The organism is Polaribacter sp. OB-PA-B3, assembly GCF_054589375.1.
The window spans coordinates 1-115,343 of the sequence record NZ_BAAIIX010000002.1 but is presented as its reverse complement, the minus strand read 5'-3'; the positions used below and the strand labels follow the sequence as shown (position 1 = coordinate 115,343).

Genomic DNA, 115,343 nt, shown 5'->3' with positions numbered 1-115,343 from the left:
GACTCTTCTTTTGCTGTTAAAGTAGAAGATTTTAGAGCGAGGTTAAAAGATTATCAAGCTAAAGAAAAAGAAATGGGCGATTTAGAGAAGAAAACTGTTCAAAAAGAATTGGCTTCTTTAGAGCAAGACATTAACCAATATCAAAAAAACGGTAACACTTTAATGGGCTTAAAAAGAGATGAATTAATGCGACCATTATACAAGAAACTTTCTAATGCTATTGCAGAAGTATCAAAGGCAAATGGATACACTCAAATTTTAACAACAACCGGTAATCAATTTGCTTATTTAGATCCGAAATTTGATATTACCGATTTAGTCATAAAAAAACTAGGTATTACAGTTCCTAAACCAACTGAATAATACGTAAGAAATTAATAATATTAAAAAGCCTCATAATTTTCATTATAAGGCTTTTTTTATTTTGAAATACAATATTACTCGTATTGCTTCATTTCTTCATCATAAAATATACCCGCTTTATCCATTAAATCGGCTAATTCTGTAGCAATATCTTCTTCATTTTCTCCTGTTAAATCTTCGAACCACTCAATTTCATCATCTTTTAAGTTAATTATAAAACGTGGGAATTCTGTGTGTAACACAAATATATCTTCTGGCGCATTGCTATTATCTGCAAGTAAAAACTTTGGTAAATCCATTATTTATTTTTTAATTTTTTAAACTTATCTATCAATGTTGCTATAAATTTAAGCAACAATAATTTTTTCATCTTTCTCTTTAATCAACTTTAAAGTTAAGGAATTAAACCTTATAAATAGTAAAACTGATGCTGTTGTTAATCCGGCAAGTAAACCCAACCAAATACCAAAACTACCATACATGTTTTCTTGCCCCAAATAATAAGATACCGGAAAACCAACAACCCAATAAGAGATAAAAGTTAATACTGTTGGTATTTTAACATCTTGTAATCCTCTTAAAGCTCCTAAAACAACAACTTGTATACTATCTGATATTTGAAAAAATGCTGCTGCCAATAATAAATTTGCCGCAATAGATAGTACTTCTTTATTATCTACATAATTAGCTGTATCGCTTAAATCTACATATAAATTTGGTAAACTTTTATGAAAAATAAAGAATATTAGCGCAAAGAATGTGGCAAGTAAAACTCCTAGTAAAAAAATTGAAAAAGCTATTCTGCGCAATTCTCTGTAATTTTGTAATCCTTTTTGATTACCAACTCTAATCATAGAAGCCACGCTTAAGCCCATGGCAACCATAAATGTCATAGAAGATAAATTTAATGCTATTTGGTTTGCTGCTTGCGGATTTTTGCCCAACAAACCACTTAACCAAATGGCGGCTGTAAAAATTGCTACTTCAAAAAACATTTGCATTGCACTTAAAGAACCTAAGTTTATAATCTTTTTAATCATTAAAAAATCTAAAACAAAAAACTGAATATTTTTTACAATTCTTTTTGACCTTTCTTTAAAACGTAAAAGAAGCCATAAATAAATAACCATTATTATTCTTGAAGCTAACGTACCATAAGCAGCACCAACAATACCCATTTCTGGAAAACCAAACTTACCAAATATTAATAAATAGTTTAAAAGCACATTTACAATGTTTGCCAATAATGTAGCGAACATAGGATATCTTGTCATCGACATACCATCACTAAATTGTTTTATTGCTTGAAAAATTATTAATGGAATTAGTGAAAAAGCTACTAAATCTAAATAAGGTATTGCCAATGCAACAACTTCTTCTGGCTGTTTCATTAAATACATAAGTGGCTTAGAAAAATACACTAATAAAAAGAGTAAAATACCTAAAGTAGTACATAAAAATAAACCATGTTTATATGTCGATCTAGCTTGTTTTAAGTTATTTGAAGAATCTGCTTCTGCAATTAAAGGTGTTATAGCTGTAGAAAAACCAATACCAATAGACATCGCAATAAACATAAAGCTATTGCCTAAAGAAACCGCTGCTAACTCTGCTGTACCTAATTGCCCAACCATTATATTATCTATAAAACTAACAAATGTATGCCCAAGCATACCCAACATAACAGGTGCTGCTAATTTTAGGTTGTAATTAAATTCTGAAGTGTATTGAGGTAGATTCAACTTTCTTTATTTTACGGACAACAAAAGTACAATTAGTTGATAAATTATATTAACGTAAAAACAGAAGTTATACACAAAAAAAAGCCACCTCAAAAAGATGGCTTATTAATTAAAAATTATTTTTAATTACATTTTGGCTTTAGGCAATAATACGGCATCAATAACATGTATTACTCCGTTAGATTGGTTTACATCTGCAATTGTAACTTTTGCTTTCCCTCCATTTTCATCAGAAATGTAAACATCTTTTCCTTTCATCCAAGCAGTTATTTCTGAACCGCTTACTGTTTTAATTACAGCTTTACCATTTCCTTTTTCAATAAGGTTTATAATTTCTGTTGCACCCCAGTTTCCTGCCACAACATGGTATTTTAAAACCGATTGTAATTTCATTTTGTTTTCTGCCATTAACAAAGCATCTACAGTTCCTTTAGGCAACATACCAAAAGCTTTATTTGTTGGCGCAAAAACTGTGAACGGACCGTCGCTAGATAAAACACTAACTAAATCTGCAGCTTTAACCGCTGCTACTAATGTTGTATGGTCTTTAGAATTTACTGCATTTTCTACAATATTTTTTGAAGGATACATGGCTGCACCACCAACCATCTTTGTTTTTTGCGCCATAAAAGATTGACCTAAAAAGATTGCTAAAATAAATACTGAGGTTTTGATAAAATTTAATTTTTTCATAATTTGTAAATTGAGTTATTAATTTTGTTCTCAAAAGCACTTACGATATTCATTTACTTTTGGTTTTGTTAAAAAAGTCCTAAAAGAAATATTTCTTAGGTTTCCGTCTATATAATTACTCGAATAATTTAATTATTATTACTTTTGATTTCTAATTAAAAAAACAAAAAATGGCAGATATAACTTTAAAAGGAAACGCAATAAATACAATAGGAAATTTACCCAAAATTGGCTCTAAAGCATCTAATTTTTCTCTAAAAACAGTAGATTTATCAGAAAAAACGTTAGCAGATTTTAAAGGTAAAAAAGTAGTCTTAAATATTTTTCCTTCTGTAGATACTGGTACTTGTGCTACTTCTGTAAGAGAATTTAATAAAAAAGCATCAGAGTTAGAAAACACAGTTGTTCTATGTATTTCTAAAGATTTACCATTTGCACAAGCTCGTTTTTGTGGTGCAGAAGGTATTGATAATGTTGTTATGTTATCTGACTTTGCAAACGGAAGTTTTGGGAAAGATTATGAACTTGATATTGCTAATGGGCCTTTAGCTAACTTACACTCTAGAGCAGTTGTTATTTTAGATGAAGAAGGAACAGTAATTTATACAGAACAAGTTTCTGAAATAGTTGATGAACCTAATTATGAAGCTGCATTAAAAGCGATATAGTTTAATGAAGAACCCAAACGACGGCTTTTTAAGAGGTAGAATACGTAGTTTAAAATTTGCTTTTAGAGGTACTTGGTTGCTTATAACAACAGAAGATAGTATTAAAGCGCAAATTGTAATTGCAATAATTGCAACTATTTTAGGCTTTTATTTTAACATCTCGAATGTAGAATGGATGTTTCAGTTTATGGCAATAGGAATGGTTTTAGTTGCCGAATCTTTAAATACCGCTGTAGAAAAAATTGCAGATTTTATTCATCCAGATTTTCATGTTAAAATTGGATTTATAAAAGATATTGCTGCTGGTGCACCTACTTTTGCCGCTATTATTTCTTTAATTATTTCGGCGTTCATTTATATTCCAAAAATCATTTTACTATTTTAGCATAACTCACTTAAAATAATACACTTACTTAATGGCTAAAAGAAAACCTAGCGTAAAAAAAAACACAAAAACATCAGAAAACAAACCTCCTATTTTTGCCTTTTTAAAGACAAAACAGGCACAAACAATTTTAGGTTTTTTTTTAATTTCTTTTTCTGTTTTTTTATGTATTGCTTTTATTTCATTCTTTTTTAATTGGCAAGAAGACCAAAGCACATTAGACCAATTAACAAACAGAAGCGTAAAAAGTAATAACTTATTAGGTAAAATTGGTGCAAATTTAAGTCACTTTTTTATATACAAAGGTTTCGGAATTGCTTCTTTTATAATTGTTATTCAATTATTTCTAACAGGTTTAGATGTATTATTTAAAAGAAAACTTTCTAAAATTATACTTGCTTGGAATTGGAGCTTAGTTGCGATGGTTTTAATATCGATTTCATTAGGCTTTTTACATGTAAAGTTTGCTTTATTATCTGGTATTATTGGTTTTGAAATCAATCAATACTTACAAGATTTTATTGGTAAAACTGGTTTAGTAATTACCTTAATATTTCTATTTGCTGCCTATACAGTAATTCGATACAAAGTTACTTTTGATCTTTTTATTGAAAAATTAAAACAAAAAAGAGCTATTAAAGAACAAGAAGAATCTTTAATTGTTAATGATACCTCAAGTCTAGAAGTAGAAAATGAAAAAGTTGTTAAAAACGATATAATAAAAGAAGCTGTAGAAGAAACAGCAGAAGAAATATCTGAAAATAAAGAAAAATCTAATTTCGAGAAATCTGTAATAGATTTAAAACCTACAATTTCTAATCATTCTGATGTTGATACCAAAAAAGAGAAATTAACCCTAACTGTTTCGACAGAACCAGAAGCTAATATAGAAGAAACTGTAGAAGATTTAAATGATGTTGGTATAGACGTTGCCATTGGCAGAGAAGAAGAGTCTTCTACACAAAATTTATCTGATAAATTAGTAAAAGATTTTGGTGAATTTGACCCAACTTTAGAATTGGCAAACTTTAAGTTTCCTACATTTAACTTATTAAAACAATATAACGAAACGATTTCTATCGATCCGGAAGAACTAGAAGCTAATAAAGACCGTATTGTAGAAACTCTAAAGAATTATAAAATTGGTATTGCAGAAATTAAAGCTACTGTAGGACCTACAATTACTTTATATGAAATCGTGCCAGAAGCCGGAATTAGAATTTCTAAAATTAAAAATTTAGAAGATGATATTGCCCTTTCTTTATCAGCATTAGGTATTCGTATCATTGCGCCGATTCCTGGTAAAGGTACAATTGGTATCGAAGTACCAAATAAAAAATCGACCATAGTATCAATGCATTCTGTAATTTCATCAAAGAAATTTCAAGAGTCGCCAATGGAATTGCCAATTGCTTTAGGTAAAACCATTTCTAATGAAACTTTTGTAGTCGATCTTGCAAAAATGCCACACTTATTAATGGCAGGTGCAACAGGACAAGGAAAATCTGTAGGATTAAATGCAGTTTTAACTTCATTACTTTATAAAAAACATCCGGCAGAAGTAAAATTTATTTTGGTAGATCCAAAAAAGGTAGAATTAACGCTTTTTAATAAAATTGAAAGACATTATTTAGCAAAATTACCAGACGTTGAAGAAGCTATTATTACTGATACGACAAAAGTTGTACATACTTTAAATTCTTTATGTATCGAAATGGATAACCGTTATGACTTGCTAAAAGCTGCAATGGTTAGAAATATTAAAGAATACAATGCTAAATTTAAAGCTCGAAAACTAAACCCTAACGACGGACATCAATTTTTACCATATATTGTTTTAGTTATTGATGAATTTGCAGATTTAATTATGACTGCGGGTAAAGAAGTAGAAACACCTATAGCTCGTTTAGCACAGCTTGCAAGAGCAATTGGTATTCATTTAATTGTAGCAACACAAAGACCTTCTGTAAACGTAATTACAGGTATCATAAAAGCGAATTTCCCTGCAAGAATTGCATTTAGAGTTACATCAAAAATAGATTCTAGAACAATTTTAGATGCAGGTGGTGCAGATCAACTAATTGGTAGAGGAGATTTATTATACACAGCTGGTAATGACATTAATAGAATACAATGTGCTTTTGTAGACACACCAGAAGTAGAAAAAATTACAGACTTTATAGGGTCTCAAAAAGCATATTCAGAAGCATTTTTACTGCCAGAATATGTTGATGATGAAAGTGGCACAACTGTTGATATAGACATTGCAGACAGAGATAAACTGTTTAGAGATGCTGCAGAAATTATTGTTACAGCACAACAAGGTTCTGCCTCTCTACTACAAAGAAAATTAAAACTTGGTTATAACAGAGCTGGTAGATTAATCGATCAATTAGAAGCAGCAGGAATTGTAGGTGGTTTTGAAGGTAGTAAAGCTAGACAAGTTTTAGTACCAGATTTTGTAGCATTAGATCAATTATTAGAAAACGAAAAAAAAGAATAATCTCGTAAAAAGATTATACAATTATTAAATTATGAAGAAATTAGGAATTTTATTTTTAAGCCTTTTTATTACTACTATTACATTTGCTCAAAATGATGCTAAAGCAAAATCTTTATTAGACGAAGTTTCTAGCAAAATGGGCGCATATAAAAATATGTATATTGGTTTTAGCCAAACATTAAGTAACGAAGATGCAGGCATAAAAGAAGGAGATGAACCACCAATTAGAGGTGAAATAAATTTACAAGGAGAAAAATATAGTTTAAACTATTTGGGTAATCAATTTATATACGATGGTAAAAAATTATATGTAATTAACCATGAAGAAAAAGAAATTTCTATTTCTGATAGTGATTTAAATGGAGATGACGGATTTATTTACCCATCTAAACTTTTAACTTTTTATAAAGAAGGATACAACTTACAAATAGGAAAATTAGAAAATATTAAAGGAAGAAAAATTCAGTTTGTTACTTTAAATCCTATAGATAGTAACTCGGAAATTGTAAAAGTAGAATTGGGGATCGATGCAAAAACAAAGCACATTTATAAACTTATTCAAACTGGGGCAAATGGCTCTAAAACAACCTTTACAATCACAAAATTTAGAAAAAACGAAGAATTATCTAAAAACTTCTTTTCTTTTAACAAAGCCAAGTTTTTAAATAAAAACTATACAATAGACTAATTTTATCGATTAATACAAAATTAGTAGCATATTTATATTTAAGAAACTACTTTTGCTACAATGAAAATTTTAGATAAATACATCTTAAAAACCTTTCTAAAACCTTTTGCTGCAACATTTTTAATTGTATTGTTTGTCTTAGTAATGCAATTATTATGGCAAACTTTCGAAAACATTGCAGGTAAAGGTATTAGTGTTGTGTTTATTTTAAAGTTTCTATACTACACATCTTTAAGTATAGTACCCCAAGCTTTACCTATAGCAGTTTTACTTTCTTCTATTATGGCTTTGGGTAGTTTAGGTGAAAATTACGAGTTTGCTGCAGCTAAATCGGCAGGAATTTCTTTACAAAGATTAGTAAGACCTTTGGTATTTTTAACCCTAATACTAAGTGCCGTTAACTTTTTATTTTTGAATAATATTTTTCCTTATGCTATTTTAAGACAACAAAATTTATATTATAATATAAAAAAGAAAAAACCTGCATTAGCTTTAGTTCCGGGAAGTTTTAATAGCGATTTACCAAATTATCAAATTAAGTTTGAGGAAAAATATGGCGAAGAAAAGAACCTCTTAAAAAAAGTTTTAATTTATGATTTAAGCTCAAGACAAGGCAATCAAAAAGTAATTACTGCAGAAAGAGGTAAAATTATTTCTGAAGAAGGTTCTAGATACATGACTTTTATATTGTACGACGGTTATTACTATGAAGACCATACCAAATCTCAAAAATCACCAGATAAAAAAGCAAAAATGCCGGCTTCTCAAGCCACATTTAAAGAATATGAATTTAATATAGATATATCTGATTTAGTTGGTGACGGGCAATTAGATGAACAAAGATTTAAAAATAGCTTTAAAATGCTAAAATTAAATCAATTACAAGACACCATCCCTGTAATAAAAGATTCTTACAATACAATTCTTTCACTTAGAGCCAAAAGTGTTGCTACTATTTCTAAATCGAATGAACTATACAAGTATTCTGACACATTAAAAATCAAATACCTAGACACAACAAAAATATTAAACAACTTTTCACTTAAAGATAAAATAGGAATTTTAAATGGTGCAAAAACCAAATTAAATAGTGCACTAACCAATGTTAAAAATAACATGACGACCATAAAAAGGAAAAGAAAAACACTTAACTTTTTCGATTCTGAATATTATGGTAGAATTGCTTTATCATTTTCTTGTTTGATATTATTTTTTATAGGTGCTCCTTTAGGATCGATTATAAGAAAAGGTGGTTTTGGTTTACCAATGATTTTAGCTATTGCAATTTATGTATTGTATTTCTTTGGAAACACATTTGGTAAAAATTTAGCAGAAGAAAGCTCTATATCCTCTTTATTAGGTTCTTGGGTTTCTGCAATGGTTATGGTTCCTTTTGGTATTTTACTAACTAGAAGAGCTACCAAAGATAAAGGCTTGTTTAATGTTGATGCAATTACACAACCTATTAAAAATTTCTTTTTAAAATTTAAGTCTAAAAAAGACAACTAAAATAAATATGACTTCAATATCAGATAAAAATAACACACAACTAGATAGCATTGCTGCTGCAATAGAAGATATAAGAAACGGTAAAGTTATTATAGTTGTAGATGACGAAAACAGAGAAAATGAAGGCGATTTTTTAGCAGCTGCAGAAAAAGCTACACCAGAAATGATTAATTTTATGGCTACCCATGGTCGTGGATTAATTTGTGCTCCTTTAACAGAAAAACGATGTAAAGAATTAGAGTTGGGAATGATGGTTAATAATAACACAGACCCAATGGAAACAGCTTTTACAGTTTCTGTAGACTTAAGAGGAAAAGGAGTTACTACAGGTATTTCTGCCTCGGATAGAGCTTTGACCATGCAAGCTTTAGTAGATAAAGACACAAAACCTTTTGATTTAGCAAGACCTGGTCATATTTTTCCGTTAAGAGCAAAAGAAGGCGGAGTTTTAAGAAGAACTGGACACACAGAAGCTGCTATAGATTTTGCCCGTTTAGCTGGTTTAGAACCTGCGGGTGTTATTGTAGAAATCATGAACGAAGATGGTACAATGGCACGCTTACCACAACTTTTAGAAGTTGCTAAAAAGTTTGATATTAAAATTGTATCTATTGAAGATTTGGTTGCTTATCGAATGGAGCACGATTCTTTAATTGAAAAGAAAGAAGATTTTGATATTATTACTCGTTTTGGTGAGTTTAGGTTAAGAGCTTATGAGCAAACAACTAATAATCAAATTCATATTGCATTAACTAAAGGCTCTTGGTCTAAAGAAGAAGGAGTATTAACAAGAGTTAATTCTACATTAGTTAATAACGATATTCTAGGTACATTAACTAATGATGCTGACAAGAAATTAGATCAAATGTTTCAAGTAATTAATGATGAAGGTAAAGGCGCAATTCTTTTTGTAAACCAGCAAAATCAATCACAAAACTTGTTAACTCGATTAAAAATTTTAAAAGAAAACCAAGAACATGGCGAAATTAAAGCGCCTGTTATCAAATTAGACAATAAAGACTTTGGTATTGGTGCACAGATATTACATGATTTAAACATCAGTAAACTAAAATTAATTACCAATTCAGAGCAATCAAAAAGAGTTGGTATGATTGGTTATGGTTTAGAAATTGTAGATTATGTAACTTACTAATTTATGCTTTGGATAACTTTATTAATTATCATTTTAATGGTTTTAAAATACATTAATAAAAGTAAACTAAGTAATTCTAAAAGAAAATCTTTTTATTTTAGAAGAAAGCTTTAAAAACAAAAAACTCCCAAATATTTTGGGAGTTTTTTGTTTTAAAGATAGTCTAACTTTTAGACTAAAAGATAGTCTAACTTTTAGACTACTACTTCTACTCCATTTTCTAATTCTATTGCAGCATTATCTTTAGTAAATAATCTTGCCGTATGCTTACCTTTTAAAATGATTTTATTATCTTTAACTAATAACCAACTTCCTTCTCTTAACCCTAAAACAGGTGTGTCGTTAAAAACATGAAACTCTTTTATTCTTGTTTCTCGTGTTTCCCCCATATGTGTAGAACCTTCTTCTGGGTCTAAATAATGTGCGTTTATATTAAAAGGAATACAGCCTAAAGTTTTAAAACTTGGCGGATACACAATTGGCATATCGTTAGTATTTTTCATATTAACACCGCAAATATTACTACCAGCGCTTGTCCCTAAATAAGGCGTTCCATTTTCTAATACTTCTTTTAACGTTTGTAAAATATCATGCTGGTAAATTTGATTTACCAATTCAAAAGTATTACCACCGCCAGTAAAAATTCCTTCTGCCTTTTGTAAAGCCTCTTTTTTATTATCGAATTCGTGTAAGCCTTTTACTGTAATATTAATTGTAGCAAATGCTTTTTTTACAATTGCAGTATAAGAATTATAGCTAATACCACCAGGTCTTGCAAAAGGTATAAAAACTATGGTTTTTACATTTTTAAAATGAGTATTTAATGTTGGTAATAAATATTCTAAATACGTACTACCAAAAACTGTAGAAGTACTTGCTATTATCATGTTTTTCATACATCAAAAGTAAGAAAATTGTACAACAAATAGGGTTTAACAAAAATTTACAATTGCATTAATACAATTTTAAGACGATTACTAATTTTCTTTGTGACATGAGAAACTTAATACTTTTCATTTTTATTATTACTGCTGTAAACTTAACTTATGCACAAAGTAATAGGTTAGAGATTGCCGGAATTGTAAGCTTAGATAGTATACCTGTAAAAGATGTTCATATTATAAATTTAAATACAAAAACAGGAACCATTTCTAATGATTTAGGTGAATTTATTATTCCTGTAAAATTAGGCGATAGTTTATCTTTTTCTCATATAAATTTTAAAAAGAAGGTAATTACAATAACAAAAGAAGCTCTTGAAGTTTTAAGGATAAATATTAATTTAACACAACAAATTGTTAGTTTAAAAGAGTTTACTTTAGAAAAACCCAGAAGTATTTTCGAGCAAGATAAAGATATTTTTGTTTACAAAGGTCCGGTTATAAATGCAACAACTTTAAATTTACCATATGCTAATACTGTAGCTAAAAAAGATGGGGCCATTTTTAAACTTAGTAGCGGCGGCGTTGTAAATTTAGACAATTTAATAAATGCTTTAAACGGGAATAATAGAAGTACAAAGCTTTTAAAGAAGGTGCAATTAGAAGATACCAGATTATCTAACATAAGAAAATATTTTTCTGATGATTTTTTTATCACTGATTTACAAATCAAAAAAGAACAAATTAATCCTTTTTTAAATTATTGTATTCAACAGAATATTATTTATCATTTTAATAAAAAAGAAAATTTAAAAGTTATGGCAATACTTTTAAAGCAAAGTAAATCTTTTCCTTTAAAAGAAGCTTCTGATATTAAAGTGACTCTAAAAAAGGATTAATTTTAACATGTTTTTACAATTGCTTTAGTAGACTTTTAAGAGTGATTTCTACTTACTTTGTAGAAAATCAACCACATGCCAAAAAAATTACTTTACATTTTCCTTTTGATAAACCTATCTATTTACTCACAAAAACAAGCATCAATTTTTAAAGGCAAAACTATAGATTCAACATCCTCGGTAAAAGATGTACACGTTATCAATTTAAATACGAAAGCAGGAACTTTTTCTTTAGAGAACGGAAAATTTCAAATTAAAGCTAAAGTTAACGACACTTTACAATTGAGTTCTATAGGATATCAGACAAAAAAATTGATTGTAAAAGCACACCATTTTATAGAAAAAGAAAATTTAATTGTGGTAAAAGAAGCGATTTATAATTTAGACGAGATTGTTTACAAAAGAACTAATTTAACGGGTACTTTAACTGTAGATGTTAAACAAACACCTAAAAAAAACTACAAAGAAGAAGCCGTTGACAATTTATTAGAAGGTATTAAAAACTTAGATTTGAAAGAAATTGCGAATATGAAAGTAGGTTTAGGTGAAGCCCATTTAATAAAAGCTGCTGAAGTAAAATTACCAAATACATATGCTGGCGTAGGAAGTTCTTTTACAATTGGTGGATCTAACAAAAAAAAGAAAACACAAATCGATTTTTTAGAAGAAGAAGATGAAATTGTTAAGAAAATTTATAATCTATTAGGTGAAGATTATTTTAAAAATGATTTAAAAATTAAGAAAGAACAACATATTATTTTTATAAAATCTTGTTTAGGTAAAAACATTGTTACACTTTATAAAAAAAATAATGTGCTAAAATTAATAGAGATCTTTAATAAAGAGCGAGTTAATTTTACCAAACAATAGTGATTTTTAACAGAAGTTTATAAAAATAATCTTTAATTTTAAGGGTTGTTATTCCGTAATTTGTAAACAACCAACTCAATTAAATGGTAAAAAAATTACTTTTCATCTTTTTAAGTTTTATAAGTTTCTTCAATTTGGCACAAGATAGAAGAACAATAATCAACGGAAAAGTTACAGATTCTTTAAACTTGGTAAAAAATGCCAATATTATCAATCTTAAAACAAATCAAGGTACATTTTCTGCAGATGATGGCACCTTTAGACTTTTTGTAAAAAAAGGAGATTCTGTTAGGGTTTCATCAATACAACACATAACAAAAATAATTGCTATTACAGAGCAAATTATAAGTACTAAAAACTTGGCTATAAAATTGGCTTATAACACCGTTGTTTTAGATACTTTCGAGCTTAAAAGGCATAATTTATTAGGTAGTTTAGAGGCAGACTCTAAATCTGTACCAATAGATAAAAAAGAAGAAGCATTAAAAAGTATTTTAGATTTTTCTGACATCGATATGTCTATAGCAGCACCAGATGACCATATAGATAAAATGAAACCCGATTTAGTAACCACAGACCCAACCGCAAGATTTGCAGGAGCTGGATCAGGTTTTAGCATGCCTTTTAAAGATTCTGAACGTTTATGGGCATTGCGAAAAAAGTTAGCGAGACAAAAAGCATTTCCTTATAAAATATTATCAGAATTAGGTGATAAATTCTTTTTTGATGAATTAAAAATTCCTATCGACCGCTATTTTCATTTTCTCGAATATTGCAATCCTTTAGGTATAGAAGATTTACACAAAGAAAAAAAGATCTTAGAACTAATTAAAATTTTACAATCTGAAAGTAAATCTTACTTATTAATTATAAAAAAAGAGTAATTTGGCTCAGTAATTGTTTTTAATACCATATGAAATTTAAAAAATATATTCTATTACTATTCGTAATAACCCTAAGTTCTTTTTCGGTTCACAAATATTATTTAAGCTTAACTCAAATTAAATTTAATGAAGAAAGTAAATCTGTACAAGTTATAATAAATGTTTTTATGGATGATATTGAAACCGCTTTAAATAAAGACAACAATATTGATTTACAACTTACTACAAAAAAAGAATTAAAAAATAACGATATTTATTTTGAAAACTATCTGAAAGATAAATTACATTTTAAAATTAATAACAACGCTAAAAACTTTAATTATATTGGTAAAGAATATGAAGGAGATTTGGTTTTTTTCTATTTAGAAATAGAAGATGTAACCACTGTTTCATCCATAGAAATTAGTAATAAAATATTAATGAAACACTTTCCGGAACAACAAAACTTAATAAAGTCTAAAGTTGGTAAAAAAAATAAAAGCGTTTTATTAGAGAAAGATAATTATAAAGAAACATTAACATATTAACTATTATTAATCAATTCAAATTTCAAATTATGAGAAAAATAGGGCTACTAATCCTTTCTTTTGTATTTGTAATTGGCGTAACTTTTGCTCAAGATTCTGTAACAAAAGAAGGCCACACAAATCAAAACAAATTTAGACAGTTAAAAGAACTTTTACCAACTCCTAATTTACAAAGAACTGCTTCTGGTGCACCAGGAATAAAATACACGCAGCAAAAAGTAGATTACAACATGGATATTGTTTTAGACGATGAAAATACTAGAATTTATGGTGAAGAAACAATTACGTATCATAATAATTCTGACGACACGTTGCAATATTTATGGGTACAATTAGATCAAAACATGCGTGCCGCAGATTCTAAAACGCCAGATATTCAATCAAGTAGTATACCTGGTAAAACTTCTAAAGCTAGGTTTGATAAATCTTATATAAACGCACCTTTTGATGGCGGATTTAAAATAGATCACGTTAAAAATATAGACAACAGCGATTTATCTTACACTATTAACCAAACCATGATGCGTATAAATTTAGCGCAACCATTAGCTTCTGGAGAGAAATTTCAGTTTAAAATAAAATGGTGGTACAACATCAATAACCATAGAACAGATGGTGGTAGATCTGGTTACGAGCATTTTAAAGAAAACGGTAATAATAATTATGTAATTGCCCAATTTTACCCAAGAATGTGTGTTTATGACAATGTTGAAGGATGGCAAAACGACCAATTCTGGGGAAGAAGTGAATTTGCTTTAGAATTTGGAGACTTTACCGTAAACATTACTACACCAGACGATCATATGTTAGGTGCAACAGGTGTTTTAAAAAACCCAGAAGATGTATTCTCTAAAAAAGAATTAAAAAGAATTGAAAAAGCTAGAAAAACTTTTGACAATCCTGTAGTTATTAGAACGCAAGAAGAAGCAGAAAAAATTGAAAAAAAGAAGTCTAAAAAAACAAAGACTTGGAAATTTTATGCTGAAAATGTAAGAGATTACGCATTTGCAACTTCAAGAAAATTTATTTTTGATGCAATGGCTGTAAATATTAATGGTAAAACTGTAATGGCAGAATCTTTATACTCTAAAGAAGCAAATCCGTTATACGGCGACCATTCTACTAGAGCAGTTGCACAAACTTTAAAAACGTATTCTAGATATACTTTTGACTATCCTTATCACAAAGCGATTTCTGTAGACGGACAAATGGGAATGGAATATCCACAAATTTGTTTCAATCCAGGAAGACCAAATCCTGATGGAACGTATTCTGATAGAGTAAAATATAGAATGATTAAAGTTACCATTCACGAAGTTGGACATAACTTTTTTCCTATGATTGTAAATTCTGATGAAAGACAATGGACTTGGATGGACGAAGGTTTAAATTCTTACATGGAAATGCTAGCAGAATTAGACTACGATAAAGATTTTCCTATTACAAGAGGTTATCCTAAAAACATTGTTCGTTATATGGCAGGTGACCAATCTAGAATTGCACCAATAATGTCTAAAGGAGATAATGTATACAGTTTTGGTAACAATGCTTATGGTAAACCAGCAACTGCTTTATGGATTTTAAGAGAAACAATTATGGGTAAAGAATTATTTGACCATGCTTTTAAAACCTATGCTAAAAGATGGAAATTTAAGCACCCAACTCCTGCAGATTTCTTTAGAACAATGGAAGACGCATCTGGTGTAGACTTAGATTGGTTCTGGAGAGGATGGTTTTATACTACAGATGTTACCGATATAGGAATAAAAGAAGTGAAAAAGTTTTATGCAGAAGATGCTAATGAAAATACTATAAATTTTATTCAAGATAAAAGCGCTGGTTTAACTATTAAAAAACCAAAATCTGCGAAACAAAAGTATTTTTATGAAGTTACCTATAACAAACCAGGTGGTTTAGTAATGCCAATTATAATAGAATTGACTTATGCTGATGGTACTAAAGAAAAGAAAACATATCCTGCCCAAATTTGGAGATATAATGACAAGGAAGTAACAAAAGCGATTCATTCAGACAAGCAAATTACTAAGATTGTAATAGATCCAGATTTAGAAACGGCAGATGTAGATGTATCTAACAATACTTTTCCAAGAGAAAAGAAAGATCAATTTAGTAAGTTTAAAAAGAAAATGAAGAACTAATTTTTAAGTCTTTAACTACTACAAGCGGTGCAAATTAATATTTGCGCCGCTTTTTTTTATAAAGGTTTGTTAAAATTTTAACAATATTTAACAGAACTGCACTTATATGCTTAATTTAGACGTCATAATTAATTCAATTCAAACAAAATGAAAAAACTTTCTTTACTTATGTTTTCTCTTTTCTTTGTTAGTTTTGCAACGATAGCACAACAGAAAACAACAGAAAAAAAGAAAACTCAGCAAGGGCACACAGACGAAAACAAATTCAGACAAATGAAAGATGTTTTTGCTACGCCAAACGATCAACATACAGCATCTGGTGCTCCAGGGCATCAATACTCGCAACAAAAAGTAGATTATGTTATGGATATTCGTTTAGACGAAAATGCAAACAAAATCTATGGAGACGAAAACATTACCTACCACAACAATTCTAAAGACCATTTAGAATATTTATGGGTGCAGTTAGATCAAAATATGCGTGCAGATGATTCTAAAACACCGTTAGCAAAATCTAACAGTGCTGCTGCCTTTGTTACTCCAGACAATTTTATGAGTTCTTATATGGGAGAAAAGAAAGGTTTTGGATATAATATCACAAAAGTAGAAAGTAATGGTAAGCCATTATCTCATACAATTAATAGAACAATGATGCGAATTAATTTACCACAAGCATTGGCACCTGGTAAAACTTTCGAATTTAGAATTGAATGGAATTACTTAATCAACGATATTAATAAAGATGGTGGTAGATCTGGTTTAGAATCTTTTCCTGACGGAAATAAAAACTACACAATCGCACAGTTTTTTCCAAGATTAGCAGTTTATAATAACGTAGAAGGATGGCAAAACATGCAGTTTTGGGGTCGTTCTGAATTTGCTTTAGAATTTGGAGATTACGAGGTAAATTTAACTGTACCATCAGATCACATTGTAGAAGCTACAGGTTCTTTACAAAACGAAAAAGATGTTTTAACAAAAACACAACGTAAGCGTTTTGAAAAAGCTAGAAAAAGTTTTGACAAACCAGTTATAATTGTAACTCAAGAAGAAGCAGAAAAAAATGAAAAGGGACGTGCTACAGGCACTAAAACCTGGAAATTTAAAGCAAACAAAGTTCGTGACTTTGCGTTTGCTACTTCTAGAAAATATATTTGGGATGCAATGGCAGTTAACATAAATGGTAAAACTGTTATGGCAACTTCTTTATATCCTAAAGAAGGAAACCCATTATGGGAAGAACACTCTACAAGAGCTGTTGCAACAACTTTAATTGAATATTCTAAATTAACTTTCGATTATCCTTATCCAAAAGCTGTTTCTGTACACTCAGAAAGACAAGGAATGGAGTATCCAATGATCTGTTTTAACTTTGGTAGACCAAATGAAGACGGAACGTATTCGGACAGAACGAAAAAAGGAATGTTAGGTGTTATTATTCATGAAGTTGGTCACAACTTTTTCCCAATGATTGTTAATTCTGATGAAAGACAATGGACTTGGATGGATGAAGGTTTAAACTCTTTCGTAGAAATTTTAGCTGAAGATGTGTATGATCCAGAATTATTTGCATCTAATCCTGCAAAAAATATTACACGTTACATGGGCGGAGACCAAGCAAACATCTCTCCTATTATGTCTCAAGGAGATTATGTAAAGCAATTTGGTCCTAATGCATATTCTAAGCCAGCTGCTGGTTTATATATCTTAAGAAAAACAATTATGGGTCCAGAATTATTTGACCATGCATTTAGAACGTATTCTCAAAGATGGATGTTTAAACACCCAACTCCAGAAGATTTCTTTAGAACAATGCAAGACGCATCTGGTATGGATTTAGATTGGTTCTTTAGAGGATGGTTTTACACTACAGATGTTACAGACATAGGTATAAAAAGTGTTAAGCCTTTATATTTAACAGATAAGCCAAGTGAAAGAGTAACGAAGTTAAAAGAGCAATACAAGCAATATTTTGACAACTTAGGTGATTTAGTTTATATTACTGATAAAAAAGAAGATGCAAACGCAAATGCAATGAATAAATATGCAAATGGTAAAGAAGTTCCAGCATATATTTATTCTGTTGAATTCGAAAAGCCAGGTGGTTTAGTTATGCCAATTATAGTTGAATTAACGTATGCTGATGGTACTACAAAAAGAGAAACTTTTCCTGCACAAATTTGGATGCGTAGCGATACTACAGCGAAAAGAGTATTTTCTTCTACAAAAGAAATTACAAGTATTGTTGTAGATCCTGATTTTGAAACTGCTGATGTTGATACTTCTAACAACAGCTGGCCTAAAAAAGAAGGTAGTAAATTTGAAGACTTTAAAAAGAAACAAAAGAACTAAAACTTCTATTATTTGTACTTAGTTTTTAAGTACTATTTAAATTATAAGAAAATCCAGAGAAATTATTCTCTGGATTTTTTGTTTTTAAGAACCCTAAAATCTCTCTAAACACTTAAGTGTATCATCTTATTTTTTACGTAAACACTTAAAATTTATTTAAACAGGTTGTATATAATTAAACAAGGTTTAGCTTGATAGAAGAAATAAAAGTAAAAATTGAGTATGAAATATGTAAAAAGCCTTTTGAATGATTAGCAGTTATTTTATATGAGTGGAATATTTTTATTCAAAATCCAAAACTTTAAACAAAACTAATTATATTTAAACACTTAAAATAATTAATATAATCGAATTGGAAATTAGAGAAACACATAGAAATAAATACACTATTTCTACCGATAAGAAGAAATTAGATCTTTTGAGTATTCATAAATTTCTTGCAAACGAGACAGATTGGGCTAAAGGAATCCCAATTGAAACTTTAAAAACATCCATAGAAAACTCTTTAAACTTTGGAATTTATTATGAAAGAAAACAAATTGGTTTTGCTAGAATAATTTCAGATTTCTCAACTATTGCTTATCTAGGAGATGTTTATATTTTAGAAGAATATAGAGGAAAAGGGTTAAGTAAATGGTTAATGAGTGAAATAATGGAGCATCCAAATCTACAAGGATTGAGACGTTGGATTTTGTTAACCGATACGGCTGAATGGCTCTATAAAAAATTTGGATTTAAGAAAATACCTAAACCTGAATTATATATGGAAAAACATAATCCTGCTGTATATAGCAGCCATAAAACTAATGAGGTAAAGTAGGTAATCTGTTGCTAATTCCTTAGCTTACCCCTATCCTGTCTAGAACTTGCCTTATTTATAATCACTCTTTTGTTTGCTTATAAAATGAGCGAGAAAAGATACGCTCTCCTTATAATTACTGAGCTGAATTAACCAATTATATTTTAAAATTCACTTTTCAAAAACTCATTACAAATGAAAAAACTTTTAGCATTACTAACTACTATTTAAAGTTTTTATAAAATAGGTATTATTTGACTGTAAAATTTCGAGATACAGAATTTTCAATATTACCATTTAAATCAATCGCAGTAAATACCAAACTGTAAGTTCCTATTTCTGTTGGTGTATAACTTGCAGAAATTACAAGTTCTGTTTGTGTATTTGTAACACTATTAACTGTTTTTTCAAAGACGATAGTTCCGATCTCATTTAAAACTGTCAGTTTTATTGATTCAATTTTTGTATCATCAACACCTAAGGCTTTTATAATTACTTTATCAGCTTCTGGCCAAGCACCACCCCAATACCCTACATAAGTTTGATTTACACTAGGACTTTCAATTAAAACTTTTGGTGCCGTCGTATCTATATCTACCTCTTCTGTGGTTGAACAACTTGTATTTATTACTGCAACTGTTAATAAAGTAATTAATTTTATAAAATTATTTTTCATTTGTTTGTTTTATACATTATTGTAAGAGTAAGAAATAGCCTATTTCTAAATAAGTACCACTGCAAAACTATGTTATTTTGATTACATATATTATGTTGTTTATTATTAAATTGTTATCAAAAAGACCTCATTAGGTTTCATTACGAATTTTACTATTTTAAAATTATTGGCAACATTAATTATTATAGCCATCATAATTGTTTTTAATGCTAAAACCTCGAACGATTACAAATAAAAAAAGGATATATGTTTTCACATATATCCTATCTTTTTGTTTATAAATTGCTAAATCTTAGCTTTTAGGTTTATCATCTTTAGAAGCTTTGTTCCAAATTTTAATTTCATCTTCTATTGTAACTCCTTCTAATACCTCTACATTTACTCCGTCTGATGTTCCTAACTTTAAAGTTCTTTTTTCATAAGTACCTTCGCCTGTTTTTACCTCTACATATGGCTCTTCGGTTTTTTTATCAAACTTTAACAAACCTTCTTTTATAGATAAAACACTATCTTTTTTAACTAAAACAATATCTGCGTTTGCACTATATCCTGCTCTAATAAAAAAGTTGTCGTCTAAAGATACATCTGCCTTAATCTTAAATTGTACTGCACCACCTTCTTCAGTTCCTTTTGGAGCAATAAAATTTAATTTTGCTGGAAATTTCTTTCCTTCAATAGCACCAATAGAAACTTCTATATCAGAATTCTTCACTAATTTTCCTACTTCAGATTCGTCTACTTTTCCTTCAAAAATCATTTTACTCATATCTGCTATAGATGCAATTGTAGTACCAGCATTAAAGTTGTTAGACTGAATAACTTGATCACCTTCTTTTACAGGAATCTCTAAGATTGTACCAGACATTTGTGCTATAATATTAGTGTTTGCTGCACCACCAGAACCCGCAGAACCTCTTTTAATAATTAAATAATCGTTTTGGGCGTTTTTTAAATCTTGTTTTGCTTGATTGTATGTAAGCTCTACTCCTTCATATTCTGCTCTTGCAATTACGCCTTTGTCAAATAAGTTTTTAGTTCTGTTATAAGAAATAGCTGCATTGTTTACTCTTAACTTTGCATTGTCTACTCTACCTCTTGCACTAATTAAAGATTGTTCGTTAGGCACAACTCTTACGGTTGCAATCAAGTCTCCTTTTTTTACTTTAGAGCCTTCTAACAACATTATTTTATCAATAATACCTGTAATTTGTGGCTTAATCTCTATTTCTTCTAAAGGTGTTACTTTACCTGTAGCCACAGTCTTTTTAACAATTGTGGTTTTAAAAGGTGTTTCTGTTTCATACTCTACAATACTTTTCTTGTTCTTTTTACCGAACCAAACAAGTGCTGCAATAAAACATACTGCGATAATTATTAAAATAATTTTAGATCTCTTACTCATGATTTGTTGTTAATTGATTTTATTCTTCTCTTAATGCTTCTATTGGTTTTACTACTGTTGCCATATGTGCCGGAATTAATCCTATTAATGTTCCTAGAAAAATTAATGTAGCAAAGGCAATTAAAATTATAGGTATGTTTACTGTAGGGTTTATCAACGGAATATCTTCATTGCTACTTGCTGCAGAATCTATTAAAAATAGTATTAAACTTCCAAAAATAATACCTAGCATACCCGCTGTTGTTGTTAAGAAAACAGACTCTAATATAATTTGTTGACGAATACTTTTTGGTGTTGCCCCTAAAGCTCTTCTAATTCCTATTTCTTTGGTACGTTCTTTTACGGTAATTAATAAGATATTACCAATTGCAAAAACACCTGCTATTAACGTTGCAATACCCACAAACCAAGTTAAAAATTGCATACCCGTAATAAAACCAGTAACCTTGCCTATTTCTTTACCAAGATTTACACTACCAAATGCTCTTTCATCTTCTGGATGCACTTTATGCAAACCTTTTAAGGTTAACAATATATCACTTTCCATTTGTTCGATGTTTGTACCTTCATTAGCGGTAATCATCATCCAATCTACTTTATTTGCTGTGTTGTATACTTTTCTAAAAGTAGTAAAAGGGATGTATGCACAATCACCATCAAAATTTATTGTATTAGAAGGTTTGTAAACACCAATAACCTTATAATTAATGCTATTTATTTTTACATATTGGCCAATAGGTATTTCTCCTTTATCAAACAATTGTTTGTACATGTCTTCTGATATGACGGTAACTTTTGCCGTAGATAAAATATCGTTCTCATTTAAAAAACGACCATAAAGTAATTGTTTTTTCTGAATTTGATCTAATACCGGATAATCTCCGCTTACTTGAAAATTTCCAGATTTAAAATCTTTTACAATTAAATTACTAGTTTGATTTCTTGGTGCTAATAATTTAATTTCATCACTATATTCAGATTTTAAAACCTCAATATCATGCATAGTTAAAGAAAACCTTCTTCCTTCTTGAAAACCTTTAAAAGGTGTATCCGTTGCTTGTGTCCAAACAAAAACACTATTTGTTGCAAAATTACCAAACAGCTTGTTAAAACCATTTTCCATTCCTCTGGCAGCACCTAATAAAACAACCAATAAGAAAATACCCCACAAAACCCCAATTATAGTAATTGCTGTTCTAATTTTATTTTTACGGATACTACCGTAAATTTCTTGCCAAGTATCTGAATCGAATAAAAATTTCATAATTAATCTGCTCTTAATGCTTCTATTGGTTTAATATTTGCTGCCTTTTTTGCTGGTACATAAGCCGCAATTAAGCCAGATAGAATTAAAACTATAGTTGCACCTATTACTATACCTGGGCTTACACTTGGGTCTTTTATAAAATAATCTTCTTCTAAACTATTACCAATCAAACTTAAAATATACGTTCCTAAGGTAAGCCCTAGATAACCTGCAAGTGTGGTAATTAAGACAGATTCTTGTACAACCATACCTACAATAGAAACGGGTTTGGCTCCTAAGGCTTTTCGAATACCAAATTCTTTTGTTCTTTCTTTGATTACAAAAATCATAATATTAGAAATACCTATAATACCTGCAACTAAAGTACCAGAACCAATTAAGATTACAATGGCATATAAAACACCCATAAACTGCCCAACACCTTTATTAGCTTCTGCCATATTTCTAACAGAAAGCGCACTTTGATCATCTGGATGAATATCCATCTTTTTTCTTAAATCACGCTCCATTTGATTTCCAAAAGCAACAGCCGCATCTAAACTTAAATTAGGATTGTACCCTAAAGCAATTTGGCTAATGTAATCGTTATTACCATACATCATTTGTGCGGTAGTTAGTGGTATAAATGCTTTTCTTTCTTCGTTATCTCCGCCTTCATCAGAAAAAATACCTATTACTAAATATGAACTTCCGTTTACGTTTACCCTTTTTCTTAACGCAGGTCTTTCACCAAATAAATCTTTTTTAAGCAACCTACCAATTACAATTACTTTCGATTTTTCTTTTAAATCTCTTTCATTTAAATACCTACCTTCATCAATAATTGTTTTTTCTAAATATTGATGATCTGGGTTTACAGCCATTACACTATAATTGCTTGCCTCATTTTTATACTTGATGGTAAAGTTTTTATAAATTCTAGAAGATTTGTATTGAATTTTGTTTCCGTACTCCTCAGTAATATAATCGTAGTCTTTATTTTTTAATTGAACGGTTCTACCTGTTTGCAAACCTTTGTAAGGTTTAGAGGTTTTCCAGACTCTTACAAACATGGCATTTTGCGCATCATCTGCAAAAGCACCTTTAAAAGAATTACTTAATCCGCTTACAATACCAAATAATAAAGTAAACAGTAAAATTGCAAAGGCTACCGTAAAACCAGACATTACAGAACGTAATCTGTTTTTGTTTATACTCTGAAAAATTTCTCTCCAACGATCTAAATCAAACATATTAAACGGCTTTAGCTTTTCCTACTGCAGTTATTTCATCACTAATAATTAAACCGTCTTTTAAACGTACCACTCTTTTGGTTTGTTCTGCAACTTCTTCTTCGTGTGTAATAACAAAAACCGTCATTCCTTCATCATTAATATCCTTTAACAAATCCATTACAGAATCTGTTGTAGTAGAATCTAAGGCTCCTGTTGGCTCATCGGCTAAAACAACTTTAGGTTTGGTAACCAAGGCTCTTGCAATGGCAACACGTTGTTTTTGTCCACCAGAAAGCTCATTTGGTAAATGGTTTGCCCAATCTTTTAAACCAACTTTTTCTAAATAATCTAAGGCTATTTGCAAACGTTCTTTTCTTGCCATACCTTTATAATACAATGGCAAAGCAACATTTTCTACAGCTGTTTTGTAAGATATTAAATTAAACGATTGAAAAATAAAGCCTAAGAATTTATTACGCAAAATTGCTGCTTTCTTCTCGTTCATGTTTTTTATCAACTGCCCATTTAAGTGGTAAGTACCTTCGTCATGCACATCTAATAAACCAACAATATTTAGTAAGGTAGATTTTCCAGAACCAGAAGATCCCATAATAGAAACAAATTCGCCTTCTTTAATATGTAAATCGATTCCTTTTAAAACGTGTAGAGAGTCTTTACCAATTGGGTAAGATTTATGCAGTCCTTCTATTTTAATCATTTGGTGGTTGTTTTGTATAAAAGTATTGATTACCAATGAGTACACTTACTAATTTTTTGTTAAAAGCAAGAATTCACATTTCAAATACAAACATAAGACGTCTTAAAATAAATTATGTTACAAGAAATTTTAAAAAACTTAAAGTATCTTTGTTATAAATTCATGAGAACCTTTTTAAATGCTTGATATTCCTAAAAATAAGAAGATAATTTTATTTGATGGTGTTTGTAATTTATGCAATAATGCAGTTACAAAAACAATTAAATTCGATAAAAAAAACGAGTTTCTTTTTGCTGCTCTTCAATCTAAAAAGGGTACAGAAATTATAAACTATTTAGGCATCGATACTCGCAAACTAGATTCTATCATTCTTTATGAACCTGGCGTATCTTATGATGTAAAAGCTACAGCTGCTTTAAAAATTATGCAATCTTTTGGCGGTTTATGGCATTTGACACGTATATTTTATATATTTCCAGAAAGTTTTAGAAATCATGTGTACGAATTTGTTGCTAAAAACCGTTACAAATGGTTTGGCAAAAAAGAGCAATGTATGATACCTACTAAAGAATTGAAAGCTAAATTTTTAGATTAATTATGAAATTGATTAACGCCTTAAAATGTGGGGTAATTTCATTTGTTTTAACAATCGTAATAATTGTTCTATCAATTTATATGAATGAGACAAATACTTATGTTTCTTCTACAATAGTAGGTTTAATAGCAGCTATTATTTTATTATTGTCCATTATCGGAATGATATTTTTAATTACAGAAAGAAAGAAGCCCCAAAAAAATCAAATATTTGTGTCTTTTCTAATAAACTTATTGTTTTTAATGATGTATTCTTACCTAATAATTTCTAATTGGAAATAAAATGAAATTACCTTCACAAATAAAGTGTGTTATTTTTGATATGGACGGTGTAATTATAGATTCTGAAGAGATTCATAAAAAAGCCTATTATGAAACCTTCAATTCTTTAAATGTTCATGTTTCTGATGCTTTGTATAAATCTTTTACGGGTTCTTCTACAATTAACGCTTTTCAGAAATTAGTAAAACACTTTCAGCTAAATGAAAATCCAGAAGATTTGGTTTTAGATAAACGTAGACGATACGTAAACTTTTTTGAAAACGATCCTAACTTACATTTAGTTGCTGGTGTAGAAGATTTGATAAAATACCTCTACCAAAAAAACATCACATTGGTATTAGCTTCTTCTTCTGCCATGGTAAACATCAACCGTGTTTTTGATCGTTTTAATTTACACCAATATTTTGTGGCTAAAATTAGTGGCGCAGATTTAAAGGAATCGAAACCAAACCCAGAAATTTTTAACAAAGCAGCAATTCTAGGAAATACACCTAAAGAAAATTGTGTGGTTATTGAAGATTCTGATAATGGTGTTAAAGCTGCTAATGATGCCAATATCTTTGTATTTGGGTATGCCAATGTTTTATCCGAAGGTCAAACTTTAGAAAATGCCGATGCGGTTATTAAAGATTTTAAGAACTTAAAATCGATGCTATAACCACTTGTAAATAGCACACTATTACGTAGATTATTTACGAACTGTACTTTTTTTGTATCTTAGAGATTCTTAGTTTTTTATAAAAAATAAATTTCTAAAACCAAACCAATGAATCTCGAAAACAATAAAAAAAATGCTATTGCATTTTATAAAATGGCTTATAATGGTAATCCTGAAAAGGCAGTAGCACTATATGTTGGTGATAAGTATATTCAGCACAATCCTTTAGTAGCAGATGGCAAACAAGCGTTTATCGATTATTTTACTAAAATGCATAAAGAGTATCAAGACAAATCTATTCGGTTTGTAAGAACAATTGCAGAAGGCGATTTGGTGGCGCTTCACACACATCAAATTTGGCCTGGGAACGACCAATATGTTACTATGGATTTTTTCCGTTTTACAGATGATGGTAAAATTGTTGAGCACTGGGATAGTATTCAGCAAGTTCCAAATACATCAGCAAACAATAATACGATGTATTAATTATTGCTATAAAGAACAGCATACGAATTAGTTAAAATGTAATCATTAATTATTTAGAAAGCTCTACAAAAATTCGAACAGCAATTTATGTGAATTTAATGTAATGTTTCTTTTAACTTTAATACTAAGTATGTATCAATACACTATAATTTTAGTAAATTTCACAAAACAAGTAAATAAAGACCCCATTATAATTAATGCAGCTAAAAGAAAATTATAAAAAAATTAGAACTGCCACAGTAGATTTCTGTAACCACTTAGAAATAGAAGATTTTGCCATACAAGTGGTAAAATTTGCGAGTCCTGCAAAATGGCACTTGGCACATACCACTTGGTTTTTCGAAACTTTTATATTAAAAGAAATAGACAAAAATTATAAAGAATTTGATGCTAATTTTAACTACTTATTTAATAGTTATTACAACAATGTTGGTGCTAGAATTTTGCAAAACAACAGAGGCAACATGTCTAGACCAAGCACAAATACTGTTTTTGAATATAGAGCGTATGTAGATAGTAAAATGTTAGCAGTAATGGACTCGATAACAAACCAAAAAATTATCGATTTAATTGTTTTAGGCCTGCAACACGAGCAACAACATCAAGAATTATTAGTTACGGATGTAAAATACATGTTGGGCCACAATCCGCTATTACCTAGTTTTCAAGAAAATTACAATTTAGTTTCAGATAAAAATGCGGTAAACACAAGCGTTAAAGTAGATGCAGGTGTGTATACTATTGGGCATCAAGAAAAAGGATTTTGTTATGATAATGAACTTGGTGTACATAAAGTTTATGTGGCCGATTTTGAAATAGACAATTACCTTGTAACCAATAAAGAATATATAGAGTTTATTGAAGATGGCGGTTACACCAATTTTAATCTTTGGTTAGATGAAGGCTGGTCTTGGATACAAAATGAACATATAAAGGCGCCTTTGTATTGGCATAACATAGACAAGCAATGGCAGTATTACACTTTAGCAGGTTTGCAAAAAATAGACTTAGATGCAATATTGTGCCATATTAGTTATTTTGAGGCCAATGCATTTGCAACTTGGAAAAACAAACGATTACCAACAGAATTTGAATGGGAAATTGCTTCTAAAAAATTAAATTGGGGCTTGCGTTGGGAATGGACAAATAGTGCTTATCTACCCTATCCTAACTTTGTTACAGCAAACGGTGCCGTTGGCGAATACAATGGTAAATTTATGAGTAATAAAATGGTGTTAAGAGGTGCATCTACCGCTACCTCGGCAAATCATAGCAGACACACTTACCGTAATTTTTTTAGTGCAACAGATAGATGGCAGTTTACAGGAATTCGATTAGTAAAATAAGATGACAGAAACTTTTAAAGAAGAAATAAAACAAGGTTTATCGGCAATACCTAAAACATTGCCTTCTAAATATTTTTATAATAAAATTGGCGACGCACTTTTTGTACAGATAATGAATCTGCCCGAATATTATTTAACCAGAAGTGAGTTTGATATTTTTAAAAATAAAACCCAACAATTAATAGACGCTTTTGGTATTGATAAAAACACACATTTCGAGTTGATAGAATTGGGCGCTGGCGATGGTACAAAAACCAAAGAACTTTTAAAAGTTTTAGATGCTCAAAAATATCGTTTCGATTATATGCCAATAGATATTTCTGCCAATGCTTTAGCGCAATTAAAAAACAATTTAGCCAAAGAATTGCCTAATGTTTCTGTAAAAACCCAACAAGGAGATTATTTTAATGTGCTACATTCTCTAAAAGAAAACAACAACCCAAAAGTAATGTTGTTTTTAGGTTCTAATATTGGTAACATGGATGATGAAATTGCTACAGAATTCATTTATAATTTAGGTGCAAATTTGCAAAAAGGCGACAAATTGTTATTAGGTGCAGATTTGATAAAATCGAAAGAAATTGTATTGCCTGCGTATAATGATACACAAGGTATTACGGCAAAATTCAATTTAAATTTGTTAGACCGAATCAATACAGAATTAAATGCAGATTTTAATACATCGCAATTTAAACATCAACCAGAATATAACGAAGAAGAAGGTATTGCCAAAAGTTTTATTGTAAGCACTAGCGATCAAGAAGTAACAGTGCAACGATTAAACAAGACTTTTCATTTTAAAGAAGGTGAAAAAATTCACACAGAAATATCAAGAAAGTATAACGATATTTTAATACAACAAATTATTGCAAACACTAGCTTTACTCTTGATACTAAAATTATGGATAGTAAGGCTTATTTTGCTGATTACATATTAACAAGAAACTAAAAATAATTTGCTATGAAATTAGCACTATATGGCTTAGGTAGTAGAGCTACTGCTTATTATTTACAAGAATTGAACAAGCAATACAATTTAAAAAAAGGCGGATACAGCACTTGCCCACTTTGGATGTATAACACTAATTTTGATACTATAAATCCGTTATTACCAAACGTTTCTAAACCATTAGACGTTATCGTTGCAAAAGATTTACAAGAAATAACAGCATTACAACCCGATAAAATTATAGTACCAAATATTACGTTGCACGAAACAATAGATCGTGTTGCATCTGCTACTGCAATTGTACATCCGTTGCCTTTAACGCTCGCTAAAATAAAGCAACACCAAGTTGCTAAAATCGTTTTAATAGGTTCTTTACATAGCATGAATGCAACTTACTTACGTTCATTTTTTAAAGAAAACGGTATTGCAGTAGTACTACCTACAGCTAAAGAAATGGAATTAATTGACACCGCAAGAAAAGCAATTTATACCTATACAGAAACAGAAGAATTAGTGAAAGATTACCAAGCTATTTTAAAAAAGTATGCAGCCAAACATATTGTAGTAATTGCATGTACAGAACTTTCTATACTAAAACCACAAGGAGTTAGAACTATTGCAGACATGGCAGATTTACAAATTCTAAACGCAGTACAAACAATTATATAAACAAAAAAGCCTTTGCAAATGCAAAGGCTTTTTTTATACAATCATTTATAATTATGCTTCTGTAGCAGCCTCTTTAATGGCTACAACTTCGATATCAAATACCAAATCTCTACCCGCTAACGGATGATTTCCATCAATTATAATAGCGTCTTCCTTTACCTCTACTACCATTAAATTCATTTCGCTACCGTCTGGTGCTTTCGAAACCAACCCCATACCTACTTGTGGCTCCATGTCTTGTGGTAAGTCTTTTTTAGCAACTTCTTGTATCAATTGTGCATTTACTTCGCCATATGCATCCTCTTTGGCAATGTTTAGTGTTTTTTTCTCGTTCAACTTCATGTTTAACAACCCTTTTTCAAAACCAGGAATCAAACGTCCTTCTCCTAAAGTAAACTCAATTGGTTCTTTTCCTTCCGAAGTATCAAAAATTTGTCCGTCTGTTAATTTTCCTGTGTAATGTACTTTTACAGTGTTGTTCTCTTTTACTTGCATCATACTATTATGTATTTCTTTTGTAAGTTTGATAAACTACAACTCTTGCACTTTACAAACTTTTTTAATTTACACATACAAAGCCTCCAAAACCAAGCCAAAGCAATTAATTTATATAAAACTTGTATCTATAGCTTAAATATGTGGTTTGAAATATAAAACATGTTGCTATCATTGGTTTTAAAAGGCATTCAGAACAACCCGTAAGTTTGTCAGTCCAAAGAAAAGAAAAAGGCAATCTTGTCATCAAAACATAAAAATACATACCTAAAAATTTATACGATTAATTTTAAATTTCATTTTAACCTTCTTTTACAAACTACTATTTTTGCAAAATGGATACTAAGAAGCAGGTAATAAAAAAATTGCAACGTTCGGTTGCAGAAGCTATCAAGCAATTTTCTATGATTGCAGAAGGAGACAAAATAATGGTGTGTCTTTCTGGCGGAAAAGATAGTTATGCAATGTTAGATATGTTATTATATTTTCAGAAAGTAGCACCTATTTCCTTTGAAATTGTTGCCGTAAACTTAGACCAAAAACAACCCGGTTTTCCAGAAGAGGTACTGCCTACTTATTTAAGCAACCTAAAAGTACCTTATAAAATCATAGAAAAGAATACCTATAAAGTGGTAATGGATAAAACACCCGAAGGTAAAACTACTTGCAGTTTGTGTTCTCGTTTAAGAAGAGGTACATTGTATGAGGCTGCCAAAGATTTAGGTTGTAATAAATTGGCATTGGGCCACCACAGAAATGATATTATAGAAACCTTTTTCTTAAACTTTTTCTTTGCCGGTAAAATGGAAACCATGCCACCAAAGTTTAAAAACGATGCTGGCGATTTAGTAGTGTTAAGACCTTTGGCTTTTTGCAAAGAAAGCGATATCGAAACTTATGCAGCGTATCAAGAATTCCCGATTATACCTTGTAATTTATGCGGATCGCAAGAAAACTTACAACGTAAAAAAGTAAAACAAATGATTGCCGATTGGGAACAGGAATTCCCGAATAGAAACTCGATTATGATGAATGCTTTGCAAAACGTTTTTCCGTCGCATTTACTAGACCATAACTTGTACGATTTCGAGAACTTAGAGACCAAAGTAACAGAAAATGTATAGTAAGGTTGTAAACCGCTTACACCCTACTACTTTCTTTATACACAGTTATCCCGCCTTTTAATTTTCTTTTCATTTTAAGAGCCGGTTGGTAATTGATATGAAACTTTTTAATGTTTCGTTTTACACTTAGTGCTTCTGGTGCAGCAGCTGCAACACCGCTAAAGCCCATTTTAAACTTACCCACATCACCAAGATCTACAATTTTACCATCGCTTAAATGATAATCTAACTTTTTACCCAAAGCCATTAACACAGCTTTTACATCTACACTGTGCAAAGTACACTCGTTACTAATGCTTTCGCTTAAGGTATCTAAATCTATGGTACCTGTATTTACGGCTTGTAAAATATAATTCTCGGTATTTTTACCAATACTATTATTTCTTTTAGAAATTCTGTAACGTAGCGCCATTTGTAATTTATTTTTTGTATCTTGTTAATTATCTTCTATTTACCTATCAATTCTAAATCTACAAATTATTCTACAATAATTTTAAAAATATACTAGTATATTTTTAAATAAATACTACAATAGTTACAAAAGAATTCTAGTATTGCTCTAAACTACCTCAGCAGCAATGCAACAATACCTACTGAGCAATGCAACAAAACCTACTGACGGATGCACAAACGCACCCTTGTGCAAATAGTATAACCTTATAGCTCTTAAATAGTTTACCTAGAAACAAAAATGTATTTACTATTGGCTTTTACATATAAATACACGAAATTCGCTGAAGTTGATTATAAATCGTTTAAATGGTTATTGTGATTGTATTGACTTTATTTTAATATAAAAAAAATCATTAGTTCAATAATTTAAATTTAAAATAGAATGAATGTTTGGAAGATATAAGATAGAATTATCAGATAAAATAACATTACACTTTTTAAGTATTAACACATACTCAGAGAGGTTAAAAAGCTATATTGAGAGTAATATTCATCAAATATGGAATGGGGATAATGAAATTATTGAAAGTGCTGAAGACATTAACATTACAAAAACCGAATTAAAAAATCTTATAGAAAGAAAAACCGAAGCACAAAAAATTGGTATAGTTTCTGAATTTATTTGTCATTTATATTTACGCGCAAATAAGTATGAGCAACATTTTTTATTCAGGAATTTGGAAGAAAAAGGAATGAAAAAAGGATTTGATGGACTATATCTATTAGAGGAAGATTTTTATATATATGAGAGTAAATCATCCTTAGAAACTACTACGACTGCTACTCACAACGAAAATATTGGAGAATCATATCATGATTTAAGAAAAAAAATAGAAGGAATAAATGCAACTAATGACCCTTGGCGAAATGCATATAATCATGCATTGCATAGAAGTATCAATTTCAATGATAACATTTCCAAAACTTTAAAAAACCTTTCAAAAGAATATGTTCAAAAAAAATTTAGTAAAGTAGAAAACTACAACTTAATACCTAGTTCAACTTTATATCTAGGAGCTCGATATACTAACATTGATAAAGAGGTTTTGAAAAATAAAATTGAAAATCTAATAAGTGGATACAAATTTAAAAAGCTTAATGTTTTATGTATTAATAAAAACTCAGCTAAACACTTTATTAATTATTTAAATGAGTAAAATTACTAGCTACGAAAAGCGTCAATTACTAAATTTAAAGAACAATGAATTCTTTATTGGTTGTTTCAAAAAACTAATACTGAACACTGAATTAGATTTAGAAGAAGCTCAATATATTTTAAGTTCTGCAGTTATCTTCTTTAGGTACTACAATAATGATAAACGACTAAAAGGGTACTTTAATATTGCATACTATATAATTTTGAAATACAGCCTAGTGCATAATGATTATAAACCTTTATATGATATTTCATTGCAAATCGGGTTTTATCCAATTTCAAATTTTATAATAAAACATGAATTGTTAGAAGAAAATCACTTACATGAAGCAATTATAAATAATGAAGTAAAAAAGATTTATTCGAAGGAACAATATGTTGAAACTGTTGAACAATACAATAGGTCTCGTGAGATATTTGAAAATATTAAAACAAAAGACACAGCATACATTGCACCAACTTCTTTCGGTAAAAGTTCAATAATTAGAGACGTTATTGCACGAAATGATTATAAGAAAATTGTTATTGTAGTTCCTACAAAATCTCTTATTGTTCAAACGTATAATGATGTAAGAAATTTAGAATTACCATACAAACTAATTCTTCATGATGAAATGTACAATAATGAAGATAGGTTCATTGGCATACTAACGCAAGAGAGAGCAACAAGGCTTATTAATAAGTTTGACTTAGCATTTGATATAATGTTCATTGATGAAGCACATAATTTATTAAACAACAACAGCAGAAACTTCTTACTTTCTAGATTGATAATGCTCAATTATAAAAAGAACAATGAACATAGATTATTATATTTATCTCCTCTTGTTTCAAATATTTCAAACCTTAAAATAAAAAACACATCTGAAGGTCAAATATTTGAAAGTACAATAAAACATAACTTAAAGACCTTTGATACTTTCTATCTTGACAAAAAGGGCAAATTATTTAGTTATAATAGATATACTAATGAAAAATACCATCTAGCTAGTGAGTTAAATTTTGCTGATTATATTATAACTAATTCTAAGAGTAAAAATTTCTTATATACTTACCGACCTATAATTGTAGAACAAATCGCAGAAAGGCTCAACAGTAAGCTAAGTAATGTATCTGATAATCATAACTTGAAAAAAATATCAAATGTAATATCCGAAGAAATTTCTGAAGATATTAACATTGTTCAATATATACTAAATGGGATTGTATATTTACATGGAAAGCTTCCAAATATATTAAAAGAATACTTGGAATATAATTATAAAGAAGTTCAAGATTTTAAATATGTAGTTGCCAATTCTGTAATTCTTGAAGGAATAAACTTTCCAATTGATAATCTTTATATAACAGCAACTTATGGTTTAAATGTCAAAGGATTAAACAATCTAATTGGCAGAGTGAATCGACTTAACTATGTTTTCAATGATAAGTTAGATAAATTAGTATCACAGGTTCACTTTGTTGACAGTGATGAGTATACTGACTCTAGAAGCAATATGTTAAATAAAATAAGTCTTTTACGTGAGCATACATTTAAAGATGAAAATAAGAATCCACTTCTTGAAGAATATAATATTGAAGAATTAAAAATACCTAAGAAAGATAAAGAAAAGAGAAACGAAAAAGACAGAAAACTAATTGATTCAACAGATTTTCTTATAAACATTAATCCTCATAATTTATCCGATAGAATAAAACAACACTTCATTGAGAATAATATTAATGACTTTTATAAAAGTTATGAAGATATAATTCCTACGATTATTGAGAACACTTCGAAAATTAGTAACAATAATGATGTAATTAATACTATCTATGAAGTATTCATTAGTAACTTAGAAAATGAGATAAAAGATTTTGAGCTTGAGCGTCTAAAGAATGTAAAAGCCAGAACTTACTATAAAAATTACATTGAGATATTTCAACTTTTAAGTTTAAAAGAGAAAATAGCCAATACATTGTCTTATTTTGAAAAAAAGGCAAATGATGTAAAAGATTCCTATTTATTTATCGGGAGTTCTTTTGGTGAAGTTGCATCACAATCTGATAAATATAAAAATTATGAATATCAGAACAAAGTCTATATTAATTTAAAGGGTAAATCAAGACAAAAACTTGCAAATATATCTTTAGTTAAAATCAAATTAGAGGAAGATTTTGTCAGTTTCAAACTAAAGAAATTAATTACCTTTTTATTCGACTTTAACTTTATAAATGAGGAAACTTATTTATTGGCTATTTACGGTAGCAGTGATAGGGATTTAATAAACTTGACCAGAATTGGTCTGAATCCAAGTATAAGTAAAGTCTTAAAAGAAAATGACCAATTAAAAAATCTTGAACTTGATTCTTTTGGAAACTTAATAAGTAATAATAATTTTAAGAATTTTTTAAAGTCACAAAATGAACTATTTAAATTTGAAATAAATAAATATATTAAATAATGACCTTAGTCATCACTTATTAAAACTATTTAATAAAATCAATCTAGTCTAATAGTTATTTAATCACATATGCAAATACAGAAAAAAATACTAACAAATATTATACCTTTCGACAATTTAAATAAACGAAATAACCATAACCCCATAAAAAACCAAAAAAACAATACATTTACCATTCTCTAAACCACAACAATGCAAACCACAAAGCTAACATCAGAAAGTATTTTACCCCTTACCTGCTCTAGAGCCGGTACTTGTTGTTATGGGAAAGCCGTAATGTTAAATCCGTGGGAGTTGTTGCAATTTAGCATCGAGAAAAAAGTAACCCCAAAAACGTTTCGAGATTTGTACACAGATTTTGGTGGCGTTCGTTTAACTTTTAATGGTACAAAAGATAGCAAAGGGCAAAGTGCTTGTAGTCAATATATAGATACCAAAGGTTGCAGTGTGCATAATGGTAGGCCTTTGGCTTGTCGTTTGTACCCTTTAGGGCGTCAAATACAATTTAACAAAGCACATTATATGTTCGAGGGCAAAGCGTTTCCGTGCTTAACAGATTGTGCAGAGGTTTTAAATTTGCCCAAATTAACGGTGGGTAACTATTTAAAAGGACAAGGAGCAACACCTTTTGAGAATGCCCAAGACGCGTATTTAGAAATCATGCAAAATATTGCAGATGTTGCTTTTCAGTTATTGCTAGAAACCGGTTTGTCTGCATCCGGAGATACCAAAACACTGCAATTGTGGCAAGAAATGGGCAACGCATTACCAGAAGACTTAACCCAACGCATTGCTACCGATTGGTTAGACGCTTTGATGTTGCCAACTATAGATAGTTCAATAGACAACCCTATTGACTTTGCCACGGCACATAACGAGCTTTTAATGGCTAAAATTCAGGATAATTTTGGTGGCTTAGATACACTAGATAAAATTAGCGATGCGGCTGTTGTTTTAATTGGCGTCGCATTACAATTGGCAAGAGGTTTGGGCGCAAATACCCAAGAGATTGCAAGTCATTGGGTAGCTACTGCAAAAAGTCATGGTGCTTTAAACTAATTGTTGTTAACTTTGTTTTTAGAAAAAGAAACACTTCTTAAAATTGTAACCGATGAAAATATTGCATACTGCCGATTGGCATTTGGGACATAGACTGCACGAACAATCTCAATTTGAAGAACAAACCCTATTTTTAGAGTGGTTAGAGAACTACATTATACAACAAGAAATTGATGTTTTATTAGTTTCTGGCGATATTTTTGATTCGGGTTCGCCATCAAACCAAAGTTTAGAAATGTACTACCGCTTTTTAATGAATTTAAAAGCAACTACTTGCAAATCGGTTATTATTACGGGCGGTAATCATGATTCCCCCGGAACTTTAAACGCACCAAAACCTATTTTAGACGCTTTGTCTATAAAGGTAGTTGGTAAAGCAACTGAAGACATTAAAGACGAGGTTTTTAAAATTGAGGTAAACAATGAGCAGGTAATTGTTGCCGCAGTACCTTATTTAAGAGACGGTGATATTAGACGTGCGGTTGCCGGTGAAACTTTTGACGAGTTGATAGACAAATATAAAACCGCTTTAATACATCATTACGATGCAGCAGCAGAAGCTTCTAAAGAAATTAACAAGAAGAATGCACCTGTAATTGCCATGGGGCATTTGTTTGCCACAGGTGGTTCTGTTTCTGATAGCGAGCAAAATATTTATGTAGGTACTTTGGGCCATATTGGTGCAGAAGATTTTAATACGTATTTTGATTATGTGGCTTTAGGCCATTTACACAGACCCCAAATAATTGGTGGCAATGAGAAGGTTCGATATTCAGGATCGCCAACTGTGTTGAGTTTTAGCGAAGTGAGTTACGAGAAAAAAGTTATTGCATTAACTGTAGAGGATAATACCATCTGCAATATTGAAGAAGCAATTGTGCCGAGGTTTCGCGAATTTTATAAAATTACAGGCACTGTAGCAAGTTGTATTGAAACCTTTAATGAGCTTACCACCAACAACTACAATTTAACACCTTGGGTAGAAATTGTATTAAACGAAGACCATACAGTAAATACCGAAAGTTTAAAACGTGCCGCAGAACATCATGCTTTTGAAATCTTAAAAATTGGCTTGCAAAGAGAACGCTCTATTAAAGGAATTGAAGAATTGTTAGAAAACACAAAATCTATAAAAGAATTGGTGCCAACAGAAGTTTTTAAACTAAAATGCAAAGAAATGGAATATGATTTAGAGCAAAAACCTGCCATTTGGGATGCTTTTAATGAAATTTTACAAACCGTAAAAAAGCAATAAAGGCATCTAGTTATGAAAATTTTAAAAATAGAATTACAAAATATCAACTCTTTAAAATCTGATACGCCGATTTGTATAGATTTTAACAGTGAACAATTTAGAGATGTAGGTTTGTATGCCATTACAGGTGCTACAGGTGCCGGTAAAACAACTATTTTAGATGCCATTACTATTGCCTTGTATCATAATGTGCCAAGATTTAACGGTACAAAAGGCACACTTTTAGATGTAGTAAGCCATGGCGCAACAAACGCATACAGTAGAATTGTATTTAAAAACAAAACGGCTTCTTTTGAAGCTTTTTGGGGTGTAAGAATTGCTGATAAAAATGGTAAACTCTATAAAAATGCCAAAGAAGAAGTCAGCTTAAAAAACTTAACTACAGGCGTAATTTTAGCTACTCAAAAAAGACAATTATTAGCAGAAGTTTTAAGAGTAACCCAATTAGACTACAACCAATTTTTACGATCTGTAATGCTTGCCCAAGGTGAATTTGCAGCATTTTTAACAGCCAAAGGACCAGAAAAAGGAAAGCTTTTAGAACAAATTACTGGTGAACAGATTTATAAAAAAATTGGGCAAAGTATTTTAGAAAGAAAAGCAAAAGAAGAAAATATCTTAAAAGAAATTCAGGCAAAAATTAATGCGGATGATATTTTAAGTGAAGACGATAAAAAGAAATTATTAGAAGAAAGCAACGGCATTGCAACGGCGATTACAAAATCTGAATCTGAAATTAAAACCTCGCAAGCGGTTGTTGATTGGTATACAGAATTTTCTAAATTGACAAAAGCAAAAGAAGACAATGAAAAAAATTCTGAGGCGATTGACAAATACGTTAAAGAACAAAAACCAAAATTAGATGCCTATGCTTTGCACGAGAAAGCTTTGCCTTTTAAAGAAAAGATAAAAGAATTAGTTCTTACTGAAAAATCTATTTTAGAAAAGCAAAAAACTGTAACTCATTTAAACAAAGAACTGAATGATTTAAAGCCAAAAATTACTCAATTAGAAGCGCAAGTTAAAACAGACACCACTGCTCTTGAAAACCAAGAAAAGAATTTTAAACAATGGTTGCCAAAGTTTGAAGAGGTTACAACATTAGATGCTACGTTTAACACCGAACAACAAGTAAAGTTAAAAACATCAGAAAATATTAAGCTAATAGATGTAGAAATAAAAAAAGAGCTTATAAATAAACAAAAACTTACAGAGCAATTTGATAAAGTTGATGCACAAATTAAAGCGGCAAAAAACTATTTAAAAAACAACTACTTTCTAACAGAGGTTGCCAAAGAATTAACCCATTGGAGAGAAGATTTTTCGGCTTTAAAAGCACACAATGCCATTGTAATTGAAAGTACCAATATTTTAAAAAAACTTGAAAAAGATGCAATAACTACAGCACAAGTTTTAAAAGATAAAAAGCTACTTTTTGATAAAGAAATTATAACATTAAAAGAGTTTGATAGTAAAATAAAAGCTCTTAATAAAAAGACAGAGAATAATACCTTACAAGACATTTTACAACAACAAGCAATTGATGTAAAAACAATAAATAACTGGAAACAACTAAAAAGTCTTTCAGAACAGTACAACCTTTTTCAACAGCAGATAACAAATATTGTTTTAGAAATACAAAAATTAACAAAAGAAGAAAAGGAAGTACAAACCAATCTTACCGTTTTAGAAAAAGACTTAAAAATGCAAGAAGACTTGGTATCTGATGCTACTAAAATTTTAGAATTAGAACGCAGCATTGCCAAGTATGAAGCTGATAGAGCAAATCTAACGCAAGGAGAACCTTGTGGTTTGTGTGGTGCTACCGAACATCCTTTTACAGAAAACACACCAAAGATTCAAATTAGTGAGGCTACAGTAACACTCAACAAAAGAAAAGAAGACTTTAGTAAATTAAGTATAAAGCAGCACCAATTTGTACAACAAAAAACGACAATAATTACCCGATTAGAAAATGCAACAAATCAATTAAAAAAGAAAAAAGAAGAAATAGCTGAACTAATTTTAAAAGCGAAGGCAACACCTATTTCTACTGAATTATCTAACCTAGAAAAAATTGATAGTGAAATTAAAAGTTTAGAGCATCAATTAAAAATTCATGAAGAGAATTTACAAATTGCTCAAAATATTCAGAAAGAAAAAGACCAACTTACCAAAGCAATGCAATTGCAACAGCAGACAAATAGTGCTTTAAACACACAAATTGCAACATTAGAAGAACAGATCAAATATGCTAAAAATTCTACCGAAGAACACAGCAAAAAAGCAATTGTAAACACAAAACTTGGCAAAGAAATAAAAGAGCGTTTAAAGATTTCTTTAGCCAAATACACGTACACATTACCAAGCATACCAGAAAGCAGTCTATTTCTAAAAAATATAGACGAAAATATAGCTGCATACAATGCTAAAGAAAAAGAGATTGCCGCATTTGAGTCTGAACAAAAGGTATTAACAACCAAGTTAGAAAGTATTGATGCCAATTTAAAAGTTAAAGATCAGGATATTAAAAACCTGCAAAAAACTTTAAAAGAAAAAATTGAGATTTTAGATAAAATCCTTGGGCAACGAATAGCTATTTTGCCAAAAGAAGTATCTGTAGATTTTAAAAGAACAACGTTACAAGCGCTCACAAAAAAATTATCAGATAAAGAACGTAGTAGCAAAGAGGCACTTAATAATTTGCAGAATTTAAGAACTAAACAAGAAACATCTTTAGCAAATACAACTATTGATTTAAAAAAACTTGAAGGCTCTAAAATCGAATTAGAAATCAACTTGAATAAAGAAATACAAGCTAGTAATTTTGCGACACGTAAAGCTATTGAATTGGCTCTTTTACCTGATGATTTAAGTGCAAATTATAAAAATTTAAAAGAAAGAGTTCACGAGAATTTATTAAAAATAAAAACATTAAAAGAAAACAATTTACAAGAATTTAAAAACTTAGAAAACCGTAAAAACTTTACAATTACAGCGGAAGAAAGTAAACAGTTCTTAGCCACCGCAAAAAATAAAAAAGAAGCCCTTTTAACAGAAAAAGGTAAAATTGAAGAAGCGTTTAGAAAAGACAAAGAAATTAAAGATAGAAACAAAGAGGTCTATAAAAAAATAGACATTCAAAACGAAATTTGCAACGTTTGGCGAGAGTTGTTTAAAATTATTGGTAACTCAAAAGATGCGTTTAATGTGTATGTGCAACGTTTAACATTAAAACAATTATTAGATTTGGCAAATGTGCATTTGTACAATTTGAACAAGCGTTATTCGTTAAAATTAGAAGATTCTTACAAACCCAAAGAAGAACTGAACTTTAATTTGATAGACCATTACCAAACAGATAGAGCAAGATTGGTAGATACTTGTAGTGGAGGTGAAAAGTTTATTATTAGTTTGGCTTTGGCATTGGGTTTATCTGACTTGGCAAGTAAAAACGTTAAAATAGATTCACTTTTTATCGATGAAGGCTTTGGTACTTTAGATGGCAATACTTTAGAGACAGTTATCTCTACATTAGAAACTTTACAATCTCAAGGTAAAACAATTGGTATTATTTCTCATGTAGAAAACTTAAAAGAGCGTATACCAACGCAAATTCAAATTACTAAGAAAAGTAGCGGTGTTAGTACTGTTAAAATAGTTTAATTAAAATCTATTAAGTTTTTTTAAACAAAAACGGCTTTGAATAAATCAGAGCCGTTGATTGATTGACAAAAAACACATTATTACCCTATATTTAGAACTTTAGTAAAAACCCCCATTTCGACTAAAATACACAAGAAAAAAACCTATGCGTATATAAGGTAAGTAATGCGTTTAATTTTTGGTATTAGCTAATAATTTTCTTTAAAATGCTAAAACCTTTTTTTTCAAGTATGTCTACAGATCCATCTGCAAAAAACACTTGTTTAATATTGTTTAATAATTCATCTCTTTCTTCTTGTGTCAAATTATTATCTGCCACAAATGTTTGAATTTTATTTATATTTTCTTCATCAGAATCTACAACAACTTCTGTGTGCATTCTATGAAAAGTAGCTTCATCTACCTTTGTACGGATAAATTTTTGCTCTGCAATATCCTCTATATGATTGCAATGTGCTGCATACAATAACACATATGCTTCAAAATCTTTTTTTGTCCAGTTCAAACTCATTCTTCTTTTTCAATTGGTAAATTACCATCACTTGCCCATTCTGTCCAAGAGCCATCATAAACGGCTGTATTCTCAAATCCTAAAACTGCTGCTCCTAAGGCTAAAATTGAAGCCGTAATACCTGACCCACAAGTAAATACAAAATCATTTACACCAACAAATTTACTGAAAATTTTAGATAATTCTGCGTAAGACTTCATTTTTCTATTGTTTAGTATATTATTAAAAGGAATATTTACAGAATTAGGAATGTGCCCACTAGACAATTCTGGTCTTGGTTCTGGCGCTGTTCCTAAAAATCTTCCTTTAGAACGTGCATCTATAATAACACTAGTATCGTTAGCCATTGCATTGTAAACAGCTGCTTTGTTTTTTAGTTTGTGCGGCTTAAAATCAGCCGTAAAATTACCTTTACCCGTTTCTTTAGAATAGTTTGTTACAGTAGGATAATTGTTAGCTTTCCATTCTGGCAAACCACCATCTAAAACAGCTATATTTTGAAAGCCCATTAGCTGAAACATCCACCAAACTCTTGGCGCACTATAAATACCCAAATCATCATAGCAAATAATAGTAGAATTGTTATTAATTCCTAATTCTCTTGCTTTGGTTTCAAACACTTCTGCAGACAAAACCGTATTAGGCAAAGAAGCATTTTGATCTGAAAAAGTTGTTTTTAAATCAAAAAACAACGCACCTTTAATCCGATTTTTCTCTTTGTCTGTAATAGCAACATCAGTTACTTTAGGGATTGTACAATCTAAAACGATAAGATTTGTATCGTTTAAATGTTTGTACAACCAATCTACAGTTACCAAGGGTTTGGTTATTTTTAAAGACATTTTATAGACGTTATTATTTTACTTCGTCGTAATGATCGTCCCAGTTTTTAGGTGTCGGATTGTCATGTAATTTTCCTACAGATTTAGCAACTAAAGAAGCTACTGTTGCATCTCCAGTAACATTTATAACTGTTCTACACATATCTAAAGGTCTATCAACTGCAAAAATTAGTGCCAAACCAATAGCTAGTTTGTCTGCCGGAAAATTAACAGATTCTAATACAATTACCAACATTACCATACCTGCACCAGGAACTGCTGCAGACCCAATAGAGGCTAATAAAGCTGTAATTATAATTGTTAATTGATCTACAAACGTTAAATCGAACCCAAGCGCTTGTGCTATAAAAACTGCAGCAACAGCTTGGTATAAAGAGGTTCCGTCCATATTAATAGTTGCACCAACAGGCAAAACAAAACTAGATACTTCTTTATCTACCCCAATATGTTCTTCTACACGCTCCATAGTTACCGGTAAGGTTGCCGCACTTGAACTTGTAGAAAACGCAAGTAATTGCGCCGGACTTAATTGTTTTAAGAACCAAAAAGGATTCTTTTTTGTAAAAACTTTTACCAAAACCATGTAAAAAACAACTAATAAAAATAAACCACCAACAACTGTACCTGCATACTTTAAAAGTGCTATTAATAAATCTGGATCATTAGATGATACTACAACATTAGATAACAATGCAAATACTGCAATTGGCGCAAATAACATAATTAAATCTACCATCTTTAAAACTACTTCATTTAATGAGTCGAAAAAATCTTTTAAAGGTTTAGATCTTTTTTCTCCGATTAAAAGCATAGAAATTCCTAAAAATATGGTGAAGAAAATTACTTGCAACATTGATTTATTGTTGCTCATTGCTTTCATGGCATTATCTGGTACCATATCTACTAAAAATTGTAAAGGACCACTACTTTTTTGCTTAGACGCTTCGGCTATTTTTGCTTGCACACCACCACTATTAGCATACGTTTCTGTTAGTTTTGTAATTGTTTCTTCTGAAATACCATCTCCTGGTTTTACCACATTTACCAATAATAAACCAATAGTAATGGCAATAACGGTAGTAAAAATATAGATTCCGATAGTTTTTAAACCAATATTCTTAAACTTAGAAATATCTTTTAAATCTGAAATACCTTTTACTAAAGAAGCAATAATTAAAGGAACCGCAATTAATTTTAATAATTTTACAAAAATACTTCCAAAAGGATTGATCCAATTGGCAACAAAAGTAGAACCACCGTCTATTCTTGTCATTAATAATCCAAAAAGGATACCGATAACCATTCCTATTAAAATCTTCCAGTGTAATGCTAGTTTCTTCATGTATTTCTTTAAAATTATTTTAGTTGTGAAAGATAAAAAAATAATTAAAAATTTAGGTGACTTTATTTGTATATTGTGTCATATTTTTAGAAAACATTCATATTAATTATTAAAAACATAAAAATGGCAGGTATATTAGACTTATTAAACAGTGATTTAGGAAAACAAATTGTTTCTGGTGTAGCAGGTTCTACAGGTAACGATGCGAGTAAAACAGGTAGTGCTTTAACAATGGCTTTACCAGTTTTAATGAAAGCAATGGAAAGAAATGCTTCTTCTCCTGAAGGTGCAGCTGGTTTAATGGGTGCTTTAACAGGTAAACACGATGGTAGTATTTTAGACAACTTAGGTGGTTTATTTGAAGGTGGTGTTGATGAGTCTGTGAAACAAGACGGAGCAGGAATTTTAGGTCATATTTTAGGTAGTAAACAACAAGGTGTTGAACAAGTTATAGGGCAAAAATCTGGTTTAGATGCTGGTTCTGTGGCAAACATTTTAAAAGTTGCTGCACCAATTTTAATGGGTGTTTTAGGAAAACAAAAACAAGAACAAAACATTAGTAATTCTGGAGATTTAACAGGTCTTTTAGGTGGTTTATTAGGTGGAAGTTCTGCGAATAACGATCAAAGTTTCTTAGAGAAAATTTTAGATGCTGATGGTGACGGAAGTGTAATTGATGATGTTGCAGGAATGGTTTTAGGAGGAAATAAGAGTAAAGGTGGCCTTGGCGGAATGCTTGGTGGGCTTTTCGGAAAATAAGTTTTCTACATTTTTAGATATAAAAAAGCTCAAACCTATGGTTTGAGCTTTTTTTATAAAGTTTAAGTTTTACTTTTTATAACAAGATTTGTAAATCTCTTCATACACAGGTAAAATACTTTCTAATGAAAATTGTTTTGTTTGTGCTTTTGCATTTTGCTTAAATTCCTCTAAAGTAGTATCGTCTTTAACAATCGAAATTGCATTTTTAGCCATATCATCAACATCCCCTAAGTTACTTAAATAACCTGTTTTACCATGAATGTTTACTTCTGGTAATCCGCCTGTATTTGTAGAAATAACAGCTGTACCCGCCGCCATTGCTTCTAAGGCTGCCAACCCAAAACTTTCTGTTTGTGATGGTAGTAAAAACACATCTGTATAACATAGAATTTTAGCAACTTCTGTACTATTTCCTAGAAAGAAAACATCATTTGTAATTTTTAATTCTTTCACTAACTTTTCTGCTTTGGCTCTTTCTGGTCCTTCACCAATCATCAATAATTTTGATGGAATTTCTTTTCTTACCGCTGCAAAAACTTTGATTACATCTTCTACTCTTTTTACTGGTCTAAAATTACTTACATGTGTAAAAATTCTTTCATTTGGTTTAGCTAATGCAATTCTTTTACATTCTTCTTTATGTGCATTATCATATTTTTCTACATCAATAAAATTATAAATTACTTTAATATCTTTGGTAATATTGAATAATTTATTTGTTGTTTCTTTTAAGTTATTAGAAACAGAAGTAACTACATCAGAATTATTAATACTAAATTCTACAGCTGTTTTATACGTTGGATGACTACCTACAAGAGTTATATCTGTACCGTGTAATGTAGTAACCACACGAACATCTAAGCCTTTTTCTTTTAACATTTGCTTTGCCATATAGGCAGCATATGCATGCGGAATAGCATAATGAACATGTAAAACTTCTAAATCGTGTTTTCTAACTACTTCAACCATTTTACTTGACAATGCCAACTCATAAGGCTGATATTCGAAAAGAGGATATTCTTCTATAACAACTTGATGAAAATGAAGATTATGAGATAAAAAATCTAAACGAACTGGCTGATTATAGGTAATAAAATGAACTTCATGCCCTTTATTAGCCAATGCCATACCTAATTCTGTAGCTACTACTCCACTTCCTCCGAAGGTCGGATAACAAACAATACCTATTTTCATATAATTTCTAAAAGGTTAAAAAATTAAATTCTTAGTTGTAAAGATACTTTTAATCTTACACTATTATTCTAAATAAAAATATAAAAGAGTTTTTCAAATACATGAAAAACTCTTTTTATTATTTAGTGTAATATAATTATTAGTAATCTCCTAAAGTTGCCGGATTTTGCGCTAATGCAGTTTCTAACTGCTCATCACTTGGTGCTTTACCATGCCACGCGTGTGTGTGCATCATAAAATCTACACCGTTACCCATTTCTGTATGTAATAATATACAAACTGGTTTACCTTTACCTGTTAAAGCTTTCGCTTCTGCTAAACCAGATAAAATTGCTTCGATATCATTACCTTCTTTAACATCTAATACATCCCAACCAAATGCTTCAAATTTAGCTCTAATACTTCCCATGTTTAAAACATCGTCTGTAGCACCATCAATTTGCTTTCCGTTTAAATCTATAGTGGCAATTATATTGTCTACTTTTTTTGCTGATGCGTACATAATAGCTTCCCAGTTCTGACCTTCTTGCAATTCACCATCACCATGTAAAGTATACACTATTTTAGAATCGTTGTTTAGTTTCTTAGCTTCTGCTGCCCCTATACCTACAGATAAACCTTGTCCTAAAGAACCAGATGCAATACGCACACCAGGTAAACCTTCATGAGTTGTTGGATGCCCTTGTAATCTAGAATCTAATAATCTAAAAGTATTCAATTCTTCTACAGGAAAGAAACCGCTATGAGCCAAAACGCTGTAAAATACTGGTGAAATATGACCGTTAGATAAGAAGAATAAGTCTTCATTTTTACCGTCCATTTTAAAATCTGTAGAATAATCCATTACTTCTTGATATAGACAAGTAATAAATTCTGCACACCCTAAAGAACCTCCTGGATGACCAGAATTTACTTTATGCACCATTCTTAAAATATCTCTACGAACCTGTTGTGTAAAATCTTGTAATTGTTGTGTTGTTGGCATTCTGTTGTTTTTGTTTTAGCAAAAGTAATTTTTTTTAACACAATAGACAACTTAAAAGCGAAAGTAAAAGAAGGGTTCGAATATTTCTTTTTCACGTAAATTTTCCCTTTTAATTATCTAAGTTTGATAATAAACCCTTCTTCAATTACTCTTCGATGTAAATGTATTTTTTTTTAAAAGAAAATTCTAATTAAGTAAGTCGTAATTCATGAATTACGATGTACTAGGTATAAACGGGAAACTTAAACAACTAACTAACAACATGTTATTAATTAACCTAATTTATGCAAGAAATTAAGTATTTTTGCTACGAAAAAATAAAAGAAAACAAAAATTGCATATTTCTAAATTCGTATCTCTGCTAATATTCGCAATTAACTTTACCTCTGTTTGTCAGAATTCTAAAAATATTCAAAACTACACGTTTGATGAATTATCAGATAAATACTATGAATATAAATTTACGGATTCTTTAAAAGCTAAAAAGTTTGCCAATTTTTATTTTAATAAAGCGGTTAAAGAAAAAAATATTGTAAATGCTATAAGTGGAAAATACTATTTAAGAGAGATTTTTAAAAACGATTCTATTTACATAAATTATTTAGATTCAATAATTAATCTTTCAAAAAGTAAGCCAACAAAAATGTTTCCTGCGCTTGCTTATTATAAAAAGACTCTTTATTATTATAACAATGAAAAAAACAATGAATCTTTAAAAAATTGTCTTTTAGGATTTAAATATTTGAAAGAAAATAAGAATGATAGTTTGAAATATCTATTTAAAATAAAACTGGCAAGTATTAAAACTATATCAGGTAAAATAAATGAGTCAAACAAAATATTATTAGAAATTATCAATGAAAATAATTTAAAGCAAAATATTATTAATTCGGATAACTATTATATTTCTCTTTTTAATATATCTAGAAACTATCTCAAGTTAAAAATTAATGATTCAAGTAAGTTTTATAATAAAAAAGCTATAAAATTTGCGAAATCAATAAATGATAGCTTACTAATAGGATATTCCTTAAATAATCAAGGATTAATTCACTACTACGAGAAAAAATATTTAAAAGCTATCAAATATTATTCTAAATCTTTGCCATATTTAATAGAGGATGAAAATTACAGAGCAATTTTTGATGCTTATAATTTAATAGCAAAATCTTATATAAAATTAAAAAAAACAGAAAAAGCTTTTAAGTATAATTTACTCATAGACTCTCTCTATAAAAAACAAAAAATCACTTTTCATGCTCAAAGAAATAGTTATTCTTTTCTAATTAAATATTATAAGGATAAACAAGACTTAAAAAATCAACTCAAATACATTAATAAATATCTCAAAGTCGATAGTATATTAAATGTAAGAAGTAAAAAACTCTCAAAAACATTTACTGAAGAATACGATAGGCCAAAGTTAATTGCTGAAAAACAAAAAATTATTTCAGAATTAAATAATGAAGTTTCTTTTTACAAGAAATCGAGAGTTTATATTGGATTTGTTTTAATAATCTCTTTGATAGTAGTTCTTCATCAATTTAAAAAACGAAAAAAACAAGAACAGAAATTTGAAAACCTACTACTCAAATTAAAGAATAAAAAAGTACTTGAAACTTCAACTTCAGACTCTACAAAAAATCAAAAAAGTTTACCCGAAACTATTGTTTCAGAATTACTCTCTAAGTTAGACTCTTTTGAAAAAAAGCCAGAAAACTTTACAAATAAGAAACTTACTTTAAGTTCTCTTGCTAAAGAATTAGAGACAAACTCCAACTATCTTTCTAAGGTGATCAATCAGCAAAAAGGATATAATTTTTCTACCTATTTAAGAAAATTAAGAATTGAATATGCGCTTAACTTATTAGAGAAAGATGAAACAATTCGTAAATATAGTATTGACGCTATTGCAAGAGAAGTAGGTTTTAAAAATGCAGAAACATTTTCTAAAGCTTTCTTTAAAGAAACAGAATTAAATCCTTCTTATTACATTAAGCAATTAGATAAAAAGAAATAATATTTTTAGAGTTCTAATAAAGTTTGAGTACTTATTTATGACAAATAAATAAAAATGTATTTTCGCATTGAAAAAAGAAAAAGTACTCCTTTGAAAATAGCTTTACAAATAATAATATCCCTCTTATTTCTTGTCAATTTTAATGTAATTGGTCAAAATTCTGAAAATATTGAAAACTACACGTTTGATGAATTGTCAGATAAATACTATGAATATAAATTTACGGATTCTTTAAAAGCTAAAAAGTTTGCCAATTTTTATTTTAAGAAAGCCATTAAGGAAAAAGATACGGTTAATGCTATAGATGGTAAGTATTATTTAAGTGAAATTCATGAAAATGATTCCATATATATTAATTATGTAGACTTAATAATTAAAAAAACAAAATTACTACCTAGTAAAAATTTCCCTGTATTTGCCTATTTAGATAAAGGTTTATTTTATTTTCATAAAGAAAATAACAAATTATCACTAAAAAACTGGATTTCAGCCTTAAAGGAAATTGAGATTCATAAAAACGATAGCTTGGAATTCATAATAAAAAAAAATATTGGAGCTTTAAATTATTATAATAAAAAGTTTATTAGAACAAAAAAACTTTATTTAGAGTGTTTAGATTATTATAAGAAAAATAAACTAAAGATTGAACCTAGTAATTATTTTTCACTTCTTATTAATACATCTAAAGTTTATTTAAACTTACAAAATATTGATTCAGCTAAATTTTTTAATAAAAAAGCAAATCAATATGCGAAAAAAATAAACAATAATGTATTGGTTGGATATTGTTTTTACAGATGGAGTATTATTAATTTTAGAGAACACAATTATGAAGAGACAATACTAAATTGTAAAAAATCGATACCTTTTCTTATAGAAGATGAAAATTATAGAATTTTGTTTAACGCCTATAATATTATTGCGAAAGCTTATTCTCAACTAAATAATGAAATTAAGACTAAAAAATATAATTTTTTAATTGATTCTCTATTTATTAGAACCAAAATAGTTCATGCTTCACAGAAAGACAGCTATAAATATTTAGCAAACCATTTTAAAGAAAATAAAGACTTAAAAAATCAACTTAAATACATTAATAAATATTTAAAAGTTGATAGCATCTTAAATCAAAGAAGTAAAAATCTTTCAAAAACATTTACTGAAGAATACGATAGGCCAAAGTTAATTGCTGAAAAACAGAAAATTATTTCAGAGTTAAATAATGAAGTTTCTTTTTACAAGAAATCGAGAGTTTATATTGGACTTGTTTTAATAATCTCTTTGATACTAGTTATTTATCAATTTAAAAAACGAAAAAAACAAGAACAGAAATTTGAAAACCTACTACTCAAATTAAAGAATAAAAAAGAACTTAAAATTTCAACTATTGGTTCTACAAAAAATCAAAAAAGTTTACCCGAAACTATTGTTTCTGAATTACTCTCTAAGTTAGACTCTTTTGAAAAAAAGCCAGAAAACTTTACAAATAACAAACTTACTTTAAGTTCTCTTGCTAAAGAATTAGAGACAAACTCCAACTATCTTTCTAAGGTGATCAATCAGCAAAAAGGTTATAATTTTTCTACCTATTTAAGAAAATTAAGAATTGATTATGCGCTAAAATTTTTAAAGAAAGATGAAACAATTCGTAAATATAGTATTGATGCTATTGCCAAAGAAGTAGGTTTTAAAAATGCAGAAACATTTTCTAAAGCTTTCTTTAAAGAAACAGAATTAAATCCTTCTTATTACATTAAGCAATTAGATAAAAAGAAATAATTATGTTTTTTGCTTTTTCTTCTTAGCTGCAGGAAATAAAACATTATTTAAAATTAATCGGTAACCAGGTGAAGTTGGATGTAAATCTAATTCAGTTTTAGGATCTCCTACTCTATGTGTATAATCTTCAGGATCGTGCCCGCCATAAAAAGTAAACATACCTTTACCCTTTGTACCGTGAATATATCTTGCTTCTCTATTCACTTTATTTTCTCCTAAAACCAATACATTACTTTTAATCGTACTTCTATCAAAAGAAGTTGTTTGCCCCATAAATCCCTTTACTAAAACTGTATGATTTTGAGTTAACATCGTTGGTACTGGATCCCATTTTGCAGAAAACTCAACTAAAGAAAAGTAATCTGATGTTTTAGGAATTTTACGTTTTCTTGTCATATCAATAGATGAAAACTCGTATGTTGTAGGATTTTTTATCAGTTGGTAATTTTTAAATGCAAACGTTTTGTTGTAATTAATTTTAGATTGATAATTTGGGGTAGATGCATCTCCATCAAACATGGCTTCTGCAATATCAATTCCCTCTGCAGATAAAGCGATATCAAAACTATCGGTTGCAGAACACATTGCAAACATAAAACCGCCACCAACAACATAATCTCTAATTTTTTTTGCTACTGCTAATTTTTCTTCAGAAACTTTATTATACCCCAATTCGGCTGCTAGTTTCTCGGCTCTTTGTTTTCCTTCTATATACCAAGGTGTGGTTCTAAAAGAACCATAAAATCGACCATATTGCCCTGTAAAATCTTCGTGATGTAAATGCAACCATTCGTACAACAACAACTTATCATCTAAAACTTCTTTGTCATAAATTACGTCAAAAGGAATTTCTGCATAGGTTAAAACCATCGTTACAGCATCATCCCAAGGCATTTTATCTTTAGGTGAATATACCGCTATCTTGGGAGCTTTTTCTAAAGTAACAGCATCTTGATTTGAAGAAGGCGCAGCAATTTCTTGTAAAATTAATTGTGCTTTTGCATCTGATATCACTTGATAAGAAACACCTCTAATTTTACACTCATTTTCTACAATCTTATTGTTTTCAATTAAAAATGCACCACCGTCATAATTTAAAAGCCATTTAGATTTTAAGCCAGCTTCTAAAGAATAATAAACAATTCCGTATGCTTTTAAGTGATTTTTCTGATTATCATCACTCATAGGAACATAAATAAATGACGCCCAAATTGAGTTGGAAACGAATAGAAATATAAATATTGTTAGAAGTTTCTTCATATTAAAAACTAAAATACACAATTACTTTAGAAGCAATTGTGTATTTCTATAAATTTATAAATACTTTAATAATTAAAAAGGAACATCATCATCGCCAAAAGCATCTTTTGGATCTACGCCTCCTTCTCCGGCAAATGGATCTTCTGGGAAATCTGCATTCATAGAAGATTGAAATTCTGAGCTAAATCCTTCTTCTAAATCTGAGAATTTTGCTAAATGACCTGTAAATTTTAAACGAATATTATCTAAACCACCATTTCTGTGTTTTGCAACGATAAATTCTCCTTGTCCTTCACACGGTGAATGATCGTCATCATCCCATTCTGTCATTCCGTAGTATTCTGGACGGAAAATAAAACTTACAATATCGGCATCTTGCTCAATTGCACCAGATTCACGTAAATCTGATAATAAAGGCCTTTTACTTCCACCACGAGTTTCTACCGCACGAGATAACTGAGAAAGCGCAATAACTGGTACAGAAAGTTCTTTTGCCAAAGCCTTTAAGTTTCTCGAAATCATAGAGATTTCTTGTTCTCTATTTCCGCCTGCTTTTCCTCCTGCAGTCATCAATTGTAAATAATCAATAACTAAGATTCTTACGTTGTGTTGCGATACCAAACGTCTTGCTTTTGCCCTTAAGTCAAAAATAGACAAAGATGGCGTGTCATCAATAAAAATTGGTGCATCAGACAAACGTTTTACTTTTACATTTAACTGTTCCCACTCGTGTGGTTCTAAATTTCCTTTTCTTAATTTTTCTGAAGTTAAACCTGTTTCCGAAGAAATCATACGCGTAATCAACTGTACAGAAGACATCTCTAAAGAAAAAATAGCAACACCATGATTAAAATCTATGGCCATATTTTTAGCCATCGAAATTACAAATGCTGTTTTTCCCATACCAGGTCTTGCAGCAATAATAACTAAATCTGATGGTTGCCAACCAGAAGTTAAGGCATCTAATTTTGTAAAACCAGTAGCCAAACCAGACATCCCTTCTTGGTTACCAATTTCTTGAATCTTTTTTAATGCTTGTTTAACAAGAGAACCTGCATCTTCAGAACTCTTTTTTAAATTTCCTTGTGTTACTTCAAACAACTTCCCTTCTGCATCATCTAAAAGGTCAAAAACATCTGTACCTTCATCATAAGCATTTTCTATAATTTCACTCGATATAGAAATTAATTTTCTTTGGATATATTTTTGAAGAATAATACGAGCATGGAACTCGATATGCGCAGAAGAAGCTACTTTTTGAGTTAAACGAATTAAATACAAATCTCCGCCAACAAAATCTAGTTTAGAATTCTTTCTAAGCAAGTTAGATACTGTTAATAAGTCGATTGGTTCTGAGTTTTGAAACAATTCGTAAATAGCTGCATACACTTCCTGATGCTTTTGATCGTAAAATGCTTCTGCACTTAAAATATCAATTACATCGTCAATTCCTTTTTTATCAATCATCATTGCCCCTAGAACAGCTTCTTCTAATTCTACTGCTTGTGGCGGGATTTTCCCTTTTTCTAGACTTATAATTTTACTCTTGTCTATCTTTTTTCCTGCGATTGCATTCGTTTTTTCCATGATTGCAAATGTACTTTTTTACTTTGTTAGATGTTTGTAATATGAAACATTTATTTGTTGACAAATATTGTAAACTAAATTGTTATTATCTTGTTAATAACCAGTCAACTTCTATTTTGAATTCTTATTTTTACACGTATGAATTTTAATAAAAAACATTTATTCTTAGCCATTTCTTTGCCTGTAATGATTCTTCTAGTACAACTAGCAGCAAAGAATAACGCATTTATAGAACGCTATTATTCTAACGGAATTTATCCTTACATTTCTAAATTTTTAAGAATATTTTTAGGTTGGATTCCTTTTTCTGTTGGTGACGTTTTAATTGCTTTTTTATTGTTTATTTTTATTCGTTTTTTATTTCGATTGCTTAAAACTCGATTTAAAAATTTTATCCCGAAAATGATTCATTTTACTGCAATTATAGCAATAATTTACTTTTGTTTTTATTTTTTCTGGGGATTAAATTATTACAGAGAACCTTTGGCTAAAAACTTAAATTATCATCAAAATAAATATACAACTGCACAATTAATTTCTACCACAAAATTAATTATTAATAAGTTAAATAAATATCAATTTAAGCTAACAAACAACGATTCTTTAAAAGTTAAAAATCCTTATAGTCAAAAAGAAATGTATAAAATGGCTATTGATGGATATGCGAATTTAGAAACCGATTTTCCACAGTTAAAATATCAATATCGTTCGGTAAAAAGTTCTTTAATGAGTTTGCTACAAACCTACAATGGTACATCTGGTTATTTAAATCCGTTAACTGGTGAAGCCCAAGTAAATAGTAAAATACCTAAAACCGGTTACCCAACAACTATTTGTCATGAAATGGCACATCAAATTGGTTTCGCAGCCGAAAACGAAGCGAACTTTATTGGTTTTTTAGCGGCAAATTATAACGACGATTTATACTTTAAATATGCCAGCTACAGAATGGCTTTTAGCTATTGCATATCAGAAATTAGAAAAAGAGATCGTAATGAATATAGCAAACTTTGGAGAACTGTTAACCCAGGAATTTCTAAAGATTTTAATGCGAGTTATAATTTTTGGCAAGAATATAAAAATCCTTTCGAACCAGTTATTAAAAAAGGATATAGTGCTTATCTAAAAGCGAATAATCAAGCAAATGGTGTTGAATCTTATAATTATGTAGTTGATTTATTAATCACTTATTTTGATGATACTGAATAGATTTACTTTTCTTAAATTTATGTTAAATTAACCACATTTAACAGTTAACAAAATGCTACTAATTAAATTTAGGGCAATTAATTCAAATAACTATTTCAAACTCATGAGAAAATTACTCTTATTATTCTCGTGTATGTTGGCTTTTTCTTTGCAAGCGCAAGATTATTTTCCAACAGACGCAGGAGTAAAAATTACAGACAACACATTAGTTGCATTTACCAATGCTACTATTTATGTGACACCAGAAAAGGTGATTAAAAAAGGAACTTTATTAATAGAAAATGGTAAAGTTACCAACGTTGGTAAATCTATTAAAATACCAAAAGGTGCAAAAACAGTAGATTTATCTGGTAAAACAATTTACCCTTCTTTTATTGATTTATATTCAGATTTTGGAATTAAAAAACCAAATAGAGCATCTGGTAATTCTAGAGGAACGCAATATGCTGCTTCTAGAGAAGGTTATTATTGGAACGATCATATTAGACCAGATGTTAACCCAATTAAAGATTTTTCTTTCGATTCTAAAAAAGCTAAAGATTTAATTAACGCTGGTTTTGGTGTTGTAAATACTCATATGAACGATGGAATTATTCGTGGAAACGGCTTATTAATTGCTTTAAACCCTAATTCTTCTGATGCATACAGAATTTTAGATACTAAATCTGCTCAATATTTATCTTTTAATAAGAGTGTAACTTCTAGACAAGCATATCCTGGTTCTAGAATGGGTGCAATGGCCTTATTAAGACAAACTTATAATGATGCTAATTGGTACGCTAATGGTAACATGAAAAATAAAGATTTGGCTTTAGAAGCTTTAAACAACAATAAAAATTTAGTACAAATCTTCGAAACTAGTAATTTACTAGATGCCATAAGAGCAGACAAAGTTGGTGATGAATTTGGTATACAATATACAATTGTAGGTTCTGGAGACGAATTTGAAAGAATAGCAGATATAAAGAACACAAATGCAAACTTTATAATTCCTATTAACTTTAGCAATGCGTACGATGTTTCTAATCCTTTATTAGCACAACAAATTTCTTTAAGAGATATGCGTAAATGGAACCAAGAACCTTCTAATTTAAAGGTATTATCAGAAAACGGAGTAAATTTTGCTTTAACAACGCGTTCTTTAAAATCTGTAAAATCTTTTCATAAGAACTTACAAAAAGCTATAAAGTATGGTTTTGATTCTAAAAAAGCGTTAGCTTCTTTAACTACAATTCCTGCAACTATTATTGGTAATAACAATATTGGTAATTTAAATCAAGGGAGTTATGCCAACTTTATTATTACTTCTGGAGATATTTTTGATGCGAAGACAACTATTTACGAAAACTGGGTTCAAGGAGATAAAAACGTTATAAATGACATCTCTATTAAAGATATAACAGGTAACTATATGCTTTCTGTTAACAATAAAAGTTACGATTTAACTATTACCGGTAAAGGAGCCAAACAAACTGCTACTATTAAATTAGGTGACAAAAAAATTAAATCTAAATTTTCGTTTAAAGATAATTGGATTTCTATTACTTTAAATGAGGATAGTGGTTATACAAGAATGATGGGTAAAATTATAAACCCAGCTAACGTAATGCTAGGTACTGCTTTTGATACTTTAGGAAACGAAACAGCATGGTCTGCAAGTAAAAAAGTAAAAAAAGATAGTAAAAAGAAAAGCAAAAAATCTAAAGAACAACCTGTTGTTGTACTTCCGGTAAGTTATCCAAACCTTGGTTTTGGAAATTATTCTTTACCAGAAACGAAAACTATTTTAATTAAAAACGTTACCGTTTGGACAAGTGAAGATGCTGGTATTTTAGAAAATACAGATGTATTGTTAGAAAATGGTAAAATTGCAAAAATTGGTAAAAATTTAAAAGCAAGAAGAGCCACAGAAATTGATGGTACTGGAAAGCATTTAACTGCTGGTATTGTAGACGAACACTCTCATATTGCTGCATCTGCTGTAAATGAATGGGCGCAAAACTCTTCTGCAGAAGTTACTATGGAAGATGTAATAGACCCAAATGATATTAATATTTACAGAAATCTTTCTGGAGGAACAACATCTTCTCAAATATTACATGGTTCTGCAAACCCAATTGGTGGTCGTTCGGCAATTATTAAATTGAAATGGGGAGAAAACGCAGAAAATATGATTTATGACAACTCGCCTAAATTTATAAAATTTGCTTTAGGTGAAAATGTAAAACAATCTAGAAGTCCTAACGGAACTCGTTTTCCTCAAACAAGAATGGGTGTAGAACAAATGTTTACAGATTACTTTACAAGAGCAAGAGAATATGAAGCTTTAAAGAAAACTGGTAAACCGTACAGAAAAGATGACGAAATGGAAACATTAGTCGAAATTTTAAACGGAGAACGTTTTATTTCTTGTCACTCTTATGTGCAATCAGAAATTAATATGTTAATGAAGGTTGCAGAAAAGTTTAACTTTAAAGTAAACACATTTACACATATTTTAGAAGGTTATAAAGTTGCCGATAAAATGGCAGCACATGGTGTTGGTGGTTCTACTTTTTCTGATTGGTGGGCATACAAGTACGAAGTAAACGACGCTATACCTTACAATGCAGCAATAATGCATAATGCTGGTGTTACAGTAGCAATTAATTCTGATGATAGAGAAATGTCTAGACGTTTAAATCAAGAAGCTGCAAAAACAATGAAATATGGTGGAATGTCTGAATTAGAAGCTTGGAAAACTGTAACCATTAATCCTGCTAAATTATTACATATCGATGATAGAGTTGGTAGTATTAAAGAAGGTAAAGATGCAGATGTTGTTTTATGGAGCCATCACCCAATGTCTATCTATGCAAAAGCAGAAAAAACAATTATAGATGGTAGAATTTTCTTTGATAGAAAAGAAGACATCAAAAAAAGAGCCGCAATAAAAGAAGAAAAAAGCAGATTAATTAATATGATGCTTAACGAAAAAATGAATGGTGGTAAAACAAAAGTACCTATGAAAAGAGCAGACAGAGATTTTCATTGTGATACTTTAGAAGAAATTTAAAACTAGAAAACATGAAAAAAATTATATATAGTTTACTATTCATCTTTGTTATAGGAAATAGTATCGCACAACAAACACCCGCAGATAAGCAAACAAAAGCTTTTTCAATTGAAGGTGCAACCGCTCATATTGGTAACGGAAAAATTATAGAAAATTCGTTAGTAATGTTTAATAATGGTAAAATTACTTTTGTTGGTAGTGCAAAAATGAAAATAGCTAGACAAGGAACTATTATAAACGCAACCGGAAAGCATATTTATCCGGGTTTTATTGCTGCCAACGCAACTTTAGGTTTGGTAGAAATTGATGCTGTTAAAGCCAGTGACGACCAAAGAGAAATTGGAAGAATGAATCCGCATATTAGAAGTTTAATAGCTTACAACGCAGAAAGTAAAATTGTAGAGTCTATGAGACCTAACGGAGTTTTAATGGCACAAATTACGCCAAGAGGCGGTACAATTTCTGGTACTTCTTCTATTGTACAATTAGATGCTTGGAATTGGGAAGACGCCGCAATTAAAACAGACGACGGAATTCATATGAACTGGCCCTCTAGTTTTACAACTGGTAGATGGTGGTTAGGCGAAGATCCTGCTTTAAAACCAGATACAAGATATGCTGGTAAAATAGAGGAAATTAGAGCTTATTTTAATAATGCAAAGAACTACTTATCAGGAAATAAAACCAAAACTCATTTACCTTACCAAGCTACAGAAGGTTTGTTTAACGGTTCTAAAAAACTTTTTATTCATGTAGACGGACAAAAAGAAATTACAGATGCGGTTACAATTGCAAAAAAATTAGGTATTCATAATATTACAATTGTTAATGCAGAGCATGCAGATAAAGTAGCCGATTTGCTAGCAAAAAATAATGTTTCTGTAATTTTACAAAGACCACACAGAAACCCAGGTAACGAAGATGATTCTTATGATTCTACATACACAATTGCAAAAACGCTGTTAGATAAAGGAATTATTGTAAGTGTTGGTATGGAAGGGCAAATGGAACGTATGAATACTAGAAATATACCATTTTATGCGGGTACTTTTGCTGCACATGGTTTAAGTAAAGAAGAAGCTGTACAATTAATTACTTTAAATACAGCTAAAATTTTAGGAATCGATTCTTTTGCAGGTTCTTTAGAAGTGGGCAAAGATGCTACTTTATTTATTTCTGAAGGTGATGCTTTAGAAATGAGAGGAAATATCTTAACTAAAGCATTTATACAAGGTAGAGATATTAGTTTAGAAACCCACCAAACTAAACTTTGGAAACGTTATTCTAATAAGTACAAAACCAAATAAAAATTTCCATAAATAAAAAAAAGGCTCGCAATTTGCGAGCCTTTTTAATCAAAAACAGTTAACAGTAATAAAACATACTTAAATTCTTCTTTTTCTTAGCAATTGGATCTTAAAACAATCTGTCTAACAATTTAAAGTAATTGTTTTATTACAACACAAATATTGTATAAAATCTTTATTACTACAATACCTATAAATAGGTATATTTGTATTAATGAAAGAAATTACAAGCATACAAAACACATACGTTAAAGACCTTTTAAAACTTCAAGAAAAGTCTAGAGAACGCAAAAAAAAAGGTTTATTTATCATAGAAGGTAAAAGAGAAATTACTTTAGCAATTGCTGCTAATTATAATTTTGATACTGTTTTGTTTGTAGAAGAAATTATTTCAGAAAAAGAAATATTACATCTATTTAACGAAAACATTCATCGGATTAAAATTTCTACAGAAGTTTATCAAAAATTAGCATACAGAGATAGTACAGAAGGTATTATCGCAGTTACAAAATCTAAAAATTTCTCTTTAAATTCGATTAAATTCTCTTCTAAAAAACCACTAATTTTAGTTGCTGAAGGTATAGAAAAACCTGGAAATATTGGAGCTATTTTAAGAACTGCAGATGCCGCAAATGCAGATGCTGTTTTTATCGCAAACCCTAAAAGCGATATGTACAATTCTAATATTATTCGTTCTAGTGTTGGCTGTGTATTCACAAATCAAATAGCTGTAGGTTCATCCGAAGAAATTATTACTTTTTTATTAGAGAATAACATTAAAATATTTGCAACAACTTTACAGAATTCGAATGAATATTACAAAGAAAACTACACAGACGGTGCTGCAATTGTTGTTGGAACTGAAGCAACAGGTTTAACAGAAATTTTTAGAAAAAATGCAACACAAAATATAAATATACCAATGCAAGGTAAAATAGATTCTATGAATGTTTCTGTGGCAGCTGCAATTGTTCTATTTGAAGCTAAAAGACAAAGAAACTTTAAATAAAATCACCTAAAAATGACACCAACTTCTTTGTTTTACACATTAATTACGATTCTAGTTATTAGTTTTATTATCGATAAGGTTTTAGATTACTTAAATGCTAAACATTTTGATGATGAAATTCCGGGTGAATTAGCAGATGTTTATGATGAATCAGAATATAAAAAATCTCAGGCATATAAAAAGACAAATGAGAAATTCTCTAACTTAACCAGTACATTTTCGTTTGTTTTAACACTACTTTTTTTTATTTTAGAAGGCTTTAGTTTTGTTGATAATTTAGCACGAAGTTTTACAGATAATAACATTCTTGTTGCCTTAATCTTCTTTGGAATAATTATGTTGGGTTCAGATATTTTAACAACACCTTTTTCATATTATCAAACATTTGTTATCGAAGAAAAGTTTGGTTTTAATAAATCTTCTAAAAAAACTTTTTGGCTAGATAAATTAAAAGGTTGGTTAATGACAATCATTATTGGCGGACTTATTTTATCGATGATTATCTGGTTTTATCAGCAAACAAAAGAAAATTTTTGGCTGTATACTTGGCTTTTAATTGCAGTATTTACTTTGTTTATGAATATGTTTTACGCAAAATTAATTGTGCCCATTTTTAATAAACAAACTCCGTTAGAAAACGGAGAATTAAAAACTTCAATCGAAAAGTATGCAGAACAAGTTGGTTTTAAACTCGATAATATTTTTGTTATTGATGGTTCTAAGCGTTCTACAAAAGCAAATGCCTACTTTTCTGGTTTTGGTTCGCAAAAAAGAATTACACTTTTTGATACACTTATAAATGATTTAGAAACAGATGAAATTGTTGCAGTTTTAGCGCACGAAGTTGGGCATTATAAGAAAAAACATATCATTTTTAATCTTGTTACCTCAATTTTAATAACTGGTTTTACACTTTATTTATTATCGTTATTTATTAATTACCCTATATTTTCTAAGGCCTTAAGTGTTACAGAGCCAAGTTTTCATATTGGTCTAATTGCTTTCGGAATTTTATACTCACCAATATCAGAAATAACTAATTTAATAATGAATTTTGTTTCAAGAAAATTTGAATATCAAGCAGATGATTTCGCTAAAAACACCTTTGCAGCAAAACCATTAATAAGTTCTCTAAAAAAACTATCTAAAAATAGCTTAAGTAATTTAACGCCGCATCCTGCTTACGTTTTTATGCATTACTCTCACCCTACTCTTTTACAAAGAGTTTTAAATTTAAAGAATAAAAGTTAGTTTCTCTTTAATACAGATTTTACAATATCAACAATCATTTGTTTGTCTTTTTTTGGTGCATTTACAGGCAGCATTGTAGTTAATGAAATGCACAAATTATCTTGCATACTTATAATATATTCTGACTTTACAAACCGCTTATCAGATTTAATAAGTTCGTAATTGGTAGTATATATAGTTTTGCCATATGCCTTTTTTTCTGCCCAAATCTTATCGTTTTGTACACTTGCTATTTTTAGTTTTTGATCTTCATAAGAGTTAGGTAAATACAACGCTATAACTATGGCATCTTTATTTTTAGAACCGTACATATTTGTTGCAAAACTTTCAAAAATAGCCGTATCTAAATCTATATTTATTTTTCTTTTTTGGATTTCGAAAATTAAATGCTTCTTCTTATTTTCTTGAGCATAAAAACTAAGACTACACAATGTTAATAAGGTAACGTAAAGTAAGATTTTCATTCTTCAAAAGTAATAAATTAAAGTGCAGATAATTTAGAAAACGAAATGCTTGTTTGTTAAAATTCTTATTCTTAAATTCACTTTAGATTAACACAATATCTACAAAGTAATTTATGCAGTATACAGCAACCATAGAAGAAGAAAATAAGGAAATTGCAAATAGATACAAGGATTTATTAAAAGGTACCTACGAGATTTTATCTGAAGATGATAAAAAGTTAATAAGAAAAGCATTTGAAATAGCAGTAGATGCACATTCTGAACAACGTAGAAAAACCGGAGAACCTTATATATTTCATCCAATTGCCGTAGCAAAAATTGTTGCTATGGAAATTGGTTTGGGCGCAACTTCTATTGCTGCAGCTTTGTTGCACGATGTTGTAGAAGATACAGAGTATACCCTAGATGATATGGAGCAATTGTTTGGAGAAACAATTGCCAGAATTGTAAACGGTTTAACTAAAATTTCTCGCTTAAATAAAGAACAAGATGCTTCTATACAAGCAGAAAATTTTAGAAAAATGCTCTTAACTTTAAACGATGATGTTCGAGTTATTTTAATAAAAATTGCAGATAGATTGCACAATATGCAAACTATGGATGCAATGCCAGCGCACAAACAGGTTAAAATAGCTTCAGAAACTTTATATATTTATGCGCCATTAGCACATAGATTAGGCTTGTACAATATTAAAACAGAACTAGAAGATTTAGGATTAAAATATACAGAACCAGAAGTTTACACAGATATTGTTACCAAAATTAAAGAAAGTAAAGAAGAACAACAAAAATACTTAGAAACTTTTGCCGAAACGTTAAAAAAAGGTTTAGACAAAGAGAATTTTACTTATGAAATAAAAGGTAGGTTTAAGTCCATTTATTCTATCCGTAGAAAAATGAGAAAGCAAAATGTTACTTTTGAAGAAGTTTACGATAAATATGCAATTCGTATTATTTATAAACCCACTTCTGATGATGACAAGTTCGACGCTTGGAAAATTTATACAATTGTTACCGACTATTTTAAACCAAATCCAACCAGATTAAGAGATTGGATTTCTCAGCCAAAATCTACAGGTTATGAGGCTCTTCACATAACTGTTGTGGGGCCAGATGCACAATGGGTAGAAGTGCAAATTCGTTCGAGTAGAATGAATGAAATTGCAGAAAAAGGTTATGCTGCACACTTTAAATACAAACAAGGCAACTCTAATGAAAGTGGTTTAGAAACTTGGCTAAATCGATTAAAAGAATCTTTAGAAAACCAAAGTTTAAATGCGGTAGATTTTGTTGAAGAGTTTAAATTGAATTTATACGCAAAAGAAATTTATGTTTTTACACCTAAAGGAGAATTAAAATCCTTACCAAAAGATGCTTCTGCTTTAGACTTTGCGTTTACCATACATACAGATGTTGGTTTAAAATGTAGAGGGGCAAAAGTAAATGGAAAATTGGTTCCTTTAAGTCATAAATTAAAAAGTGGCGATCAAATTGAAGTAATTACTTCTTCTAATAATAAACCAAACGCAAGATGGTTAGATTTTGTAATTACTGCGAGAGCAAAAACAAAAATTAGAGCAGCTCTAAAAGAAGAAGAAAAGAAAATTGCTGAAGAAGGTAAAGCTATCTTAACAAGAAAATTAAGACATTTAAAAATACCTTTTAACGAAAAAACAATTAACGAACTTGTAAACTTTTTTAAGATTAGAACAAGCTTCGATTTGTTTTTTAGAGTTGGTAATGGTGCAATCGACAATACAAGTTTAAAGGCATATGTAGCTCAAAGAAATAGTACTATTTTAAACTTTTTCAAAACAAAATTAAGAAGATCACCATCTAGCAATAAAGAAATTGTAGATTCTGAAGAAGTTACAAGTAAATACGATGCTTTAGTATTTGGTAAAGAAGAAGAAAAATTAGATTATAAACTATCTAAATGTTGTAACCCAATTCCTGGTGATAATGTTTTTGGCTTTCTAACAATTAACGAAGGTATAAAAGTGCATAAAAAAAATTGTCCTAATGCAATTTCTTTACAATCTAATTATGCTTACAGAATTATGCTTGCTAAGTGGATAGATTCTACAAAACAAGACTTTAAGGTTATTTTACATATTAGCGGTGTAGATAACAGAGGTATTATAAATGATTTAACAAAAATTATTTCTAGTAATATGGGTGTTTTTATTAACAGTATAAATATAGCCGGTAACGAAGGAATTTTTGATGGTAAAATTAGTTTAAGCGTTAAGAATAGCGGGCAATTAAACAAACTAATTAGTAGCATTCAGAAAGTAGAAGGTGTTAAAAAAGTAGACCGTGTTAATAGTTTATAAATATACTCTTCAAAAAAGAAGTTATTTATTCAGAAATAACTGTATTTTTGCTTTTTCGTAAAATTTTAAGATAATGAGTAATTCTCTTGAAAATCAAGAAGTAGTAAAAAAAGTATTTACAGCATATTTAGAAGAAAACAAGCACAGAAAAACACCTGAACGCTACGCTATTCTTCAAGAAATATATGACGCTGACGAACATTTTGATATAGAATCTCTCTATATCAAGATGAAAAACAAGAATTATAGAGTTAGTAGAGCTACACTTTACAATACTATAGAAATTCTGTTAAGTTGCGGTTTGGTAAGAAAACACCAATTCGATGGGCAATCTATGGCCCGTTATGAAAAAAGTTATTTCGACAAAAATCACGATCATGTAATTTTTACAGATACAGGAGATGTAAAAGAGTTCTGTGACCCAAGAATACAAATTATCAAAAAAACTATAGAAGAAATTTTTGATATTGATATTCAAAACCACTCACTTTACTTTTACGGCACAAAAAAGAAAAAATCATAATTAACAATACACAACACAAACAACAAATTACACAACTAATGGCTGTAGATTTATTACTAGGACTGCAATGGGGAGATGAAGGAAAAGGAAAAATCGTAGATGTTTTAACAACAAACTATGATATTATAGCTCGTTTTCAAGGAGGCCCAAACGCAGGACACACTTTAATTTTTGATGGACACAAACACGTTTTACACACAATTCCTTCAGGAATTTTTCATAAAACTGCATTAAATGTAGTTGGTAATGGTGTTGTAATAGACCCCGTAATTTTTAAAAAAGAATTAGAAAATTTAGACAAACATAATATCGATTATACTTCTAAATTATTAATTTCTAGAAAAGCGCACTTAATTTTACCAACACATAGATTGTTAGATGCTGCATCAGAAACCTCTAAAGGTAAGGCTAAAATTGGTTCTACTTTAAAAGGTATTGGTCCAACTTATATGGACAAGACTGGTAGAAACGGAATGCGTGTTGGTGACTTAGAGTTAGACAACTGGAAAGAAAAATACGATGCTTTAACAGAAAAGCATATTAAAATGTTAGAATTCTTTGATGTTCAAATAGAATATGATTTAAAAGAATTAGAAGCAGAATTTATTAAAGGAATCGATAAATTAAAAACATTGGCTTTTATTGATAGCGAAGAATTTTTAAATCAAGCTATTAAAGATAAAAAGACAATTTTAGCAGAAGGTGCACAAGGATCTTTATTAGATATTGATTTTGGTACCTATCCTTTTGTAACATCATCTAATACAACTGCAGCTGGTGCTTGTACTGGTTTAGGTGTTGCACCAAATAGAATTGGTGAAGTTTTCGGAATTTTTAAAGCCTATACTACTCGTGTTGGTTCAGGACCTTTCCCTACAGAACTTTTTGATAAAGATGGTGAAGAAATGGCTAGAGTTGGTCATGAATTCGGAGCTACAACTGGTAGACCAAGAAGATGTGGATGGTTAGATTTAGTTGCTTTAAAATATGCTGTTGATGTTAATGGTGTTACACAACTAATGATGATGAAAGGAGATGTTCTTTCTGGTTTTGATACTTTAAAAGTTTGTACTTCTTACAACTATAAAGGTGAAGAAATCTCTCATTTACCATATAACATCGAACCAGAAAATGTTTCTGTAAACTATTCTGAATTTAAAGGTTGGGATGAAGATTTAACAAAAATGACTTCTGCAGATCAACTACCTAAAAACTTAATGGATTATGTTGCCTTTATAGAAAAAGAAACTGGCGTACCTGTTAAGATTGTATCTGTTGGTCCAGACAGAAAACAAACTATTATGAGATAGTAATCTACAAACACTTATTATTAAAGCATCTTTTATTCACTTAAAAGATGCTTTTTTATTTTCATTTCACATTAAAAGCCTTAATTATTTTCACTTTTCTTTAGTAATCAACTACTATCTTTTCAGTATTTTTGCCTAAAACAGTAACTTTTGAAAAAAATATTAGTATTTACTTTTCTTTTAATTAGTTTTTTAGGTTTCTCACAATCAAAAAAAATGATTTATTCTGCAGAACAACAATATGTAGATGAAAGCAAATATCCTGGGGCAACCGTTTTAATTGGTAATGTAAAAATGACTCATGAGGGTGCAATTCTTACATGTAAACAAGCGTTATTTTATCAAAAAGAAAACTTTTTTAAAGCTTTAGAAAATGTAACTATTAAACAAGGTGATACTATAACACAAACAAGTGATTACCTAGATTATGATGCAAATTCTAAACAAGCATTGTCTTGGGGAAATGTAGTTTTAAAAGACCCAGAAATGACCTTAACTACAGATACTTTGCAGTTTGATAGATTAAATCAAAAATTGTATTATCGAAGTTATGCTACAATTAAAGACCAAACAAATACTTTAAATAGTAAAAACGGAAACTATTACTTAGAAACTAAAAAGTTTACTGCAACTACAAGAGTTACCGTTGTAAACCCAGAACATAACCTAGAATCTAATCATTTAGATTACTACACAAACTCTGGTTTAACCTATTTGTATGGCCCATCTACAATAACAAATACTCAAAATGAAAATAAAATTTATTGCGAAAGAGGATTTTACAACACCAAAACAGATATTTCTTATTTTGTAAAAAATGCAAAACTATTTTTGAAAGAAAGAACCGTAGAAGGTGACAGTTTGTATTATGATAAAAAACAAGGTTTCGCTTCTGCTACCAACAATATTCAGGTGATAGATACAGTTAAAAATTTTGTTACTCGTGGTAATTATGCAGAAATTTTTGAAGAAAAAGATTCGCTTTTTATCATAGAAAAAGCGGTTGCAATATCTATTGTAGACAAAGATTCAACGTTTATTCATGGTGATACACTTTTGATAACAGGTGCTCCAGAAAAACGAATTGTAAGAACCTATCATGATGTAAAAATTTTTAAATCAGATTTACAAGGTAAGTGCGATTCTATCCACACAGATCAAAAAACAGGTATTACAAAAATGTTTAGAAATCCGGTTTTATGGTCTGATGGCAATCAAATAACAGGAGACACCATTCATTTATTATCTAATGTAGAAACAGAAAAATTAGACTCTTTAAAAGTATTAAATAATGCTTTTATAGTTTCTAAAGATTCGCTTTCGATAGAAGAATACAACCAAATAAAAGGAAGAAATATGTTTGGTAAGTTTAAAGAAAATAAACTTAAATTGTTGTTGGTTAAAGGAAATGCCGAATCTGTGTATTATAATAGAAACGAAGAAACAGGTATTATCGAAACAATTACCAAAGAAATATCTAGTAATATTGAGTTTACTTTAGAAAACGGACAAATAGCAACTATTAAATACTTAAAAAAATCCGAAGGAAAAACATATCCTCCTTCTCTATTTCCATCAGAAGATAAAAAACTACAAGGTTTTATTTGGCGAGAAAGTGAACAGCCAAAAACTAAGGAAGATATTTTTAAAGATGATAACAATCAAAAAAATCCTGTAAAAAGTGATAAAGATTTTATCAAACCTTTAATCATGAACGACCCCGAAGATAATACTAAAGAAAGTACTTCTAAAAATAAATAAATGAAAGAAGATTTCTTTAAATATCAAGCACAAACTTCTCCTCATCCATTTGCTTTAGAAATATCTCATGCAAAAGGAAGTTTTATTTTTGATATAAATCAAAAAAGATATTTAGATTTTGTTGCTGGTGTTTCTGCTAATAGTTTAGGTCATAACCATCCTAAAGTTACAAATGCTATTAAAAAACAGTTAGATGCTTACTCGCACGTAATGGTTTATGGTGAGTTTGTACAGAAACCACAAGTAGAATTATGTAAAATTTTAGTTAAAAATTCTCCTGATGGATTAAACTCAGTTTATCTTACTAATTCTGGGACAGAAGCTACCGAAGGTGCTTTAAAATTAGCAAAGAGAGTAACAAATAGATCTGAAATTATAGCCGCAAAGAAATCTTATCATGGCAACACCATGGGCGCAATGAGTGTTTCGGGTGTTGAAGAACAAATTCAGGCTTTTAGACCTTTAATTCCTGGTTCTAAATTTATTGAGTTTAATAATGAGCTAGATTTAGAAAAAATTACAACCAAAACAGCTGCAGTAATTTTAGAAACAATACAAGGTGGTGCTGGTTTTATTGCTCCAACTAACAATTATTTAGCTAAAGTAAAATCGAGATGTAAGAAAGTTGGTGCTCTTTTAATTTTAGATGAGATACAAACAGGAATTGGTAGAACAGGTACTTTTTGGGGTTTCGAAAACTATAATATAACTCCAGATATTATTATTACGGGTAAAGGTTTGGGTGGCGGAATGCCAATTGGTGCTTTTATTGCTGATTTTAAACATATGGAGCTTTTAAAAGAAAATCCTAAACTTGGTCATATTTCTACTTTTGCAGGAAACCCCGTTATAGCAGCTGCAGGTTATGCAACGGTTACAGAAATCCTAACTAAAAACTTACTAAAAGAAAGTTTACGTAAAGAAGATTTAATTAGAAAACATTTAAAACATCCAGCCATAAAAGAAATTAGAGGAAAAGGTTTAATGCTTGCAGTAATTTTAGAAAATCCAGAACTTACGGCTAATGTAGTTTTTGATTGTTTAAATAAAGGACTTATTCTCTTCTTTTTACTTTTTGAAAATTGCGCACTTCGTGTTACTCCTCCTTTAAATATATCTGATGAAGAAATTATTTTAGGTTGCAATATTATTTTAGATAGTTTAAATACGAATTGTAAATAACTTATTTTTAAAAGTTACTTCTAAAACTGCAAGTATTTCAAGTTCAAATTTGTTAAAAAACAATCTTAATTTTCTTAAATTCAGTTAAATAGCGTTAATTAAATCTTAAACTGATAGTTTGTGTGAAACCTTTTTTGATTAGTGTAGTCTTTACAGTATAACATTAATCTCAAACACACTTATTATGAAAAATTTTAAAACAATTATCGCAGTATTAGCAATCAGTTTATCAACAGTATTTACTGCGACAGCTACAGATCCTGTATTAAAAAAGAATAAAGAAAATTCTAGTTTAAGAACAGAAATGTCTTCTTATTTAGGCAATGATATTCCTGTAATATTAAAACAAACTACAGCTGCAGAAGTTTCTTTTTTAATTAATAATAAAAATGAAATAGTTGTTCTTTCTGTAGACTCTAAAGTATCAGAATTAAATACCTACTTAAAAAGTAAATTCAATTATAAAAAAATTAATTTAAAGGGAATTAAAAAAGGAGAAATATACCTTATGCCTTTAAAATTCGAAATAAAATAACACAACTTGGTTGGTTAGTTGGTGCTCATTTAAAAATTTATTTTTATTTGAGCATTTTTTTTGTTTAAAACTGAAAGAGCAATTCAAAAAAATTGAATTGCTCTTAATAATCAACCATTAACAAAATTAAATAGTAGATATATTTTATCAGTTATCTAGTTACTGTTCCAGATAAATTTATAACAGGACCTGCTCCCATTGTTAAGACTGTATGATTTTTTGCATCTGATGGCACTAAATGTGCAAGTGGTTTTAATGTAAATGGAGCTGGACTATTATCTGGACTTGGCTCTACCGAAATTACAACTGTAGCACCTTTTAAATCTGTAGGAAAATCTATACCAGCTGCAGCGCCCATAACGTAATCTTCTCCTGGATATGCAGGGCCATTATTTAAAGTTCCTTTAAACGAAGATGTTGCAGCATTATCATCTGCTCCTGAACCTGTTAAAAATGTTCCGGTACTAATAGGTGTACCATTTATTACTACCCAACCTTCATATTTCCATCCATCAGTTAAAGCAGGTAAACCTAAACCAGCAGTAACTGTTGGCGCATCAGAATTATCTAAAAACCAAACTCCGCTTGCTTCATTAGTATCATCATTATCTGTTGGAGTCGCTAAAATGTATTTTCCGTAAGATTCTGCTAAAGTTTTTAAATCTCCAGAAGCATCAACTACAATATTATCTGAATTTACACTAGCTGAATTTCCTGAAAAATCACCAGCTAAAATTTTAGTTGCAGCAGGTGCTGGGTCAGAATCTACTGCTGGTTCAATAGATAGCACAAACTTAGTAGCATCTTGTAAGTCTGCAAGGTCTACAGTATAAGTTTGCGGAAAATCAACACTAGTAAATGTACCTGTACTTACCGGAGATCCGTTTACAATCAACCAACCTTCATATACAAAATCTGCACCTAGTTCTTCTAATCCTGATAAATTTACGGTTAAATTGCCTGTAGTTGGTTCGTTTTCATTGTCGCTACATGCAACAAATAATGTTGTTAAAGCAAAAATAATTGCTAAGTTTAAAACTTTTTTCATCTTATTAAATGTTTATTGTTAATGTTGATGACAAAGTTAAAAGCTAAATAAATCTTTAAATGTTAGCTAGCGAACAATTACGCCGTTATTTGTAAAATTCTAAGTTCTTTTCTATTAAAATTTATAATATTTTCATCTTTAAGTTCATTCATTAAGACATTTAAATTAGATCTAGATGTGCCAATTAAAGAGGCAATATCTTTTTGTGTATAAGGATGAACTATAATTTTATCTCCTGTAGCTTCGCAGTCGTAACCATACTCTTCACATAATTCTTTTGTAAATTCTAAAAAGCGAGTTCTAGTATCTTTAAATAAAATCAATTGTAATCTTCTCTCTAACTTTTTAAACCTAAGCCCTAAAAATTTATAAATTTTTAAACTAAATGTTTTATTATCACGCATTAAATCATGCATTGTTTCTACACTTATCGGGCAAATAGATGTTTTCATATCTATAGATTGCGCAAATTCATTTCTTTTTTCTTCACCCAAAATAGCCTTTTCACCAAACAATTCTCCTTTAGTTAAAATGGCATTGACAATTTCTTCTCCAGCTTCTGTGTAATAACCTATTTTAACTTTTCCTTTTTCAATAAGAAAAACTTTATTTGCAGCGTCTTCTGTGAAATAGATGTAATCACTTTTTTGATAAGTATCAAAACTGTGGCATTTTTTGTAATCTTTAAATTTATGAGGGCATAAAAGATTAAACAAATTAACATGATCAAAAAACCAAATATTTTTCATAAGGTAGTATTTTAGACAATTATTATAAAAGTCTTAAAACAACCTGTATACTTACAAAAAATCTAAATTAATCGATAATTTTTAATAATAAGTTAGGGTTTGGGCAATTCTGTTTATAAAAACCTAAATCTTTAAATGAAGAAACCCCGGGATAATCACCTCTATAATCTTGTAAATCTTTTATAATTTGAAAATGTAAATGTGGTGCATAATCTCCATTAACCGAAGCATCGCCTAGTTCTGCAATTACTTCTCCTTTATTGAATATATCACCAACATTTAAATTTTGAATTGAATTTTTAGATAAATGTCCATATAAAGTATAAAAATTATAATCTGCAATTTTATGTTCTAAAATAATTGTTGGTCCGTAATCACCGTGATTTTTATTAAAATTAAAACTATGTACTTTTCCTTTTAAAACGGCCAATACTTTGGTTTTTTCTTTACACCATAAATCGATACCTAAATGTATATTTCTTTTATCGTCTTCACTTAAATTTTTAAAATACGCACTTCTGTCATATAAATTTCTTTTTTCTAAATAACCACCATAAGCCACTTGCTTATTTTGTTTTTTTAAAAATTCTTCAATGTAATTTTCCCAATCACTAGAAGAAGAAACATCAAAGTTTAATAAGTCTTTATTTGTGTTAGAAATATCTATCGGAGTATAACCAGACAAAGGCAATTTTTTATCTATAACTTGTAAAGGTGTTTTTGATATACAATCTAAAAAAGATTCAAAAGGATTTAATTTCATAAAATAAAAGTAAAAAAAAACTCTCGAAATTCATCGAGAGTTTTATATTAATTAAACTTAAATATTAAGCATTTTCTTTTTTTATTAAGTTTAATGCAGAACCTTCATTATACCATTCAATTTGACTTTGGTTATAAGTATGGTTTACTAAAATTGTGTCTTTCGAGCCATCTGCATGCACTAATTCTATTGTTAAAGGCTTATCTGGTGCAAACTCATTTAAATCTAAGAAGTTGAAGGTATCATCTTCTTGAATTAAATCATAATCTGCTTCATTTGCAAAAGTTAAACCTAACATCCCTTGTTTTTTAAGATTTGTTTCGTGAATTCTCGCAAAAGATTTTACGATTACGGCAGCAACACCTAAATGTCTTGGTTCCATTGCAGCATGTTCTCTAGAAGAACCTTCACCGTAGTTATGATCACCTACAACAACTGTTTTAATTCCAGCAGCTTTATAAGCTCTCGCTGTATCTGGCACTCCTCCAAATTCTCCCGTAATTTGATTTTTAACAAAATTTGTTTTCTTACCAAACGCGTTTACTGCACCAATTAAACAATTGTTAGAAATATTGTCTAGATGTCCTCTAAAACGTAACCAAGGCCCTGCCATAGAAATATGGTCTGTGGTACATTTACCAAAAGCTTTAATTAATAATTTTGCTCCAGAAATATCGTTTCCAATTGGTGTAAAAGGTTCTAACAACTGTAATCTTTCAGAATTTTCATTCACAGCAATTTGAACGTGACTTCCGTCTTCTTCAGGTGCCAAATAACCATCATCTTTAACTTCGAAACCTTTTGGAGGTAATTCCCATCCTGTAGGTTCGTCTAACATTACTTCTTCACCGTTTTCATTTATTAGTTTATCTGTGATAGGGTTAAAATCTAAACGACCAGCAATAGCTACTGCAGCAACCATTTCTGGCGAAGCTACAAAAGCATGCGTGTTAGGATTACCATCTGCACGTTTTGCAAAATTTCTATTGAATGAATGAATTATTGAGTTTTTAGGAGCATTTTTTGGGTCTTCATAACGTGCCCATTGCCCTATACATGGACCACAAGCATTTGTGAAAATTGTAGCATCCAATTTTTCAAAGATTCCTAAAATACCGTCTCTATCTGCAGTATACCTAACTTTTTCAGAACCAGGGTTGATTCCAAATTCAGCTTTGGTTTTTAAACCTTTATCAATGGCTTGTTGTGCAATCGAAGACGCTCTAGATAAATCTTCGTATGAAGAGTTTGTACAAGAACCTATTAATCCCCATTCTACTTTTAAAGGCCAATCGTTAGCATTTGCTGCTTTAGTCATATCAGCACCAGCTTTTGTAGATAAATCTGGAGTAAAAGGACCGTTTAACAACGGACTTAATTCTGATAAATTAATTTCTATTACTTGATCGAAGTATTGTTCTGGATTTGCATATACTTCTTTATCTCCTGTTAAATAATCTTTCACCTCATTTGCAGCATCAGCAACATCATCTCTATCTGTAGCACGTAAATAACGCTCCATAGACTCATCATAACCAAATGTAGAAGTTGTAGCTCCTATTTCTGCTCCCATGTTACAAATTGTACCTTTACCTGTACAAGACATAGAAGTTGCACCTTCGCCAAAATATTCTACAATAGCACCAGTACCTCCTTTAGCAGAAACAATGCCAGCAACTTTTAGAATAACATCTTTTGGCGCTGTCCAACCAGATAATTTCCCGGTTAATTTTACACCAATTAATTTCGGAAACTTTAACTCCCAAGGCATACCCGCCATAACATCTACTGCATCTGCACCACCAACCCCAATGGCAACCATACCTAGTCCTCCAGCATTTACTGTATGAGAATCTGTACCAATCATCATTCCACCTGGAAAAGCATAATTTTCTAAAACTACTTGATGTATAATTCCTGCACCTGGTTTCCAAAAACCTAAACCATATTTATTAGAAACAGATTCTAAAAAATTAAACACCTCATTACTTGTATTTATTGCATTTTGTAAATCTGAACTTGCACCATTTTTTGCCTGAATTAAGTGATCGCAATGAGTAGTTGTTGGTACTGCAACTTTAGATTTACCAGCTTGCATAAACTGTAACAATGCCATTTGTGCTGTTGCATCTTGTAAAGCAATTCTATCTGGAGCAAAATCTACATAGTCTTTTCCTCTTACAAAAGCCTTATCAGATTTATTATCCCATAAGTGAGAATATAAAATCTTTTCTGCTAAGGTTAATGGTTTTCCTGTAAGTTCACGAGCAGCATCAACACGTTCAACAACGGTTGAATACACTTTTTTAATCATATCAATATCAAATGCCATAAGAATTATAAATAATTTAAAGGTTTTTGTTATAAGTTTTACTAAATCCCAAGATACAAAATTTATAATTATTTGATAAGTGATTTATTTATTAATAATGATTATAAACTTATAGCTGAATAGAAAAATCTGATACTTAATATTGATAAAAAATAAAAAATCCTGAGTATAAAACTCAGGATTTTTCAAAATTTATATAGATTTTTAATTATCTAACTAATTGTTTTTGTGAAGGCTTAAATTTAGTTAAAATTATACCATCAACTGCAGCTTCATATTCTGCCATAGTTGGTGTTCTTCCTAAAATTGTTGATAAAACAACTACTGGTGTAGATGATAATAATGACTCACCTTTTTTCTCTCCAGAATCTTTTACCACTCTTCCTTGGAACAAACGTGTAGAAGTTGCCATTACTGTATCTCCTGGTTCTGCTTTTTCTTGATTACCCATACAAAGGTTACATCCTGGACGCTCTAAATACAACATGTTTTCGTATTTGGTACGTGCTAATCCTTTTGGAGCGCTATCGTCAAACTCGAATCCTGAGTATTTTACTAAAACATCCCAATCACCTTCTTCTTTAAGTTCGTCTACAATATTATATGTTGGCGGCGCAACTACTAAAGGTGCTTTAAATTCTACTTTACCATTTTGAGCTTCGACATTTTTAAGCATTTGAGCTAAAATTTTCATGTCTCCTTTATGAACCATACAAGATCCTATGAAACCTAAATCTACTTTTTTAGTTCCTCCGTAATATGATAATGGTCTAATGTTATCGTGTGTATAACGTTTTGAAACATCTTCGTTATTTACATCTGGATCTGCAATCATTGGTTCAGCAATTTCATCTAAATCAATAACAACTTCTGCATAATATTTGGCATCTGCATCTGGTCTTAAAGATGGTTTAATACCAGTTTTAAGCTCAGTTATTCTAGTTTCTGCTTTATCTACAAGACCTTTAAGTACACCTTTTGCATTATCCATACCTTTATCAATCATGATTTGGATACGACCTTTTGCAATTTCTAATGACTCGATTAAAGTATCGTCTTCTGAAATACAGATAGACGCCTTAGCTTTCATTTCTGCAGTCCAATCTGTAAATGTAAAAGCTTCGTCTGCAGTTAAAGTACCAATATGTACTTCGATTACACGACCTTGGAATACATTTTCACCTCCAAATTGCTTTAACATTTGTTGTTGTGTTGCGTGTACTACATCACGGAAATCCATGTAAGATTTCATTTGTCCTTTAAAGGTTACTTTAACAGATTCTGGAATTGGCATAGACGCTTCACCTGTTGCTAGTGCTAAAGCTACAGTACCAGAATCTGCACCAAAAGCAACACCTTTAGACATACGTGTGTGCGAATCTCCACCAATAATGATGTCCCAATCTCCAACAGTAATATCGTTAAGAACTTTATGAATAACATCTGTCATTGGGAAATATTTTCCTTTTGGATCACGACCAGTAATTAAACCAAAATCGTTCATAAAGCTCATCAATCTTGGAATATTAGCTTTAGATTTATCATCCCAAACTGATGCTGTATGGCAACCAGATTGGTATGCACCATCTACAATTGGAGAAATAACTGTGGCAGCCATCATTTCTAATTCTTGAGAAGTCATTAAACCTGTAGTATCTTGAGAACCTACGATATTTACTTCTGCACGAACGTAAGAACCTGCATGCAATGTTGCTCCGGATGTACCTACTGCATTTTTATTGAATATTTTCTCTACAGCTGTTAAACCTTGACCTTCGATTGATACTTCTTTTGAAGGTGCGTATACTTGCGGCACTTCAATACCTAAAGTTTTACAAGCAAATGTTTGTAATTTTTTACCGAAAACAACTGCATAAGAACCACCTGCTTTCATAAACTCCATCTTTTGCGGAGTAAAAGCAGCAGAAATATCTTTTAATTCTGTTTTACCGTGGTATAATTTTTTCTCTTTTGTATTTATTGTTAAAACTGTACCTGTTTCTACAGAATACATTTGTTTTAAAATTGGTTCTCCATCTTCATCTACAATAGTATTTCCTTCTGCATCTTTTTGTATAACCCAGTTTTTTAAATCTAAACCGATACCTCCTGTTACGCCAACAGTTGTTAAGAAAATTGGAGCAATACCATTTGTACCTGCAATTACTGGTGCAATATTAATAAAAGGTACATAAGGACTTGAAGGAATACCTGTCCATAATGCAACATTATTTACACCAGACATTCTAGACGATCCAACTCCCATAGTTCCCTTTTCGGCAATTAACATTACTCGCTTATCAGGATGTTGTTCTTTTAAAGCTAACAATTCATTTTGCATGTCTTTGTTATGCTCAAACATACATTGCCCATGTAACTCACGATCTGAACGTGAATGTGCATCACCTCCAGGTGATAACAAATCTGTAGAAATATCACCAACACCGGCAATATAGGTTACTACCTCTATCTCCTCTTCTAATTCTGGAAGCTTTGTAAAGAACTCTGCTTTAGCATAACTTTCAATAATATCTTTAGCAATAGCACTTCCGTTATTATAAGCCTCCTCTAAACGATCTGTATCTGCTTCGTATAAAAATACTTGTGTTTTTAATACTTTTGCTGCTTTATTAGCTATTTCTTCATCAGTACCTAAAGCTAAATCTAACAATACTCTAACGGAAGGCCCACCTTTCATATGAGATAATTGCTCGAAAGCAAAATCCATTGAAATTTCCGGAACCATAGATTCACCTAAAATAATCTCTTTTAAAAACTTAGCTTTTACAACTGCGGCACTTGTGGTACCCGGTAAAACATTATAAATAAAGAAGTTTAAAGATTGTTCTCTATACTCGTTATTTGTGTCTTTAATTTGCTCTATAATTGCGCTTAATAAATCTGCACCATCAATTGGTTGTGGATGAAGTCCTTTCGTTTTTCGTTCTTCAATCTGTTTTAGGTAATCTTTATAAATACTCATGAAAGAAATCTTTTATTACTGTAAGTCTTTTGTTAAAAATTTTAAAGAATTAAGTTTTAAACTCTTTAAAATTTATTCTCGCAAACTTACATTTTTTATATTAATTTTAAAAGATAAATAACCGATTGCAATAATTAATAAATAAATAAAGGCAATTTTCTAAATAGCTGAATATTATTCAATAAAAAAGAAGATAATCTATTTTTTATTAAGGATATCGTAATTAATTAAAAAAAGCAGGCTAATAAGCCGAATTCTGTTCCTTATAAATAAGGCTCTTATCATTTATCTAGTTCTAAAATTACTCTTAGAATCTATCTGTCTACCCTTTAGAATCGAGCGAGTAGCTCTCAAGCTCTAATATACATGACATTGCACCTCATAGAGTTTACCTGGTTTCACTACAGCCGAACTGTACTTGCTTTCTGTTGCACTTGTCCTCAACTTACGCTGGACGGATGTTATCCGCTATGATACTCTTTGGTGTCCGGACTTTCCTTCTTAATTAAATTAAGACGATAAGATAAGCCTGCTTTAAATTATATGTTACGATTTCTATTTGATAAAAAAAACCCACTCAATAAATTGAGTGGGAAAAATTGCTATGAAAAAGAAAAAGTGTTGTTGGCGAACCAACAACACTGCAAATATATATTAAATCTTCTAAAAAATGAATTCTTTTTATTTAATATTCATTTTTTTACTAATTTTTTTAACATATGTCTACGAAAACATATCTTTAACCTTCTCAAAAAATGATTTATCTGATTTATTTGGTGCAGGTACAAAGTTATCGTCATTCATCATTTTATCAAAAAACTGCTTTTGTTCTTTGTTTAACTCTTGCGGTGTCCAAACATTAATATGGATTAAAAAATCTCCTGTACCATATCTTTCTATACTTGGTAAACCTTTCCCTTTTAATCTTAAAATTTTTCCAGATTGTGTACCCGCATCAATTTTAATTTTCACCTTACCTGTTACAGTTTCTACTTCTTTACTTGTACCTAAAACTGCTTCAGAAAAGTTTACATACAAATCATAGTGAATATTTGTTCCTTCTCTTTTTAAAGTATCATGCTGAATTTCTTCAATCAAAACTAATAAATCTCCTGCAATAGAGTTTTTACCAGGAGCTTCATTACCTTTACCTCCTACTTTTAATTGAACTCCTTCTGTTACACCAGCAGGTATGTTAATAGAAACTGTTTCTTCTGCAACAATTAAACCTTGTGCATCTGCTCCATTTGGTTTGCTACTAATAATTTCTCCTGCACCAGAACAAGTACCACAAGTTGTTGCGGTTTGCATTCTACCTAATATTGTGTTTGTAACTCGCATTTGCTGACCAGATCCATTACAAGTTGTACATGTTTTGTAGGTTACTCCGTCAGCTTGAACTTTACGCTTTACTTTTACTTTTTTCTCAACTCCTTTTGCAATTTCTTCTAAAGTAAGTTTTACACGAATTCTCATGTTACTTCCTTTAACTCTTGCTTGACGCTGGCCACCGCCACCACCAAAACCACCACCAAAGCCGCGGCCGAAACCGCCACCGCCAAAGATGTCTCCGAATTGGCTAAATATGTCATCCATATTCATACCACCGCCACCAAAACCGCCACCACCTTGTGGACCATCAAAAGCAGCATGACCGTATTGATCGTATCTTGCTTTTTTGTTTTCGTCGCTTAAAACTTCATAAGCTTCTGCAGCTTTTTTAAAGTTTTCTTCTGCAGTTTTATCATCAGGATTTTTATCTGGATGATATTTTATAGCCATTTTTCTATAAGCCTTCTTAATTTCTGCTTGAGTTGCAGATTTAGAAATACCTAATATTTCGTAAAAATCTTGTTTTGCCATTTTTATTTCAATTATCAATTAACAGTAATCAATGATCAATGGTAATTGTGCATTGTTAATTGTAACTACTTATTGTCCGATTACCACCTTAGGGTAACGGATAATTTTATCTCCTAATTTATACCCTTTTTCTACACAGTCGATTACTTTACCTTTTAAATCTTCTGACGGAGCAGGTATTTGCGTAATTGCTTCATGAATTTCTGCATCAAAAGTATCGCCAGCTTTTGTTTCTACTTTTGATAAACCTTTTTGCTCTAAAGTGTTATAGAATTTTTGATAAATTAGCAATACACCTTTTCTTAATTCTTCTGCTTCTTTATCTTCTTCAATATGTGTCAGTGCACGCTCAAAATCATCAATAATTGGCAGTAAAGATGTCATTAATTCTTGTCCTGCAGTTTTAAATAACTCTATTCTTTCTCTTGATGTTCTTTTTTTATAATTTTCAAACTCTGCAAATAAGCGTAAAAACTTATCTTTTTCAGCTTGAATTAACTCTTCTGCGGTTGGCTCTTCTTTAGCAACATCTGCTTCAATCTCTTGATTTTCTTCAACTTGAGAAGTACTTTGCTCGTTTTTAAGTTCTTCTTCCTTTATATTTTCTTTCTTACTCATTTCTTTGTAATCATTTAATTGTCTACTACTTAATGGCAAAAATGTTGCCAACAAAAAAAATAGTGTCAAACTGACACTATTTTCATTTTATATACTTAAAATTAATCTTCTATTCTTTCAATTTTAGCTCCAATAGATTTTAATCTAGCTTCAATGTTTTCATAACCTCGATCTATTTGTTCGATGTTGTTAATTATTGAAGTTCCTTTTGCTGAAAGTGCTGCGATTAATAGAGAAATTCCTGCTCTAATATCTGGTGAGGTCATTTTAGTTGCTTTTAATTGACTCTCGAAATTGTGCCCAATTACTGTTGCCCTATGCGGATCACATAAAATAACTTTTGCACCCATATCTATCAATTTATCAACAAAAAACAAACGACTTTCGAACATTTTTTGATGTATTAAAACGGTTCCTTTTGCTTGTGTAGCAATTACCAAAACAATACTTAATAAATCTGGTGTAAAACCAGGCCAAGGTGCATCTGCTACTGTTAATACAGAACCATCTATATAGTTTTGTATTTCGTAAGACTCTTGTTCTGGAATATAAATATCATCACCTTTTTTCTCTAAAGTGATTCCTAATTTTCTAAAAACACTTGGTATTTGTCCTAAATCTTTCCAACTAACATTTTTAATTGTTAATTCTGATCTTGTCATAACTGCAACACCAATCCAAGAGCCAATTTCAATCATATCTGGCAAAACCGTATGTTCGCAACCTCCTAAAGAATCAACTCCTTCAATAACTAACAAGTTAGAACCAACACCAGAAATTTTGGCACCCATAGCATTCAACATTTTAGATAATTGTTGAATATAAGGTTCACAAGCTGCGTTGTAGATTTTTGTAACACCTTTTGCTAATACGGCAGCCATTAAAATATTTGCTGTACCTGTAACAGATGCTTCATCTAACAACATTTCTGTTCCTTGAAGCTCATCTGCCTCTACTCCGTAAAAATATTCTTCTTTATTATATCTAAATTTTGCACCTAATCTAATAAAGCCTTCAAAATGCGTGTCTAATCTTCTTCTACCAATTTTATCGCCACCTGGCCTAGGTATATAACCTTTACCAAACCTTGCTAATAATGGACCAACAATCATAATAGAACCTCTTAAAGAGCTTCCATCTCTTTTAAAGTCTTCAGATTCTAAGTATTCTAAATTAATATCATCTGCTTGAAAAGCATATGCATTACTACTTAACTTCTCTACTTTTACACCTAATTCTCCTAAAATAAAAATTAATTTATTTACATCAATAATATCTGGAACGTTGTTTACTACTACTCTTTCCGGAGTTAATAAAACAGCACAAAGTATTTGTAAAACTTCATTTTTTGCTCCTTGAGGTGTAATTGTTCCGTTTAATTTATGTCCGCCTTCAATTTTAAATGATGCCATAAATGCTTATCTTTTTCTATTTTTATGTTGATTATTGTGTTGTTTCTTATAATTACTCTTAGAATTATTCTGACCTTGAGAATTTCTTTTTCTAAGTAAGTTTTTACTTTCAGAAAGTGGCTCTGTTGTTTCTCTTAAATCTATTTTACCATCTGATAGATCGAATAAATGTTTAAAAATAACTTTATCGTCCACTGTATCTTTGTTCCAATTTAGGTAACATTTTTTCATGTGATTGGCAATCGTATAAACCAATGCTTCCTTTTTTTCTCCTTCTTCCCAACTTAAAGCGACATCTATCATGGTTTGTATGTTGTTGCCATAATAACGATATCTAGATGCTGATTTAGGGTATGCCAAACCTTCTGGTTTTTCTCTAAGTTCTTCTTTTGAAGGCTGCGGATACGGAGATTCTACATCTAATTTAAAATCAGACATAATATATAATTGATCCCAAAGTTTGTGTTTAAAATCTGGCACGTCGCGCAAATGAGGTTGTAAATTACCCATTACATCTACAATTGCTTTGGCCATTTTGTCTCTTTCTTCTTTAGTTTCTAAAGCTACACAATGGTCTACTAATTTTTGTATGTGTCTGCCGTATTCTGGTATAATCATTAACGGTCTTCCTGAATTGTACTCTAAATCGAATGTCATTTATATATTTTTGAGAAGTGTTCTCGATACATTTTCCTTTATCATTTTATCAAAAGAAAACACTAGAACTGACAAGTTATATTTTGTAGTTTTTTAAAGTTGCAAAATAGCAATTTATTTTTAGTTATTTACCCAATCACTTTTAATTTAGCAAATTGTAATAGTAATTTCTTTTTACCTGCGGTAGCAAACTGAATTTCTGCTTTTTTGTCGGGGCCTTTACCTTCTATACCTATAACTGTTCCTTTACCAAATCTATTGTGCTCTACAATATTTCCTTTTAATATTTCTCCATCAAAAAGATTCATTTTTGGCGAAACGTTAGAAACTTTTTTTAAGTTTTTTGGTATTGCTATTTCTTTTTTCTTAGCCAAATCTCGCTCCATTTTTTTACGTTGAATTGGTTTCTGAAAACGAATTCCTTTTGGCGCATCATCAAAAATACTTTTGTCTAAAAAATTATTTACTGCCGGACTCGGACTTTTTGGTGTTATGTAATTTAAATATTGATCGTCTATTTCTTCTAAAAACCTACTTGGTTCTGCATCTACTAACTTACCCCATCTGTAACGAGTTTGTGCATACGTTAAATAAGCTACTTTTTCTGCCCTAGTTAATGCAACATAAAACAACCTTCTTTCTTCTTCTAACTCGCTTCTTGTATTCATGCTCATTGCAGACGGAAATAAATTTTCTTCTAATCCTACTACATAAACATACAAATATTCCAATCCTTTAGATTGGTGAATTGTCATTAAAGAAACGGTTGGTTTGTCATCATTTTTTTCTGAATCAAAATCTGTGGCTAATGCAACATCTTCTAAAAAAGTAGTTAAAGATGCGTCTTGCCCTTCTTCTATTTTATCAGTAATAAAATCTTTAATTCCGTTTAAAAGTTCTTGTACGTTTTCTACTTTGCTTACGGCTTCTGGTGTACCATCTTTTTCTAAATCTTTAATTAATTGCGTTTGTTTTACAACAGTTTCTGCAATTTCGAAAGCATTTTTAGTTTTAGCTTCTATTTGAAAACGTAGCATCATGTTCATAAAATTCTGAAGCTTATTCTTTGTTCCAGAATTAATTTTAAGATCTATTTTATCTATGTATTTAATAATATCGAAAATAGATTTTTTATAATGATTTGCTGCTATTGTTAGCTTATCTATTGTTGTTGCACCAATACCTCTTGCAGGATAATTTATAATTCTTTTTAACGCTTCTTCATCATTAGGATTGATTAAAATACGTAAATAAGATAGAATATCTTTGATTTCTTTTCTTTGATAGAAAGAGATTCCTCCATAAATTTTATAATCAATATTTTTTTTACGTAAAGCATCTTCGATTGCTCTCGATTGTGAGTTTGTTCTGTATAAAACACAAAAATCACTAGGTTTAAGCTGATGATTCATTTGGTTTTCCCAAATAGATTGTGCCACAAACCTACCTTCTTCTCCGTCTGATATTGTGCGCATTACATTAATAGCGTCTCCAGCGTCATTAGACGTCCAAACTTCTTTATCTAACTTTGTTTTATTTTTTTCGATTACAGAATTTGCTGCATTTACAATATTACTTGTAGAACGGTAATTTTGCTCTAATTTAAATGTTTTAACCTCTGGATAATCTTTCTGAAAATTTAAAATATTCTGAATATTTGCTCCTCTAAAACTATAAATACTTTGCGAGTCGTCTCCTACCACACAAATGTTACCAAATTTATCTGCTAAAGCACGAACAATAATGTATTGAGAGTGGTTTGTATCTTGATACTCATCTACCATAATGTATCTAAACCTATCTTGGTATTTTGCTAAAACTTCTGGAAAACGTGCTAACAACTCATTGGTTCTTAATAATAAATCATCAAAATCCATTGCGCCTGCTTTAAAACATCTATCTACATATGCTTTATAAATATCACCTACTTTTGGTCTGCTTGCATGCATGTCTGCTTCTTGCAAATCAGAATTATTAAAATAAGCTCTAACAGTTATTAAACTGTTTTTAAATGAAGATATTCTTCCTAAAATCTGTTTTGCTTTATAACGCTCTTTGTCTAAGCCCATTTCTTTAATAATGGCACTTATTAATCTTACAGAGTCTTGGGTATCGTAAATTGTAAAATTGGTAGGAAAACCAAGCTTATCTGCTTCTGAACGTAAAATTCTTGCAAAAACAGAGTGAAAAGTTCCCATCCAAAGATTTTTTGCCTCACTTTGTCCTACAACAGAGGCAATTCTAGCCTTCATTTCTTTTGCTGCTTTATTGGTAAAGGTTAAAGACAAAATATTAAAAGAATCTACACCTTGCTTCATTAAATGAGCAATTCTATAGGTTAATACACGTGTTTTACCAGAACCGGCACCAGCAATAATTATCATTGGTCCATCCTTTTGTATAACAGCTTGCCTTTGCGGCTCATTTAAAGATTCTAAGTAATTATTCAAGAGATATTTTTTTGAAGTATTTAGGCGTTAAAATTAACGAAACTAATTGTGATTTTAAGTAACGGATACTATTACTTATTCACAAATTATTCCACATTTACAAATTCTATTTATTTTGTAATTTAAGTAAATAACTATGTTTCACCAACATTAATAACTTAAAACAGATAAAACAAAATATCTGCTTAAAAACAGATAAGTACAAATATCTGCTTAAAAACAGATAAAATTACTTTTTAATATTAAATTTTAGTATATTTACTTAAATTATCTACAAATATATGACTAGTATTTTAACAGGAGATGTTATCAACTCTAGAAAAACTAACAATATCGATTGGCTAAAATCTCTAAAAGAAATTTTAGCTCATTTTGGCGAATCCCCAAAATACTGGCAAATTTATAGAGGCGATAGTTTTCAAGTAGAAGTTAAAAAACCTGAAGAAGCCTTTTTAGTTGCTTTAAAAATAAAATCGACACTAAAAAGTATTGCTAACATAGATGTTAGAATTGGTATAGGAATTGGTAAAAAAGAGTACAATGCTGATAAGATTACAGAAGCCAACGGAGAAGCTTTTATTAATTCTGGTTTTGCTTTTGACAACTATTTAAAAAAACAAAGTCTAGCCATAAAAACACCATGGAAAGAAATAGATAGAACATTTAATATTGCTTTTGATTTGGCTTTATTAACTATAGATTCTTGGTCTGCAAATTCTGCAGAAGTATTTAAAATCGTTTTAGAAAACCCAAAAATCACTCAAAAAGAAATTGCAAAGATGCTTAATATTACCCAAGGTAGAGTTAGCGAAAGACAAAAAAGAGCTGGTTTAGAACCATTACTAAAATTAGACAATCTTTTTAGAGATTTTATAACACAAAAAATAAGTAATTAATATGTTATTGTTTTTAAAATTTCTATTAGCTCATATATTAGGTGATTTTGTATTACAGTCTAACAAATGGGTAAAAGATAAAGAAGAAAAAAAAATAAAATCTTCTAAATTATACCTACACATTAGCATTCACGCACTTTTATTATTAATTCTTCTTGAATTTAAATTGAATACATATTGGCTTGGTTTTCTTGTAATTGTATCAACACATTTTATTATTGACTTACTAAAACTATATTTTCAAAATGATAAAACTAAAAGAAATTGGTTTTTTATAGATCAATTGCTACATATAATTGTATTACTACTCACAACTTCTATCTATCAGAGTTTACATATAGATTTCGCAAAAATTTTTACCCAACAAAATTTACTTTTAATAGTTGCGTTATTTTTAGTTACAAGTGTATCTGGCGTTATTATTAAAGTTTTTATAACCCAATGGAGCCCCGAAACGAAAATAAATAACGATGATTCTTTAGCTAAAGCAGGAAGATATATTGGTATTTTAGAACGTCTTTTTGTTTTTATTTTTATTCTAACAAATCATTGGGAAGCTATCGGTTTCTTATTAGCAGCAAAGTCTGTTTTTAGATTTGGTGATTTAACATCTTCTAAAGACAGAAAATTAACCGAATACATTTTAATTGGTACATTATTAAGTTTTGGTTTTGCTATTATAATAGGAATCTTATATTCGTATATTTTAAATACAATTTAATTAATGGAAGATAAATTTATTGAAAGTATTGCTTACGTATTGCCTGCAGTAGTTACAGGTTTTGTAACATATTATATGTTTAACGGCTTTATAGGTAATAGAATTTCTGAAAAGAAATTAGAACTTTTAGCACAGCAAAAAAAAGAATCTTTACCAATTAAACTGCAAGCTTACGAACGTTTAATGCTGTTTTGCGATAGAATAAACCCAGTAAAAATGCTTATGAGGATTCCGCCAATTTCTACAAACACACAAGATTATTTACAATTATTAATTGCAAATATAGAACAAGAATTTGACCACAACTTAGTGCAACAAATTTATGTGCAAGAAGAAACTTGGACGGCCGTTTACGCTGCAAAAAATGCTGTTATAAATAAATACAAACAAGTTGCAGAACAAGCAAACTCTGCAAATGAGCTAAGAGAAATTATTCTTACAGATTACAGCACACATACCCCGCCGACAGAAACTGCTATCGAATTTATAAAGAGAGAGGTTAAAATTTTATTATAAAAAAACTCCGTTTATTACAACTGCAATAAACGGAGTTTTCACTCTTTCTTTACAAGCAAATTTCCCTTCTAAAATTGTAATCGAACTCCTAACTTATAATTTATTCCTCTAGTAGAATATCCAAATACATCATCATAATCTTCATTTAAAAGATTAGTTACTGCTGCAAAAAACGTAACTGTATCTCCTAAAACTTTATAATTTGTCATAAAATCTAAAACCTGATAGTTTTCTAAAACAACATCTTGTCCAGCTGTTCCAAAAGAACCGTATCTATCAAAAATTGTTCTTTCTCCAACGTTTCTATAAGTAAAATTAAAAAACGCATTTTCAAACGGAGTAACATCTAAGCCTATAACCAACTTATTCTCTGGAATATAATCGTTAAAATCTTCTGTTACATCTCTATCTGTATACGTAAAGGATGCGTTAATAGCTAAAAATGAAGTTGGTACTACTTTAGTAGTTATTTCAAAACCGTTTGCATCAGAAGAACCATTACCATATTTAAATGTAGAAGCATCATAAATTATAGCATCTGTTTCTTTTCTGTTAAAGTAAACTGTTTCTAACTGTAACCAATCTTTATAACTTAAATCGAACCCAGCTTCAAAAGTTTTGTTTGATTCTGGGTTTAAATCTATATTACCAGAAAAACCATCATATAATTGATATAAACTAGGCGCAATAAAAGCTGTACTGTATGACGTAAATAATTTTAAAGCTGTAACATCTAAATTTAAAATAGAATAAGCTAAATTTCCGTCGTAAACGAAATGATTACCATATACATTATGCATATTTAAACGACCACCAACATTTACACTTACACCAAAATCCGAGATATAAACCAAACTTGCATAAGGATCTACAGTATTAAAATTAGCCAACCCTTTTTCTATTTTACCAAAAGGAGTAATTGTATTATTACTATGAATTTGATAATTTAAACCTGTAATTAGTTGTAATTGTTCTGTAAACTCATATCTATTTACTAAATCTACATTTACACTTCTACCTACAAATTCATAATCTTGTAAAACACCTGCAAAAGAGTTAAATTGACTTAAATCTCTTTCTACTACATTAGCAGAAGCTAATAAATATAATTGTCCTTTATCATATGTATATGTAGGCTTAAAACCAACTCTAAACTGCTCTTGACTACCAATATTTACTTTGCTATCAGCAAAAGCACCAGCATCAAAATCGTAATCAAATTCATCATAATTTAAAAAAGTTTCTAAAGTTAACTTCTCGTTTACTTTATAACCTAATTTTACTAAAGCGTTTTTAGAATAAAAAGCATCTGTTTCGAAAGTAGAATTAGTGTTACTTTTTGCAGATGAAATTCCGTTAACACCAGTTAAACTAAACGATCCTAAAAAATTAAATTTACCCAAAGTACCATTAACATTTATGTTTTGATTTCTATCAGATAAGCTTGCGCTAGAAGAATTTGCTGTATTATTAGTACCTAAACTAGTTTCAAAAGAACCTGAAATCTTATCAACAGAAGCCTTTTTTAACGTTATACTAATTACAGCGGTTGCTGCACCAGAACCATACAATGTAGATGATGCTCCTTTTAAAATCTCTATACTTTCTATTTGATTAACTGCTAATAAACGTAAATCAAATTCTTGATTAATTGCCGATTGATCTGTAACTGGCACACCATCAATTAAAACTAAAACTTGTCTAGCTCTACCACCTCTAATATTAATACTTCTTGGTTCTGATGGATTTGTATTTACTCCTTTAACGTCTATACCTGCAATATTGTTTAAAATCTCTACAACTGTTTTTCCAGAATTCTGAAGCAACATTTCTTGGGTAATTTTATGAATTACCTTACCAGTATTTTCTTTTTTTAAATTAAATTTAGTCGCAGTAACCACAACCTCTTTTAACGTTTCTACATTTTCTTTTTGTTTTTGAGCAAAAAGATTTGTGCTGACAAAACTACATGCCAATGCACCAACAATAATAAATTGTTTTTTCATTTTTAATTAATTTGATTTACAATAAATCAGGTAAATTTCGTGTACAAAAAATAGATTAGTACATAAACTTTTATCCCGAAAGTTTTTAACTTGTGATATTGGCAGGTTTCCTGACTTGCGTCTTGTAACAAACCTTCCCAACAATAAAATGTCAGTGGCAAAAGAGTAGTTACAAGCTTTTTAGCTTACAGTTGCGGGAACAGCTCTAGATTTTAACTAGATTCCCTTTTAATTTGATGCAAACCAATTTTTACATCAAAACCAAAATCGGCACAAATGTAGCTTATAAATTGATATTAAAAAACATTTTTGTAATCTTGTCTAAAAATAATTCTTATGCGTAAAAACTTTTCAAAAATCATTTTCATTTGCTTTCTTATTCTTTTTTACAATTGCAAAAAAAAAGGAGAAAATATAGATAATATAAATACAATAAAAAGTAAAATAAAATATGCACAAGGGTTTGATATTGTGTACGAAAACGGTGAAAAAAAGTTAATTATTAAGACGGCATTTAAAAATGATAAAACAGTCAAAAAATACGTAATAAGCAAAAATAACGGGCAATCAAATACAGAGAAGATAATTAAAACCCCTGTTAAAAAAATTATTGCTACCTCTACAACGCATATCCCAATGATAGAGTTGTTAAACGAAGAAACGGCAATTATTGGTTTTCCTAATTCTGAATACATTTCTTCCGAAAGAACCAGAAAACTTATTACAGAGGGAAAGATTAAAGAAATCGGTAAAGAAAACTCGTTAAATACAGAAATTATTTTAGACTTACAGCCAGAATTGGTAGTTGGTTACAGTGTTTCTAATGCAGATAAAAGCCTAACAACTTTACAAAAAGCTAATATAAATGTTATTTATAATGGAGATTGGCTTGAAGAAACACCATTAGGTCGAGCAGAATGGATTAAGTTCTTTGGTGTTTTGTTTGATAAAGAAAAAGAAGCTGATAGCATTTTTAAAGTGATAGAAAGAAATTACTTAGACGCAAAAGAAATAGCAACTTCGGCCAAATTAAAGCCAACTGTATTATCTGGTGCAATAATGAGTAAAGATATTTGGAATCTACCAGCTGGAGAAAGCTTTGTTGCGCAGTTTTTAAAAGATGCTAATTTAAATTACTTATGGAAAGACTCTAAAGGGAAAGGTAGTTTATCTTTAAGTTTTGAAAGTGTATTTGATATTGGAAAAAGTGCTGATTACTGGATAGCACCTGGATACTTCAGTTCTAAAGAACAATTATTAAAAAGTAATATACTTTATGAAAAATTTAATGCTTTTAAACAAAATAAAATCTTTACCCCTACAATTAAAAAAGGCAAAACTGGAGGCATTATATATTATGAACTTGCAGGTACTAGACCAGATTTGGTATTAAAAGATCTAATTAAAATTTGTAATCCAGATTTGCTTCCAGATTATAAATTAGCCTTTTTTGAAAAAATGCTATAAAAAAATAAAGCCTCTAATTTAAAATTAAAGACTTTATTATTAAAGACTGGGGGAATGCTTTTCTTATTATTCAAATTTAAAAAAAAAGTTATTAATTTATAGAAAAACAGGGGTGTTTTATGGGTAGTCATCGGGTAGTAAATGGGTAGTAAAACGATGTAAACCTTTAATTTTATTGATTTTTATCAATTGTTAACACTTCTTTCCTACTTTTAATATTTAATTTTCCGTAAATATTTTTTACATGAAACTTTACCGTATTAATAGATACATTTACCTCTAAAGCAATCTCTTTATTAGATTTACCAACAACAATTAAATCAAAAATTTCTCTCTCTCGAATACTTAAATTTTCGATGTCTTTAATTTTTGAATCATTATCTAAATTATTATTTAACAACTCTATTTCTTTATTGAAATTTATAATTTCTGTTCTCATGTAAGAATTTCTTTTTCTTAATGTTTTTTCTCTGTAAACTACAGCAAAAGATAAGGTAACTACCTGTACAAGTCCTCCAATTTTCATATTAAAAGGAGCATTGTCAAAAAATGAAATTCCGAAGTTTTTTAAAACAGTAAAATTAATTCCGTTAAACAGTATAATTACAAATGCAATTGTAAATAACTTAATATGGCCACTTTTTTTGATTAATAATACACTTAAAATCCAATAGGTTAAAAACAATACAAAAGTTAGTATATTTAAAATAACAAATAATTCTGATTTTCTAAAAAAATAGAACAACCCTACAAACAAAAATATATTAGCTAAAATTACTTGCGAATACTTTTTTAAATTAGGATAATAATTATCTACCAATAAAAAATTATGTGCAAACTTAAAAGAGAAAAAACCTAGAAAAAAGTAATTGAATAATATTAAATTATCGATTATTGTTCCATCAATATTGAAAAAATTAAACATGCCGTCTGATGCAAGAAAAGCAAAAACTAAACTGGACAATAAAAAACAATGATGAATAAAAGAATTATCTTTAAAGAAAAAATAATAAACAACACTAAAAATAATAATTAGAAAAGCGGCTCCGTAATAGAAGCTGTTAATTAAAATCTGTACACTCTCATCAAAATGATATTCTTCTTCTAATTTTAATTCGACCGGATAATATGCACTATATTCTGAACTAACTTTTATAAAAACAGGATAATCTCTTTGTATTTTATATGAAGTAAATCTAGAATTTTTTATTTTTTCTAATGGTCTTCTATTTTGATAAGCAATAGAATTGTTAGCTCTATAGTTTTTAATTCTAAAAATATAATTCTCTTTAGAATTAGATGCAGGTATTTTAAACCAATAAACTGCATCCGATTGTTTTTCTAAAATATTGTATTCTAAAAGCTTAAAAACTTTATCTTCTGCTTCTAGAACATCTAAATTAGCGTCATAATCTTTATAATAGTAAATTTCTGATTGAGAAAATGCGGCTAAAGAAAATAAAATAAATAATACTAAAATCCTACATTTCATAGCAACTTTATTAATCATTAAAAAAATGAATAATGTAAAAGAAATATTTTTATTAGAAAACTTAAGATAATCAGTTATGTTCTTTTACCTTACCTAAGGTACAACTTTAAATTCATCTTAAAAACATAAAATTAACATTTCCTTTTTTTTAACTTAAAATTAAGATATCAAAAAAAATAACTTTAGGTTTTAAAATAATTTTGTTTGATTTTCATCATCTCTTTTTTTCTCTTCAGCTTTTTTTCTAGCTATAGATTTTTGTAAAGCTATTTTGGCTTTTTCTTCCGCAGACAATTCTTCTATAATCGGTTTTTTAGTTTCTGGCTCTGGCACATCAATAGGTAATTTATCACTTAAAACCTCGGTATCGTCTTGTTCGGAATCGTTACTTAAAACCTCATCTTCAACTTCGTATGGTAAAGATTCTAAGAGGTTTACATTTTTAATCTTATCTGTTGTTAGTTGATTTCCTTGCGCTTTAATACCTTTTACAGCTATAAACTCCTCAAAATTAACTTCTTCATTCTCTAAACTTCTTTTAGAAAACTGAATTTCTGCTACAGGTCTATAATCTGTAGCTACAATTTCTAATTGAGACTTTGGATGATCTGAGATAAAAACCTCTTCCTTTTCAACTGATTCTATTAAAAATCGTTTTACATAATAACGCTCTTTTTCACCATCAAAATAAATTGCAGAAATTGGTTTTTTTGGTTGCCATTTTTCTAAAACAATCATATCGTCTTCGAAATGCATTGTTAAATCTGGCTTTACTGCTTTTGCTCTACCCGATTGTGTAATAATTAGCAATTTATCTTCTGCTCTAAACTCACCAAGAAGCTCTCCTCTTTCGTCTACATTTAAACGTTGTACCGTATCATCAAACCAAATTTTACGTGGTTTTAATGTAGAAACTCCTTCCGATTTAAAATCTATAGATTTAATAGAATATTTTGTAATTCTATTACCTCTTACAGATCTACCTTTTACTGCTAAATCTGCAAAATCTATATCCCATTTTAATTTCTTAACACTACCTACAGAACGTAAATTTACGGTTACAACTTCTGCTTCTCCGTTAGGATTTGCAGTAAAATAATGCACTATAGAACCTTTATTTCCGTTCGTTAAATCGTATTCTTTATCTCTTGTCACAGAAGTTACGTTAAAACGTTTCATATAAGACGGTCCTCTTGCGCCATCTCTGTACATAAAATTATAAACGGTTCTTTTATCTTTCTTTTTAAAGACGGCAACATGTATAATATCTTTGCCTACAAAGGTTTTAGAATCTACCTTTGTTACCATCATTTTACCATCTTTTCTAAAGATGATAATATCATCAATATCAGAACAGTCTGTAACAAATTCATCTCTTTTTAACGAAGTACCAACAAAACCTTCTGCTCTATTTACATAAAGTTTAGCATTATTCATTGCAACTTTAGAAGCTACAATATCATCAAAAATTCTAATCTCTGTTTTTCGCTCTTTTCCTTTGCCGTAAGTATCTTTTAGACGTTTAAAATAAGTAATTGCAAACTCTATTAAATTATCTAAATGCCCTTTTACCTCAGCAATCTTTTCTTCTAAACTTTCTATAAATTGTTTTGCTTTGTCAATATCAAACTTTGATATTTTCTTAATTCGAATTTCTGTTAAACGCGTAATATCTTCAACAGTAATTGCTCTTTTTAAATGTTTAATGTGTGGCTTTAATCCTTTATCGATTGCTTCAATTACACCATCCCAAGTTTCTTCTTCTTCTATATCTCTATAAATTCTATTTTCAATAAAAATTCTTTCTAAAGATGAAAAATGCCACTGTTCTTCTAATTCGTTTAATTGAATTTCTAATTCTTTTTTAAGCAACTCTACAGTTAAATCTGTAGAATGTTTTAACATTTCTGATACGCCTGCAAATACAGGTTTGTTATCTTGAATTGTACAAGCTAACGGAGAAATAGACGTTTCGCAATTTGTAAAAGCATACAACGCATCTATAGATTTATCTGGCGATACATTTGGCGGTAAATGCACCAAAATTTCTACTTCCGCAGCTGTATTATCTTCAATTTTTTTTATCTTAATTTTACCTTTATCATTGGCTTTTAAGATACTGTCTATTAAAGTTGTGGTAGTTGTAGAAAAAGGAATCTCTGTAATTACCAAAGTCTTTTTATCTAACTGAGAAATTTTTGCTCTTACACGTACTTTCCCACCACGTTTACCATCGTTGTAATTGGTAAAATCGGCAATTCCGCCCGTTAAAAAATCGGGTACAATTTTAAAACTTCTTCCTTTTAAATACTTTATAGAAGCATCTATTAATTCAATAAAATTATGTGGTAAAACTTTTGTTGATAAACCTACTGCAATTCCTTCTGCACCTTGTGCTAATAATAACGGAAACTTTACAGGTAAATCAATTGGTTCTTTTCTACGTCCATCATAAGACAACTTCCATTCTGTTGTCTTCGGATTAAACACAACGTCTAACGCAAACTTAGATAAACGAGCCTCTATATAACGAGAAGCTGCTGCGCGGTCACCGGTTAAAATATTACCCCAGTTACCTTGCATATCGATTAGTAATTCTTTCTGGCCAATTTGTACCATAGCATCTGCAATACTTGCATCTCCGTGCGGATGATATTGCATTGTATGACCAACAATATTTGCTACTTTATTGTAACGTCCATCGTCTAAATCTTTCATAGAATGCATAATTCTACGTTGCACTGGTTTTAAACCATCTTCTAAAGAAGGTACGGCTCTTTCTAAAATTACATACGAAGCATAATCTAAAAACCATTCTTTGTACATTCCTGTAACCTTAGTAATGGTTTCTTCTTGAGGCGAATCTAATTGTTCTCCTTCATTTGTTAATTCTTCTTCGTGTTCGTTTTCGTTTATTTCTTCACTCATGTAAAAAACGTTTATTCGTTTAAGAGTTTATTTATTTGTTATTTGGGCGTTTTAACAGGCTTTACGTTATATCTTTTTAGTTTTGTTCTCTATAAAATTTGTTCATACTTCACAAATTTACTCGAACTAACAACTAAAAAGGATGCCACTTCAATCCTTAACGCAAAAAATACATTTTTACTAAATATTAGTTTTCTTTAAATTAATATCAAATAAAATTTCCTATTTCTTTTCTTTTACTCCTCTAATAATTAACTGCAATGCCAAAGACATCATACCTGTTGATAAAATTCCTAAATAGGCAGAAGAGTTTTCCTTGTACGATAAATCATTATAATTTACCTGCGTTATCCAGAAAATTAAAATGATTAGAAAAATTATTGAAATTATATTAAAAACCGTCTTTACTTTTTTCATCTATGCTTCGTCTTCTACGTAATCTAATTCTACTTTTAAATTCTCGATAATAAATTTTTGTCTGTCTGGTGTATTTTTTCCCATATAAAACTGTAACATTTGTTCTATAGACATTTCTTTATCTAACATCACAGGATCTAATCGAATGTCATCACCAATAAAATGCACAAATTCGTTTGGCGAAATCTCTCCCAAACCTTTAAATCGAGTTATTTCTGGTTTTCCTCTTAATTTTTCAATGGCTTCACGCTTTTCTTCTTCAGAATAACAGTAAAAAGTTTGCTTTTTATTTCTTACTCTAAATAATGGTGTTTCTAATATGAACAAATGTCCTTCTTTTATCAATTCTGGAAAAAACTGTAAGAAAAAAGTTATCAATAATAAACGAATATGCATACCATCTACATCGGCATCGGTAGCAATTACAATATTATTATATCTTAAATCTTCTAAACCATCTTCTATATTTAAAGCAGCTTGTAATAAATTAAACTCTTCATTTTCGTACACAATTTTTTTACTTAATCCGTAAGAATTTAAAGGCTTTCCTTTTAAACTAAATACAGCTTGTGTGTTTACATTTCTAGATTTTGTAATAGAACCAGATGCTGAATCTCCCTCGGTAATAAATAGTGTTGTTTCTAAGTAATTTTCTTTTTTAACATCACCTAAATGTATTCTACAATCTCTTAATTTTTTATTGTGTAAACTTGCTTTTTTAGCTCTGTCTTTTGCTAATTTTCGAATACCAGATAATTCTTTACGCTCTTTTTCTGCCTGAATTATCTTTTTTTGAAGAGCATCTGCAACTTCTACATTTTTATGTAAAAAATTATCTAGCTTGGTTTTTAAAAAATCGTTTATATAAGTTCTAACCGTTGGTAAATCTCCTCCCATATCTGTAGAACCTAACTTTGTTTTTGTCTGACTTTCAAAAACTGGCTCCATAACTTTTATGGCAATCGCAGATATAATTGATTTACGAATATCTGATGCTTCGAAATTTTTACCATAAAAATCTCTAATAGTTTTTACAACCGCTTCTCTAAATGCTGCTTGGTGTGTACCACCTTGTGTTGTATGTTGACCATTTACAAAAGAATGATATTCTTCTGAATATTGTGTTTTACTATGTGTAATTGCAACTTCAATATCATCACCTTTTAAGTGAATTATTGGATACAACATGTCTTCTATGTTGTTATTGTCTTCTAATAAATCTTTTAATCCGTTTTTAGAGAAAAACTTTTCTCCATTAAAAATAATGGTTAAACCCGGATTTAGATACACATAATTTTTAAGCATTTTTGCCACATACTCATTTCTGAATTTGTAGTTCTTAAAAATAGTTTCATCTGGTATAAATGATACTTTAGTACCTTTTCTTCGAGATGTTTCTTCTAAGAATTCTTCGTTTTCTAAATTACCTTGGCTAAATTCTGCCGAAGCAGATTTACCTTCTCTAGAAGACTCTACTCTAAAATAAGAAGAAAGTGCATTTACAGCTTTTGTACCAACACCATTTAAACCAACAGATTTCTTAAATGCTTTAGAATCGTATTTACCACCCGTATTCATCTTAGAAACTACATCAACCACTTTACCTAAAGGGATACCTCTACCATAATCTCTAACTGTAACTTTACTACCGTGTATAGAAATTTCTATAGTTTTTCCGGCGCCCATTACATACTCATCAATAGAGTTATCTAACACTTCTTTTACAAGAATATAAATACCATCGTCTGCAGAAGAACCGTCGCCCAACTTACCAATGTACATACCAGGTCGCATTCTTATATGCTCTTTCCAGTCTAAAGATCTAATATTATCTTCTGTATATTTTGTTTCTTGACTCATAAAATCTCTTGCTACTATTGGTTTGATGTACTCGTAAAAATAGGTTTTAAGCAACAAAAAATAAACATTTTTAGCAATTAGTTATTAACATCATTTCAACTAATTTTCACCTATAAAAACAACTAAAAATCACAATAAAAAACAATTTGTTGTATTTTTAAACAAAACGTAATTTATTAAACAATTTATTTACTTTTGACACTCTAAAATTATTAAAAATTGGAAAGTACACAATTAACAGCGTTGGCAAATAAATACGGAAGTCCTTTATATGTTTACGATACAGACAAAATAGAATCTCAATACAACAGATTAACAAATGCTTTTAGTAGCGTAAAAAACTTAAAGTTAAATTATGCTGTAAAGGCATTATCAAATATTAATATTTTACAGTTTTTTAAAAACTTAGGTTCTGGGTTAGATACAGTTTCTTACCAAGAAGTTCAATTGTGTTTAACAACCGGTATAGATCCTAAAGATATTATTTATACTCCAAACGGTGTTTCTTTATCAGAAATTGAAGAAGTAGCTAAGTTAGGTGTTCAAATTAATATTGATAATCTATCTATTTTAGAACAATTTGGTCAAAAACACCCAAACATTCCGGTTTGTGTACGTATCAATCCACATATTATGGCTGGTGGAAATTCTAAAATTTCTGTAGGTCATATCGATTCTAAATTCGGAATTTCAATTCATCAAGTACCACATATTAAGCGTGTTGTAGAAAATACCGGAATGAATATTAACGGAATTCACATGCACACAGGTTCTGATATTTTAGATATCGATACTTTTTTACGTGCTTCGGATATTTTATTTGATGTTGCCAGACAATTCGAAAACATAGATTTTATCGATTTTGGTAGCGGTTTTAAAGTACCTTACAAAGAAGGAGATATTTCTACAGACATCGAGCAATTAGGTGTACAACTTTCAGAACGTTTTAATGAGTTTTGTACAGAATACGGTAAAGATATTACTTTAATGTTCGAACCTGGTAAATTTTTGGTTTCAGAAGCTGGAGTATTCTTAGCAAAAGTTAACGTAGTAAAACAAACAACTTCTACTGTATTTGCTCATGTAGATTCTGGTTTTAACCATTTGGTTAGACCTATGATGTACGACTCTTATCATCATATTACAAATATTTCTAATCCTTCTGGTAGAGATCGTTATTATTCTGTGGTAGGCTATATTTGCGAAACAGACACTTTTGCGTCTAACAGAAGAATTGCAGAAATTTCTGAAGAAGATATTTTATGTTTCCATAATGCTGGTGCTTATTGTTTCTCTATGGCTTCTAATTACAATTCTCGTTATTTACCTGCAGAAGTTATGGTGCATAAAGGGCAAGATTATCTAATTAGAAAAAGACAAACGATAAAAGATATTTTAAACAATCAAGAAACAATAGATTTCTCTAAAACAAAAGCTACTAAAAAAGAAAAAGTAGAAGCTTAATAAAAAATACAAACCATTAAAAATCCACCAAAGCAATTGTTTTAGGTGGATTTTTTTATATTTACTAATCCATAAACAAACAATAACCACAATGAAAATATTAGGAATAGGAAGTAATTATGTTACCGATTTAAAAGATATTGAAGAAAAGAAAAAAGGTAAAAAATTCATCTTTTCGAAACCAGAATCTAGTTTAGCTATAAATTGTGACGTAGCTTATCCAAGTGAAATAACAAACGAGTTAATATACGAAGTAGAATTGGTTGTGAAAATTGGTAAAGAAGGCAAAAACATTACCAAAGAAGATGCAAACGCTTACATTTCAGAAATTGCCGTTGGCATTGATTATACAGCTACAGATATTTTAAAAGACGCTAGAGAAACAAAACATCCATGGGAATTTGCCAAAGGTTTTGATGGTGCAGCACCAATTTCTAGTTTTAAACCCGTTTCTAATTACAATTTAGCTGATATAGATTTCGACTTAAAAATTAACGGAGAAGTAAAACAAAAAAGTAATACTGCGTATATGATTAATGACTTCGCAGATATTATTGTATTTATTTCTAAATATATGACGTTGCAACCTGGCGATTTAATTTTTACAGGTACACCTGCTTTAGGAAAAGGAGAAATTTTTAAAGGAGATCATTTACAATGTTCTGTAAACGGAGAATTGCTATTAGATTTTAAAATGATTTAAGTAAATATTGATGAAGATTAGACTTTCTAAAATTGAAGATATCCCAGAAATTGCAATTATTATTGATGATGCAAAAGCGCATTTAAAATCACAAAACATAGACCAATGGCAAAACGGATATCCGAATGCAGCGCAAGTTACAAACGACATCAAAAATTGCGAAAGTTTTGTTGTTGTTAACGATGATAATTTAATTGTTGCAACTTCTATGTTTACTTTAAGAAAAGAACCAACTTATAAAAAGGTAATAGATGGTGAATGGATTGTTTCTGAAAATGAAAAATACGGTGTAATTCACCGAATGGCTATAAAAAAAGAATTTAGAAAATTTGGGCTAGCCACTTTTATGTTTCATGAGTTTCACCTACAATTATTAGAAAAAAAAGTTAAAAGTTTAAAAATTGACACACACGAAGACAATTTAGGTATGCAATCTTTATTAAAAAAATTAGGTTACAAATATTGCGGCATTATATACACTTCTTACAACGCAAAAAGATTGGCTTTTGAGAAAATTATAGCCTAAAAATACGTCAAATATCGTATTGAGATTTACATTACTTACTCATAATTTTGATAAAAATTAAATCATTATTATGAAAAAAATTATGCTACTATTCACTTTAATTTTAAGTGTTAATAAAATCAATTCTCAAATTCAAGTTGCAAGTGATGTGAATCAAGGTACAAGAGGCAGTTCTTTAGAAAACTTCTTTAAATTTAAAAATCAGCTCTTCTTTTCAGCCGAACTTGATGATCAATTTTCTAATACTTCCGTTAGAAAACTATGGAAAACAGATGGCACAGAAGCAGGAACCATTCAAATAGATAATTTACCAGAAAAAGGATACTTTATTACAGAAGATTTCATCTACTACATGGAAAATAGAGAAATTTGGAAATCTGATGGCACAGAAAATGGAACCACAAAAATTAAAGAAAATTTAAGTGTTTCAGAGCCACTTGGTGCATTCAATGGCTTTTTTTATTATTTAGACTATATCTATGAAAATGGTAAAGTTACCAATACCACTGGTTTGTATAAAACAGATGGAAATTCTACAGATGTTTTGCTTACTTTTCCTGCAGATCAATTTGCAACCAATAATGTAGCAAACAATGGAAATGCCATTTTTAAATTAGATGATACTAGATTTGTTGCCTACATATACACAAAAAATTTAGGGATAGAACCTTACGTTTCTGATGGAACACCAGCAGGAACTTATTTCTTAAAAGATATAGGTGTAAACACTTTTCAAACTGTAAATGCAACACCATCAAAATTTCACAAAGCTGTAGATAGGTTTTTGTTTCAAAATGGAAAAAAAGAATTGTGGACTACAGATGGTACAGAAGCAGAAACTTTTCAACTAAAAGAATTTACAGGCTCTTTTTCTGCTGCAATTACTGACATAACATCTTTTAATAATAAAGTTTATTTTGGTTTTACACACGAGCTTTGGGAATCTGATGGAACAATTGAAGGAACAAAATTAGTCTTTAGCAACGCAAGTGGAGATGGTGGTATTCAGGCAATTATTAATAGAGGTAGTGATTTATTATTGCTTTTAGAAAGAGGAATTCATCTTTTTGATGGCACAACAAATAGCACAACAAAAATTGCTACTCAAGATATTACTTATATCAAATCTTATGAAGCATCTACCAATACAAAAACCTTTTTTGTTGCAAATTACAAAGGCGAAGGAGATAGACTTTGGACAACAAATGGCACTGCAAATGGTACAATTTCTATAGAACCTTTTTGGCCAGACGGTAGAACACCAATAGTATTATATAATTTAGGAGAACAATTGATTTTTACAAGTACTACAGGTGATTATGATATGGGAGAACTTTGGGTTTCTGATGGCACAAATTCTGGCACTAAACTCTTAAAAGACATCAATAAAACAGGTAATTTAGATTCTAAACCAAAATTTCAAACAACATTAAATGGTAAAATTTATTTTTCTGCAGATGATAATATACATGGTAGAGAACTATTTGTTTTTGATGGCACTACAACAACTTTATTAAAAGATATTTATCCTGGTTTTAATTCGAGTAATCCATATGACTTTTATGTATTAAATGATAAAATCATTTTTAAAGCATATACTTTAGAAAACGGCTTAGAATTTTGGATTACAGATGGTACTGAATCTGGAACAGTATTATTAAAAGACATCAACCCAAATGGTAATGGTTTTTTAAACGATAATAGAGCATACGTAAGAATTAATCAATTTAAAATTTTTAATAATGAGCTTTATTTCTTTGCTGATAATGGCACAAATGGAATGGAACTTTGGAAAACTAATGGTACAGAAGCTGGTACAATTATGCTTAAAGACATAAATTCAGGATTTAATGCTAGCTACAGACCTGCATTAGACCATAGACCAAGAATCGTAGAACATAATAACGAATTATATTTTTATGTTTCAAGTTCTGGAAGTTCAAATAACCTTTCAAATTTTCAAATGTGGAAAACTAACGGTACTAAAGCTGGTACCCAAAAAATATCGATTATAGAAAGTACAATTAAAGAAGGAACTCTTTTACCGAATACATATTTTTCTTTTAATAACAACTTTTATTTTTATGGAGTAGACAAATTAACAAATAAAAAAGAATTATACAGAACTGATTTTAATACAGTTACTAAAATTGAAGGTACTGGAAACCATACTGCATTTTATCCTGTAAAAGATAAAATATATTATACAAATAATGATTTTGTTTCTGGTAAAGGAGAAGAAATTTGGGCGATAGAAAAAGATGATAGTTTTGCAATTGCACACGATATTGTACCAGGTTCGCAGGGCTCAAACGCAGGTAATTTCTATGTGTTTAATGACTATTTATATTTTAGTATACGAAATCAAAATTACGAATCAGAGTTGTGGAGAATCAGTAACAACACGGCTCCAGAAAAAATTTTTGCTAAAGACACAGAAACAGGAACAAGCTCCTTAGAACAATATTTTGATTTTACTCCAAAAAACGATATTCTTTTTATCAATACTAAACACAATGGAAATTCAGATTTTAATTACAGAATGTATGCTATTAAAAATTCTTCAACCAATTTAATACCTGTCTTGTCTATTAATAGTTTTAAAGTTCCTTATGAAAATTTACCAAATGGAATAAATTCATTAAGTACCTTTTTAAATAATAAAATTTATTTTACAGGAAATATTTCTGAAGAAGGTGAAGAATTATTATTCGCCGATTTTGAAGCTGTTTTAAATATTGATAAATTTAAAAATTTAAATAATAATAATTTTGGTTTTAATATTTATCCTAACCCTGTTGATGATCTGTTAAATATAAATTCAAAGTCCACTATAAAATCTGGTATAATTTATAATTTATTAGGAAAAAAAGTAGTTACTATTAATTCGAATTCAACAGATGTTTCTAAATTAAAAGCAGGAGTTTATATACTAAAGATTAAAGATGAATTTGGTAATTTTTTCTCAAAAAAATGGCTAAAAAAATAAATTATTAAGCTTAAAATAAAACTATATTTACATCCTCATAAAATTTATTTTTATGAGGTTTTTTTTCGCTTAAACTCAAAATAGAAATGCAATTACTACAATATATAACACAACAAACACAATTTTCATCTAAATCTGTAGAAAATACAATTTCTTTATTAAATGAAGATGCTACAGTTCCTTTTATTAGCAGATATAGAAAGGAAATGACTGGTAATTTAGATGAAGTAGAAATAGGCGAAATTGTAAAATTTAAAGAAGCTTTCGAAACTCTAGAAAAACGTAAAAAAAGTATTTTAAAAGCACTTGAAGAACAAGATGTTATAACATCAGAATTAACCGAAAAAGTAAATAATTCTATAGATTTAATTTCTTTAGAGGATTTGTATTTACCTTTTAAGAAAAAAAGAAAAACCAAAGCAGAAACTGCGAGATTACAAGGTTTAGAACCATTGGCAAAAATGATTATGAGTCAGCGAGTAAATGACTTAGAATATACTGCTTCAAAATATATTAAAAATGACATTGAATCTATTGAAGATGCTTTAGAAGGCGCTCGTTTTATTATTGCAGAATGGATTAATGAGCGCACAGATATCAGAAATAATATTAGAAGAGAATTAGAACGTTTTGCTACAATTTCATCCAAAGTGATAAAGTCTAAAAAAGACGATGAAAAAGCACAAAAATTTAAAGATTATTTCGATTGGAGTGAGTCTTTAAATAAAATTCCGTCTCACAGGTTTTTAGCAATTTTAAGAGCCGAAAATGAGGGTTTTATCAGAATTAAAATAGAAGTTGATACCGAAAGATTGTTGCAAAGAATTGAAAATCGAATTATTAGAACACAAAATGAATGTTCTACACAAATAGAATTTGCTATTAAAGATGCTTTTAAACGTTTGTTATATCCTTCTCTATCAAACGAAAGACTTTCACTAGCGAAAGAAAAAGCAGATGATGATGCTATATTAGTCTTTTCTAAAAACTTAAAACAATTGCTTTTAGGTGCACCATTAGGTGAAAAAAGAGTGTTAGCTATCGATCCGGGTTTTAGATCTGGTTGTAAAGTAGTATGCTTAAACGAGCAAGGAGATTTGTTGCATAATGAAAATATTTACCCACATGAACCACAAAAACAAACAATTGAAGCCATTCAGAAAATTAGTTCGTTAACAGAAGCTTATAAAATTGAAGCTATTGCTATTGGTAACGGAACCGCATCTCGTGAAACAGAGCAATTGGTAAAGAAAATTCAGTTTAAAAATGCTGTTGATGTTTTTGTGGTTAGTGAAGCTGGCGCTTCTATTTATTCAGCATCAAAAATTGCAAGAGATGAATTTCCTAATTACGATGTAACCGTTCGTGGATCTGTTTCTATTGGTAGACGTTTGCAAGATCCGTTGGCAGAATTGGTTAAAATTGATGCTAAATCTATTGGAGTTGGCCAATACCAGCACGATGTCGATCAAACTAAATTAAAGAAATCTTTAGATGCAACTGTAGAAAGTTGTGTAAACACCATCGGAGTTAATATAAATACAGCAAGCGAATCTTTATTGAGTTACGTTTCTGGAATTGGACCAAAATTGGCAGAAAATATCGTAAATTATAGAAATAAAAATGGTTCTTTTTCTTCTAGAAACGATATAAAAAAAGTACCTCGTTTAGGTGGAAAAGGATTTGAACAAGCAGCCGGTTTCTTAAGAATTAAGAATGGTAAAAATCCGTTAGATGATTCTGCTGTGCATCCAGAAAGTTACGCTTTAGTTGATAAAATTGCAAAAGACAATAAGCTAAAAGTTACTAATTTTATTGGAAAACCTGATTTAATAAAGCAAATAAATCTAAAAAACTATATTACAGAAACCATTGGCTTACCAACTTTAACGGATATTGTAAAAGAATTAGAAAAACCTGGTTTAGACCCAAGAGAAAAAGCTAAAGTATTCTCTTTTGATGCAACTATAAAAACAATTTCAGATTTAAGAATCGGGCAATTATTACCTGGTATTGTAAATAACATTACCAATTTTGGTTGTTTTGTAGACATTGGTATAAAAGAAAGTGGTCTAATTCATGTTTCTAACCTATCGGATACTTTTGTAAAAGATGTAAATACAATTGTAAGTTTGCAACAACAAATTACTGCAAAAGTTTTAGAAGTTGATGTCGTTCGAAAACGAATTCAATTAGCTTTAATTAAATAACATTTTTATTCTTAAAATATGAGCAAAAAAGAAAAAACAGATTTATGGGATGACTTAACGGATTCTCAAAAGAATGAAATACAACAAGAAGTTATTAATTCTAATAAAAAGAAAAAATCTACTTGGGAAGATCTCAAAAAAGAGCTTTCTAAATTGAAATAGCTGCTATTTTATTTGTGTTAATATTTTTTAAAATCATAAAACTTCTAATTTATCAACAATCGTATAAAGAGCTTCTTTAAATATATATTTATTCCCTATTTTCGACCACACAAAAATAACCAATGAAAGTCTGTATTGCCGAAAAACCATCTGTAGCAAGAGAAATTGCCAACATTCTAGGAGCCAACACAAAACGTGATGGTTTTTATGAAGGCAACGGTTATGCCGTAACATATACTTTTGGGCATTTGTGTACACTTTTAGAACCTAAAGATTACAAACCGCATTGGAAAAGTTGGGATTTGAACAACTTACCAATGTTACCAGATCGTTTCGATACAAAAGTTACAGGTGATGCAGGAATTAAAAAACAATTTAACATCGTAAAATCTTTATTCGAAAAAGCAGATGTTATTATAAATTGTGGGGATGCCGGTACAGAAGGAGAACTGATACAACGTTGGGTAATTAACCAATGTAATTACAAAGGAAAAGTGCAACGTTTATGGATTTCTTCTTTAACGGAAGAAGCCATAAAAGACGGATTCAAAAATTTAAAACCAGCAGAAGATTACGATAACTTATATTATGCGGGATATTCTCGTGCTATCGGAGATTGGCTATTAGGTTTAAATGCAACTCGTTTATATACTGTAAAATTCGGCGGTTTTAAACAAGTTTTATCAGTTGGTAGAGTGCAAACTCCTACCCTAGCCATGTTGGTAAATCGTTATTTTGAAATTCAAAATTTTAAACCACAACCTTACTGGGAATTACAAACTACATACAGAAATACACTTTTTAATTATGAAGATGGACGTTTTCTTAAACAAGAAGACGGTCAAGTTTTAGCGGATAAGGTTGCACAATCAGAATTTGAAATTGTTTCCGTTACCAAAAAGAAAGGAAAAGAATATGCTCCAAAATTATTCGATTTAACAGGTTTACAAGTATATTGTAATAATAAGTTCGGTTTTTCTGCGGATGAAACTTTAAAAATCGTTCAGAAATTATACGAAATGAAAGTAGTTACGTACCCAAGAGTAGATACAACTTTTTTACCGAATGATTTGTATCCAAAAATACACGGAATTTTATCGAAACTAACTAATTATAGCGAATTAACACAAACGCTTTTAGGCAATAAAATCAAAAAAACAAAACGTGTTTTTGATGATAAAAAAGTAACAGATCACCATGCAATAATTCCTACAGGAATTCAAGGTAATTTACAGTACAACCAACAACAGGTTTACGATATAATTACAAGAAGATTTATTGCTGTATTTTACCCAGATTCTGATGTTTCTAATACATCTGTAATTGGTAAGGCGGCAGAAGTTCCTTTTAAAACAACCGGAAAAGAAATTTTAAATAAAGGTTGGCGTGTTGTTTTTGAAACTAAAGAAAGTAAGGTTAAAAAAGAAATGAATGAGAAAATGACCTTGCCTTCTTTTGTAAAAGGAGAAAAAGGAACTCATGAACCTTCGTTTTTAGAAAAAGAAACAAAACCGCCAAGAAATTATACAGAAGCAAGTTTATTACGCGCCATGGAAACTGCAGGAAAGCAAGTTGATGATGATGAAATGCGCGAATTAATGAAAGAAAACGGAATTGGTAGACCTTCTACAAGAGCAAGTATAATAGAAACTTTATTTCGAAGAAAATATATTGAACGTAAGAAAAAACTAGTATTACCAACACAAACTGGTATCGATTTAATTAATATTATTGACAACGAATTATTAAAATCTGCCGAATTAACCGGACTTTGGGAAAAACGTTTGAAAGAAATTGAACGAGGTGATTTTAACGCAGGAACGTTTATTAATAATATGAAAAAAATGGTGGATGAATTGGTCTACGAAGTCCGTTCTAATACATCTAAAAAAAGAATTTCTTCAGAAAACAAAAATCAGGCTAAGCAAGTAGATACTTCGAAACCAAAAGTAAAATCTAAAAAAGAAGTTGCAGGTAAAACCTGCCCTAAATGTAAAAAAGGAAAACTATTAAAAGGTTCATCTGCTTTTGGATGTTCTGAATATAAAGCTGGTTGCGATTTAAAAATTCCTTTTGAAGTTTACGGTAAAAAAGTTTCTGAAAACCAACTAATAAGGCTAATAGACAAAGGCTGTACAACAAACTTAAAAGGTTTTGTTTTAAATGATAGTAAAGTTGAGGGGTTAATTAGGTTTGATGATAGTTTCGCTTTAAAGCTAGAACCGAAACAACAACCTGTTAAAAAAGTTGCCACAAATTCTTCGGATACAATTAGCTGCCCGAAATGTAAAAAAGGTACAGTTTTAAAAGGAAAAACTGCTTACGGGTGTTCAAATTACAAATCTGGTTGTGATTTTGTTTTTACATTCGAAAACATAAAAAAAATTGCCAATGGGCAACCTTTAACAAAAGAATTGGTTCTTAATATTATTTCTAAATAAAAGTAAAACCTGTTTACAAATTTTTAACTAAGCATCTTATATAATTAGGGTTAGCAGACAATTCTAGCCCTGATTGCAGCATTTGTTTGAGCTCTTTTTTCTTTTTCAGAAAAAAAGCGAGTGCGGAAAGCAGGAAATAGCTTCAAAAAAAATTACAACATATTTCTTTCGTAAAACTTTTCTACTTTTTCTCTTGCCCAAGGTGTTGTTCTTAAAAATTTTAAAGAAGATTTATATGTTGGGTTATTTCTAAAAGCATTTATGTTTAATCGATCTCCTAATTCTTCCCAACCATATTCTTTAAACAATTGTTCTAAAATTGTTGCCAATTTTATACCGTGCATTGGGTTGTTTGGTTGTTCTTTACTCATTATTATTAGAATTTGCTATCGTTAAAATTAAGTCGGAATTTATAATTGAATTGTTGTTTGAGGTATTTGCAACTACTTTCATGCAAGTTGCAATTTTATCTGGATGAATCATTTTATACTTTTTTAAAGGCCCAATAAATAGCGGATTTAAGAATTTCATAATTCCTTTACCGATACTTTCTCCTAAACGAAACTCGTCTCTTTTACCACCAATTAAAGAGGGTCTTAAAATATATGTATTGGTTATATTTTGTGATAAAACATCTTTTTCCATTTCACCTTTAATTCTGTTATAAAAAACAGAACTTTTTGCATCTGCTCCCATAGAAGACATTACAGCAAAAGTAGTAATATTGTTAGCTTTGGCTAATTTTGCTGCAGTAACCGGTATGCCATAATCTATAGATTTGTACTTTTCTTTATCTTTAGTTTTTGATGCTGTTGTGCCAATGCAACAAAATACTTGGTCTGCTGTAAAAAGTGTTTTTTGCTCTTCTAAAGCAAACATATCTATTAAATGTTCTTCTATTTTACTTGATGATATATTTACAGAACTTCTAGAAAAAAGTTTAATTTTTGTATACGATGTATCTGCAATTAACTTTTGTAAAAGTAAATTACCTGTTAAACCAGTTGCACCTAATATAATTGCTGTTTTGCTCATTTATTTATCTAAATCTGGTAAAACAAAATCATCTAAAACAGACTTTTTAGCCATCATTTTTTCGATTTCCTCTACTGTTCTTGGTGCTTCTGCAGATAGGTTTACCGGCCCATTTTTTGTAACCAAGATATCATCTTCTATTCTAATACCAATTCCCCACCATTTCTTATCGCAATTACTTCCTTCTGGAATATAAATTCCAGGTTCCATGGTAACTACCATATTTTCTTCAAAATTACCATAATTTCCTGGATCGTGCACGTCTAAACCAATATGATGTGATGTTCCGTGAGGATAATATGGATGTTTTTCATCAATAGATTTTATAATACCTAATTTAAATAAACCTTCGTTTACAATTTTTTTAGAAAGTAGATTTGGTTTTGCCATACTTTCTCCTATTTTATAAGCAGCAATACCTGCTTCTTGAGCCTTATAAACTATTTCGTAAATAGCTTTTTGTTCTTTTGTAAACTTACCGTTTGCAGGAATTGTTCTTGTTACATCTGCAGTATAACCTCTATATTCTGCACCTAAATCCATTAAAATTAAATCGTTACCAACTTTTGTTTTATTATTTTCTATATAATGCAAAATACAACCATTGTTTCCTGCGCCAACAATAGACGGATATCCTTCGTATTCTGCACCATATTTTTTATAAACAAACTCATGTATACCTTGTAATTCTGTTTCAGACATATGAGGTTTCATGGCTTTCATTACTTCTACTTGCCCAATTGCAGAGATTCTTACTGCTTTTGTTAATAAAACCAATTCTTCTTTAGTTTTTACTTCTCTTAAAGTTGCTAAATTTCTTGATAAAAAAGTTACATCTAAATTTGTTTTAGCTTCTAATTTTAAAGATATTTTTTGCTGCAAATCTTTCTTTAAATTAATATCTGTTGCTTCTTTAAATTTCATTAAATCTTCATCATCTTTTAAAGATGCATCGTAAGCTACTGCTCTACCAATTATCTGTGCAACATTTGCACTATTTTCTATTGGCGTAGATTTTACCAACTCGTAAATCTGCTTTTTTAAAGGCGATAAAAAGTTTTTAGGATTAAAATCTGCTTTTTCTTTAAAAGCCAAAACCAAATCATAAACTTCTGCTTTTTCTCTTGTAGAATTTCTATAATCGTCATTAAATTTTTCGATAAAAACCCTATCAAATTTTTTATAATCTAGGGTATCATTTATAAAGTCTTCTGCATTTTTTGCTACTTTAAAACCCAACTCATTAATAGCTCCTTCAACTCCCAACCTTTTACCATTCCATTGTTCTGCTCTTTTATTTTTTTTCTGAACATATAAAACTTCATTATAAACTTGTCCATTTTCACCGGTTTGATTTTCGGAAAACAAAACTAAAACTCCGTTTGGTTCTCTATAACCTGTTAAATAATAAAAATTAGGATCTTGATGAAAAACATAATCAACATCATTAGCTCTGTTTCTTAATGGATTTGCAAACACAACGGCAACAGAATTCTTTGGCATTTTACTTCTTAATGCATCTCTTCTGTCTTTATGAAATTCTTTAGAAAGAAAATCTGTAGGAGTTTGTGAAAACACGCTAAAAGTTGTGGTTAAAAAAGTTATTAAAATAATTTTAAAAATCTTCATTATTGTTGATTTACAAGTTGTTTACCCAAATGTAACATTATTTTTTATTAGGTAGAAATATTAACAAAATATTAGTGATTGATAATTGCGAATTTTTCAATAATTTAGCGCTAAATTTAAGAAATCTATACATGAAAAATATTGCATTACATTCGGTTCACGAAAAATTAGGCGCTAAAATGGTACCTTTTGCTGGTTACAATATGCCGGTTCAATATGAAGGCGTTACTGCAGAACATTTAACGGTTAGAGAAGCTGTTGGTGTTTTCGACGTAAGCCATATGGGTGAATTTTTAGTTTCTGGTGAAAATGCTTTGGCACTTATTCAAAAAGTAACGTCTAACGATGCTTCTAAATTAGAAATTGGCGATGCGCAATATAGTTGTTTACCAAACACAGAAAACGGTATTGTAGACGATTTAATTTGTTATAGAATTAAAGAAAACCAATATCTATTGGTTGTAAATGCATCAAACATAGAAAAAGATTGGAACTGGATTTCTTCTTACAATAAAGAATTTAATGCAGATTTAAGAGATTTATCAGAAGAGTACTCTTTATTAGCTATTCAAGGCCCCAAAGCTGTAGAAGCAATGCAATCTTTATCTTCATTAGATTTATCAGAAATACCATTTTATAAGTTTAAAATAGGTGATTTTGCAGGTATTGAAAATGTAATTATTTCTGCCACAGGTTATACCGGTTCTGGTGGTTTTGAAATCTACTGTAAAAATGAAGAAGTAGAACAAATTTGGAATAGAGTTTTCTTAGCTGGTGCAGCATTTGGTATTAAACCAATTGGTTTAGCAGCAAGAGATACTTTAAGAACAGAAATGGGTTATTGTTTGTATGGTAACGATATAGATGATACAACTTCGCCAATAGAAGCAGGTTTGGGTTGGATTACAAAATTTACTAAAGATTTTGTAAACTCTGAAGCTTTGGCTAAACAAAAAGCAGAAAAACCAACAAAAAAATTAGTTGCTTTTGAATTAAATGAAAGAGGAATACCGAGACAAGGCTATGATATTGTTGATGTTGAAGGTAACGTAATTGGTAACGTAACTTCTGGTACAATGAGCCCTAGCTTAAATAAAGGTATAGGTTTAGGATATGTACCTACTAATATTGCAAAAAGCGGTACTCGAATTAATATTCAAATTCGAAAAAAAGTAATACCAGCCACAATTGTAAAACTACCTTTTTACAAAGGATAAAGATAATATTTAAAAACCTCACATATTTGTGAGGTTTTTTAGTTTAAAGAACTAATTTCACTTTTTAATTACTTCAAAAAAAAATTATATGAATTGTTTGTTAACTGGCGGTACAGGAATTGTTGGTAGCCACATTATTTTTGAATGGCTACACAAAGCTATTGTAGAAAAAACCGTAAATCATCTTTTTGTAGTAATTCGAGCTAATGAAAAAACTGCAGAAGAAAGACTTTTAGCAATTCTTAAAGATAAATCTCGTCCTGAGTTTTTAAACAATTTTACTTTAGAAGCTTGTTTAGAAAAAATTACAGTCATTTCTCATGACTTAGAGTCTATCAACAAAACTATTTTACAAGATTATAATTTTGATACTGTTATACATTGTGCGGGTTCTACAAGTTTATTACACACAGCAGATTCTAAACAAATTGTACATGCCCAAAACTATTTAGTAACTAAAAACCTTTTAGAAGAATTACCTAAAAATGTGTCTCGTTTTTTATATATAAGTACAGCTTACTCTTTTGGTATACAAGATGAAAAAGTAAACGATTCAATAGAAAATTATAACGTTCATAAATTTAGAAATCCGTATGAAAAATCTAAATATGAAAGTGAATTTTTTGTCAAAGAAACTTGTAAACTAAAAAATATAGATGCACAAATATTAAGACCAAGTATCATTTGCGGTAGATTATTAGATGCGCCATTTTTTGAAACACCAAAGTTTGATGTATTTTATTCTTGGGCAATATTTTTAGATAAATATGCAAAAAAATCTAAAAATAATTTTAGGATTTGGATTGATAAAGAAAGTGGTTTAAATATTGTTCCGGTAGATTTTGTTGCAAAAGCAATCTTACACGCATTTTTAAATCCGACTATAAAAGAACTAAACATAGTAAACCCTAAACAAATTTTACATAAAAATTATGTAGGTGACGTTCTAGAATCTTTTAAAATAAATACGTACGAATACGTTTCTGAGAAGCCAGAAAACCTTAATAGTTTTGAACAGCTTTACTACAAAAGTATTGGTAGTCTTTTTGAAAAATATGTTTCTGTACCAGATTTACAGTTTAAATCTACCTTAATTCTAAAGTTTATTGAAGAATTAAAATTAGACATTACGCTTGGTGTGCATGAAAACTTTATGAACTTAATTGACTTTTCGGTTGAAAAAAAATTTAGAAAAAGTTATTATTAATCTAAAACTCTAAACCTATGGATTCTTTAACACAAATAGTTTTAGGAGCCGCAGTTGGTGAAGCCGTATTAGGCAAAAAAATTGGCAATAAAGCAATGTTGTATGGTGCAATTGCAGGTACAATACCAGATTTAGATATAGTTTCTAGTTTTTTTACAGATACCGTAACTGCTCTAGAAATCCATAGAGGCTTTACCCACTCTATTTTATTCTCTGTTATTTTTGCTCCGATTTTTGCTTATTTAGTGCTAAAATTCGAGAAATATAAAAATTTTAAAAATTGGACATGGCTCTTTTTTTGGGCGTTTATAACACATCCTATTTTAGACGCACAAACAACTTGGGGCACACAATTGTTTTGGCCTTTAGATATAAGATTGGCTTTTAAAAATATTTTTGTTGTAGACCCATTATATACATTACCTTTTATCATTTTTGTGTTGTTAGCAATGTTTCAAAAAAGAACTTCTAAAAAGAGAAAAACTTATAATAATTTAGGGTTGATAATAAGTAGTTCTTATTTAGCCATCTCCTTAATTTTAAAAGGTCTTTCTTACAAAAAATTCACCAAAGAATTGAATAATCAAAATATTACATATTCTAAAATAGCCACAAAACCCGCACCTCTAAATACTATTTTATGGACTACAAACGTAGAAACTAAAAATGCTTTTTTGATAGGTCATTCCTCTTTTTTTGATAAAAAACCAATCGAATTTTCCTATTACCCCAAGAATCATCACTTATTAGGAAATTTAAAAAATAATGATAAAGTAAAACGAATGATTTCAATTTCTAAAGGTTGGTATACAATTAGTAAACAACAAAATGAACTTTATTTTAATGATTTAAGATTCGGAACCCTAAGTATGCGTAAAAATGCAGAAAACTTTGTTTTTAAGTATAAAATTAATGTTGATGAAAATGAAAACGTAACTTTTATAGAAGTCAAAAAAAATAAAGACGATGCTAAAAATTTACTATCAGATCTTTGGATAAGAATAAAAGGAAATTAATATGAAATTTTTGTAAGGAGCCCTCCTTAAAAACGATTAAACATTTTTAAATTAAATTTTCAATTAAACTAACATGAAAAAATTACTTTTTACAGCCATTTTTGGCGCAACAATTATTACAGGTTGTAAACAACAACCCAAAACAGAAAAAAATACTGAAACTGTAAAAACAGAAAAGGTAACTAAGAATTTTTCTGAAGCTATCGAAACTGCACATAAAAAAGTAGTTTTTCTAGCTAAAGAAGCAATACAATTTAATGCAGTTATAAATTTTGGAGGTAATGAAATTTTGAATGCAGATATAACGGTTTCTACTTCTTCTGATATTGCCAAAATAACGTATAAAAATGGTGATGAAATTTATGTAGATAAACAAGATATTTTTGTTTCTGATGGATTAAAAGAAAATCCTGGAGTGCGTTTTCATGCATATACATGGAATTATTTTTTCCTATTTCCATATAAATTAAATGACAACGGAACAAAATGGGATTTTAATCATACAACAGAAGAAGCAAATAATAATTTAAAAACAGCTAAACTAAGTTTTGAAGCAAATACGGGTGATGCACCAGATGATTGGTATGTAGTTTATAAAAATAACGAAAGTGATTTATTAGAACACGTTGCCTACATTGTTACTGCTGGTAAAACAAAAGAAGCTGCAGAAGCAGATCCGCATGCTATAAAATATACAGATTATACAGAAATAGAAGGTATTTCTATTGCCACAAATTGGGATTTTTATGGATGGAATTCTAAAGATGGTTTAACTGATAAAATTGGAAATGCAAAAATTACAAACATAAAATTTGTAGAAGGTTTTAGAGATGGTTTTTCTATTCCAAAGAACTATATCAAAAAATAAAATTCCGTTGCTCATAATTTAAAAATCTCATTATCTTTAAATAGATAATGAGATTTTTTATTTTTAATAAGTAAGTATTGTAATGTTATTTGTTATACAAAACCTTTTTACTGATAATACCTTTTTCAGTTTTAATGTTTACAATATATACTCCATTCACTAGATTCTTAACTTTAAGTCTGTTTTCACTATCAGAAGAATCAATGTTCCAGCTATTTGTTTTTTGACCTAAAAGGTTAAATAATACTACATTTTCGATGTTTAAATTGTTTTTATTATCAATTACTAACTCGTTAGTAGTTTTATCTAAGAAAGTAGATATTAAATCATTAATCGGATTCTCTAGGTTTGTATCATCGATACTTAATACAGTATCTTGACTAAATACAATCGAGAATCTATCTAAATGCTCTCCTTTATCTAATTGTAAAACAACTTCGTTATTTGTAATGTTGTATGTTTTGTTAGTCAATTTATCTTTTACAAAAATGGTATTGTTTACCTTTTTGATATCATCTAAATTTAAAATAACAGCACCTTTATAATTCATTACTATTTCAAAAGGAATCTCTAAAGAATTTGAAATACTTTGAATTCCTGCAATTACATATTTGTTATCACTATTTTCAAATTTCCAGTATACGTCAGTTGCACCTAAATCGTTAATTGGGCTATCAAAACCTTTTTCAAATTCAAAAGTATTGTTTGGGCTAAATGACACACCAATTTGTCTGTGTAATGGCTCTTTATCTTCGCTAACAAAGTCCATTCCTATTTTCAACAAAGGCAATGTATTAAAGTCTCCGTTATCTTGTTCTACAACCTTTTTTCTTGCAGATTTAAAGAATACAGCATTCCCACTATCTTCTGTAACATACTGTCTTTGGCTGTTGTTAAATACGATTGGTCCACCGTCAGAATCACCCCCAATAAAGAATCCTTGACCGATAGGAATGTAGGTTCCAGGAGTTTTAAATAAACTACTATCTGTTCCGGTAGAAGGCGCACAAGAAACATCACCATCATCATCACTCATTTCTATAAAGTCAATATCAATTGTGTTAGAATCTGAAGACTCAAATCTTATAGTAGACCCCACAATAACGCAATCATTAATGGTAAATGTTTCATAACCAGATGTTGCAGGTAAATCATAAGTACCAACTTCTACATTATCTTTAAGGAAAATTAATGTCTTACCTGTAGCAGATTTGTAATTAATATTTATTTCATCTGTTGCTCTTGTAATTCTATTAAATTCTAAATAACTAGAACTAGTATTTAATCGAACAATGCTTTTTTCTACTATTTCAAAAATGGTACCATTTTGCAAAGATTCTTCAGCTTGTAAAGTAATATTAAAAGCACCAACATTAGGTTTACCTAAACTACCTACAGCCATAGAAAGATTAATTGTAGAGTAACCACCTACATAACCTTGATAATTATGTCCGCTAGTCTCAGAACTAGTGTTCTCTTCGCCAAC

At 29.8% G+C, this 115,343-nt stretch carries 94 protein-coding genes, 1 other RNA gene and 1 riboswitch (1 of these 96 running past the window's edge); of the genes, 56 read left to right on the top strand and 39 right to left on the bottom strand.

The window, feature by feature from the left end:
- Positions 1 to 363, top strand: partial view of an OmpH/Skp family outer membrane protein gene (locus ACYPV9_RS04140; RefSeq protein ID WP_299060857.1) — the 3' portion only. 156 nt of this gene lie to the left of the window's left edge; only the last 363 of its 519 coding nucleotides appear in the window; its start codon lies off the left edge, out of view; it ends in the stop codon at positions 361 to 363.
- A 74-nt stretch (positions 364 to 437) separates the two neighbouring features.
- Here the strand turns inward: ACYPV9_RS04140 and ACYPV9_RS04135 are convergent, their stop codons facing one another.
- The 3 genes from ACYPV9_RS04135 to ACYPV9_RS04125 form a co-directional block, all read right to left on the bottom strand.
- Positions 438 to 662 carry a hypothetical protein gene (locus tag ACYPV9_RS04135; protein ID WP_299060859.1) on the bottom strand — a complete coding sequence of 75 codons (225 nt, stop codon included), beginning with the start codon at positions 660 to 662 and terminating at the stop codon, positions 438 to 440.
- A gap of 48 nt (positions 663 to 710) precedes the next feature.
- A complete protein-coding gene (locus tag ACYPV9_RS04130; RefSeq protein ID WP_459741802.1) occupies positions 711 to 2,105 on the bottom strand; it encodes an MATE family efflux transporter in 1,395 nt (464 codons plus the stop codon).
- A gap of 126 nt (positions 2,106 to 2,231) precedes the next feature.
- The gene (locus ACYPV9_RS04125; protein WP_459741800.1) at positions 2,232 to 2,798 is read right to left on the bottom strand and encodes a fasciclin domain-containing protein; all 567 of its coding nucleotides are present in this window, start codon (positions 2,796 to 2,798) and stop codon (positions 2,232 to 2,234) included.
- A 170-nt stretch (positions 2,799 to 2,968) separates the two neighbouring features.
- On the opposite strand from ACYPV9_RS04125, the gene tpx reads away from it, so the two are divergent.
- The 6 genes from tpx to ribB are packed head-to-tail and all read left to right on the top strand — an operon-like array spanning position 2,969 to position 9,704.
- Positions 2,969 to 3,466, top strand: a complete 498-nt coding sequence (gene tpx, locus ACYPV9_RS04120) for a thiol peroxidase (RefSeq protein ID WP_299060908.1) — start codon at positions 2,969 to 2,971, stop codon at positions 3,464 to 3,466.
- Between the two features lie 4 nt (positions 3,467 to 3,470).
- Positions 3,471 to 3,851 carry a diacylglycerol kinase family protein gene (locus ACYPV9_RS04115; protein ID WP_299060911.1) on the top strand — a complete coding sequence of 127 codons (381 nt, stop codon included), beginning with the start codon at positions 3,471 to 3,473 and terminating at the stop codon, positions 3,849 to 3,851.
- A gap of 31 nt (positions 3,852 to 3,882) precedes the next feature.
- Entirely contained in the window at positions 3,883 to 6,354 is a 2,472-nt protein-coding gene (locus tag ACYPV9_RS04110) for a DNA translocase FtsK (RefSeq protein ID WP_459741797.1), read from the top strand.
- A gap of 31 nt (positions 6,355 to 6,385) precedes the next feature.
- Positions 6,386 to 7,042 carry a LolA family protein gene (locus ACYPV9_RS04105; protein ID WP_299060917.1) on the top strand — a complete coding sequence of 219 codons (657 nt, stop codon included), beginning with the start codon at positions 6,386 to 6,388 and terminating at the stop codon, positions 7,040 to 7,042.
- 60 nt (positions 7,043 to 7,102) lie between these two features.
- The gene (locus ACYPV9_RS04100) at positions 7,103 to 8,551 is read left to right on the top strand and encodes an LptF/LptG family permease (RefSeq protein WP_459741795.1); all 1,449 of its coding nucleotides are present in this window, start codon (positions 7,103 to 7,105) and stop codon (positions 8,549 to 8,551) included.
- Between the two features lie 7 nt (positions 8,552 to 8,558).
- Positions 8,559 to 9,704: a 3,4-dihydroxy-2-butanone-4-phosphate synthase gene (gene ribB, locus ACYPV9_RS04095; RefSeq protein WP_299060923.1), complete on the top strand. Its 1,146-nt coding sequence runs from the start codon at positions 8,559 to 8,561 to the stop codon at positions 9,702 to 9,704.
- A gap of 194 nt (positions 9,705 to 9,898) precedes the next feature.
- Here the strand turns inward: ribB and pepE are convergent, their stop codons facing one another.
- The gene (gene pepE / locus ACYPV9_RS04090; protein ID WP_459741792.1) at positions 9,899 to 10,600 is read right to left on the bottom strand and encodes a dipeptidase PepE; all 702 of its coding nucleotides are present in this window, start codon (positions 10,598 to 10,600) and stop codon (positions 9,899 to 9,901) included.
- A gap of 98 nt (positions 10,601 to 10,698) precedes the next feature.
- Between pepE and ACYPV9_RS04085 the strand changes: the two genes are divergently transcribed.
- The 7 genes from ACYPV9_RS04085 to ACYPV9_RS04055 all read left to right on the top strand — a co-directional run bounded on the left by ACYPV9_RS04085 (position 10,699) and on the right by ACYPV9_RS04055 (position 19,096).
- Positions 10,699 to 11,484: a peptidase associated/transthyretin-like domain-containing protein gene (locus ACYPV9_RS04085; protein ID WP_459741790.1), complete on the top strand. Its 786-nt coding sequence runs from the start codon at positions 10,699 to 10,701 to the stop codon at positions 11,482 to 11,484.
- A gap of 75 nt (positions 11,485 to 11,559) precedes the next feature.
- Positions 11,560 to 12,354 (top strand): carboxypeptidase-like regulatory domain-containing protein, encoded by a 795-nt coding sequence (locus ACYPV9_RS04080; RefSeq protein WP_299060931.1) that lies wholly within the window; start codon positions 11,560 to 11,562, stop codon positions 12,352 to 12,354.
- Positions 12,355 to 12,437: 83 nt separating this feature from the next.
- Positions 12,438 to 13,238 (top strand): peptidase associated/transthyretin-like domain-containing protein, encoded by an 801-nt coding sequence (locus tag ACYPV9_RS04075; protein WP_299060934.1) that lies wholly within the window; start codon positions 12,438 to 12,440, stop codon positions 13,236 to 13,238.
- A gap of 29 nt (positions 13,239 to 13,267) precedes the next feature.
- A complete protein-coding gene (locus tag ACYPV9_RS04070; RefSeq protein WP_299060937.1) occupies positions 13,268 to 13,765 on the top strand; it encodes a DUF6702 family protein in 498 nt (165 codons plus the stop codon).
- Between the two features lie 29 nt (positions 13,766 to 13,794).
- Positions 13,795 to 15,924 (top strand): M1 family metallopeptidase, encoded by a 2,130-nt coding sequence (locus tag ACYPV9_RS04065; RefSeq protein ID WP_299060940.1) that lies wholly within the window; start codon positions 13,795 to 13,797, stop codon positions 15,922 to 15,924.
- Between the two features lie 147 nt (positions 15,925 to 16,071).
- Entirely contained in the window at positions 16,072 to 18,276 is a 2,205-nt protein-coding gene (locus ACYPV9_RS04060) for a M1 family metallopeptidase (protein WP_077809116.1), read from the top strand.
- 352 nt (positions 18,277 to 18,628) lie between these two features.
- Positions 18,629 to 19,096 carry a GNAT family N-acetyltransferase gene (locus tag ACYPV9_RS04055; RefSeq protein WP_459741786.1) on the top strand — a complete coding sequence of 156 codons (468 nt, stop codon included), beginning with the start codon at positions 18,629 to 18,631 and terminating at the stop codon, positions 19,094 to 19,096.
- Positions 19,097 to 19,325: 229 nt separating this feature from the next.
- On the opposite strand, the gene ACYPV9_RS04050 is transcribed toward ACYPV9_RS04055, so the two are convergent.
- The 5 genes from ACYPV9_RS04050 to ACYPV9_RS04030 form a co-directional block, all read right to left on the bottom strand.
- Positions 19,326 to 19,751 (bottom strand): hypothetical protein, encoded by a 426-nt coding sequence (locus ACYPV9_RS04050; RefSeq protein ID WP_077809114.1) that lies wholly within the window; start codon positions 19,749 to 19,751, stop codon positions 19,326 to 19,328.
- A 292-nt stretch (positions 19,752 to 20,043) separates the two neighbouring features.
- Positions 20,044 to 21,153 (bottom strand): efflux RND transporter periplasmic adaptor subunit, encoded by a 1,110-nt coding sequence (locus tag ACYPV9_RS04045; RefSeq protein ID WP_077809113.1) that lies wholly within the window; start codon positions 21,151 to 21,153, stop codon positions 20,044 to 20,046.
- A 19-nt stretch (positions 21,154 to 21,172) separates the two neighbouring features.
- Positions 21,173 to 22,417, bottom strand: a complete 1,245-nt coding sequence (locus tag ACYPV9_RS04040; RefSeq protein WP_077809112.1) for an ABC transporter permease — start codon at positions 22,415 to 22,417, stop codon at positions 21,173 to 21,175.
- Positions 22,418 to 22,419: 2 nt separating this feature from the next.
- A complete protein-coding gene (locus ACYPV9_RS04035; protein WP_077809111.1) occupies positions 22,420 to 23,652 on the bottom strand; it encodes an ABC transporter permease in 1,233 nt (410 codons plus the stop codon).
- A gap of 1 nt (position 23,653) precedes the next feature.
- On the bottom strand, positions 23,654 to 24,352 hold the full coding sequence (locus ACYPV9_RS04030) for an ABC transporter ATP-binding protein (protein ID WP_077809110.1): 699 nt from the start codon (positions 24,350 to 24,352) through the stop codon (positions 23,654 to 23,656).
- A gap of 178 nt (positions 24,353 to 24,530) precedes the next feature.
- Here ACYPV9_RS04030 and ACYPV9_RS04025 point away from each other — a divergent pair, with 178 nt between their 5' ends.
- From ACYPV9_RS04025 to ACYPV9_RS03995, 7 genes are all read left to right on the top strand, one after another.
- Complete coding sequence (locus ACYPV9_RS04025) at positions 24,531 to 24,947, top strand: thiol-disulfide oxidoreductase DCC family protein (protein ID WP_077809109.1); 417 nt, start codon at positions 24,531 to 24,533, stop codon at positions 24,945 to 24,947.
- Positions 24,948 to 24,949: 2 nt separating this feature from the next.
- Complete coding sequence (locus ACYPV9_RS04020) at positions 24,950 to 25,228, top strand: hypothetical protein (protein WP_149025850.1); 279 nt, start codon at positions 24,950 to 24,952, stop codon at positions 25,226 to 25,228.
- 1 nt (position 25,229) lies between these two features.
- A complete protein-coding gene (locus ACYPV9_RS04015; protein WP_077809107.1) occupies positions 25,230 to 25,886 on the top strand; it encodes an HAD family hydrolase in 657 nt (218 codons plus the stop codon).
- 108 nt (positions 25,887 to 25,994) lie between these two features.
- On the top strand, positions 25,995 to 26,372 hold the full coding sequence (locus ACYPV9_RS04010) for a nuclear transport factor 2 family protein (RefSeq protein WP_459741780.1): 378 nt from the start codon (positions 25,995 to 25,997) through the stop codon (positions 26,370 to 26,372).
- 197 nt (positions 26,373 to 26,569) lie between these two features.
- On the top strand, positions 26,570 to 27,718 hold the full coding sequence (egtB, locus tag ACYPV9_RS04005) for an ergothioneine biosynthesis protein EgtB (protein WP_077809105.1): 1,149 nt from the start codon (positions 26,570 to 26,572) through the stop codon (positions 27,716 to 27,718).
- Position 27,719: 1 nt separating this feature from the next.
- Positions 27,720 to 28,667 carry an L-histidine N(alpha)-methyltransferase gene (locus ACYPV9_RS04000; protein WP_459741777.1) on the top strand — a complete coding sequence of 316 codons (948 nt, stop codon included), beginning with the start codon at positions 27,720 to 27,722 and terminating at the stop codon, positions 28,665 to 28,667.
- 12 nt (positions 28,668 to 28,679) lie between these two features.
- Positions 28,680 to 29,336 carry an aspartate/glutamate racemase family protein gene (locus tag ACYPV9_RS03995; protein ID WP_459741775.1) on the top strand — a complete coding sequence of 219 codons (657 nt, stop codon included), beginning with the start codon at positions 28,680 to 28,682 and terminating at the stop codon, positions 29,334 to 29,336.
- Between the two features lie 51 nt (positions 29,337 to 29,387).
- On the opposite strand, the gene ACYPV9_RS03990 is transcribed toward ACYPV9_RS03995, so the two are convergent.
- Positions 29,388 to 29,834: an FKBP-type peptidyl-prolyl cis-trans isomerase gene (locus tag ACYPV9_RS03990; protein WP_459741773.1), complete on the bottom strand. Its 447-nt coding sequence runs from the start codon at positions 29,832 to 29,834 to the stop codon at positions 29,388 to 29,390.
- A 332-nt stretch (positions 29,835 to 30,166) separates the two neighbouring features.
- On the opposite strand from ACYPV9_RS03990, the gene ttcA reads away from it, so the two are divergent.
- Positions 30,167 to 30,955, top strand: a complete 789-nt coding sequence (gene ttcA / locus ACYPV9_RS03985) for a tRNA 2-thiocytidine(32) synthetase TtcA (RefSeq protein ID WP_077809101.1) — start codon at positions 30,167 to 30,169, stop codon at positions 30,953 to 30,955.
- Between the two features lie 16 nt (positions 30,956 to 30,971).
- Here the strand turns inward: ttcA and ACYPV9_RS03980 are convergent, their stop codons facing one another.
- Positions 30,972 to 31,367: an HU family DNA-binding protein gene (locus ACYPV9_RS03980; RefSeq protein ID WP_077809100.1), complete on the bottom strand. Its 396-nt coding sequence runs from the start codon at positions 31,365 to 31,367 to the stop codon at positions 30,972 to 30,974.
- Between the two features lie 427 nt (positions 31,368 to 31,794).
- On the opposite strand from ACYPV9_RS03980, the gene ACYPV9_RS03975 reads away from it, so the two are divergent.
- The 5 genes from ACYPV9_RS03975 (at position 31,795) to ACYPV9_RS03955 (ending at position 40,988) form a co-directional block, all read left to right on the top strand.
- The gene (locus tag ACYPV9_RS03975; RefSeq protein ID WP_299061005.1) at positions 31,795 to 32,565 is read left to right on the top strand and encodes a hypothetical protein; all 771 of its coding nucleotides are present in this window, start codon (positions 31,795 to 31,797) and stop codon (positions 32,563 to 32,565) included.
- The gene (locus ACYPV9_RS03970) at positions 32,558 to 35,008 is read left to right on the top strand and encodes a DEAD/DEAH box helicase (protein ID WP_299061007.1); all 2,451 of its coding nucleotides are present in this window, start codon (positions 32,558 to 32,560) and stop codon (positions 35,006 to 35,008) included. The genes ACYPV9_RS03975 and ACYPV9_RS03970 overlap by 8 nt, the downstream gene beginning before the upstream one ends.
- 192 nt (positions 35,009 to 35,200) lie before the next feature.
- The gene (locus ACYPV9_RS03965; RefSeq protein ID WP_459741768.1) at positions 35,201 to 36,067 is read left to right on the top strand and encodes a YkgJ family cysteine cluster protein; all 867 of its coding nucleotides are present in this window, start codon (positions 35,201 to 35,203) and stop codon (positions 36,065 to 36,067) included.
- A 52-nt stretch (positions 36,068 to 36,119) separates the two neighbouring features.
- On the top strand, positions 36,120 to 37,322 hold the full coding sequence (locus ACYPV9_RS03960; RefSeq protein ID WP_459741766.1) for an exonuclease SbcCD subunit D C-terminal domain-containing protein: 1,203 nt from the start codon (positions 36,120 to 36,122) through the stop codon (positions 37,320 to 37,322).
- A gap of 12 nt (positions 37,323 to 37,334) precedes the next feature.
- On the top strand, positions 37,335 to 40,988 hold the full coding sequence (locus ACYPV9_RS03955) for an AAA family ATPase (RefSeq protein ID WP_459741764.1): 3,654 nt from the start codon (positions 37,335 to 37,337) through the stop codon (positions 40,986 to 40,988).
- Positions 40,989 to 41,172: 184 nt separating this feature from the next.
- Here ACYPV9_RS03955 and ACYPV9_RS03950 read toward each other — a convergent pair whose 3' ends face one another.
- The 3 genes from ACYPV9_RS03950 to ACYPV9_RS03940 are packed head-to-tail and all read right to left on the bottom strand — an operon-like array spanning position 41,173 to position 43,683.
- Positions 41,173 to 41,493, bottom strand: a complete 321-nt coding sequence (locus ACYPV9_RS03950) for a hypothetical protein (RefSeq protein WP_459741762.1) — start codon at positions 41,491 to 41,493, stop codon at positions 41,173 to 41,175.
- A 2-nt stretch (positions 41,494 to 41,495) separates the two neighbouring features.
- On the bottom strand, positions 41,496 to 42,341 hold the full coding sequence (locus ACYPV9_RS03945) for a sulfurtransferase (protein ID WP_299061021.1): 846 nt from the start codon (positions 42,339 to 42,341) through the stop codon (positions 41,496 to 41,498).
- Between the two features lie 13 nt (positions 42,342 to 42,354).
- The gene (locus ACYPV9_RS03940) at positions 42,355 to 43,683 is read right to left on the bottom strand and encodes a dicarboxylate/amino acid:cation symporter (RefSeq protein ID WP_299061024.1); all 1,329 of its coding nucleotides are present in this window, start codon (positions 43,681 to 43,683) and stop codon (positions 42,355 to 42,357) included.
- A gap of 123 nt (positions 43,684 to 43,806) precedes the next feature.
- On the opposite strand from ACYPV9_RS03940, the gene ACYPV9_RS03935 reads away from it, so the two are divergent.
- A complete protein-coding gene (locus ACYPV9_RS03935) occupies positions 43,807 to 44,442 on the top strand; it encodes a DUF937 domain-containing protein (RefSeq protein ID WP_299061027.1) in 636 nt (211 codons plus the stop codon).
- A 69-nt stretch (positions 44,443 to 44,511) separates the two neighbouring features.
- On the opposite strand, the gene bshA is transcribed toward ACYPV9_RS03935, so the two are convergent.
- Both bshA and ACYPV9_RS03925 read right to left on the bottom strand, forming a co-directional pair.
- On the bottom strand, positions 44,512 to 45,639 hold the full coding sequence (gene bshA, locus ACYPV9_RS03930; protein ID WP_459741758.1) for an N-acetyl-alpha-D-glucosaminyl L-malate synthase BshA: 1,128 nt from the start codon (positions 45,637 to 45,639) through the stop codon (positions 44,512 to 44,514).
- 139 nt (positions 45,640 to 45,778) lie between these two features.
- A complete protein-coding gene (locus ACYPV9_RS03925) occupies positions 45,779 to 46,624 on the bottom strand; it encodes a transketolase (protein WP_459741756.1) in 846 nt (281 codons plus the stop codon).
- A 334-nt stretch (positions 46,625 to 46,958) separates the two neighbouring features.
- On the opposite strand from ACYPV9_RS03925, the gene ACYPV9_RS03920 reads away from it, so the two are divergent.
- Complete coding sequence (locus ACYPV9_RS03920; RefSeq protein WP_459741754.1) at positions 46,959 to 48,644, top strand: helix-turn-helix domain-containing protein; 1,686 nt, start codon at positions 46,959 to 46,961, stop codon at positions 48,642 to 48,644.
- 90 nt (positions 48,645 to 48,734) lie between these two features.
- The gene (locus ACYPV9_RS03915; RefSeq protein ID WP_459741752.1) at positions 48,735 to 50,423 is read left to right on the top strand and encodes a helix-turn-helix domain-containing protein; all 1,689 of its coding nucleotides are present in this window, start codon (positions 48,735 to 48,737) and stop codon (positions 50,421 to 50,423) included.
- On the opposite strand, the gene ACYPV9_RS03910 is transcribed toward ACYPV9_RS03915, so the two are convergent.
- Together ACYPV9_RS03910 and dnaB are read right to left on the bottom strand one after the other, a co-directional pair.
- Positions 50,424 to 51,608 (bottom strand): asparagine synthetase B, encoded by a 1,185-nt coding sequence (locus ACYPV9_RS03910; RefSeq protein ID WP_459742629.1) that lies wholly within the window; start codon positions 51,606 to 51,608, stop codon positions 50,424 to 50,426.
- A 147-nt stretch (positions 51,609 to 51,755) separates the two neighbouring features.
- Positions 51,756 to 53,270 (bottom strand): replicative DNA helicase, encoded by a 1,515-nt coding sequence (gene dnaB / locus ACYPV9_RS03905; protein ID WP_299061044.1) that lies wholly within the window; start codon positions 53,268 to 53,270, stop codon positions 51,756 to 51,758.
- A 138-nt stretch (positions 53,271 to 53,408) separates the two neighbouring features.
- Here dnaB and ACYPV9_RS03900 point away from each other — a divergent pair, with 138 nt between their 5' ends.
- The 5 genes from ACYPV9_RS03900 to ACYPV9_RS03880 all read left to right on the top strand — a co-directional run bounded on the left by ACYPV9_RS03900 (position 53,409) and on the right by ACYPV9_RS03880 (position 61,101).
- On the top strand, positions 53,409 to 54,479 hold the full coding sequence (locus ACYPV9_RS03900) for a DUF3810 domain-containing protein (protein ID WP_459741749.1): 1,071 nt from the start codon (positions 53,409 to 53,411) through the stop codon (positions 54,477 to 54,479).
- 103 nt (positions 54,480 to 54,582) lie between these two features.
- Complete coding sequence (locus ACYPV9_RS03895; RefSeq protein WP_459741747.1) at positions 54,583 to 57,534, top strand: amidohydrolase family protein; 2,952 nt, start codon at positions 54,583 to 54,585, stop codon at positions 57,532 to 57,534.
- Positions 57,535 to 57,545: 11 nt separating this feature from the next.
- Positions 57,546 to 58,841: an amidohydrolase family protein gene (locus ACYPV9_RS03890; RefSeq protein ID WP_459741745.1), complete on the top strand. Its 1,296-nt coding sequence runs from the start codon at positions 57,546 to 57,548 to the stop codon at positions 58,839 to 58,841.
- Positions 58,842 to 59,055: 214 nt separating this feature from the next.
- Positions 59,056 to 59,850, top strand: a complete 795-nt coding sequence (locus ACYPV9_RS03885) for a TrmH family RNA methyltransferase (RefSeq protein ID WP_459741743.1) — start codon at positions 59,056 to 59,058, stop codon at positions 59,848 to 59,850.
- 12 nt (positions 59,851 to 59,862) lie between these two features.
- Positions 59,863 to 61,101, top strand: coding sequence for a M48 family metallopeptidase (locus tag ACYPV9_RS03880; RefSeq protein ID WP_459741741.1), 1,239 nt, complete (start codon positions 59,863 to 59,865; stop codon positions 61,099 to 61,101).
- Here the strand turns inward: ACYPV9_RS03880 and ACYPV9_RS03875 are convergent.
- Positions 61,098 to 61,565: a hypothetical protein gene (locus tag ACYPV9_RS03875; protein WP_459741740.1), complete on the bottom strand. Its 468-nt coding sequence runs from the start codon at positions 61,563 to 61,565 to the stop codon at positions 61,098 to 61,100. The two genes, ACYPV9_RS03880 and ACYPV9_RS03875, sit on opposite strands and share 4 nt — an antisense overlap.
- Positions 61,566 to 61,678: 113 nt before the next feature.
- On the opposite strand from ACYPV9_RS03875, the gene ACYPV9_RS03870 reads away from it, so the two are divergent.
- The 6 genes from ACYPV9_RS03870 (at position 61,679) to ACYPV9_RS03845 (ending at position 69,212) form a co-directional block, all read left to right on the top strand.
- Positions 61,679 to 63,901: a RelA/SpoT family protein gene (locus tag ACYPV9_RS03870; protein ID WP_299061066.1), complete on the top strand. Its 2,223-nt coding sequence runs from the start codon at positions 61,679 to 61,681 to the stop codon at positions 63,899 to 63,901.
- A 73-nt stretch (positions 63,902 to 63,974) separates the two neighbouring features.
- Positions 63,975 to 64,424 carry a Fur family transcriptional regulator gene (locus ACYPV9_RS03865; protein ID WP_299061069.1) on the top strand — a complete coding sequence of 150 codons (450 nt, stop codon included), beginning with the start codon at positions 63,975 to 63,977 and terminating at the stop codon, positions 64,422 to 64,424.
- Positions 64,425 to 64,462: 38 nt separating this feature from the next.
- Positions 64,463 to 65,734, top strand: a complete 1,272-nt coding sequence (locus ACYPV9_RS03860; protein WP_079738653.1) for an adenylosuccinate synthase — start codon at positions 64,463 to 64,465, stop codon at positions 65,732 to 65,734.
- Between the two features lie 150 nt (positions 65,735 to 65,884).
- Positions 65,885 to 67,495 carry an OstA-like protein gene (locus ACYPV9_RS03855; RefSeq protein ID WP_459741736.1) on the top strand — a complete coding sequence of 537 codons (1,611 nt, stop codon included), beginning with the start codon at positions 65,885 to 65,887 and terminating at the stop codon, positions 67,493 to 67,495.
- A complete protein-coding gene (locus ACYPV9_RS03850) occupies positions 67,496 to 68,677 on the top strand; it encodes an aspartate aminotransferase family protein (RefSeq protein WP_459741734.1) in 1,182 nt (393 codons plus the stop codon).
- A 184-nt stretch (positions 68,678 to 68,861) separates the two neighbouring features.
- The gene (locus tag ACYPV9_RS03845) at positions 68,862 to 69,212 is read left to right on the top strand and encodes a hypothetical protein (RefSeq protein ID WP_299061081.1); all 351 of its coding nucleotides are present in this window, start codon (positions 68,862 to 68,864) and stop codon (positions 69,210 to 69,212) included.
- A 151-nt stretch (positions 69,213 to 69,363) separates the two neighbouring features.
- On the opposite strand, the gene ACYPV9_RS03840 is transcribed toward ACYPV9_RS03845, so the two are convergent.
- The 11 genes from ACYPV9_RS03840 to ACYPV9_RS03790 form a co-directional block, all read right to left on the bottom strand.
- A complete protein-coding gene (locus ACYPV9_RS03840) occupies positions 69,364 to 70,260 on the bottom strand; it encodes an anti-sigma factor (RefSeq protein ID WP_459741731.1) in 897 nt (298 codons plus the stop codon).
- Positions 70,261 to 70,337: 77 nt separating this feature from the next.
- Positions 70,338 to 71,009 carry a Crp/Fnr family transcriptional regulator gene (locus ACYPV9_RS03835; protein ID WP_459741729.1) on the bottom strand — a complete coding sequence of 224 codons (672 nt, stop codon included), beginning with the start codon at positions 71,007 to 71,009 and terminating at the stop codon, positions 70,338 to 70,340.
- Positions 71,010 to 71,076: 67 nt separating this feature from the next.
- Complete coding sequence (locus tag ACYPV9_RS03830; protein ID WP_459741727.1) at positions 71,077 to 71,772, bottom strand: peptidoglycan DD-metalloendopeptidase family protein; 696 nt, start codon at positions 71,770 to 71,772, stop codon at positions 71,077 to 71,079.
- 64 nt (positions 71,773 to 71,836) lie between these two features.
- Positions 71,837 to 74,104 (bottom strand): aconitate hydratase, encoded by a 2,268-nt coding sequence (locus ACYPV9_RS03825; protein WP_459741725.1) that lies wholly within the window; start codon positions 74,102 to 74,104, stop codon positions 71,837 to 71,839.
- A gap of 208 nt (positions 74,105 to 74,312) precedes the next feature.
- Positions 74,313 to 77,087, bottom strand: a complete 2,775-nt coding sequence (locus ACYPV9_RS03820; protein WP_459741723.1) for a bifunctional aconitate hydratase 2/2-methylisocitrate dehydratase — start codon at positions 77,085 to 77,087, stop codon at positions 74,313 to 74,315.
- Positions 77,088 to 77,316: 229 nt separating this feature from the next.
- An RNA gene (gene rnpB, locus ACYPV9_RS03815) (RNase P RNA component class A) lies at positions 77,317 to 77,623 on the bottom strand.
- Positions 77,624 to 77,810: 187 nt separating this feature from the next.
- On the bottom strand, positions 77,811 to 78,950 hold the full coding sequence (gene dnaJ, locus ACYPV9_RS03810; protein WP_459741721.1) for a molecular chaperone DnaJ: 1,140 nt from the start codon (positions 78,948 to 78,950) through the stop codon (positions 77,811 to 77,813).
- Between the two features lie 69 nt (positions 78,951 to 79,019).
- Positions 79,020 to 79,568 carry a nucleotide exchange factor GrpE gene (locus ACYPV9_RS03805; protein WP_077811333.1) on the bottom strand — a complete coding sequence of 183 codons (549 nt, stop codon included), beginning with the start codon at positions 79,566 to 79,568 and terminating at the stop codon, positions 79,020 to 79,022.
- A 101-nt stretch (positions 79,569 to 79,669) separates the two neighbouring features.
- Positions 79,670 to 80,980, bottom strand: coding sequence for a UDP-N-acetylglucosamine 1-carboxyvinyltransferase (gene murA / locus ACYPV9_RS03800; RefSeq protein ID WP_459741719.1), 1,311 nt, complete (start codon positions 80,978 to 80,980; stop codon positions 79,670 to 79,672).
- Between the two features lie 6 nt (positions 80,981 to 80,986).
- Entirely contained in the window at positions 80,987 to 81,637 is a 651-nt protein-coding gene (locus tag ACYPV9_RS03795; RefSeq protein ID WP_299061106.1) for a DUF4290 domain-containing protein, read from the bottom strand.
- Between the two features lie 128 nt (positions 81,638 to 81,765).
- The gene (locus ACYPV9_RS03790) at positions 81,766 to 84,087 is read right to left on the bottom strand and encodes an ATP-dependent helicase (RefSeq protein WP_459741716.1); all 2,322 of its coding nucleotides are present in this window, start codon (positions 84,085 to 84,087) and stop codon (positions 81,766 to 81,768) included.
- A 281-nt stretch (positions 84,088 to 84,368) separates the two neighbouring features.
- Here ACYPV9_RS03790 and ACYPV9_RS03785 point away from each other — a divergent pair, with 281 nt between their 5' ends.
- Genes ACYPV9_RS03785 through ACYPV9_RS03775 form a run of 3 tightly spaced genes read left to right on the top strand, consistent with a single transcriptional unit; the run spans position 84,369 to position 86,220 of the window.
- On the top strand, positions 84,369 to 84,983 hold the full coding sequence (locus tag ACYPV9_RS03785) for a SatD family protein (protein WP_459741715.1): 615 nt from the start codon (positions 84,369 to 84,371) through the stop codon (positions 84,981 to 84,983).
- 1 nt (position 84,984) lies between these two features.
- A complete protein-coding gene (locus ACYPV9_RS03780; RefSeq protein ID WP_459741713.1) occupies positions 84,985 to 85,704 on the top strand; it encodes a DUF3307 domain-containing protein in 720 nt (239 codons plus the stop codon).
- A gap of 3 nt (positions 85,705 to 85,707) precedes the next feature.
- Positions 85,708 to 86,220 (top strand): DUF7935 family protein, encoded by a 513-nt coding sequence (locus ACYPV9_RS03775; RefSeq protein WP_459741711.1) that lies wholly within the window; start codon positions 85,708 to 85,710, stop codon positions 86,218 to 86,220.
- A gap of 68 nt (positions 86,221 to 86,288) precedes the next feature.
- Here ACYPV9_RS03775 and ACYPV9_RS03770 read toward each other — a convergent pair whose 3' ends face one another.
- A complete protein-coding gene (locus ACYPV9_RS03770) occupies positions 86,289 to 88,226 on the bottom strand; it encodes a TonB-dependent receptor plug domain-containing protein (RefSeq protein ID WP_459741709.1) in 1,938 nt (645 codons plus the stop codon).
- An 83-nt stretch (positions 88,227 to 88,309) separates the two neighbouring features.
- Positions 88,310 to 88,507: riboswitch (cobalamin riboswitch) on the bottom strand.
- Positions 88,508 to 88,562: 55 nt separating this feature from the next.
- Here ACYPV9_RS03770 and ACYPV9_RS03765 point away from each other — a divergent pair.
- Complete coding sequence (locus ACYPV9_RS03765) at positions 88,563 to 89,693, top strand: ABC transporter substrate-binding protein (protein WP_459741707.1); 1,131 nt, start codon at positions 88,563 to 88,565, stop codon at positions 89,691 to 89,693.
- Positions 89,694 to 89,865: 172 nt separating this feature from the next.
- Here ACYPV9_RS03765 and ACYPV9_RS03760 read toward each other — a convergent pair whose 3' ends face one another.
- The 4 genes from ACYPV9_RS03760 to ACYPV9_RS03745 form a co-directional block, all read right to left on the bottom strand.
- Positions 89,866 to 91,185 carry a LuxR C-terminal-related transcriptional regulator gene (locus ACYPV9_RS03760; RefSeq protein WP_459741705.1) on the bottom strand — a complete coding sequence of 440 codons (1,320 nt, stop codon included), beginning with the start codon at positions 91,183 to 91,185 and terminating at the stop codon, positions 89,866 to 89,868.
- Positions 91,186 to 91,374: 189 nt separating this feature from the next.
- Entirely contained in the window at positions 91,375 to 94,113 is a 2,739-nt protein-coding gene (locus ACYPV9_RS03755; RefSeq protein ID WP_459741703.1) for a DNA gyrase/topoisomerase IV subunit A, read from the bottom strand.
- Between the two features lie 222 nt (positions 94,114 to 94,335).
- Positions 94,336 to 94,530 carry a hypothetical protein gene (locus tag ACYPV9_RS03750; protein ID WP_459741701.1) on the bottom strand — a complete coding sequence of 65 codons (195 nt, stop codon included), beginning with the start codon at positions 94,528 to 94,530 and terminating at the stop codon, positions 94,336 to 94,338.
- Positions 94,531 to 96,390 (bottom strand): DNA topoisomerase IV subunit B, encoded by a 1,860-nt coding sequence (locus ACYPV9_RS03745; RefSeq protein ID WP_459742626.1) that lies wholly within the window; start codon positions 96,388 to 96,390, stop codon positions 94,531 to 94,533.
- 219 nt (positions 96,391 to 96,609) lie between these two features.
- On the opposite strand from ACYPV9_RS03745, the gene lysA reads away from it, so the two are divergent.
- The 7 genes from lysA to ACYPV9_RS03710 all read left to right on the top strand — a co-directional run bounded on the left by lysA (position 96,610) and on the right by ACYPV9_RS03710 (position 106,885).
- Positions 96,610 to 97,854 carry a diaminopimelate decarboxylase gene (lysA, locus tag ACYPV9_RS03740; RefSeq protein WP_459741699.1) on the top strand — a complete coding sequence of 415 codons (1,245 nt, stop codon included), beginning with the start codon at positions 96,610 to 96,612 and terminating at the stop codon, positions 97,852 to 97,854.
- Between the two features lie 91 nt (positions 97,855 to 97,945).
- Complete coding sequence (locus ACYPV9_RS03735) at positions 97,946 to 98,557, top strand: fumarylacetoacetate hydrolase family protein (protein WP_459741696.1); 612 nt, start codon at positions 97,946 to 97,948, stop codon at positions 98,555 to 98,557.
- A 10-nt stretch (positions 98,558 to 98,567) separates the two neighbouring features.
- Entirely contained in the window at positions 98,568 to 99,083 is a 516-nt protein-coding gene (locus ACYPV9_RS03730) for a GNAT family N-acetyltransferase (RefSeq protein ID WP_459741694.1), read from the top strand.
- A gap of 70 nt (positions 99,084 to 99,153) precedes the next feature.
- On the top strand, positions 99,154 to 102,072 hold the full coding sequence (locus tag ACYPV9_RS03725; protein ID WP_459741692.1) for a T9SS type A sorting domain-containing protein: 2,919 nt from the start codon (positions 99,154 to 99,156) through the stop codon (positions 102,070 to 102,072).
- A gap of 86 nt (positions 102,073 to 102,158) precedes the next feature.
- On the top strand, positions 102,159 to 104,282 hold the full coding sequence (locus ACYPV9_RS03720; RefSeq protein ID WP_459741690.1) for a Tex family protein: 2,124 nt from the start codon (positions 102,159 to 102,161) through the stop codon (positions 104,280 to 104,282).
- An 18-nt stretch (positions 104,283 to 104,300) separates the two neighbouring features.
- On the top strand, positions 104,301 to 104,444 hold the full coding sequence (locus tag ACYPV9_RS03715) for a hypothetical protein (protein ID WP_299061151.1): 144 nt from the start codon (positions 104,301 to 104,303) through the stop codon (positions 104,442 to 104,444).
- A 122-nt stretch (positions 104,445 to 104,566) separates the two neighbouring features.
- Positions 104,567 to 106,885, top strand: coding sequence for a DNA topoisomerase 3 (locus ACYPV9_RS03710; protein ID WP_459741688.1), 2,319 nt, complete (start codon positions 104,567 to 104,569; stop codon positions 106,883 to 106,885).
- Positions 106,886 to 107,037: 152 nt separating this feature from the next.
- On the opposite strand, the gene ACYPV9_RS03705 is transcribed toward ACYPV9_RS03710, so the two are convergent.
- Genes ACYPV9_RS03705 through ACYPV9_RS03695 form a run of 3 tightly spaced genes read right to left on the bottom strand, consistent with a single transcriptional unit; the run spans position 107,038 to position 109,549 of the window.
- Complete coding sequence (locus ACYPV9_RS03705; RefSeq protein ID WP_077809049.1) at positions 107,038 to 107,256, bottom strand: VF530 family protein; 219 nt, start codon at positions 107,254 to 107,256, stop codon at positions 107,038 to 107,040.
- Complete coding sequence (locus ACYPV9_RS03700) at positions 107,249 to 107,920, bottom strand: NAD(P)H-binding protein (protein WP_459741686.1); 672 nt, start codon at positions 107,918 to 107,920, stop codon at positions 107,249 to 107,251. Before ACYPV9_RS03700 ends, ACYPV9_RS03705 begins: the two co-directional genes overlap by 8 nt.
- Positions 107,921 to 109,549: an aminopeptidase P N-terminal domain-containing protein gene (locus tag ACYPV9_RS03695; RefSeq protein WP_459741684.1), complete on the bottom strand. Its 1,629-nt coding sequence runs from the start codon at positions 109,547 to 109,549 to the stop codon at positions 107,921 to 107,923.
- A 131-nt stretch (positions 109,550 to 109,680) separates the two neighbouring features.
- Here ACYPV9_RS03695 and gcvT point away from each other — a divergent pair, with 131 nt between their 5' ends.
- From gcvT to ACYPV9_RS03675, 4 genes are all read left to right on the top strand, one after another.
- Positions 109,681 to 110,766 (top strand): glycine cleavage system aminomethyltransferase GcvT, encoded by a 1,086-nt coding sequence (gene gcvT / locus ACYPV9_RS03690; RefSeq protein ID WP_459741682.1) that lies wholly within the window; start codon positions 109,681 to 109,683, stop codon positions 110,764 to 110,766.
- Between the two features lie 88 nt (positions 110,767 to 110,854).
- Positions 110,855 to 111,973 carry an SDR family oxidoreductase gene (locus tag ACYPV9_RS03685; RefSeq protein ID WP_459741679.1) on the top strand — a complete coding sequence of 373 codons (1,119 nt, stop codon included), beginning with the start codon at positions 110,855 to 110,857 and terminating at the stop codon, positions 111,971 to 111,973.
- 17 nt (positions 111,974 to 111,990) lie between these two features.
- Complete coding sequence (locus tag ACYPV9_RS03680; protein ID WP_459741678.1) at positions 111,991 to 112,989, top strand: metal-dependent hydrolase; 999 nt, start codon at positions 111,991 to 111,993, stop codon at positions 112,987 to 112,989.
- Positions 112,990 to 113,062: 73 nt separating this feature from the next.
- The gene (locus ACYPV9_RS03675) at positions 113,063 to 113,857 is read left to right on the top strand and encodes a hypothetical protein (protein WP_459741676.1); all 795 of its coding nucleotides are present in this window, start codon (positions 113,063 to 113,065) and stop codon (positions 113,855 to 113,857) included.
- An 85-nt stretch (positions 113,858 to 113,942) separates the two neighbouring features.
- Here ACYPV9_RS03675 and ACYPV9_RS03670 read toward each other — a convergent pair.
- On the bottom strand, positions 113,943 to 115,343 hold a 1,401-nt coding region (locus tag ACYPV9_RS03670; RefSeq protein ID WP_459741675.1), incomplete at its 5' end, for a T9SS type A sorting domain-containing protein.

Excerpts from the sequence above, each read along its gene's own strand:
- ACYPV9_RS04030 (WP_077809110.1), bottom strand. The coding sequence starts at position 24,352 with ATGATTAAAATAGAAGGACTGCATAAATCTTACCCAATTGGTAAAGAC.
- ACYPV9_RS03860 (WP_079738653.1), top strand. The coding sequence starts at position 64,463 with ATGGCTGTAGATTTATTACTAGGACTGCAATGGGGAGATGAAGGAAAA.
- ACYPV9_RS03700 (WP_459741686.1), bottom strand. The coding sequence starts at position 107,920 with ATGAGCAAAACAGCAATTATATTAGGTGCAACTGGTTTAACAGGTAAT.
- ACYPV9_RS04060 (WP_077809116.1), top strand. The coding sequence starts at position 16,072 with ATGAAAAAACTTTCTTTACTTATGTTTTCTCTTTTCTTTGTTAGTTTT.
- ACYPV9_RS03845 (WP_299061081.1), top strand. The coding sequence starts at position 68,862 with ATGAAAAATTTTAAAACAATTATCGCAGTATTAGCAATCAGTTTATCA.
- ACYPV9_RS03865 (WP_299061069.1), top strand. The coding sequence starts at position 63,975 with ATGAGTAATTCTCTTGAAAATCAAGAAGTAGTAAAAAAAGTATTTACA.
- ACYPV9_RS03760 (WP_459741705.1), bottom strand. The coding sequence starts at position 91,185 with ATGAAATGTAGGATTTTAGTATTATTTATTTTATTTTCTTTAGCCGCA.
- murA (WP_459741719.1), bottom strand. The coding sequence starts at position 80,980 with ATGGCATCATTTAAAATTGAAGGCGGACATAAATTAAACGGAACAATT.
- ACYPV9_RS03850 (WP_459741734.1), top strand. The coding sequence starts at position 67,496 with ATGAAAGAAGATTTCTTTAAATATCAAGCACAAACTTCTCCTCATCCA.
- ACYPV9_RS03840 (WP_459741731.1), bottom strand. The coding sequence starts at position 70,260 with ATGAAAAAAGTTTTAAACTTAGCAATTATTTTTGCTTTAACAACATTA.
- ACYPV9_RS03835 (WP_459741729.1), bottom strand. The coding sequence starts at position 71,009 with ATGAAAAATATTTGGTTTTTTGATCATGTTAATTTGTTTAATCTTTTA.
- pepE (WP_459741792.1), bottom strand. The coding sequence starts at position 10,600 with ATGAAAAACATGATAATAGCAAGTACTTCTACAGTTTTTGGTAGTACG.
- ACYPV9_RS03695 (WP_459741684.1), bottom strand. The coding sequence starts at position 109,549 with ATGAAGATTTTTAAAATTATTTTAATAACTTTTTTAACCACAACTTTT.
- egtB (WP_077809105.1), top strand. The coding sequence starts at position 26,570 with ATGCAGCTAAAAGAAAATTATAAAAAAATTAGAACTGCCACAGTAGAT.
- tpx (WP_299060908.1), top strand. The coding sequence starts at position 2,969 with ATGGCAGATATAACTTTAAAAGGAAACGCAATAAATACAATAGGAAAT.
- ACYPV9_RS04025 (WP_077809109.1), top strand. The coding sequence starts at position 24,531 with ATGCTTGATATTCCTAAAAATAAGAAGATAATTTTATTTGATGGTGTT.
- ACYPV9_RS03870 (WP_299061066.1), top strand. The coding sequence starts at position 61,679 with ATGCAGTATACAGCAACCATAGAAGAAGAAAATAAGGAAATTGCAAAT.
- ACYPV9_RS03730 (WP_459741694.1), top strand. The coding sequence starts at position 98,568 with ATGAAGATTAGACTTTCTAAAATTGAAGATATCCCAGAAATTGCAATT.
- ACYPV9_RS04085 (WP_459741790.1), top strand. The coding sequence starts at position 10,699 with ATGAGAAACTTAATACTTTTCATTTTTATTATTACTGCTGTAAACTTA.
- ACYPV9_RS04115 (WP_299060911.1), top strand. The coding sequence starts at position 3,471 with ATGAAGAACCCAAACGACGGCTTTTTAAGAGGTAGAATACGTAGTTTA.
- ACYPV9_RS04105 (WP_299060917.1), top strand. The coding sequence starts at position 6,386 with ATGAAGAAATTAGGAATTTTATTTTTAAGCCTTTTTATTACTACTATT.
- ACYPV9_RS03785 (WP_459741715.1), top strand. The coding sequence starts at position 84,369 with ATGACTAGTATTTTAACAGGAGATGTTATCAACTCTAGAAAAACTAAC.
- ACYPV9_RS03875 (WP_459741740.1), bottom strand. The coding sequence starts at position 61,565 with ATGAAAATCTTACTTTACGTTACCTTATTAACATTGTGTAGTCTTAGT.
- ACYPV9_RS03830 (WP_459741727.1), bottom strand. The coding sequence starts at position 71,772 with ATGAAATTAAATCCTTTTGAATCTTTTTTAGATTGTATATCAAAAACA.
- ACYPV9_RS04065 (WP_299060940.1), top strand. The coding sequence starts at position 13,795 with ATGAGAAAAATAGGGCTACTAATCCTTTCTTTTGTATTTGTAATTGGC.
- ACYPV9_RS04040 (WP_077809112.1), bottom strand. The coding sequence starts at position 22,417 with ATGAAATTTTTATTCGATTCAGATACTTGGCAAGAAATTTACGGTAGT.
- ACYPV9_RS03720 (WP_459741690.1), top strand. The coding sequence starts at position 102,159 with ATGCAATTACTACAATATATAACACAACAAACACAATTTTCATCTAAA.
- ACYPV9_RS03945 (WP_299061021.1), bottom strand. The coding sequence starts at position 42,341 with ATGTCTTTAAAAATAACCAAACCCTTGGTAACTGTAGATTGGTTGTAC.
- ACYPV9_RS03900 (WP_459741749.1), top strand. The coding sequence starts at position 53,409 with ATGAATTTTAATAAAAAACATTTATTCTTAGCCATTTCTTTGCCTGTA.
- ACYPV9_RS03675 (WP_459741676.1), top strand. The coding sequence starts at position 113,063 with ATGAAAAAATTACTTTTTACAGCCATTTTTGGCGCAACAATTATTACA.
- ACYPV9_RS03765 (WP_459741707.1), top strand. The coding sequence starts at position 88,563 with ATGCGTAAAAACTTTTCAAAAATCATTTTCATTTGCTTTCTTATTCTT.
- ACYPV9_RS03895 (WP_459741747.1), top strand. The coding sequence starts at position 54,583 with ATGAGAAAATTACTCTTATTATTCTCGTGTATGTTGGCTTTTTCTTTG.
- ACYPV9_RS03750 (WP_459741701.1), bottom strand. The coding sequence starts at position 94,530 with ATGAAAAAAGTAAAGACGGTTTTTAATATAATTTCAATAATTTTTCTA.
- ACYPV9_RS03925 (WP_459741756.1), bottom strand. The coding sequence starts at position 46,624 with ATGCCAACAACACAACAATTACAAGATTTTACACAACAGGTTCGTAGA.
- dnaB (WP_299061044.1), bottom strand. The coding sequence starts at position 53,270 with ATGGAAAAAACGAATGCAATCGCAGGAAAAAAGATAGACAAGAGTAAA.
- ACYPV9_RS03965 (WP_459741768.1), top strand. The coding sequence starts at position 35,201 with ATGCAAACCACAAAGCTAACATCAGAAAGTATTTTACCCCTTACCTGC.
- ACYPV9_RS03880 (WP_459741741.1), top strand. The coding sequence starts at position 59,863 with ATGACACCAACTTCTTTGTTTTACACATTAATTACGATTCTAGTTATT.
- ACYPV9_RS04135 (WP_299060859.1), bottom strand. The coding sequence starts at position 662 with ATGGATTTACCAAAGTTTTTACTTGCAGATAATAGCAATGCGCCAGAA.
- ACYPV9_RS03910 (WP_459742629.1), bottom strand. The coding sequence starts at position 51,608 with ATGAGTGATGATAATCAGAAAAATCACTTAAAAGCATACGGAATTGTT.
- ttcA (WP_077809101.1), top strand. The coding sequence starts at position 30,167 with ATGGATACTAAGAAGCAGGTAATAAAAAAATTGCAACGTTCGGTTGCA.
- ACYPV9_RS03755 (WP_459741703.1), bottom strand. The coding sequence starts at position 94,113 with ATGAGTGAAGAAATAAACGAAAACGAACACGAAGAAGAATTAACAAAT.
- ACYPV9_RS03775 (WP_459741711.1), top strand. The coding sequence starts at position 85,708 with ATGGAAGATAAATTTATTGAAAGTATTGCTTACGTATTGCCTGCAGTA.
- ACYPV9_RS04015 (WP_077809107.1), top strand. The coding sequence starts at position 25,230 with ATGAAATTACCTTCACAAATAAAGTGTGTTATTTTTGATATGGACGGT.
- ACYPV9_RS04000 (WP_459741777.1), top strand. The coding sequence starts at position 27,720 with ATGACAGAAACTTTTAAAGAAGAAATAAAACAAGGTTTATCGGCAATA.
- ACYPV9_RS03980 (WP_077809100.1), bottom strand. The coding sequence starts at position 31,367 with ATGGCGCTACGTTACAGAATTTCTAAAAGAAATAATAGTATTGGTAAA.
- bshA (WP_459741758.1), bottom strand. The coding sequence starts at position 45,639 with ATGAAAATAGGTATTGTTTGTTATCCGACCTTCGGAGGAAGTGGAGTA.
- ACYPV9_RS04035 (WP_077809111.1), bottom strand. The coding sequence starts at position 23,652 with ATGTTTGATTTAGATCGTTGGAGAGAAATTTTTCAGAGTATAAACAAA.
- ACYPV9_RS03995 (WP_459741775.1), top strand. The coding sequence starts at position 28,680 with ATGAAATTAGCACTATATGGCTTAGGTAGTAGAGCTACTGCTTATTAT.
- ACYPV9_RS03745 (WP_459742626.1), bottom strand. The coding sequence starts at position 96,390 with ATGAGTCAAGAAACAAAATATACAGAAGATAATATTAGATCTTTAGAC.
- gcvT (WP_459741682.1), top strand. The coding sequence starts at position 109,681 with ATGAAAAATATTGCATTACATTCGGTTCACGAAAAATTAGGCGCTAAA.
- ACYPV9_RS03710 (WP_459741688.1), top strand. The coding sequence starts at position 104,567 with ATGAAAGTCTGTATTGCCGAAAAACCATCTGTAGCAAGAGAAATTGCC.
- ACYPV9_RS03685 (WP_459741679.1), top strand. The coding sequence starts at position 110,855 with ATGAATTGTTTGTTAACTGGCGGTACAGGAATTGTTGGTAGCCACATT.
- ACYPV9_RS03715 (WP_299061151.1), top strand. The coding sequence starts at position 104,301 with ATGAGCAAAAAAGAAAAAACAGATTTATGGGATGACTTAACGGATTCT.
- ACYPV9_RS03825 (WP_459741725.1), bottom strand. The coding sequence starts at position 74,104 with ATGGCATTTGATATTGATATGATTAAAAAAGTGTATTCAACCGTTGTT.
- ACYPV9_RS04075 (WP_299060934.1), top strand. The coding sequence starts at position 12,438 with ATGGTAAAAAAATTACTTTTCATCTTTTTAAGTTTTATAAGTTTCTTC.
- ACYPV9_RS03680 (WP_459741678.1), top strand. The coding sequence starts at position 111,991 with ATGGATTCTTTAACACAAATAGTTTTAGGAGCCGCAGTTGGTGAAGCC.
- ACYPV9_RS03970 (WP_299061007.1), top strand. The coding sequence starts at position 32,558 with ATGAGTAAAATTACTAGCTACGAAAAGCGTCAATTACTAAATTTAAAG.
- ACYPV9_RS04125 (WP_459741800.1), bottom strand. The coding sequence starts at position 2,798 with ATGAAAAAATTAAATTTTATCAAAACCTCAGTATTTATTTTAGCAATC.
- ACYPV9_RS03955 (WP_459741764.1), top strand. The coding sequence starts at position 37,335 with ATGAAAATTTTAAAAATAGAATTACAAAATATCAACTCTTTAAAATCT.
- ACYPV9_RS03770 (WP_459741709.1), bottom strand. The coding sequence starts at position 88,226 with ATGAAAAAACAATTTATTATTGTTGGTGCATTGGCATGTAGTTTTGTC.
- ACYPV9_RS03780 (WP_459741713.1), top strand. The coding sequence starts at position 84,985 with ATGTTATTGTTTTTAAAATTTCTATTAGCTCATATATTAGGTGATTTT.
- ACYPV9_RS04070 (WP_299060937.1), top strand. The coding sequence starts at position 13,268 with ATGAAATTTAAAAAATATATTCTATTACTATTCGTAATAACCCTAAGT.
- ACYPV9_RS03725 (WP_459741692.1), top strand. The coding sequence starts at position 99,154 with ATGAAAAAAATTATGCTACTATTCACTTTAATTTTAAGTGTTAATAAA.
- ACYPV9_RS03940 (WP_299061024.1), bottom strand. The coding sequence starts at position 43,683 with ATGAAGAAACTAGCATTACACTGGAAGATTTTAATAGGAATGGTTATC.
- ACYPV9_RS04045 (WP_077809113.1), bottom strand. The coding sequence starts at position 21,153 with ATGAGTAAGAGATCTAAAATTATTTTAATAATTATCGCAGTATGTTTT.
- ACYPV9_RS04110 (WP_459741797.1), top strand. The coding sequence starts at position 3,883 with ATGGCTAAAAGAAAACCTAGCGTAAAAAAAAACACAAAAACATCAGAA.
- ACYPV9_RS03885 (WP_459741743.1), top strand. The coding sequence starts at position 59,056 with ATGAAAGAAATTACAAGCATACAAAACACATACGTTAAAGACCTTTTA.
- ribB (WP_299060923.1), top strand. The coding sequence starts at position 8,559 with ATGACTTCAATATCAGATAAAAATAACACACAACTAGATAGCATTGCT.
- ACYPV9_RS03990 (WP_459741773.1), bottom strand. The coding sequence starts at position 29,834 with ATGATGCAAGTAAAAGAGAACAACACTGTAAAAGTACATTACACAGGA.
- ACYPV9_RS03960 (WP_459741766.1), top strand. The coding sequence starts at position 36,120 with ATGAAAATATTGCATACTGCCGATTGGCATTTGGGACATAGACTGCAC.
- ACYPV9_RS03805 (WP_077811333.1), bottom strand. The coding sequence starts at position 79,568 with ATGAGTAAGAAAGAAAATATAAAGGAAGAAGAACTTAAAAACGAGCAA.
- ACYPV9_RS03975 (WP_299061005.1), top strand. The coding sequence starts at position 31,795 with ATGTTTGGAAGATATAAGATAGAATTATCAGATAAAATAACATTACAC.
- ACYPV9_RS03890 (WP_459741745.1), top strand. The coding sequence starts at position 57,546 with ATGAAAAAAATTATATATAGTTTACTATTCATCTTTGTTATAGGAAAT.
- ACYPV9_RS04100 (WP_459741795.1), top strand. The coding sequence starts at position 7,103 with ATGAAAATTTTAGATAAATACATCTTAAAAACCTTTCTAAAACCTTTT.
- dnaJ (WP_459741721.1), bottom strand. The coding sequence starts at position 78,950 with ATGGCAAAACAAGATTTTTACGAAATATTAGGTATTTCTAAATCTGCA.
- ACYPV9_RS03705 (WP_077809049.1), bottom strand. The coding sequence starts at position 107,256 with ATGAGTAAAGAACAACCAAACAACCCAATGCACGGTATAAAATTGGCA.
- ACYPV9_RS04080 (WP_299060931.1), top strand. The coding sequence starts at position 11,560 with ATGCCAAAAAAATTACTTTACATTTTCCTTTTGATAAACCTATCTATT.
- ACYPV9_RS04020 (WP_149025850.1), top strand. The coding sequence starts at position 24,950 with ATGAAATTGATTAACGCCTTAAAATGTGGGGTAATTTCATTTGTTTTA.
- ACYPV9_RS04050 (WP_077809114.1), bottom strand. The coding sequence starts at position 19,751 with ATGAAAAATAATTTTATAAAATTAATTACTTTATTAACAGTTGCAGTA.
- ACYPV9_RS03795 (WP_299061106.1), bottom strand. The coding sequence starts at position 81,637 with ATGACATTCGATTTAGAGTACAATTCAGGAAGACCGTTAATGATTATA.
- ACYPV9_RS03820 (WP_459741723.1), bottom strand. The coding sequence starts at position 77,087 with ATGAGTATTTATAAAGATTACCTAAAACAGATTGAAGAACGAAAAACG.
- ACYPV9_RS04010 (WP_459741780.1), top strand. The coding sequence starts at position 25,995 with ATGAATCTCGAAAACAATAAAAAAAATGCTATTGCATTTTATAAAATG.
- ACYPV9_RS03735 (WP_459741696.1), top strand. The coding sequence starts at position 97,946 with ATGAAAATATTAGGAATAGGAAGTAATTATGTTACCGATTTAAAAGAT.
- ACYPV9_RS03935 (WP_299061027.1), top strand. The coding sequence starts at position 43,807 with ATGGCAGGTATATTAGACTTATTAAACAGTGATTTAGGAAAACAAATT.